Origin of the sequence: Novilysobacter erysipheiresistens, from assembly GCF_036663935.1 — a bacterium.
GTDB classification, from domain to species: domain Bacteria; phylum Pseudomonadota; class Gammaproteobacteria; order Xanthomonadales; family Xanthomonadaceae; genus Novilysobacter; species Novilysobacter erysipheiresistens.
In genome coordinates this window covers 507,147-616,478 of sequence record NZ_JAXGFP010000002.1, presented here as the reverse complement: position 1 = coordinate 616,478, position 109,332 = coordinate 507,147, and the positions used below count along the sequence as shown (strand labels likewise).

At 67.7% G+C, this 109,332-nt stretch carries 116 protein-coding genes and 2 pseudogenes (2 of these 118 running past the window's edge); 72 read left to right on the top strand and 46 right to left on the bottom strand.

Annotated features, from left to right (window positions below; translation table 11 throughout):
* From rpsC to SNE34_RS05970, 22 genes are all read left to right on the top strand, one after another.
* Nucleotides 1-333, top strand: the end of a protein-coding gene (gene rpsC, locus SNE34_RS06075) for a 30S ribosomal protein S3 (RefSeq protein ID WP_332615643.1). The gene continues 402 nt to the left of window position 1, outside the view; the window shows 333 of its 735 coding nt (coding positions 403-735); its start codon lies off the left edge, out of view; its stop codon occupies nt 331-333.
* A gap of 6 nt (nt 334-339) precedes the next feature.
* Nucleotides 340-753 (top strand): 50S ribosomal protein L16, encoded by a 414-nt coding sequence (gene rplP / locus SNE34_RS06070; RefSeq protein ID WP_332615641.1) that lies wholly within the window; start codon nt 340-342, stop codon nt 751-753.
* Nucleotides 753-938: a 50S ribosomal protein L29 gene (rpmC, locus tag SNE34_RS06065; RefSeq protein ID WP_332615640.1), complete on the top strand. Its 186-nt coding sequence runs from the start codon at nt 753-755 to the stop codon at nt 936-938. The genes rplP and rpmC overlap by 1 nt, the downstream gene beginning before the upstream one ends.
* Nucleotides 939-947: 9 nt before the next feature.
* On the top strand, nt 948-1,217 hold the full coding sequence (gene rpsQ, locus SNE34_RS06060; RefSeq protein WP_332615638.1) for a 30S ribosomal protein S17: 270 nt from the start codon (nt 948-950) through the stop codon (nt 1,215-1,217).
* A 16-nt stretch (nt 1,218-1,233) separates the two neighbouring features.
* Nucleotides 1,234-1,602, top strand: coding sequence for a 50S ribosomal protein L14 (gene rplN / locus SNE34_RS06055; protein ID WP_332615636.1), 369 nt, complete (start codon nt 1,234-1,236; stop codon nt 1,600-1,602).
* Between the two features lie 15 nt (nt 1,603-1,617).
* Nucleotides 1,618-1,932 carry a 50S ribosomal protein L24 gene (gene rplX, locus SNE34_RS06050; protein WP_332615634.1) on the top strand — a complete coding sequence of 105 codons (315 nt, stop codon included), beginning with the start codon at nt 1,618-1,620 and terminating at the stop codon, nt 1,930-1,932.
* A gap of 11 nt (nt 1,933-1,943) precedes the next feature.
* Nucleotides 1,944-2,486: a 50S ribosomal protein L5 gene (rplE, locus tag SNE34_RS06045; protein WP_332615632.1), complete on the top strand. Its 543-nt coding sequence runs from the start codon at nt 1,944-1,946 to the stop codon at nt 2,484-2,486.
* A 16-nt stretch (nt 2,487-2,502) separates the two neighbouring features.
* A complete protein-coding gene (gene rpsN / locus SNE34_RS06040) occupies nt 2,503-2,808 on the top strand; it encodes a 30S ribosomal protein S14 (RefSeq protein ID WP_332615630.1) in 306 nt (101 codons plus the stop codon).
* Nucleotides 2,809-2,955: 147 nt separating this feature from the next.
* Entirely contained in the window at nt 2,956-3,354 is a 399-nt protein-coding gene (gene rpsH / locus SNE34_RS06035; RefSeq protein ID WP_332615629.1) for a 30S ribosomal protein S8, read from the top strand.
* Between the two features lie 13 nt (nt 3,355-3,367).
* Entirely contained in the window at nt 3,368-3,895 is a 528-nt protein-coding gene (gene rplF, locus SNE34_RS06030; RefSeq protein WP_332615628.1) for a 50S ribosomal protein L6, read from the top strand.
* Nucleotides 3,896-3,924: 29 nt separating this feature from the next.
* The gene (rplR, locus tag SNE34_RS06025) at nt 3,925-4,278 is read left to right on the top strand and encodes a 50S ribosomal protein L18 (RefSeq protein ID WP_332615626.1); all 354 of its coding nucleotides are present in this window, start codon (nt 3,925-3,927) and stop codon (nt 4,276-4,278) included.
* Nucleotides 4,279-4,412: 134 nt separating this feature from the next.
* A complete protein-coding gene (rpsE, locus tag SNE34_RS06020) occupies nt 4,413-4,943 on the top strand; it encodes a 30S ribosomal protein S5 (protein WP_332615623.1) in 531 nt (176 codons plus the stop codon).
* Nucleotides 4,936-5,136, top strand: a complete 201-nt coding sequence (gene rpmD, locus SNE34_RS06015; protein ID WP_332615621.1) for a 50S ribosomal protein L30 — start codon at nt 4,936-4,938, stop codon at nt 5,134-5,136. Before rpsE ends, rpmD begins: the two co-directional genes overlap by 8 nt.
* On the top strand, nt 5,136-5,579 hold the full coding sequence (gene rplO, locus SNE34_RS06010) for a 50S ribosomal protein L15 (protein ID WP_332615720.1): 444 nt from the start codon (nt 5,136-5,138) through the stop codon (nt 5,577-5,579). Before rpmD ends, rplO begins: the two co-directional genes overlap by 1 nt.
* Nucleotides 5,580-5,607: 28 nt before the next feature.
* Nucleotides 5,608-6,945 (top strand): preprotein translocase subunit SecY, encoded by a 1,338-nt coding sequence (gene secY / locus SNE34_RS06005; RefSeq protein ID WP_425604467.1) that lies wholly within the window; start codon nt 5,608-5,610, stop codon nt 6,943-6,945.
* A gap of 382 nt (nt 6,946-7,327) precedes the next feature.
* The gene (rpsM, locus tag SNE34_RS06000; RefSeq protein ID WP_332615617.1) at nt 7,328-7,684 is read left to right on the top strand and encodes a 30S ribosomal protein S13; all 357 of its coding nucleotides are present in this window, start codon (nt 7,328-7,330) and stop codon (nt 7,682-7,684) included.
* Between the two features lie 10 nt (nt 7,685-7,694).
* Nucleotides 7,695-8,087: a 30S ribosomal protein S11 gene (gene rpsK / locus SNE34_RS05995; protein WP_036212595.1), complete on the top strand. Its 393-nt coding sequence runs from the start codon at nt 7,695-7,697 to the stop codon at nt 8,085-8,087.
* A gap of 14 nt (nt 8,088-8,101) precedes the next feature.
* Nucleotides 8,102-8,731, top strand: coding sequence for a 30S ribosomal protein S4 (rpsD, locus tag SNE34_RS05990; protein WP_332615609.1), 630 nt, complete (start codon nt 8,102-8,104; stop codon nt 8,729-8,731).
* A gap of 55 nt (nt 8,732-8,786) precedes the next feature.
* Nucleotides 8,787-9,785: a DNA-directed RNA polymerase subunit alpha gene (locus SNE34_RS05985; protein WP_332615606.1), complete on the top strand. Its 999-nt coding sequence runs from the start codon at nt 8,787-8,789 to the stop codon at nt 9,783-9,785.
* A gap of 201 nt (nt 9,786-9,986) precedes the next feature.
* Nucleotides 9,987-10,361, top strand: coding sequence for a 50S ribosomal protein L17 (gene rplQ / locus SNE34_RS05980; RefSeq protein ID WP_332615605.1), 375 nt, complete (start codon nt 9,987-9,989; stop codon nt 10,359-10,361).
* Nucleotides 10,362-10,538: 177 nt separating this feature from the next.
* Nucleotides 10,539-11,045 (top strand): disulfide bond formation protein B, encoded by a 507-nt coding sequence (locus SNE34_RS05975; protein WP_332615603.1) that lies wholly within the window; start codon nt 10,539-10,541, stop codon nt 11,043-11,045.
* A gap of 123 nt (nt 11,046-11,168) precedes the next feature.
* Nucleotides 11,169-12,566, top strand: a complete 1,398-nt coding sequence (locus SNE34_RS05970) for a class II 3-deoxy-7-phosphoheptulonate synthase (protein WP_332615601.1) — start codon at nt 11,169-11,171, stop codon at nt 12,564-12,566.
* An 88-nt stretch (nt 12,567-12,654) separates the two neighbouring features.
* On the opposite strand, the gene typA is transcribed toward SNE34_RS05970, so the two are convergent.
* On the bottom strand, nt 12,655-14,484 hold the full coding sequence (typA, locus tag SNE34_RS05965) for a translational GTPase TypA (protein ID WP_332615599.1): 1,830 nt from the start codon (nt 14,482-14,484) through the stop codon (nt 12,655-12,657).
* A gap of 151 nt (nt 14,485-14,635) precedes the next feature.
* Between typA and SNE34_RS05960 the strand changes: the two genes are divergently transcribed.
* The 5 genes from SNE34_RS05960 to prpC all read left to right on the top strand — a co-directional run bounded on the left by SNE34_RS05960 (nt 14,636) and on the right by prpC (nt 19,728).
* On the top strand, nt 14,636-15,136 hold the full coding sequence (locus SNE34_RS05960) for a peptidylprolyl isomerase (protein WP_332615597.1): 501 nt from the start codon (nt 14,636-14,638) through the stop codon (nt 15,134-15,136).
* A 182-nt stretch (nt 15,137-15,318) separates the two neighbouring features.
* Entirely contained in the window at nt 15,319-16,524 is a 1,206-nt protein-coding gene (locus SNE34_RS05955) for an aminotransferase class I/II-fold pyridoxal phosphate-dependent enzyme (RefSeq protein ID WP_332615595.1), read from the top strand.
* A gap of 47 nt (nt 16,525-16,571) precedes the next feature.
* Nucleotides 16,572-17,555, top strand: coding sequence for a malate dehydrogenase (locus SNE34_RS05950; protein WP_332615593.1), 984 nt, complete (start codon nt 16,572-16,574; stop codon nt 17,553-17,555).
* Nucleotides 17,556-17,651: 96 nt separating this feature from the next.
* Complete coding sequence (prpB, locus tag SNE34_RS05945) at nt 17,652-18,539, top strand: methylisocitrate lyase (RefSeq protein WP_332615591.1); 888 nt, start codon at nt 17,652-17,654, stop codon at nt 18,537-18,539.
* A 34-nt stretch (nt 18,540-18,573) separates the two neighbouring features.
* Nucleotides 18,574-19,728, top strand: a complete 1,155-nt coding sequence (gene prpC, locus SNE34_RS05940; RefSeq protein WP_332615589.1) for a bifunctional 2-methylcitrate synthase/citrate synthase — start codon at nt 18,574-18,576, stop codon at nt 19,726-19,728.
* Between the two features lie 89 nt (nt 19,729-19,817).
* Here the strand turns inward: prpC and SNE34_RS05935 are convergent, their stop codons facing one another.
* The 3 genes from SNE34_RS05935 to SNE34_RS05925 form a co-directional block, all read right to left on the bottom strand.
* The gene (locus SNE34_RS05935; protein WP_332615587.1) at nt 19,818-20,276 is read right to left on the bottom strand and encodes a cell wall hydrolase; all 459 of its coding nucleotides are present in this window, start codon (nt 20,274-20,276) and stop codon (nt 19,818-19,820) included.
* A gap of 384 nt (nt 20,277-20,660) precedes the next feature.
* Nucleotides 20,661-22,712, bottom strand: a complete 2,052-nt coding sequence (locus SNE34_RS05930) for an NADPH-dependent 2,4-dienoyl-CoA reductase (protein WP_332615585.1) — start codon at nt 22,710-22,712, stop codon at nt 20,661-20,663.
* Nucleotides 22,713-22,825: 113 nt separating this feature from the next.
* A complete protein-coding gene (locus SNE34_RS05925; RefSeq protein WP_332615583.1) occupies nt 22,826-23,854 on the bottom strand; it encodes a Vgb family protein in 1,029 nt (342 codons plus the stop codon).
* A 200-nt stretch (nt 23,855-24,054) separates the two neighbouring features.
* Between SNE34_RS05925 and acnD the strand changes: the two genes are divergently transcribed.
* The 7 genes and pseudogenes from acnD (at nt 24,055) to SNE34_RS05890 (ending at nt 33,020) form a co-directional block, all read left to right on the top strand.
* Nucleotides 24,055-26,664: a Fe/S-dependent 2-methylisocitrate dehydratase AcnD gene (gene acnD, locus SNE34_RS05920; RefSeq protein ID WP_332615582.1), complete on the top strand. Its 2,610-nt coding sequence runs from the start codon at nt 24,055-24,057 to the stop codon at nt 26,662-26,664.
* Between the two features lie 49 nt (nt 26,665-26,713).
* The gene (prpF, locus tag SNE34_RS05915) at nt 26,714-27,901 is read left to right on the top strand and encodes a 2-methylaconitate cis-trans isomerase PrpF (RefSeq protein WP_332615581.1); all 1,188 of its coding nucleotides are present in this window, start codon (nt 26,714-26,716) and stop codon (nt 27,899-27,901) included.
* A 65-nt stretch (nt 27,902-27,966) separates the two neighbouring features.
* Entirely contained in the window at nt 27,967-29,415 is a 1,449-nt protein-coding gene (locus SNE34_RS05910) for a bifunctional 2-methylcitrate dehydratase/aconitate hydratase (RefSeq protein ID WP_332615579.1), read from the top strand.
* A gap of 180 nt (nt 29,416-29,595) precedes the next feature.
* On the top strand, nt 29,596-30,729 hold the full coding sequence (locus SNE34_RS05905; protein ID WP_332615577.1) for an OmpA family protein: 1,134 nt from the start codon (nt 29,596-29,598) through the stop codon (nt 30,727-30,729).
* A gap of 536 nt (nt 30,730-31,265) precedes the next feature.
* Nucleotides 31,266-31,718: pseudogene (locus tag SNE34_RS05900) on the top strand (OmpA family protein); the annotation flags it as partial.
* A gap of 93 nt (nt 31,719-31,811) precedes the next feature.
* Entirely contained in the window at nt 31,812-32,543 is a 732-nt protein-coding gene (locus SNE34_RS05895; protein WP_332615575.1) for a pseudouridine synthase, read from the top strand.
* Between the two features lie 204 nt (nt 32,544-32,747).
* Complete coding sequence (locus SNE34_RS05890; RefSeq protein ID WP_425604459.1) at nt 32,748-33,020, top strand: hypothetical protein; 273 nt, start codon at nt 32,748-32,750, stop codon at nt 33,018-33,020.
* A gap of 69 nt (nt 33,021-33,089) precedes the next feature.
* Here the strand turns inward: SNE34_RS05890 and kbl are convergent, their stop codons facing one another.
* Both kbl and tdh read right to left on the bottom strand, forming a co-directional pair.
* Nucleotides 33,090-34,283 (bottom strand): glycine C-acetyltransferase, encoded by a 1,194-nt coding sequence (kbl, locus tag SNE34_RS05885; protein ID WP_332615573.1) that lies wholly within the window; start codon nt 34,281-34,283, stop codon nt 33,090-33,092.
* A gap of 99 nt (nt 34,284-34,382) precedes the next feature.
* Complete coding sequence (gene tdh / locus SNE34_RS05880) at nt 34,383-35,405, bottom strand: L-threonine 3-dehydrogenase (protein ID WP_425604466.1); 1,023 nt, start codon at nt 35,403-35,405, stop codon at nt 34,383-34,385.
* A 223-nt stretch (nt 35,406-35,628) separates the two neighbouring features.
* Between tdh and SNE34_RS05875 the strand changes: the two genes are divergently transcribed.
* The 7 genes from SNE34_RS05875 to SNE34_RS05845 all read left to right on the top strand — a co-directional run bounded on the left by SNE34_RS05875 (nt 35,629) and on the right by SNE34_RS05845 (nt 44,153).
* The gene (locus tag SNE34_RS05875; RefSeq protein ID WP_332615719.1) at nt 35,629-37,731 is read left to right on the top strand and encodes a S46 family peptidase; all 2,103 of its coding nucleotides are present in this window, start codon (nt 35,629-35,631) and stop codon (nt 37,729-37,731) included.
* Nucleotides 37,728-38,369: a histidine phosphatase family protein gene (locus SNE34_RS05870; protein ID WP_332615570.1), complete on the top strand. Its 642-nt coding sequence runs from the start codon at nt 37,728-37,730 to the stop codon at nt 38,367-38,369. Before SNE34_RS05875 ends, SNE34_RS05870 begins: the two co-directional genes overlap by 4 nt.
* Before the next feature lie 39 nt (nt 38,370-38,408).
* Nucleotides 38,409-39,689 (top strand): bifunctional tetrahydrofolate synthase/dihydrofolate synthase, encoded by a 1,281-nt coding sequence (gene folC / locus SNE34_RS05865; RefSeq protein WP_332615568.1) that lies wholly within the window; start codon nt 38,409-38,411, stop codon nt 39,687-39,689.
* Between the two features lie 245 nt (nt 39,690-39,934).
* Nucleotides 39,935-40,933, top strand: a complete 999-nt coding sequence (locus tag SNE34_RS05860; protein ID WP_332615566.1) for an SPOR domain-containing protein — start codon at nt 39,935-39,937, stop codon at nt 40,931-40,933.
* A gap of 19 nt (nt 40,934-40,952) precedes the next feature.
* Nucleotides 40,953-41,642 carry a CvpA family protein gene (locus SNE34_RS05855; RefSeq protein WP_332615564.1) on the top strand — a complete coding sequence of 230 codons (690 nt, stop codon included), beginning with the start codon at nt 40,953-40,955 and terminating at the stop codon, nt 41,640-41,642.
* 2 nt (nt 41,643-41,644) lie between these two features.
* On the top strand, nt 41,645-43,111 hold the full coding sequence (gene purF, locus SNE34_RS05850; RefSeq protein WP_332615563.1) for an amidophosphoribosyltransferase: 1,467 nt from the start codon (nt 41,645-41,647) through the stop codon (nt 43,109-43,111).
* A 235-nt stretch (nt 43,112-43,346) separates the two neighbouring features.
* Nucleotides 43,347-44,153, top strand: coding sequence for a ferritin-like domain-containing protein (locus tag SNE34_RS05845; RefSeq protein ID WP_332615561.1), 807 nt, complete (start codon nt 43,347-43,349; stop codon nt 44,151-44,153).
* A gap of 91 nt (nt 44,154-44,244) precedes the next feature.
* On the opposite strand, the gene lpxH is transcribed toward SNE34_RS05845, so the two are convergent.
* Complete coding sequence (gene lpxH / locus SNE34_RS05840; protein WP_332615559.1) at nt 44,245-44,976, bottom strand: UDP-2,3-diacylglucosamine diphosphatase; 732 nt, start codon at nt 44,974-44,976, stop codon at nt 44,245-44,247.
* Nucleotides 44,977-45,230: 254 nt separating this feature from the next.
* Between lpxH and gltX the strand changes: the two genes are divergently transcribed.
* Together gltX and SNE34_RS05830 are read left to right on the top strand one after the other, a co-directional pair.
* Nucleotides 45,231-46,652 carry a glutamate--tRNA ligase gene (gene gltX, locus SNE34_RS05835; protein ID WP_332615557.1) on the top strand — a complete coding sequence of 474 codons (1,422 nt, stop codon included), beginning with the start codon at nt 45,231-45,233 and terminating at the stop codon, nt 46,650-46,652.
* A 9-nt stretch (nt 46,653-46,661) separates the two neighbouring features.
* Nucleotides 46,662-47,147 carry a transcriptional repressor gene (locus SNE34_RS05830; protein WP_332615555.1) on the top strand — a complete coding sequence of 162 codons (486 nt, stop codon included), beginning with the start codon at nt 46,662-46,664 and terminating at the stop codon, nt 47,145-47,147.
* A gap of 122 nt (nt 47,148-47,269) precedes the next feature.
* Here SNE34_RS05830 and SNE34_RS05825 read toward each other — a convergent pair whose 3' ends face one another.
* Nucleotides 47,270-49,480: a TonB-dependent receptor domain-containing protein gene (locus tag SNE34_RS05825; RefSeq protein WP_332615553.1), complete on the bottom strand. Its 2,211-nt coding sequence runs from the start codon at nt 49,478-49,480 to the stop codon at nt 47,270-47,272.
* A 140-nt stretch (nt 49,481-49,620) separates the two neighbouring features.
* Between SNE34_RS05825 and SNE34_RS05820 the strand changes: the two genes are divergently transcribed.
* On the top strand, nt 49,621-50,031 hold the full coding sequence (locus tag SNE34_RS05820) for a MerC domain-containing protein (protein WP_332615551.1): 411 nt from the start codon (nt 49,621-49,623) through the stop codon (nt 50,029-50,031).
* A 130-nt stretch (nt 50,032-50,161) separates the two neighbouring features.
* On the top strand, nt 50,162-50,350 hold the full coding sequence (locus tag SNE34_RS05815; protein ID WP_332615549.1) for a 30S ribosomal protein THX: 189 nt from the start codon (nt 50,162-50,164) through the stop codon (nt 50,348-50,350).
* A 62-nt stretch (nt 50,351-50,412) separates the two neighbouring features.
* Here SNE34_RS05815 and hutI read toward each other — a convergent pair whose 3' ends face one another.
* Nucleotides 50,413-51,642: an imidazolonepropionase gene (gene hutI / locus SNE34_RS05810; RefSeq protein ID WP_332615547.1), complete on the bottom strand. Its 1,230-nt coding sequence runs from the start codon at nt 51,640-51,642 to the stop codon at nt 50,413-50,415.
* Between the two features lie 64 nt (nt 51,643-51,706).
* Here hutI and SNE34_RS05805 point away from each other — a divergent pair, with 64 nt between their 5' ends.
* Nucleotides 51,707-53,053: a formimidoylglutamate deiminase gene (locus SNE34_RS05805; protein WP_332615545.1), complete on the top strand. Its 1,347-nt coding sequence runs from the start codon at nt 51,707-51,709 to the stop codon at nt 53,051-53,053.
* A 258-nt stretch (nt 53,054-53,311) separates the two neighbouring features.
* Here the strand turns inward: SNE34_RS05805 and SNE34_RS05800 are convergent, their stop codons facing one another.
* The 3 genes from SNE34_RS05800 to SNE34_RS05790 all read right to left on the bottom strand — a co-directional run bounded on the left by SNE34_RS05800 (nt 53,312) and on the right by SNE34_RS05790 (nt 56,867).
* On the bottom strand, nt 53,312-53,827 hold the full coding sequence (locus tag SNE34_RS05800; protein ID WP_332615543.1) for a methylated-DNA--[protein]-cysteine S-methyltransferase: 516 nt from the start codon (nt 53,825-53,827) through the stop codon (nt 53,312-53,314).
* The gene (locus SNE34_RS05795) at nt 53,824-55,371 is read right to left on the bottom strand and encodes a DNA-3-methyladenine glycosylase 2 family protein (protein WP_332615541.1); all 1,548 of its coding nucleotides are present in this window, start codon (nt 55,369-55,371) and stop codon (nt 53,824-53,826) included. Before SNE34_RS05795 ends, SNE34_RS05800 begins: the two co-directional genes overlap by 4 nt.
* A 221-nt stretch (nt 55,372-55,592) precedes the next feature.
* Entirely contained in the window at nt 55,593-56,867 is a 1,275-nt protein-coding gene (locus SNE34_RS05790; protein WP_425604458.1) for an alkaline phosphatase family protein, read from the bottom strand.
* Nucleotides 56,868-57,012: 145 nt separating this feature from the next.
* Between SNE34_RS05790 and SNE34_RS05785 the strand changes: the two genes are divergently transcribed.
* On the top strand, nt 57,013-57,354 hold the full coding sequence (locus SNE34_RS05785; protein WP_332615537.1) for a hypothetical protein: 342 nt from the start codon (nt 57,013-57,015) through the stop codon (nt 57,352-57,354).
* Between the two features lie 22 nt (nt 57,355-57,376).
* Here SNE34_RS05785 and SNE34_RS05780 read toward each other — a convergent pair whose 3' ends face one another.
* A complete protein-coding gene (locus SNE34_RS05780; protein WP_332615535.1) occupies nt 57,377-58,216 on the bottom strand; it encodes an N-acyl homoserine lactonase family protein in 840 nt (279 codons plus the stop codon).
* Nucleotides 58,217-58,334: 118 nt separating this feature from the next.
* On the opposite strand from SNE34_RS05780, the gene hutU reads away from it, so the two are divergent.
* Both hutU and SNE34_RS05770 read left to right on the top strand, forming a co-directional pair.
* Entirely contained in the window at nt 58,335-60,092 is a 1,758-nt protein-coding gene (gene hutU / locus SNE34_RS05775) for a urocanate hydratase (protein WP_332615533.1), read from the top strand.
* A 54-nt stretch (nt 60,093-60,146) separates the two neighbouring features.
* The gene (locus tag SNE34_RS05770) at nt 60,147-61,298 is read left to right on the top strand and encodes a hypothetical protein (RefSeq protein ID WP_332615531.1); all 1,152 of its coding nucleotides are present in this window, start codon (nt 60,147-60,149) and stop codon (nt 61,296-61,298) included.
* Here SNE34_RS05770 and SNE34_RS05765 read toward each other — a convergent pair.
* Nucleotides 61,292-61,915: a DUF998 domain-containing protein gene (locus tag SNE34_RS05765; RefSeq protein ID WP_332615529.1), complete on the bottom strand. Its 624-nt coding sequence runs from the start codon at nt 61,913-61,915 to the stop codon at nt 61,292-61,294. The genes SNE34_RS05770 and SNE34_RS05765 overlap by 7 nt on opposite strands.
* Before the next feature lie 131 nt (nt 61,916-62,046).
* On the opposite strand from SNE34_RS05765, the gene SNE34_RS05760 reads away from it, so the two are divergent.
* Nucleotides 62,047-62,484 (top strand): hypothetical protein, encoded by a 438-nt coding sequence (locus tag SNE34_RS05760; protein ID WP_332615527.1) that lies wholly within the window; start codon nt 62,047-62,049, stop codon nt 62,482-62,484.
* Nucleotides 62,485-62,558: 74 nt separating this feature from the next.
* Here SNE34_RS05760 and SNE34_RS05755 read toward each other — a convergent pair whose 3' ends face one another.
* Nucleotides 62,559-62,978: an SRPBCC family protein gene (locus SNE34_RS05755; RefSeq protein WP_332615525.1), complete on the bottom strand. Its 420-nt coding sequence runs from the start codon at nt 62,976-62,978 to the stop codon at nt 62,559-62,561.
* Between the two features lie 212 nt (nt 62,979-63,190).
* On the opposite strand from SNE34_RS05755, the gene SNE34_RS05750 reads away from it, so the two are divergent.
* Complete coding sequence (locus SNE34_RS05750) at nt 63,191-64,645, top strand: MATE family efflux transporter (protein ID WP_332615524.1); 1,455 nt, start codon at nt 63,191-63,193, stop codon at nt 64,643-64,645.
* 52 nt (nt 64,646-64,697) lie between these two features.
* Here the strand turns inward: SNE34_RS05750 and SNE34_RS05745 are convergent, their stop codons facing one another.
* Nucleotides 64,698-64,913, bottom strand: a complete 216-nt coding sequence (locus tag SNE34_RS05745) for a hypervirulence associated TUDOR domain-containing protein (RefSeq protein WP_332615522.1) — start codon at nt 64,911-64,913, stop codon at nt 64,698-64,700.
* Between the two features lie 170 nt (nt 64,914-65,083).
* Nucleotides 65,084-65,449: a DUF1428 domain-containing protein gene (locus tag SNE34_RS05740; protein WP_332615520.1), complete on the bottom strand. Its 366-nt coding sequence runs from the start codon at nt 65,447-65,449 to the stop codon at nt 65,084-65,086.
* A 161-nt stretch (nt 65,450-65,610) separates the two neighbouring features.
* Between SNE34_RS05740 and SNE34_RS05735 the strand changes: the two genes are divergently transcribed.
* Complete coding sequence (locus tag SNE34_RS05735; protein ID WP_332615518.1) at nt 65,611-66,315, top strand: glutathione S-transferase N-terminal domain-containing protein; 705 nt, start codon at nt 65,611-65,613, stop codon at nt 66,313-66,315.
* 79 nt (nt 66,316-66,394) lie between these two features.
* On the opposite strand, the gene htpG is transcribed toward SNE34_RS05735, so the two are convergent.
* Entirely contained in the window at nt 66,395-68,272 is a 1,878-nt protein-coding gene (gene htpG / locus SNE34_RS05730; protein ID WP_332615516.1) for a molecular chaperone HtpG, read from the bottom strand.
* A gap of 139 nt (nt 68,273-68,411) precedes the next feature.
* On the opposite strand from htpG, the gene SNE34_RS05725 reads away from it, so the two are divergent.
* Nucleotides 68,412-69,092, top strand: a complete 681-nt coding sequence (locus tag SNE34_RS05725; RefSeq protein WP_332615514.1) for a GNAT family N-acetyltransferase — start codon at nt 68,412-68,414, stop codon at nt 69,090-69,092.
* A gap of 24 nt (nt 69,093-69,116) precedes the next feature.
* Here SNE34_RS05725 and SNE34_RS05720 read toward each other — a convergent pair whose 3' ends face one another.
* A complete protein-coding gene (locus SNE34_RS05720; RefSeq protein WP_332615513.1) occupies nt 69,117-69,536 on the bottom strand; it encodes a VOC family protein in 420 nt (139 codons plus the stop codon).
* Nucleotides 69,537-69,756: 220 nt separating this feature from the next.
* Here SNE34_RS05720 and SNE34_RS05715 point away from each other — a divergent pair, with 220 nt between their 5' ends.
* Nucleotides 69,757-70,788, top strand: coding sequence for a DUF2268 domain-containing putative Zn-dependent protease (locus SNE34_RS05715; protein ID WP_332615511.1), 1,032 nt, complete (start codon nt 69,757-69,759; stop codon nt 70,786-70,788).
* Here the strand turns inward: SNE34_RS05715 and SNE34_RS05710 are convergent.
* On the bottom strand, nt 70,724-72,733 hold the full coding sequence (locus SNE34_RS05710; RefSeq protein ID WP_332615509.1) for a protein-L-isoaspartate(D-aspartate) O-methyltransferase: 2,010 nt from the start codon (nt 72,731-72,733) through the stop codon (nt 70,724-70,726). The genes SNE34_RS05715 and SNE34_RS05710 overlap by 65 nt on opposite strands.
* Nucleotides 72,734-72,833: 100 nt before the next feature.
* The gene (locus SNE34_RS05705; RefSeq protein WP_332615507.1) at nt 72,834-73,799 is read right to left on the bottom strand and encodes a helix-turn-helix transcriptional regulator; all 966 of its coding nucleotides are present in this window, start codon (nt 73,797-73,799) and stop codon (nt 72,834-72,836) included.
* 86 nt (nt 73,800-73,885) lie between these two features.
* On the opposite strand from SNE34_RS05705, the gene SNE34_RS05700 reads away from it, so the two are divergent.
* The 3 genes from SNE34_RS05700 (at nt 73,886) to SNE34_RS05690 (ending at nt 76,506) form a co-directional block, all read left to right on the top strand.
* Nucleotides 73,886-74,641, top strand: a complete 756-nt coding sequence (locus SNE34_RS05700; RefSeq protein WP_332615505.1) for an NIPSNAP family protein — start codon at nt 73,886-73,888, stop codon at nt 74,639-74,641.
* Nucleotides 74,642-74,651: 10 nt separating this feature from the next.
* Entirely contained in the window at nt 74,652-75,305 is a 654-nt protein-coding gene (locus SNE34_RS05695; protein WP_332615503.1) for a LysE family translocator, read from the top strand.
* Between the two features lie 94 nt (nt 75,306-75,399).
* Entirely contained in the window at nt 75,400-76,506 is a 1,107-nt protein-coding gene (locus SNE34_RS05690; RefSeq protein ID WP_332615501.1) for a COG3904 family protein, read from the top strand.
* On the opposite strand, the gene SNE34_RS05685 is transcribed toward SNE34_RS05690, so the two are convergent.
* Nucleotides 76,480-76,770 (bottom strand): GIY-YIG nuclease family protein, encoded by a 291-nt coding sequence (locus SNE34_RS05685; protein ID WP_332615499.1) that lies wholly within the window; start codon nt 76,768-76,770, stop codon nt 76,480-76,482. The two genes, SNE34_RS05690 and SNE34_RS05685, sit on opposite strands and share 27 nt — an antisense overlap.
* Nucleotides 76,771-76,867: 97 nt before the next feature.
* On the opposite strand from SNE34_RS05685, the gene SNE34_RS05680 reads away from it, so the two are divergent.
* The gene (locus SNE34_RS05680; RefSeq protein WP_332615497.1) at nt 76,868-77,479 is read left to right on the top strand and encodes a DedA family protein; all 612 of its coding nucleotides are present in this window, start codon (nt 76,868-76,870) and stop codon (nt 77,477-77,479) included.
* A gap of 14 nt (nt 77,480-77,493) precedes the next feature.
* On the top strand, nt 77,494-77,889 hold the full coding sequence (locus SNE34_RS05675) for a hypothetical protein (protein WP_332615496.1): 396 nt from the start codon (nt 77,494-77,496) through the stop codon (nt 77,887-77,889).
* Nucleotides 77,890-77,931: 42 nt separating this feature from the next.
* On the opposite strand, the gene SNE34_RS05670 is transcribed toward SNE34_RS05675, so the two are convergent.
* From SNE34_RS05670 to SNE34_RS05660, 3 genes are all read right to left on the bottom strand, one after another.
* Nucleotides 77,932-79,122 carry a S8 family serine peptidase gene (locus SNE34_RS05670; RefSeq protein ID WP_332615494.1) on the bottom strand — a complete coding sequence of 397 codons (1,191 nt, stop codon included), beginning with the start codon at nt 79,120-79,122 and terminating at the stop codon, nt 77,932-77,934.
* Between the two features lie 42 nt (nt 79,123-79,164).
* A complete protein-coding gene (locus SNE34_RS05665) occupies nt 79,165-79,734 on the bottom strand; it encodes a hypothetical protein (RefSeq protein WP_332615492.1) in 570 nt (189 codons plus the stop codon).
* A gap of 332 nt (nt 79,735-80,066) precedes the next feature.
* Entirely contained in the window at nt 80,067-80,306 is a 240-nt protein-coding gene (locus SNE34_RS05660) for an RNA-binding S4 domain-containing protein (RefSeq protein ID WP_332615490.1), read from the bottom strand.
* Between the two features lie 170 nt (nt 80,307-80,476).
* Here SNE34_RS05660 and SNE34_RS05655 point away from each other — a divergent pair, with 170 nt between their 5' ends.
* A complete protein-coding gene (locus tag SNE34_RS05655) occupies nt 80,477-81,526 on the top strand; it encodes a fatty acid desaturase (RefSeq protein WP_332615489.1) in 1,050 nt (349 codons plus the stop codon).
* Nucleotides 81,527-81,551: 25 nt separating this feature from the next.
* Here SNE34_RS05655 and SNE34_RS05650 read toward each other — a convergent pair whose 3' ends face one another.
* The 3 genes from SNE34_RS05650 to SNE34_RS05640 are packed head-to-tail and all read right to left on the bottom strand — an operon-like array spanning nt 81,552 to nt 84,447.
* A complete protein-coding gene (locus SNE34_RS05650; RefSeq protein ID WP_332615487.1) occupies nt 81,552-82,505 on the bottom strand; it encodes a sensor histidine kinase in 954 nt (317 codons plus the stop codon).
* A 29-nt stretch (nt 82,506-82,534) separates the two neighbouring features.
* Nucleotides 82,535-84,019: a DUF7125 family protein gene (locus SNE34_RS05645; RefSeq protein WP_332615485.1), complete on the bottom strand. Its 1,485-nt coding sequence runs from the start codon at nt 84,017-84,019 to the stop codon at nt 82,535-82,537.
* Nucleotides 84,016-84,447: a hypothetical protein gene (locus SNE34_RS05640; protein ID WP_332615483.1), complete on the bottom strand. Its 432-nt coding sequence runs from the start codon at nt 84,445-84,447 to the stop codon at nt 84,016-84,018. The genes SNE34_RS05645 and SNE34_RS05640 overlap by 4 nt, the downstream gene beginning before the upstream one ends.
* Nucleotides 84,448-84,623: 176 nt before the next feature.
* On the opposite strand from SNE34_RS05640, the gene dbpA reads away from it, so the two are divergent.
* A complete protein-coding gene (gene dbpA, locus SNE34_RS05635; RefSeq protein ID WP_332615482.1) occupies nt 84,624-86,024 on the top strand; it encodes an ATP-dependent RNA helicase DbpA in 1,401 nt (466 codons plus the stop codon).
* Nucleotides 86,025-86,173: 149 nt separating this feature from the next.
* Here the strand turns inward: dbpA and SNE34_RS05630 are convergent, their stop codons facing one another.
* The 5 genes from SNE34_RS05630 to SNE34_RS05610 all read right to left on the bottom strand — a co-directional run bounded on the left by SNE34_RS05630 (nt 86,174) and on the right by SNE34_RS05610 (nt 91,223).
* Nucleotides 86,174-86,569 (bottom strand): DoxX family protein, encoded by a 396-nt coding sequence (locus SNE34_RS05630; RefSeq protein ID WP_332615480.1) that lies wholly within the window; start codon nt 86,567-86,569, stop codon nt 86,174-86,176.
* A 60-nt stretch (nt 86,570-86,629) separates the two neighbouring features.
* A complete protein-coding gene (locus SNE34_RS05625) occupies nt 86,630-87,466 on the bottom strand; it encodes a general secretion pathway protein GspB (RefSeq protein WP_332615478.1) in 837 nt (278 codons plus the stop codon).
* A gap of 3 nt (nt 87,467-87,469) precedes the next feature.
* On the bottom strand, nt 87,470-89,140 hold the full coding sequence (locus tag SNE34_RS05620) for an AAA family ATPase (protein ID WP_332615476.1): 1,671 nt from the start codon (nt 89,138-89,140) through the stop codon (nt 87,470-87,472).
* Between the two features lie 84 nt (nt 89,141-89,224).
* Nucleotides 89,225-90,184: a DMT family transporter gene (locus SNE34_RS05615; RefSeq protein WP_332615474.1), complete on the bottom strand. Its 960-nt coding sequence runs from the start codon at nt 90,182-90,184 to the stop codon at nt 89,225-89,227.
* Nucleotides 90,185-90,323: 139 nt separating this feature from the next.
* A complete protein-coding gene (locus tag SNE34_RS05610) occupies nt 90,324-91,223 on the bottom strand; it encodes a LysR substrate-binding domain-containing protein (RefSeq protein WP_332615472.1) in 900 nt (299 codons plus the stop codon).
* Between the two features lie 103 nt (nt 91,224-91,326).
* Here SNE34_RS05610 and SNE34_RS05605 point away from each other — a divergent pair, with 103 nt between their 5' ends.
* Both SNE34_RS05605 and SNE34_RS05600 read left to right on the top strand, forming a co-directional pair.
* Nucleotides 91,327-92,247 carry a DMT family transporter gene (locus SNE34_RS05605; RefSeq protein ID WP_332615470.1) on the top strand — a complete coding sequence of 307 codons (921 nt, stop codon included), beginning with the start codon at nt 91,327-91,329 and terminating at the stop codon, nt 92,245-92,247.
* On the top strand, nt 92,244-92,495 hold the full coding sequence (locus SNE34_RS05600) for a cyclase (protein WP_332615468.1): 252 nt from the start codon (nt 92,244-92,246) through the stop codon (nt 92,493-92,495). Before SNE34_RS05605 ends, SNE34_RS05600 begins: the two co-directional genes overlap by 4 nt.
* A 12-nt stretch (nt 92,496-92,507) precedes the next feature.
* Here the strand turns inward: SNE34_RS05600 and SNE34_RS05595 are convergent, their stop codons facing one another.
* Complete coding sequence (locus tag SNE34_RS05595) at nt 92,508-93,368, bottom strand: DUF72 domain-containing protein (RefSeq protein WP_332615718.1); 861 nt, start codon at nt 93,366-93,368, stop codon at nt 92,508-92,510.
* Between the two features lie 36 nt (nt 93,369-93,404).
* On the bottom strand, nt 93,405-93,701 hold the full coding sequence (locus SNE34_RS05590) for a hypothetical protein (protein ID WP_332615466.1): 297 nt from the start codon (nt 93,699-93,701) through the stop codon (nt 93,405-93,407).
* 139 nt (nt 93,702-93,840) lie between these two features.
* Between SNE34_RS05590 and speG the strand changes: the two genes are divergently transcribed.
* Nucleotides 93,841-94,401 carry a spermidine N1-acetyltransferase gene (gene speG, locus SNE34_RS05585; RefSeq protein ID WP_332615465.1) on the top strand — a complete coding sequence of 187 codons (561 nt, stop codon included), beginning with the start codon at nt 93,841-93,843 and terminating at the stop codon, nt 94,399-94,401.
* Here the strand turns inward: speG and SNE34_RS05580 are convergent.
* Together SNE34_RS05580 and SNE34_RS05575 are read right to left on the bottom strand one after the other, a co-directional pair.
* Nucleotides 94,398-95,297 carry a peptidylprolyl isomerase gene (locus SNE34_RS05580; protein ID WP_425604465.1) on the bottom strand — a complete coding sequence of 300 codons (900 nt, stop codon included), beginning with the start codon at nt 95,295-95,297 and terminating at the stop codon, nt 94,398-94,400. The genes speG and SNE34_RS05580 overlap by 4 nt on opposite strands.
* Nucleotides 95,298-95,415: 118 nt before the next feature.
* Nucleotides 95,416-95,583 (bottom strand): annotated as a pseudogene (locus tag SNE34_RS05575) (HupB); the annotation flags it as partial.
* Nucleotides 95,584-95,750: 167 nt separating this feature from the next.
* Here SNE34_RS05575 and SNE34_RS05570 point away from each other — a divergent pair.
* Together SNE34_RS05570 and SNE34_RS05565 are read left to right on the top strand one after the other, a co-directional pair.
* Nucleotides 95,751-96,158, top strand: a complete 408-nt coding sequence (locus SNE34_RS05570; RefSeq protein WP_332615463.1) for a PadR family transcriptional regulator — start codon at nt 95,751-95,753, stop codon at nt 96,156-96,158.
* On the top strand, nt 96,155-97,099 hold the full coding sequence (locus tag SNE34_RS05565) for a sensor domain-containing protein (protein WP_332615461.1): 945 nt from the start codon (nt 96,155-96,157) through the stop codon (nt 97,097-97,099). Before SNE34_RS05570 ends, SNE34_RS05565 begins: the two co-directional genes overlap by 4 nt.
* 195 nt (nt 97,100-97,294) lie before the next feature.
* Here SNE34_RS05565 and SNE34_RS05560 read toward each other — a convergent pair whose 3' ends face one another.
* The 3 genes from SNE34_RS05560 to SNE34_RS05550 form a co-directional block, all read right to left on the bottom strand.
* Nucleotides 97,295-97,585 (bottom strand): TFIIB-type zinc ribbon-containing protein, encoded by a 291-nt coding sequence (locus SNE34_RS05560; protein WP_332615460.1) that lies wholly within the window; start codon nt 97,583-97,585, stop codon nt 97,295-97,297.
* Nucleotides 97,586-97,644: 59 nt separating this feature from the next.
* On the bottom strand, nt 97,645-98,910 hold the full coding sequence (locus SNE34_RS05555; RefSeq protein ID WP_332615716.1) for a polyhydroxyalkanoate depolymerase: 1,266 nt from the start codon (nt 98,908-98,910) through the stop codon (nt 97,645-97,647).
* A 193-nt stretch (nt 98,911-99,103) separates the two neighbouring features.
* Nucleotides 99,104-99,712, bottom strand: a complete 609-nt coding sequence (locus tag SNE34_RS05550) for a class I SAM-dependent DNA methyltransferase (protein WP_332615458.1) — start codon at nt 99,710-99,712, stop codon at nt 99,104-99,106.
* A 129-nt stretch (nt 99,713-99,841) separates the two neighbouring features.
* Here SNE34_RS05550 and SNE34_RS05545 point away from each other — a divergent pair, with 129 nt between their 5' ends.
* Nucleotides 99,842-100,261, top strand: coding sequence for a CopD family protein (locus tag SNE34_RS05545; protein ID WP_332615455.1), 420 nt, complete (start codon nt 99,842-99,844; stop codon nt 100,259-100,261).
* A gap of 134 nt (nt 100,262-100,395) precedes the next feature.
* Here the strand turns inward: SNE34_RS05545 and SNE34_RS05540 are convergent, their stop codons facing one another.
* On the bottom strand, nt 100,396-102,090 hold the full coding sequence (locus tag SNE34_RS05540) for an alkaline phosphatase (protein WP_332615454.1): 1,695 nt from the start codon (nt 102,088-102,090) through the stop codon (nt 100,396-100,398).
* A gap of 141 nt (nt 102,091-102,231) precedes the next feature.
* On the opposite strand from SNE34_RS05540, the gene SNE34_RS05535 reads away from it, so the two are divergent.
* Complete coding sequence (locus tag SNE34_RS05535; protein ID WP_425604464.1) at nt 102,232-102,693, top strand: GNAT family N-acetyltransferase; 462 nt, start codon at nt 102,232-102,234, stop codon at nt 102,691-102,693.
* 4 nt (nt 102,694-102,697) lie between these two features.
* On the opposite strand, the gene SNE34_RS05530 is transcribed toward SNE34_RS05535, so the two are convergent.
* From SNE34_RS05530 to SNE34_RS05520, 3 genes are all read right to left on the bottom strand, one after another.
* Nucleotides 102,698-103,186, bottom strand: coding sequence for an NUDIX hydrolase (locus SNE34_RS05530; RefSeq protein ID WP_332615450.1), 489 nt, complete (start codon nt 103,184-103,186; stop codon nt 102,698-102,700).
* On the bottom strand, nt 103,186-104,073 hold the full coding sequence (bla, locus tag SNE34_RS05525; RefSeq protein WP_332615448.1) for a subclass B3 metallo-beta-lactamase: 888 nt from the start codon (nt 104,071-104,073) through the stop codon (nt 103,186-103,188). The genes SNE34_RS05530 and bla overlap by 1 nt, the downstream gene beginning before the upstream one ends.
* Nucleotides 104,074-104,206: 133 nt before the next feature.
* Entirely contained in the window at nt 104,207-104,629 is a 423-nt protein-coding gene (locus SNE34_RS05520) for a hypothetical protein (protein WP_332615446.1), read from the bottom strand.
* Nucleotides 104,630-104,802: 173 nt separating this feature from the next.
* Between SNE34_RS05520 and SNE34_RS05515 the strand changes: the two genes are divergently transcribed.
* Complete coding sequence (locus tag SNE34_RS05515) at nt 104,803-105,294, top strand: acyl-CoA thioesterase (protein WP_332615444.1); 492 nt, start codon at nt 104,803-104,805, stop codon at nt 105,292-105,294.
* Nucleotides 105,295-105,302: 8 nt separating this feature from the next.
* Here SNE34_RS05515 and SNE34_RS05510 read toward each other — a convergent pair whose 3' ends face one another.
* Together SNE34_RS05510 and SNE34_RS05505 are read right to left on the bottom strand one after the other, a co-directional pair.
* Nucleotides 105,303-105,959: a C40 family peptidase gene (locus SNE34_RS05510; RefSeq protein ID WP_425604457.1), complete on the bottom strand. Its 657-nt coding sequence runs from the start codon at nt 105,957-105,959 to the stop codon at nt 105,303-105,305.
* 116 nt (nt 105,960-106,075) lie between these two features.
* Nucleotides 106,076-106,657: a C40 family peptidase gene (locus SNE34_RS05505; RefSeq protein WP_425604463.1), complete on the bottom strand. Its 582-nt coding sequence runs from the start codon at nt 106,655-106,657 to the stop codon at nt 106,076-106,078.
* Nucleotides 106,658-106,763: 106 nt separating this feature from the next.
* Here SNE34_RS05505 and SNE34_RS05500 point away from each other — a divergent pair, with 106 nt between their 5' ends.
* The 3 genes from SNE34_RS05500 to SNE34_RS05490 form a co-directional block, all read left to right on the top strand.
* Entirely contained in the window at nt 106,764-107,243 is a 480-nt protein-coding gene (locus SNE34_RS05500) for an FKBP-type peptidyl-prolyl cis-trans isomerase (protein ID WP_332615442.1), read from the top strand.
* Nucleotides 107,244-107,317: 74 nt separating this feature from the next.
* The gene (locus tag SNE34_RS05495; RefSeq protein WP_425604456.1) at nt 107,318-108,598 is read left to right on the top strand and encodes a DUF418 domain-containing protein; all 1,281 of its coding nucleotides are present in this window, start codon (nt 107,318-107,320) and stop codon (nt 108,596-108,598) included.
* Between the two features lie 10 nt (nt 108,599-108,608).
* A protein-coding gene (locus tag SNE34_RS05490) for an NAD(P)/FAD-dependent oxidoreductase (RefSeq protein ID WP_332615438.1) crosses the window boundary here: on the top strand, nt 108,609-109,332 show its 5' portion. It continues 548 nt past the right edge of the window; only the first 724 of its 1,272 coding nucleotides appear in the window; it begins with the start codon at nt 108,609-108,611; the stop codon falls past the right edge of the window.

Below are 109,332 nucleotides of genomic sequence, written 5' to 3'. Positions count from 1 at the left end.
AAGCGCGCGGTCGGCAACGCGATGCGCCTCGGCGCCCTGGGCATCAAGGTCAACGTCGGTGGCCGCCTCAACGGTGCGGAAATCGCCCGTTCGGAGTGGTACCGCGAAGGCCGCGTGCCGCTGCACACCCTGCGCGCCGACATCGACTACGGCTTCGCCGAAGCCAAGACGACGTACGGCATCATCGGCATCAAGGTATGGGTCTACAAGGGCGAGATCTTCGATTTCTCCCAGGTCGGCCAGGAAAAGCCGGACGACAGCCCGCGCAGCGACCGCGGAGATCGTGGCGACCGCCGCGACCGCTCGCCCCGTCCGCCGCGCGAACAGAGGTAACGGATCATGTTGCAACCAAAGCGAACGAAGTACCGGAAGGTACACAAGGGCCGCAATGACGGCCTGGCCTGGAGCGGCAACGCCGTCAGCTTCGGCGAGTACGGCCTGAAGTCGACCGCGCACGGCCAGATCACCGCGCGCCAGATCGAGGCCGCGCGCCGTTCCATCAGCCGCTACGTCAAGCGTGGCGGCAAGATGTGGATCCGCGTGTTCCCGGACAAGCCGATCACCAAGAAGCCGATCGAGGTCCGCATGGGCTCCGGTAAGGGCAACGTGGAGTACTGGGTCGCGCAGATCCAGCCTGGCCGCATGATTTACGAGATCGAAGGTGTGGACGAGACGGTAGCGCGTGAAGCGTTCCGCCTGGCCGCGGCCAAGCTCTCGGTGACCACCACTTTCGTGACCCGGACGGTGCGCTGATGGAACTCAAGAAGCTGCGTGAGAAGTCGGCCGACGAGCTCAACGCCCACCTGACCGATCTGCACAAGGAGAGCTTCGCCCTCCGCATGCAGCAGGCCACCGGCCAGCTCGCCAAGACCCATGAAACCCGCCGGGTTCGCCGCGAGATCGCTCGCGTCAATACCCTGCTGGGTCAGAAGAAGTAAGGACCTGTCATGACCGACAACAATACAGAGAAGGCACTACGCACGGTCGAAGGCCGGGTCGTCAGCAACAAGATGGACAAGACCGTCACGGTGCTCGTGGAGCGCCAGGTCAAGCACGCGTTGTACGGCAAGTACATCCGTCGCTCGTCCAAGCTGCATGCACACGACGCCGACAATTCGTGCAACGAGGGCGACGTGGTCCGGGTTTCCGAGATCGCGCCGATGTCCAAGACCAAGAACTGGCGCGTGGTCGAGATCGTCTCGCGCGCGGCCGAATAACGAGGAGGGCTGAACCATGATCCAGATGCAAAGCTACCTCGGCGTGGCCGACAACTCCGGTGCAAAAGAAGTGATGTGCATCAAGGTGCTGGGCGGTTCCAAGCGCCGTTACGCCGGTATCGGCGACATCATCAAGGTCACCGTGAAGGACGCGATCCCGCGTGGCAAGGTCAAGAAGGGCGACGTCTATGACGCCGTCGTGGTCCGCACCCGCAAGGGCGTTCGTCGCCCGGACGGTTCGCTGATCCGCTTCGACGGCAACGCGGCCGTGCTCCTGAACAACAAGCAGGAACCGATCGGCACGCGCATCTTCGGGCCTGTGACCCGCGAACTGCGTTCCGAGAAGTTCATGAAGATCGTCTCGCTCGCACCTGAAGTGCTCTGAGCGGAGGAAGAAGACATGAACCGTATCAAGAAGGGTGACCAGGTAATCGTCACCGCCGGCAAGGACAAGGGCAAGAAGGGTGATGTGGTGCGCGTGGCCGGCGACAAGGTCGTCGTGTCCAACATCAACATCATCAAGCGCCACACCAAGCCGAACCCGCAGGCAAACCAGCCGGGCGGAGTGGTCGAGCGCGAGGCGCCGATCCACATTTCCAACGTGATGCTGTTCAACCCGGCCTCGGGCAAGGGTGAGCGCGTTGGTGTCAAGGTGCTGGAGGATGGACGCAAACTGCGTGTGTTCCGCTCCAGCGGTGAGGCGGTCGACGCCTAAGGAATGTTGAAATGACCACCAGGCTTGAAAAGTTCTACAAAGAAGAAGTCGTGCCGTCGCTGACCGAGAAGTTCGGTTACAAGAATCCGATGGAAGTGCCGCGCATCACCAAGATCACCCTGAACATGGGTGTGGGTGAGGCCGCCACCAACAAGAAGATCCTGGAGAACGCGGTCGCCGACATGACCAAGATCTCCGGCCAGAAGCCGATCGTGACCAAGAGCCGCGTGTCCGTGGCCTCGTTCAAGATCCGTGACGGCTGGCCGATCGGCTGCAAGGTGACCCTGCGCCGCGCCAAGATGTTCGAGTTCCTCGATCGCCTGGTCAACGTCTCGCTGCCGCGCGTCCGCGATTTCCGTGGCGTCTCGGGCAAGTCGTTCGACGGCCGTGGCAACTTCAACATGGGCGTGAAGGAACAGATCATCTTCCCGGAAATCGACTTCGACCAGGTCGACGCCGTCCGCGGCATGGACATCGCGATCACCACGACCGCGAAGACCGACGCCGAGGCGCGCGCCCTGCTGGAAGCTTTCCGCTTCCCGTTCCGCAACTGATTCGAGGACCTAGAAAATGGCAAAGACCTCCATGGTCAACCGCGACATCAAGCGGGCCAAGCTGGCCGCGAAGTATGCGGTCAAGCGCGAAGCGCTGAAGAAGATCATCTCCAGCCCGACCGCCTCCTACGAGGAGAAGGAAGAGGCCGTGGTCAAGCTGCAGAAGCTGCCGCGCGACTCGTCCCCGAGCCGCCAGCGCAACCGCTGCGCCCTGACCGGCCGTTCGCGTGGCGTTTACGCCAAGTTCGGCCTGGGCCGCAACAAGCTGCGCGAAGCGACCATGCGCGGCGACGTGCCGGGCCTGCGCAAGGCCAGCTGGTAAGCGCCGCCTCCTCGGAGGCTGGCGCCGGCCGGCAAGTCTGCTAGACTAGTCGGCTCGCCACATCCAAGCGCCACGGCTTTTGGCCGTGGCGTCACAACTGAAATTCGCAATCGCGCGGATATCGGTGCACTCATCAGGTAATTACACATGAGCATGACTGATCCCATCGCCGACATGTTCGTCCGCATTCGCAATGCGGCCGCGGTCGGCAAGCCCTCGGTGAAGATGCCGTCGTCCAAGATCAAGGTGGCCATCGCCAAGGTCCTGCAGGACGAGGGCTACATCCTCGGTTCCACCGTCACCGACATCGGTGGTGGCAAGAGCGAACTGCAGATCGAGCTGAAGTACTACGAAGGCAAGCCGGTGATCGAGCAGCTGAAGCGCTTCTCGCGCTCGGGCCTGCGCCAGTATCGCGGCAAGGACGCGCTGCCGAAGGTCCTGGGTGGCCTCGGTGTCGCCATCATTTCCACCTCCAAGGGCATCATGACCGATGCGCAGGCGCGCCAGCAGGGCGTCGGCGGTGAAGTCCTGTGCTTCGTGGCCTAAGGGAGTAACGACCATGTCCCGAGTTGCCAAGAAGCCGATCGCCCTTGCCAAGGGTGTCGAGCTGAACGTCCAGTCCGAGAACGTCACCGTCAAGGGTCCGAAGGGCACCTTGTCGATCGCCAAGCCGGCCGATATCGAGATCAAGATCGAGGACGGCCACGCCGTGCTCTCGACCCAGGATCCGGAGCGCATCCCGCTGACCGGCACCCTGCGTGCGATCGTCGCCAACATGGTGCACGGCGTGTCCGAAGGCTTCGAGCGCAAGCTCGAGCTGGTCGGCGTCGGTTACCGCGCCGCGATGCAGGGCAAGGACCTGAACCTGTCGCTGGGTTTTTCCCACCCGGTCCTGTTCAGCGTGCCCGAAGGCATCACCGTTTCCACCCCGACCCAGACCGAAGTGCTGGTGCAGGGCGCCGACAAGCAGCGCGTCGGTGAAGTGGCGGCCAAGATTCGCGGCTTCCGTCCGCCGGAGCCCTACAAGGGCAAGGGTGTGAAGTACGCCGGCGAGACCATCATTCGCAAGGAAGCCAAGAAGGCCTAACCGGGCTTTCAGCTTTCGAGGATCAGACAATGAACAAGAATATCGCCCGCCTGCGTCGCGCCAAGTCGACCCGTTCGCACATCCGCACCCTCGGCGTGCCGCGCCTGTCGGTGCTGCGCACCGGCCAGCACCTCTACGCGCAGGTCTTCACCGCCGACGGCTCGAAGGTCCTGGCGGCTGCCTCGACCACCCAGGCCGACGTCAAGGACGGTCTGAAGAACGGCAAGAACGCCGATGCCGCCGTCAAGGTCGGCAAGGCGATCGCCGAGAAGGCCAAGGCCGCCGGCATCGAGAAGGTCGCCTTCGATCGTTCCGGTTACCGCTACCACGGCCGCATCAAGGCGCTGGCCGACGCCGCCCGCGAGGGTGGCCTGCAGTTCTAAGGCCTTTGTTCCAGGCCGCCGGCGCGGTTGGCGCCGGGCGCGGTCGGGATTTGTCCCCGGTCGCGATCCACTGAAGTACTCCACAACCATAAGCGGCCAAGCCGCAACATCACTCAATCTCAGGAACGATAAAGATGGCAAACGAACGCGATTCGCGGGGGCGTGGCAACCGCGAGGAAATCGACGACGGCATGATCGAGAAGCTGATCACGGTCAACCGCGTCAGCAAGACCGTCAAGGGCGGCCGCCAGTTCACCTTCACCGCGCTGACGGTGGTCGGTGACGGCGCCGGCAAGGTCGGTTTCGGTTACGGCAAGGCCCGCGAAGTGCCGGTCGCGATCCAGAAGTCGATGGAGTACGCCCGCAAGAGCATGCAGACCGTCGATCTCAACAACGGCACCTTGTGGCACTCGGTGAAGTCCGGCCACGGCGCGGCGCGTGTCTACATGCAGCCGGCGTCCGAAGGTACCGGCGTGATCGCCGGTGGCGCGATGCGCGCCGTACTCGAGGCGGTCGGGGTGAAGGACGTGCTGGCCAAGGCCATCGGTTCGCGCAACCCGATCAACCTGGTCCGCGCGACCCTGCGTGGCCTGTCGGAAATGCACTCGCCGGCCCGCATCGCGGCCAAGCGCGGCAAGAAGGTCGAGGATCTGCAGCATGGCTAAGTCCACTGAGAACAAGAGCGGCACCGTCAAGGTGCGCCTGGTCAAGGGCCTGCGCGGCTGCCAGGGCCGCCACCGCCTGTCGGTCAAGGCGCTGGGCCTGAACAAGCTCAATGACATGCGCGAACTGAAGGACAGCCCGCAGGTTCGCGGCCTGATCAACACGGTCCACTACCTGGTCCGGGTCGAGGAGTAATCACCATGCATCTCAACACTCTCAAGCCCGCAGAGGGCGCCCGCGAAGACCGCAAGCGCGTCGGTCGCGGCATAGGTTCCGGCCTGGGCAAGACCTGTGGCCGTGGCCACAAGGGTTCGTTCGCGCGTTCGGGCAAGGGCAAGATCCGCGCCGGCTTCGAAGGCGGCCAGATGCCGATGCACATCCGCCTGCCGAAGGTCGGGTTCCGCAGCAAGCTCAAGGACGACACCGCCGAAGTGCTGCTGTACCAGCTGGACAAGCTCGAGGCCGGCGAGATCGACCTCGCCGCATTGCGCGCCGCCAAGCTGGTCCCGGCCAAGGCCAAGCGGGCCAAGCTGGTCGCCAAGGGCGAACTGACCAAGAAGTTCGTGCTCAAGGGCGTGCTTGCCACGGCCGGTGCCAAGGCCGCGATCGAAGCGGCTGGCGGCAAGGTCGAGGAGTAAGTCACGCATGGCGCGCAGCGGTAACGCTATGGCCGGCATGGGCGGCGGGCTCGGGAAGTTCACCGAGCTCCGCCAGCGCCTGCTGTTCGTGATCGGCGCACTGATCGTGTATCGCATCGGTTGCTACATCCCGGTGCCGGGGGTCAACCCCGAAGCCATGCTGCGGCTGATGGAGACGCAGGAAGGCACCATCGTCGACATGTTCAACATGTTCTCCGGTGGCGCGCTGGAGCGCTTCAGCCTGCTCGCGCTGAACGTGATGCCGTATATCTCGTCGTCCATCATCATGCAGCTGATGGTGCAGATCCTGCCCAGCCTGAAGGCCATCCAGAAGGAAGGCGAGTCGGGCCGGCGCAAGATCAACCAGTGGTCGCGCCTGGGTGCGATCCCGCTGGCGGTGTTCCAGGCCTGGGGCATTGCTACCGCGCTGCAGGCCGGTGGCGCCAGCCAGGGCATCCCGGTGGTGTACAGCCCGGGCATGGGCTTCGTGCTGACCGCGGTGATCTCGCTGACCGCCGGCACCATGTTCCTGATGTGGCTGGGTGAGCAGGTGACCGAGCGCGGCATCGGCAACGGCGTTTCGCTGATCATCTTCGCCGGCATCGTCGCCGGGCTGCCGTCGGCCGTGCTGGGCATGTTCGGCCAGGTGCGCAACGGCGAGATGGGCACGCTGACCGCGCTCGCGGTGATCGCCATCGTGCTGGCCTGCACCTACTTCGTGGTGTTCGTCGAGCGCGGGCAACGGCGGATCACGGTGAACTACGCGCGCAAGCAGGGCGGCCGCAACGCCTATATGAACCAGTCGTCGTTCCTGCCGCTGAAGCTCAACATGGCTGGCGTGATCCCGCCGATCTTCGCCTCGAGCATCGTGATGTTCCCGGCGACTGCGGCGACCTGGTTCAGCCAGGGCGATTCGTCGTCGTTCATGCTCAAGGTCAGCCAGTGGCTGAACCCGGGCGAGCCGCTGCACATGCTGCTGTATGGCGGGATGATCGCCGGATTCGCGTTCTTCTATACGGCGCTGGTGTTCAATTCGCAGGAAACCGCGGACAACCTGAAGAAGTCGGGCGCGCTGATCCCGGGCATCCGGCCGGGCAAGGCGACCGCCGATTATGTCGACGGCGTGCTGACCCGTTTGACCGCCGCCGGTGCCGCCTACCTGGTGCTGGTCTGCCTGCTGCCCGAGGTCATGCGCAGCCAGATGGGCATTTCGTTCTACTTCGGTGGTACGTCGCTGCTGATCGTGGTGGTGGTGGTGATGGACTTCATTGCGCAGATCCAGGCGCACCTGATGTCGCACCAGTACGAGAGCCTGCTGAAGAAGTCCAATCTCAAGGGATCCCGCGGCGGCCTGGTGGGTCGCTGAGCGATCGGCAATACGGTTTCACGGACACGTTGTACGGAAGCACCGTTTTACGGAATCCTGGGATCTGCTCCCGGGTTCCAGCAGGGCGACTCGGGCGGCGGTCTCGCGCACGGGTGGGTTCGGACCGATCCGCGCGCCAGAGTAGCGCGCGGTGTCGGGGAGGGCGGCTTGACACCGTCCGTCCCGGCAGTCCGGGCTCGTCGCCGGAGCATGGGCACACTCCCCATGCCGTGGCAGGGCCGCGCTTCGGCGCGACCGTGCTTCCTATTGACCCGAGACCTTGATACAATTTCCGATTCGCTCTTTGAGAGTATTCGCTCTCGAGCGTTCACCTACGCCGGGTTGTCAGGGCCCGGATGCCAAACCAGTTGGAGATCGCGTTATGGCGCGTATTGCGGGCGTCAATCTGCCTGCCCAGAAGCATGTCTGGGTCGGGCTTCAGAGTATCTACGGCATCGGCCGTACCCGTTCGAAGAAGGTCTGCGACTCGGCCGGCGTGAATTCGTCGACCAAGATCCGTGACCTGTCCGAGCCCGAGGTCGAGCGCATCCGCGCCGAGATCGGCAAGTTCGTGGTCGAGGGTGACCTCCGTCGCGAGATCGGCATGTCGATCAAGCGCCTGATGGACCTGGGTTGCTACCGCGGCCTGCGTCACCGCCGTGGCCTGCCGCTGCGCGGCCAGCGCACCAAGACCAACGCACGCACCCGCAAGGGTCCGCGTCGGGCCATCAGGAAGTAAGGGGTAGATCATGGCCAAGCCAGCTCAAGCCAAGACGAAGAAGAAGATCAAGCGCGTCGTCACCGACGGCATCGCCCACGTCCACGCTTCGTTCAACAACACCATCATCACGATCACCGACCGCCAGGGCAACGCGCTGTCGTGGGCGACTTCGGGTGGCGCGGGTTTCCGCGGCTCGCGCAAGTCGACCCCGTTCGCCGCCCAGGTGGCCGCCGAGAAGGCCGGCCGCGCTGCGCTCGACTACGGCGTCAAGTCGCTGGAAGTGCGCATCAAGGGCCCGGGTCCGGGTCGGGAGTCCGCCGTTCGTTCGTTGAACAACGTCGGCTACAAGATCATCAACATCATCGACGTGACGCCCATCCCGCACAACGGATGCCGCCCGCCGAAAAAGCGTCGCGTCTGAGGAGCTGAAGAAAAATGGCTCGTTATATTGGTCCCAAATGCAAGCTCTCCCGTCGCGAAGGCGTCGATCTCGGCCTGAAGTCGCCGGCCCGCGCGCTCGACTCGAAGTGCAAGCTCGATCAGAAGCCCGGCCAGCACGGCGCGACCCTGCGTCGCGGCAAGCTGTCCGACTACGCCAACCAGCTGCGCGAGAAGCAGAAGGTCAAGCGTATCTACGGCCTGCTGGAGCGTCAGTTCCGCAATTACTACAAGAAGGCCGCTGCCAAGCGCGGCAACACGGGTGAAATCCTGTTGCAGCTGCTGGAAACCCGGCTCGACAACGTCGTCTACCGCATGGGCTTCGCGGTGACCCGGCCGGCCGCGCGCCAGCTGGTGTCGCATCGCGGCGTCACGGTCAACGGCAAGTCGGTCAATCTGCCGTCGTACCAGGTCAAGCCCGGCGACGCGGTTGCGTTGTCCGAGCGCGCGCAGAAGCAGTTGCGCGTGCAGGAGTCGCTGACCGTCGCCCAGCAGATGGACCTGTCGCCGTCCTGGGTCGAGGTCGACAGCAAGAAGTTCGCGGGCGTGTTCAAGGCGGTTCCGGATCGTACCGATCTGCCTGCCGACATCAACGAAGCGCTGATCATCGAGCTGTTCTCGAAGTAATCCATCTGTTCTTGAGCCGTCGGCCCCGCCGTCGGCTCGCAGGAGACTCCACAACATGACGGTTACCGCCAATCAGGTACTGCGCCCCCGCGGTCCCCAGATCGAACGCCTCAACGGCAACCGCGCCAAGGTCGTGATCGAGCCGCTCGAACGCGGTTACGGCCACACCCTGGGCAACGCGTTGCGCCGCGTGCTGCTGTCGTCGATCCCCGGCTTCGCGATCACCGAAGTCGAGATCGATGGCGTGCTCCACGAGTACACCACCGTTGAAGGCCTGCAGGAAGACGTGCTCGAAGTCCTCCTCAACCTCAAGGACGTCGCCATCCGGATGAACACCGGCGAGTCGGCGACCCTGTCGCTGAGCAAGCAGGGTCCGGGCGTCGTCACCGCGGCCGACATCAAGGTCGACCACAACGTCGAGATCCTCAACACCGAGCACGTGATCGCCCACCTGACCAAGGACATGGCGATCAACATGCGGCTGAAGATCGAGCGCGGTTACGGCTACCAGCCCGCCGCCGCCCGTCGTCGCCCGGACGAGGAGACCCGCACCATCGGTCGCCTGATGCTGGACGCCAGCTTCAGCCCGGTCCGCCGTGTCGCGTATGCGGTCGAGGCCGCCCGCGTCGAGCAGCGTACCGACCTGGACAAGCTGGTCATCGACATCGAGACCAACGGCACGATCGACGCCGAGGAAGCCGTGCGCACCGCCGCCGACATCCTCAGCGACCAGCTGTCGGTGTTCGGCGACTTCACCCACCGCGACCGCGGTGCGGCGAAGCCGGCCAGCAGCGGCGTCGACCCGATCCTGCTGCGCCCGATCGACGACCTCGAGCTGACCGTGCGTTCGGCCAACTGCCTCAAGGCCGAGAGCATCTACTACGTCGGCGATCTGATCCAGAAGACCGAAGTCGAGCTGCTCAAGACCCCGAACCTCGGCAAGAAGTCGCTTACCGAGATCAAGGAAGTGCTGGCCCAGCGCGGCCTTTCGCTCGGCATGAAGCTCGAAAACTGGCCGCCGGCGGGGATCGCCTCGCACGGCATGATGGGCTGAGCCAGTCCGCAATACGGTTCCCCGCTGCGGCGGGGATCCGCGCAAGGCAACCGCTAAAGCAACACAAGCGCCGATGGGTCTGAAGCCCGCGGCGCCGTCGGTCAGGGAAGGCCGGCCAGGACCATCCGCAGTCCAAATCTCCAACGCCATGATGGCGACAACGACGTCCAACAGCTCCAGTATTCATCAGGAATCCAACTCATGCGCCACCAAAAGTCCGGCCGCAAGTTCAGCCGCACCAGTGCCCACCGCGACGCGATGTTTTCCAACATGGCGGCGTCGATCATCAAGCACGGTGCCATCCGTACCACCCTGCCCAAGGCCAAGGAGCTGCGTCGCGTTGCCGAGCCGCTGATCACCCTGGCCAAGAAGGACAGCGTCGCCAACCGTCGTCTCGCCTTCTCGCGCCTGCGCGACAAGGAAGCGGTCGGCACCTTGTTCGTCGAACTCGGCCCGCGTTACAGCGAGCGCCCGGGCGGCTACCTGCGCATCCTCAAGTGCGGCTTTCGCGCTGGCGACAATGCGCCGATGGCCTATGTCGAGCTGGTCGACCGCCCGCAGGTTGCTGCGGAGTAATCAACCAGTCCGGTCGTCGCGCGTCCTTCGGCGTGCGGCCCGACCGCGACGGTGGACAGTAGTTCTGCAAAGCCCCGGCCTGGTGTCGGGGCTTTTGCGTATGCGTCAACGCCGGCATCGACGCAAGTGTCGAACGCTGCTTTGCACGGCGGCATCAAGCTCGTAAGGTGTCGACCCATGAATGCAAATACGCTCCGTGCCTCCTTCCGCAGCCGGTTCCTGCTCGCCTTCCTGGCTTGCGTCGGCCTGATCGGCTATGCGCTGTATACGCAGTTCCACGACGGCCTGCTGCCTTGCCCGTTGTGCATCTTCCAGCGCGTCGCGTTTGCGGTGCTCGGGGTGGTGTTCCTGGTCGGTGGCCTGCATGCGCCGCCCGGTGTCGGTGGCCGACGCGCGTACGGAGTGCTGGCGCTGCTCGCGTCGCTGGCGGGTATTGCGGTGGCCGCCAACCATGTGCGCCTGCAGCACCTGCCGCCGGATCAGGTGCCCTCCTGCGGTCCTGGCCTGGACTACATGCTCGACGCGATGCCGATCAGTGGCGTGATCCGCACGGTGATGACCGGTTCGGGCGAGTGCGCCAACGTCGACTGGGCGTTCCTTGGCCTGTCGATGCCGACGTGGAGCTTGGTCTGTTTTGTGCTGCTCGCGGTCTGGGCGGCCGTTGCGGCATTCCGGCCTCGTTGAGGCGGACCCCATTGCGCGTGGCGCAGGCATGTCGCGATAAGCAACCGTTGCCGACGTAACCGTTGCAGTGCCGCCACGGTGGGCGGATGATGGTTTGCTGCTTCGCAACAATCCGACTCCGCCATGCCGACTCCCGACCGCAACCTGCACCCCGTGAACCTGCCGACCGGCTGGACCACCACGTCGTGGCGCGACTTCACCGCGATGCAACTGCCTCGCTATCCGGACCCGGCCGAGCTGGAAGGCGTGCTGGCGGAGTTGCGCGGCTTGCCGCCGCTGGTGACCTCCTGGGAGATCCTCGCGCTCAAGCAGCAGCTGGCCGAGGCGCAGGAGGGCAAGCGCTTCCTGTTGCAGGGTGGTGATTGCGCGGAGACCTTCGATGCCTGCTCGTCGGAGGTGATCTCCAACCGGCTCAAGGTGTTGTTGCAGATGAGCCTGGTGCTGGTGCATGGCCTGCGCAAGCCGGTTGTGCGGGTCGGCCGCTTCGCCGGCCAGTATGCCAAGCCGCGCTCGGCGGATACCGAAACGATCGACGGCGTCACCCTACCGACCTATCGCGGCGACATGGTGAACTCGCCTGGATTCAGCGCCGAGGCCCGCCGTCCCGATGCGCGCCGGATGATCAAGGCCCATGCGCGCTCGGCGATGACGATGAACTTCGTCCGCGCCCTGATCGATGGCGGCTTTGCCGACCTGCACCATCCCGAATACTGGAACCTCAGCTGGGTCGGCCACTCGCCGCTCGCCGACGAGTACCGGCGCATGGTCACCGCCATCGGCGACGCCGTGCGTTTCATGGAAACGCTGTCCGGGCAGGAGGTGCACAACCTCAACCGGGTCGACTTCTACACCTCGCACGAGGCATTGCTGCTGCCGTACGAGGAGTCGCTGACCCGCGAGGTCCCGCGCCACTGGGGCTGGTTCAACCTCAGCACCCACTACCCTTGGATCGGCATGCGCACCGCAGCGGTCGACGGCGCCCACGTCGAGTACTTCCGCGGCATCCGCAACCCGATCGCGTTGAAGGTCGGGCCGTCGGTGACGCCGGACCAGTTGCTGCGGGTGATCGACGTCCTCAATCCCGAGGACGAGCCGGGCCGGCTGACCTTCATCCACCGCATGGGCGCCAGCCACATCGCCGGCAAGCTGCCGCCGCTGCTGGATGCGGTGCGCCGCGATGGTCGGCGGGTGCTTTGGGTGTGCGATCCGATGCATGGCAACACCGAGGCGACGGCCAACGGTTACAAGACCCGCCGATTCGCCAACATCGGCAGCGAACTGGAGCAGGCGTTCGACCTGCACGCCGCCGCCGGCACCCGTCTCGGTGGCGTGCACCTGGAGTTGACCGGCGAGGACGTCACCGAGTGCCTCGGCGGTGCCCGAGAATTGACCGAGGTCGATCTCGAGCGCGCCTACCATTCCACCGTCGATCCGCGCCTGAACTACGAACAGGCGCTGGAGGTGGCGATGTTGATCGTGCGCAAGCAGTCGAGCATCGGTGGCGCCGCCAGCAGTAGCTGAGGCGCGATGTCGGCATGTCCGACCGAGATTCGCCGGACAAGAAAAAACCCCGCCGAAGCGGGGTTTCTTTTTGACGTTGACGACCGAATCAGACGCTGCGCGAGGCGCGCTTGCGATCGCTCTCGGTCAGGTGCTTCTTGCGCAGGCGGATTTCCTTCGGGGTGACCTCGACCAGCTCGTCGTCCTCGATGAAGTCCAGCGCCTGCTCCAGCGTGTACTTGATCGCCGGGGTGAGCTTGATCGCATCGTCCTTGCCCGAGGCACGCATGTTGGTCAGCGGCTTGGTCTTGATCGCGTTGACGGTCAGGTCGTTGTCCTTGGAGTGGATGCCGACCAGCTGGCCTTCATAGACGTTATCGCCCTCGGCGGCGAACAGCCGGCCGCGCTCCTCCAGCGGACCCAACGCGTAGGCCGGGGTCGCGCCGGGCGCATTGGCGATCATCACGCCGTTCTGGCGCTTGGCGATCGGGCCGGTTTCGCGCGGGCCGTAGTGATCGAACACGTGGAACAGCAAGCCTGAGCCTTGGGTCAGGGTCTTGAACTCGTTCTGGAAGCCGATCAGACCGCGCGCCGGGATCGTGTAGTCCAGCCGCACCCGACCTTTGCCGTCGGATTCCATGTTGGACAGCTGGCCCTTGCGGATGCCGAGCTTCTCCATCACGCCGCCCTGGTGCTGCTCTTCGATGTCGACCACCAACTGCTCGACCGGTTCCATCAACTGCCCGTCGATTTCCTTGACGATCACCTCGGGGCGGGACACCGCCAGCTCGAAGCCTTCACGGCGCATGTTCTCGATCAACACCGACAGGTGCAGCTCGCCGCGGCCGGACACCAGGAATTTGTCCGGGTCGGAACCTTCCTCGACCTTCAGCGCGACGTTGTGCAGGGTCTCGCGCTCCAGCCGCTCGCGGATCTGGCGGCTGGTGAGGAACTTGCCCCCGCTCAGGTCCTTGTTGCCGGCGAACGGCGAGTTGTTGACCTGGAAGGTCATGCTGATCGTGGGCTCGTCGACGGTCAGCGCGGGCAGCGCCTCGGGCACGTCGAGCGCGCACACGGTGTCGGAAATGCCCAGGTCGGCAACGCCGGCGATCGCGACGATGTCGCCGGCCTCGGCTTCTTCCACCTCGATGCGCTCCAGGCCCAGGAAGCCGAGCACCTGCATGATCTTGCCCTGGCGCTTCTTGCCCTCGCGGTCGACCACGCTGACCGGCATGTTCTTCTTGACCTTGCCGCGCTGGATCCGGCCGATGCCGATCAGGCCGACGAAGTTGCTGTAGTCCAGCTGGCTGATGCGCATCTGGAACGGGCCTTCCGGATCGACCTCCGGCGGCGCCACGTGCTTCATGATCGCCTCGTACAGCGGGGTCATGTCGCCGTCGCGGGCACTGTCGTCGAGGCTGGCGTAACCGTGCAGCGCCGAGGCGTAGACGATCGGGAAGTCGAGCTGCTCGTTGGTCGCGCCGAGCTTGTCGAACAAGTCGAACACTTGGTCGATCACCCAGTCCGGGCGCGCGCCCGGGCGGTCGATCTTGTTGACCACCACGATCGGCTTGAAGCCCATCGCGAACGCCTTCTGGGTGACGAAGCGGGTCTGCGGCATCGGCCCGTCCATCGCGTCGACCAGGATCAGCACCGAGTCGACCATCGACAGCACGCGCTCGACCTCGCCACCGAAGTCGGCGTGTCCCGGGGTGTCGACGATGTTGATCCGGTTGCCCTGCCAGGTGATGGCGGTGTTCTTGGCCAGGATCGTGATGCCGCGTTCCTTTTCCTGGTCGTTGCTGTCCATCACGCGCTCGGCGAGCACGGTGCGTTCGTTCAGGGTGCCGGATTGCTTGAGCAGGCAGTCGACGAGGGTGGTCTTGCCGTGGTCGACGTGGGCGACGATGGCGATATTGCGCAGGCGTTCGATGGACATGGGGAAGGGCGCCGCAGCGCTACTTTTCTGTAAGGAAGTCAACCAGTATATCGCGACTGCGGCTTGCAACGGCGATCGCCTTGCAGTGGGTTAAGCTTTGCGGCCCGGTGGCGCGCTGGCGCGCCATCCCATCCCCCACCCGGAGCATGCCATGAGCCTGATCGCCACCTTCGATACCGACCGCGGCCCGATCCGCATCCAGCTGGAGCCCGAGAAGGCGCCGCTGACGGTCGCCAATTTCGCCAACCTGGCCAAGCGTGGCTTCTACGACGGCCTCAACTTCCATCGGGTGATCAACGACTTCATGGTCCAGGGCGGTTGCCCCCAGGGCAGCGGTACCGGCGGCCCGGGCTACCGCTTCGAGGACGAGACCAAGAACGGCCTCAGCCACGAGCGCGGGGTGCTGTCGATGGCCAACGCCGGCCCGGGCACCAATGGCAGCCAGTTCTTCATCACCCACGTGGCCTGCCCGTGGCTGGACGGCAAGCACACCGTGTTCGGCAAGGTGCTCGAGGGCCAGGAGATCGTCGACAGCGTCAAGCAGGGCGACAAGATCAAGTCGGTCAAGCTCGAGGGCGACGTCGACGCCGTGCTGGCGGCCAAGGCCGATCGCGTGGCCGAGTGGAACAAGACGCTCGACGCCAACGCCTGATTTGCCTGCAGTGACGTCACCCGACGCCCGTCTCCGGTCCCCGGGGGCGGGCGTCTTGCCGTGGTGGCCGGACGCCCGGTCCGCGATCGCGAATGGTTTCACGTGCTACCATTTTGGGGCTAATTCTGGCCGGTTTTGCTCGTAGCCCGGCCTCGTCCCGAACCCCCACCGAGGTCATCAAGATGCCCCAGCTCGCCCGGCGCATCGGTCGCGCCAAGCCCAGCGCGATCATGCAGATTGCCGAGAAGGCCAAGCGCCTGAAGTCCGAAGGCCGCGACATCATCAGCTTCTCGATCGGCGTCCCGAATTTCCTGCCCGGCGAGCACGTCTACGCCGCCGCCCGCGATTCGCTGGAACATGATAGCGGCCAGTACGGCAGCAACCGCGGCAGCGACGCGATGCTCGAGGCATTTCTGGCCCATATCGGGAAGATCGGCCTGACCGGTTACACCAAGGCCAACCTCGCCACCGGCATCGGTGCCAAGCACGTGCTCTACAACCTGGCCGAGGCGCTGCTGGACGAGGGCGACACGATCGCCTTCCCGACCCCGTACTGGACCAGCTACCTCGACATCGCCGAGATCGTCGACGCCAAGGTCGACCTGCTGCCGTGCTCGCCCGAGCAGGACTACAAGCTGACCCCGGCCCAGCTCGACGCCGCGCTGGCCAAGAAGCCGCGCATCTTCCTGTTCAACAACCCGTCCAACCCGACCGGCATGGTCTACGGCAAGGACGAGATCGCCGCGCTGGCCGACGTCATCGCCAAGTACCCCTACACCTGGATCATCACCGACGACATCTACAACCGGATGGTGTTCGACGGCGTCGGTTACCACAACTTCGTGCATGCCCGTCCCGAGCTGAAGGACCGCGTGATCTTCGTCGACTCGCTGTCCAAGACCTACGGCATGCCGGGTTGGCGCGTCGGCTTCATGGCCGGTCCGGAAGTGGTCGCGCAGGCCATCGTGACGATGAACTCCAACCACATCACCAGCCTGCCCGAGGTCATCACTGCAGCTGCCGTGGCCGCGCTGTCCGGTCCGCAGGACGTGCCCGACGCCAAGTGCGAAGAGTTCCAGGCCAAGCGCGACCAGGTCATGGACGTGATGGACAGCCTGCCCGGCGTCGTCTGCCCGCGTCCGCAGGGTGCGTTCTACGTGTTCCCGGACATCAGCGTTGCCTTCGGCAAGACTCACGGGCCGACCGGCAAGACCATCAACAACGATGTCGACTTCTGCAGCGTGCTGCTGGAGGCCAAGGGCGTCGCCTGCGTGCCCGGCTCCGCGTTCGGCGAGCCGCGCGCGCTGCGCATCAGCTACACCTGCCCGACGCCGCAGTTGGCGCCCGGCATGCAGCGCTTCAAGGAATTTTTCAACGAACTGAGCTGACGGCCGAAGCGCCGCCGCTTGCAACCGTTAAATCTGGAGATCGCCCCATGAAGTCCCCCGTTCGCGTTGCCGTCACCGGTGCCGCCGGCCAGATCGGCTATTCCCTGCTGTTCCGCATCGCCTCGGGCGAAATGCTCGGCAAGGACCAGCCGGTCATCCTGCAGATGCTCGAGCTGCCGATGGAGAAGGCCCAGGCCGCGCTCAAGGGCGTGATGATGGAGCTGGAGGATTGCGCGTTCCCGCTGTTGGCCGGCATGGTCGGCACCGACGACGCCGAGGTCGCGTTCAAGGACGCCGACATCGCCCTGCTGGTCGGCGCTCGCCCGCGCGGCCCCGGGATGGAGCGCAAGGACCTGCTGCTGGAGAACGCCAAGATCTTCACCGCCCAGGGCGCCGCGCTGAACAAGGTTGCCAGCCGCGACGTCAAGGTGCTGGTGGTCGGCAACCCGGCCAACACCAATGCCTACATCGCGATGAAGTCCGCGCCGGACCTGAAGGCTGCGAACTTCACCGCGATGCTGCGCCTGGACCACAACCGCGCGCTGTCGCAGTTGGCCAACAAGGCCGGCGTGCCGGTCGGTGACATCAGGAAGCTGGTCGTGTGGGGCAACCACAGCCCGACCATGTATCCGGACTACCGCTTCGCGACCGTCAATGGCGAGTCGCTGAAAGACAAGATCAACGACGCCGACTGGAACGCCAACGAGTTCATCCCGAAGGTCGGCAAGCGCGGCGCGGCGATCATCGAGGCGCGCGGCCTGTCGTCGGCGGCCTCGGCGGCCAATGCGGCGATCGACCACATCCATGACTGGGTGCTCGGCAGCGACGGCGAGTGGGTGACCATGGGCGTGCCGTCGGACGGCAGCTACGGCATTCCCGAGGGCGTGATCTACGGCGTGCCGGTGATCTGCAAGGACGGCGAGTACACCCGCGTCGAAGGCCTGGAGGTCGACGATTTCAGCCGCGCGGCGATGGACAAGACCCTGGCCGAGCTCGAGGAAGAGCGCGAGGGCGTCGCCCACCTGCTGTAACGAATTCGAAGGCGGCTCCGGTCGCCTTCGTGCTTTGAGGCTGTCGCGCGTCGTTCCGGCCCTAATGGGCGACGCGATCGTTATCGAGAGATTGCAATGTCGTCATACGTTTCCAACGGTGCCCACTTCCGCGAGGCGGTGAAGACCGAATCCCCGCTGCAGGTGATGGGCGCGATCACAGCCTACGCCGGCCTGATGGCCAAGCGCACCGGCTACAAGGCGCTGTACCTGTCGGGCGGCGGCGTCGCCGCCAATTCGCTCGGCATGCCCGACCTGGGCATCTCGACCATGGAGGACGTGCTGACCGACGCGCGCCGCATCGTCGACGCCACCGGCATGCCGCTGCTGGTCGACATCGACACCGGCTGGGGCGGGGCGTTCAACATCGGCCGGACGATCCGGAACTTCGAGCGCGTCGGCGTCGCCGCCGTGCACATGGAGGACCAGGTCGGCCAGAAACGCTGCGGTCACCGGCCCGGCAAGGAAGTGGTGTCGAAGGAGGAGATGGTCGACCGGGTCAAGGCCGCGGTCGATGCGCGCAGCGACGCCGGCTTCGTGATCATGGCGCGCACCGACGCCGCCGCAGTCGAAGGCATCGACGCGGCGATCGAGCGCGCGGTGGCCTACGTCGAGGCCGGCGCCGACATGATCTTCCCGGAAGCGATGACGTCGCTCGCCGATTACCGCAAGTTCAAGGCCGCGGTGAAGGTGCCGATCCTGGCCAACCTGACCGAGTTCGGCTCGACCCCGTTCTTCACCACCGACGAGTTGCGTGACGCCAACGTCGACATCGCCCTGTATTGCTGCGGCGCCTACCGCGCGATGAACAAGGCCGCGTTGGGCTTCTACGAGACCGTGCGCCGCGAAGGCACCCAGAAGAACATCATCGACCGCCTGCAGACCCGCGCCGAGCTGTACGACTTCCTCGGCTACCACGAATACGAAAACAAGCTCGACGCGTTGTTTGCGACGAAGAACGATTGACGAAACAACGATTGACGAAACAAGGGGATTCCAGATGAGCGACACCACCAGCACCCTGCCCAAGCCGAAGAAATCCGTCGCATTGAGCGGTACCGCCGCCGGCAACACCGCGCTGTGCACGGTCGGCCGCAGCGGCAATGACCTGCATTACCGCGGCTACGACATCAAGGACCTGGCGACGAAATCCACCTTCGAGGAAGTCGCCCACCTGCTCGTGCACGGCGCGCTGCCGACCCGGGCGCAGCTCAACGCCTACAGGACCAAGCTGCGCCGTCTGCGCGGCCTGCCGGCGATCGTCACCGAGGCGCTGGAGCTGGTACCGGCCAACGCCCATCCGATGGACGTGCTGCGTACCGGCTGCTCGGTGCTCGGCACCGTGCTGCCCGAGCGCGAGGGCCATCCGGCCAGCGAGGCACGCGACATCGCCGACCGCCTGATCGCCAGCTTCGGTTCGATGCTGCTGTACTGGTGGCACTTCACCCGCAACGGTCGCCGCATCGATGTCGAGACCGATGACGACTCGGTCGCCGCGCACTTCCTGCACCTGTTGCACGGCGAGGCGCCGAGCGCGCTGCATGCCGATTCGCTGGACAAGTCGCTGGTGCTGTACGCCGAGCACGAATTCAACGCCTCGACCTTCGCCGCGCGCGTGATCGCCGGCACTGGCTCGGACCTGTATTCCTGCCTGACCGGCGGCATCGGCGCACTGCGCGGACCCAAGCACGGGGGCGCCAACGAAGTGGCGATGGACATCATCAGCCGCTACGCCACCGCCGACGAGGCCGAGGCCGACATCCGTGCGCGGATCGAACGCAAGGAGATCGTGATCGGCTTCGGCCACCCGGTCTACACCGTCGGCGATCCGCGCAACCCGATCATCAAGGAAATCTCGCGCAAGCTGTGCAAGGACGGCGGCAACCAGGTCCTTTTCGACGTCTCCGAGCGCATCGAGAACCTGATGATGGACAGCAAGAAGATGTTCCCGAACCTCGACTGGTACAGCGCCAGCGCGTACCACATGATGGGCATCCCGACCCCGATGTTCACCCCGCTGTTCGTGATTGCCCGCACCACCGGCTGGAGCGCGCACGTGATCGAGCAGCGCGAGGACGGCAAGATCATCCGTCCGAGCGCGAACTACACCGGCCCGGAAGACCGCGAGTACGTGGAGATCGATCGCCGCGGTTGATCGGCGCTTACCTACCAATGAAAAAGGCCGCGCAGATGCGCGGCCTTTTTCATATCTGGTTGGCGGCCTGGGCGGCTAACCGGGTGCGGTCACGACCCGCGCGGGGCGAGATTCTGCACTTTCAGGAAGGTGTGGTCGCCGATGGTCGCGACCTGATAGGCGTTGCGCCAGCTCGGCTGCGCCAGCGCCAGTGCGACGAAATGGCTGGCGTCCGGCACGATCTCCTGGCGCTCGCCTTCCGGCAACGCCCAGTTGCGCTGGGCTTCCAGCGCGACCGTGACCGACTCGGCCCACGCCTCGGTGTTGTTGAGGCGGGTGTTGGGCGAAACCAGCGACGGTGCGAACTGCTTGCGTGCGGTCACCACCTCGCAAACGCTGCTGCCCCAGATGCCGCTGTCGCGACGCCGCAGGGCGACCTCGGCGACGGCCTGCTGGCCGCGCTCGGACTGGTCGCGGGCTTCCAGGTACAGGGTGGTGCTCAGGCAGAGCGAATCTGCGGTTTGCGGCGGCAGTACCGAGGCCAACCACAGGATCCAGGCCAACTTCATACAGACTCCTTGCTGCGTTGCGCCGGCCGCACTCTGGAGTCCGCCCGAAACAGGAGGGGCGGAGACCGGGGGACGAACCGGCATGGCGTATTGGGGAGGGCGGCGGCTCTATGGCGCGCTTTGCCCCGTCACCGCGATCTCGAAGAAAACGAGGGCGGTGGTGGGTGCCACCTGCGTGGGGTGGCTGGGAAGTTGCGGCACGTTAGCGACCACTAACTAAACACCAGCTGAACAACTGAGCGAAGCAGGGCGGAACGAATCCGGATTCCGAATGTGACGCGCGACGCAAATCCCGCCTGTTCAGGCTTTCAGCGCACAGGCAAGCCCCGGTCCACAACATCGGGATCGAGTCACCAACTTGGCTTGTCGATCGCTCGACGCCGGCTACAGCGCCGCGGCAAGTCGACTGCCCTGGTCGATGGCACGCTTGGCATCCAGTTCCGCCGCGACATCGGCGCCGCCGATCACGTGAAGCTGAACTTTGCGACCCGCCAGCCCGGCCGCAAGCGGCTTGAACGGTTCCTGTCCGGCGCAGACGATTACGTGGTCGACCGGCAGCCGCTGCTCCTTGCCGTCGTGGCGGATCCGCAGGCCGTCGTCGGCGATGCCGAGGTACTCGACCCCGCCCAGCATCCGCACCTGTTTGGCTTTCAGCGTGGCACGGTGGATCCAGCCGGTGGTCTTGCCCAGGCGCGCCCCGGGTTTGCCCGGACTGCGCTGCAGCAGCCAGACCTCGCGGGTGGGCGGTTCCGGCCGCGCCGGCACCAGCCCGCCGCGGTTGTCGCCGTAGTCGAGATCGACGCCCCATTCGGCATGCCAGCGGCGTGGGTCCAGGCTCGGCGAGGTTCCTTGCTGGACCAGGAATTCGGCCACGTCGAAACCGATCCCGCCGGCGCCGATGATCGCCACCTTGGCGCCGACCACCACCGTACCGGTCAACACCTCGCGATAGCCCACGACCTTGGGGTGGTCCACGCCCGGCAAGTCGATGATCCGCGGCTTGATGCCGGTGGCGAGTACGACATGATCGAAGTCGGCCAGGTCTTCGAGCCCGGCCGACTTCCCCAGTCGCACATCGACGCCATGCCGATCGAGCTGGCCGGCGAAGTAGCGCAGGGTCTCGTGGAACTCCTCCTTGCCCGGGATCCGCTTGGCCAGGTTGAACTGGCCGCCGATCTCGCTCGCGGCCTCGAACAGGGTCACGTCGTGGCCGCGGCCTGCCGCCACGCTCGCACAGGCCAGCCCGGCCGGGCCGGCGCCCACCACCGCAATGCGTCGCGGGTTGCGGGTCGGCAGGTAGTTCAGTTCGGTTTCGGCGCAGGCGCGCGGGTTGACCAGGCAACTGGCGCGCTTGTTCTCGAACACATGGTCCAGGCAGGCCTGGTTACAGGCGATGCAGGTGTTGATCTCGTCGGTGCGCGCATCGCGGGCTTTCGCCACCCACTGCGGGTCGGCCAGCAGCGGCCGCGCCATCGACACCATGTCGGCCGAGCCATCGGCGAGGATGCGCTCGGCCACCGCCGGCATGTTGATCCGGTTGGTGGTCACCAGCGGCAGCGCGACTTCGGGTTTCAGCCGGGCGGTAATGCCGGCGAATGCGCCGCGTGGCACCGAGGTGGCGATCGTCGGCACCCGCGCCTCGTGCCAGCCGATGCCGGTGTTGATCAGGGTCGCGCCGGCGGCCTCGACCGCGCGCGACTGCTGCACCACTTCGTTCCACGCCAAGCCGCCGTCGACCAAGTCGATCATCGACAACCGATAGATCAGGATGAAGTCGGGCCCGCAGGCCTCGCGGATGCGGCGCACGATCTCGATCGCGAAGCGCATGCGCCGCGTCGCGTCACCGCCGAAGGCGTCGTCGCGCGTATTGGTGCGCGGCGCGGTGAACTGGTTGAGCAGGTAGCCCTCCGAACCCATCACCTCGACCCCGTCGTAACCGGCGTCGCGGGCGAGTCGCGCGCTGTCGACGAAGGCACGGATCTGGCGCTCGACCGCGCGCGCGGACAGCGCGCGTGGAGTGAACGGATTGATCGGCGACTTGATCCGCGACGGCGCGACCTGCAGCGGGTGGTAGCCGTAGCGGCCGGCGTGCAGGATCTGCAGGCAGATGCGGCTGCCATGCGCATGCACCGCAGCGGTGACCTGTCGGTGCTTGCGCGCCTGCCACGACCAGCCCAGGGTGCCGCCGAACGGCTTGAGCCAGCCGACGATGTTGGGCGAGAAGCCGCCGGTGACGATCAACCCGACCCCGCCGGCGGCGCGCTCGGCGAAATACGCGGCGAGTTTCGGGAAGTCGCGTGCATGATCTTCCAGCCCGGTGTGCATCGAGCCCATCAGCACCCGGTTGGGCAGGGTGCAGAACCCCAGGTCGAGCGGCGCGAACAGATTCGGGTAGATGGGGTGGGGCGTCGTTGCAGCCGGGGCGGTGACCGTCATTCGTGAATACGCTTGCGTATGGAAGCGCTAACGATGCCGCGATCCGGGTGCCGGCACAAGCCGTGGTCAGGGGCGACGTGGACGCCGGCCCCCAAAGTCGTCGGGGGAAACGATCAATCCGGCAGCCGTGCGCGTGCGAGCTGGTTGGTGTCGGTGCCGAACCACAGGCTGTCGGTCGCCGGGTCGAACACCATATGACGCACGCTTTGGCCGCCGCTGGGAATCGGCGTCGCCGGCAGGAACTTGCCGCTGGCCGGGTCGAAGCCCTGCAGCAGGTTCGGCTGCGTCGCCGTCTCCACGAACCACACCCGGCCCCGGTCGTCGGTGCCCAGCGCGTACGGCCCGGACGGATCCGACGGCGCCTTCCATTCCTCGAATTCGCCGCTGGCCGGATCGTAGGCGCCGAGGTAGCCCTGGGTGAAATCGCCGTACCAGACCCGGCCGTCCTCGGTCAGACCGATCCGGCGCGGACGTGCCTGCGCGCGCGGCAACGCGATTTCGGTGAGTTCAAGGGTGTCCGGGTCGACCGTGGCGATCTTGTTGGTCCCCAGCAGCACGGCCCAGGCGCGGCCGCTGTCGGTCGCGAGGATGCCGTAGGGCAGGGCGTCGTCGGTCGGCACCGGGATCACCCGGATCGCGCCGCTGTCCATGTCGATCCGGCCGATCGCATTGCCGCGCTGCATGGTGAACCAGATGCCGCCGCGGCCGTCGAGGGCGAAGGTGTGCGGGTCGCGGGGCTCGATCCCGGGCGTCGCCGGCACCTTGTAGGTGGTGTATTCGCCGCTGTCGGGGTCGAAGCGCAGGATCGTGCCGTTGCCGTTGCCGGCGATCCACGGGAAGCCGTCGTCGTCGACCACCACCGTATGCGGCTTGGTGCCCTCGGGCAGGTCGTGGCGCTCGAAAGCTTCGGTTTCCGGATCGAATACCGCCAGATAGTTGCCGAGCTGGCCGACGAACCAGACCCGGCCGTCGGGCGCGAGGTAGGGATCGCGCGGCCGGGTGTCGGGCCACGGCACCTGCCATTCCTGAATGTGGACGGTGGGTGCTGGCGGTTGCTGTGCGAGCGCCCGCGCGGAGAGCGCGCCGATGGCGAGCGCGAGCAGTGCGGCGACCGTAACGCGCGAAAAACCCGGTCGGTTCATATCCATTCCTCGCGTAGCGGATAGATGGGCAAGCATACGCCGGGCATGGGCGGTCGGCCTGCCAACCGCACTCGTCGTCCCGATGGTGGGCGGATGCGATAATCACCATCGTCCCCTGCGGCTTCGACGCCACCGGCCTTCGCGCACGGCCGTCGACCGCGCTCGCGCCATCGCCCCACGCAAGAGACTCCGCCAACCGCATGAACACCGACTACCGCAAGCCGCTGCCGGGCACCACGCTCGACCATTTCGACACCCGCGCCGCGATCGAGGCGATCAAACCTGGTGCGTACGACACGCTGCCGTATACCTCGCGCGTGCATGCGGAGAACCTGGTGCGTCGCGCGGAACCAGCGATGCTGGCCGCTTACCTGACCCAGCTGATCGAGCGCCGCCGCGACCTGGACTTCCCGTGGTTCCCGGCGCGCGTGGTGTGCCATGACATTCTCGGCCAGACCGCGCTGGTCGACCTGGCCGGGTTGCGCGATGCGATTGCCCAGCGCGGCGGCGACCCATCGCAGGTCAATCCGGTGGTGCCGACCCAGCTGATCGTCGACCACTCACTGGCGGTGGAGGCACCGGGCTTCGACAAGGACGCGTTCGGCAAGAACCGGGCGATCGAGGACCGTCGCAATGAGGACCGCTTCCACTTCATCAACTGGACCAAGAAGGCGTTCCGGAACGTCGACGTGATCCCGCCGGGCAACGGGATCATGCATCAGATCAACCTGGAGCGGATGTCGCCGGTGGTGCACGCGCGCGACGGGGTGGCGTTCCCGGACACGCTGGTCGGCACCGACAGCCACACGCCGCACGTCGATGCGCTGGGCGTGATCGCGGTCGGCGTCGGCGGGCTGGAGGCGGAGAGCGTGATGTTGGGCCGCGCGTCGTGGATGCGCCTGCCGGAGATCGTCGGTGTCGAGCTGAGCGGTAAACCTGCGCCCGGCATCACCGCGACCGACACCGTGCTGGCGCTGACCGAGTTCCTGCGCCAGTCGAAGGTCGTCGGCGCGTACCTGGAGTTCCGCGGTGAAGGCGCATCCGCGCTCACGCTCGGCGACCGCGCCACCATCTCCAACATGGCGCCCGAGTACGGTGCGACCGCGGCGATGTTCTTCATCGACGACAACACCATCGACTACCTGCGCCTGACCGGCCGCGACGATGCGCAGGTCAAACTGGTCGAAACCTACGCGAAGCACACCGGACTGTGGGCCGACGCGCTCGCCACCGCGCAGTACGAGCGCACGCTGGCGTTCGACCTGTCGAGCGTGGTGCGCAACATGGCCGGTCCGTCCAACCCGCACCGGCGCCTGCCGACCTCGGCGTTGGCCGAGCGCGGTATCGCCGGCAACCTCGAGGCCGCGCGCGCCGAAGAGGCGCAGGGCCTGATTCCCGACGGCGCGGTGATCATCGCCGCGATCACCAGCTGCACCAACACCAGCAACCCGCGCAACGTGATCGCCGCCGGCCTGATTGCGCGCAATGCCAATTCCCGCGGGCTGACGCGCAAGCCGTGGGTCAAGACCTCGCTGGCGCCTGGTTCCAAGGCCGTGCAGCTCTATTTGGAAGATTCGGGTCTGCTGCCGGAGCTGGAGCAGCTCGGCTTCGGCATCGTCGGCTTCGCCTGCACCACCTGCAACGGCATGAGCGGCGCGCTCGCTCCGGCGATCCAGAAGGAAGTCATCGAACGCGACCTCTATACGACCGCCGTGTTGTCGGGCAACCGCAACTTCGACGGCCGCATCCACCCGTATGCCAAACAGGCCTTCCTCGCGTCACCGCCGCTGGTGGTTGCCTACGCGATCGCCGGCACCGTGCGCTTCGACATCGAGAAGGACGTGCTCGGTACCGACGCGCAGGGCAACGCGGTGAAGCTCAAGGACATCTGGCCGACGGATGAGGAGATCGACGCGATCGTCGCCGCGAGCGTCAAGCCCGAGCAGTTCCGCCAGGTCTACGATCCGATGTTCAAGTTCAGCGTCGAGCACGGCGAGAAGGTCAGCCCGCTGTACGACTGGCGCCCGCAGAGCACCTACATCCGCAGCCCGCCTTACTGGGAAGGGGCGCTCGCCGAACGCACGTTGCGCGGCATGCGTCCGCTGGCGGTGCTCGGCGACAACATCACCACCGACCACCTGTCGCCGTCGAACGCGATCCTCGCTTCCAGTGCCGCCGGCGAATACCTGGCGAAGATGGGCCTGCCGGAGGAGGACTTCAATTCCTACGCGACCCATCGCGGCGACCACCTCACCGCGCAACGCGCCACCTTCGCCAACCCGAAGCTGGTCAACGAGATGGTGCGCGACGAGGCCGGAAACGTGAAGCAGGGCTCGCTGGCGCGCCTCGAGCCGGAAGGCACGGTCACGCGGATGTGGGAGGCGATCGAAGCCTACATGGAGCGTCGCCAGCCGCTGATCATCATCGCCGGCGCCGACTACGGCCAGGGCAGCTCGCGCGACTGGGCCGCCAAGGGCGTGCGCCTGGCCGGGGTGGAGGCGATCGCGGCCGAGGGCTTCGAGCGCATCCACCGCACCAATCTGATCGGCATGGGCGTGCTGCCGCTGGAGTTCCTGCCGGGCACCGACCGCAACACGCTGGGCATCGACGGCACCGAGATCTATGACGTCACCGGCACCCCCGCGCCGCGCGCGACGCTGGCGCTGGTGATCCACCGTCGCAACGGCGAGCGGCTGGAAGTGCCGGTGACCTGCCGCCTCGACACCGCCGAGGAGGTTTCCATTTACGAGGCCGGCGGTGTGTTGCAGCGCTTCGCCAACGACTTCTTCGAAGCGGCGCAGGTGGCTTAGGCGCAATCGCCCGCACCCTAAGCCCACATCACATCATCAGGAAACACTCATGCCGCACGCGCCGCAGCTACGCATCCCGGCCACCTACATGCGAGGCGGCACCAGCAAGGGCGTGTTCTTCCGCCTGCAGGACCTGCCTGCCGCCGCGCAGGTGCCGGGCCGGGCACGCGATGCCTTGTTGATGCGCGTGATCGGCTCGCCCGATCCCTACGCCAAGCACACCGACGGCATGGGCGGGGCGACGTCGAGCACCAGCAAGTGCGTGATCATCTCGAAGTCGACCCAGCCCGGCCACGATGTCGACTACCTCTACGGACAGGTCTCCATCGATACCGCCTTTGTCGACTGGTCCGGCAACTGCGGCAACCTCAGCACCGCGGTCGGCCCGTTCGCGATCGCCAACGGCTTCATCGATCCTGCGCGGCTGCCCGAGAACGGCACCTTCGCCGTGCGGGTGTGGCAGGCCAACATCGGCAAGACCATCGTGGTGCACGTTCCGATCGCCGACGGCCAGGTGCAGGAAACCGGCGATTTCGAACTCGATGGCGTGACCTTCCCGGCGGCCGAGATCGTGCTCGAGTTCATGGACCCGTCCGATGACGGCGACGACGGTGGCGCGATGTTCCCCACCGGCAACCTCGTCGACGAGCTGGAGGTGCCCGGCGTCGGCACGCTCAAGGCGACGATGGTCAACGCCGGCATTCCGACCGTCTTCGTCAACGCCGCGGACATCGGCTACACCGGCACCGAGTTGCAGGATGCGATCAACGGCGATGCCAAGGGGCTCGCCAGGTTCGAGGCCATCCGCGCCCACGGTGCCGTGCGAATGGGCCTGATCGACGACGTCGCCAGTGCCGCCACTCGCCAGCACACGCCCAAGGTCGCCTTCGTGTCGCCGGCGGCCGACTACGTTGCGTCCAGCGGCAAGGCCATCGTCGCGGCCGACATCGACCTCAACGTCCGCGCGCTGTCCATGGGCAAGCTGCACCACGCGATGATGGGCACCTGCGCGGTCGCCATCGGTACCGCGGCGGCGATCCCGGGCACGCTGGTGCATGCCGCGGCCGGCGGTGGATCGCGCGAGGCGGTGCGGTTCGGCCACCCCTCCGGCACCTTGCGCGTCGGCGCGCAGGCGTTGCAGGTCGATGGCCAGTGGAGCGTCACCAAGGCGGTGATGAGCCGCAGCGCGCGCGTGCTCATGGAAGGCGCGGTGCGAATCCCCGTCGACACGGTGTAGGGCGGGTCAACAGCCCGTCGTCGGGGCTGCGGCACAATGGCCGCCTGCCATCCAGAGGGTGTGTCATGAACGGGCACGACATCCGCTCCACCGTTCGCCCCGACCCCGACCCGCCGATGCTGGAGATCGCCGGCTACGTCGCGGACTACAGCATCGACTCGAAGGAAGCGTACGACACCGCCCGCTACATGCTGCTCGATTCGTTGGCCTGCGCGGCGCTGGCGATGGACCATGAGGCCTGCGTCAAGCACCTCGGCCCGCTGGTGCCCGGCGCCGACATGAAGGGCGGCGCGCGGGTGCCATTCACCCCGCACGAGCTCGACCCGGTGCAGGCCGCCTACAACATCGGCGTGCAGATGCGCTGGCTGGACTTCAACGACACCTGGCTGGCCGCCGAATGGGGCCACCCGTCCGACAACCTCGGCGCGATCCTCGCCGTCGCCGACTATCTGGGCCGCAAGGCCGAGGCCGAAGGCGGCAAGGCGCTGACCGTCCGGGACGTGCTCGGCTACGCGATCAAGGCCCACGAGATCCAGGGCTGCTACGCGCTCAAAAACTCCTTCAACCGGGTCGGCCTCGACCACGTGATCCTGGTCCGGCTGGCCTCGACCGCCGTCGCCACCCACATGCTCGGCGGCGACAAGGAGGCGATCTGGACCGCGGTCTCGCACAGCTGGATCGACAACGGCGTGCTGCGCACCTACCGCCACGCCCCCAACACCGGCCCGCGCAAGAGCTGGGCCGCCGGCGACGCCTGCCGTCGCGCCGTCACCCATGCACTGAACGCCGTGAAGGGCGTGGTCGGCTACCCGAGCGCGCTGACCGTACCGACCTGGGGCTTCTACGACATCGCCTTCGACGGCAAGCCGTTCGAGTTCGAGCGCCCGTTCGGTAGCTACGTGATGGAGAACATCCTGTTCAAGATCAGCTACCCGGCCGAGTTCCACGCCCAGACCGCGGTCGAGTGCGCGATGCGCCTTCACGCTGAGGTGAAGGACCGCCTCGACGACATCGAGCGGATCGAGCTGCAGACCCAGGAAGCTGGCGTACGCATCATCGACAAGACCGGCCCGCTGGCCAACTACGCCGACCGCGACCACTGCCTGCAATACATGGTCGCCGTGCCGCTGATCTTCGGCCGGCTGACTGCGGGGGACTACGGCGATGCCGTGGCTGCCGATCCGCGCATCGATGCACTCCGCCAGAAAATGACGGTCAGCGAGGATCCGCGGTTCACCCGCGACTACTTCGACGCCGGCAAGCGTTATATCGGCAATTCTGTTCAGGTGTTCTTCAAGGACGGCAGCACCTCCGAAAAGGTGTCGATCGATTATCCGATCGGGCATCGCAAACGTCGCAAAGAGGGGATCCCGGCGTTGCTGACCAAGTTCGAGAAGGCCGTCCGCGGCCGGTTGCCTGCAGCCAGCGCCGACCGTTTGCTGGCCCTGGCCGTCGATCCTGAAGAACTGGAGGCCTTGCCGATCACCGAGTTCCTCGGATTGCTCCGCGGCTGAACAACCCCGGTTGGCCCCGCCACGCTTGGGGAACTTCCCCGAATGTTAGATGCCCGTTAACATTGTCTTCACGTCGGCAAACCTAACCTGCGCGGGATGGCGTCATACAGGCTGCTGTCCCGAACGGTTTTAGGAACCTCGCAGACGCGGTTTCCAATTTTGATGATCAAGGAGATACAAATGAATAAGAAACTCCTCTGCGCCGCCCTGCTGGGTGGCCTGAGTCTGGTCGGTACGGCCAGCGCCCAGGAATTCGACGATCGCTGGTACGTCACCGGTACCGTCGGCGCGAACATGCAGGACGAAGACCGTGGCACCGAAAACCGCCCATTCCTTGCTGTTGGCGTGGGCAAGTACCTCAACCCGTACTGGTCGATCGACGGCGAGTTGAACTACCAGAATCCGGGCACCGATCGTAACGACGACCTGAACTGGAGCCAGTACGGCATCTCGTTCGACCTGCGTCGCCACTTCATTACCGAAGGCCGCAACTGGAACCCGTACGCCGTGATGGGCCTGGGTTACCAGCGCCACGAGGAAGAGTACGCGCCGGAAGATCTCGGCACCCCCAGCCCGACCGCGCCGCTGGAGCGTGAGGGCGGCGACGTCGCCGGCAAGATCGGCTTCGGTCTGCAGGGTGATGCTGGCCGGGTCAAGATCCGTACCGAGCTGGCCTACCGCATCGACGCCGATAACGACAGCGTCGGCGCGTTCCTGAACGACGACGTCCCGCAGGACGACGGCGCCGACTGGTTCGGCGACGTGCTGGCTTCGGTCGGCGTGGTCGTGCCGCTGGGTCCGGAGCCTGCCGCCCCGGTTGCCCCGGCTCCCGCCCCGGCCGCGCCGAGCTGCGCGGACCTGGACGACGACGGTGACGGCGTCAACAACTGCGACGACAAGTGCCCGGGTTCGCAGGCCGGCCAGACCATCGGTCCGGATGGTTGCCCGGTGCCGGTGTCGATCGACCTGAAGGGCGTGAACTTCGACTTCGACAAGTCGACCCTGCGTCCGGACGCGGTGGCGATCCTGAGCGAGGCGGTGCAGATCCTGCAGCGTTACCCCGACCTGAACGTCGAGGTTGCCGGTCACACCGACTCCAAGGGCACCGACGCCTACAACCAGGCGCTGTCGGAGCGCCGCGCGACCGCAGTGTACGACTACCTGACCAGCAACGGCATCGACGCCTCGCGCCTGGTGGGCCCGAACGGTTACGGCGAGAGCCGCCCGATCGCGCCGAACACCAACCCGGACGGTTCGGACAATCCGGAAGGCCGTGCGCAGAACCGCCGCACCGAGTTGAACGTGCAGAACTAAGCGTTCGCTCGGAAGGGACTCCAACCGGAGTCCCGCAGTACCAGGAAGCCCGGCCCAGTGCCGGGCTTCTTTTTGTGTCGGTGCGCCGCGTGACGCTCGGTTCATCTGACCTGGGCGAGGCCACCTATACTTTCGGAAGTTCTCATCGGATCCGGCCCATGGCATTCAAGAATTTCGTCGTTGCCTCGAGTGTGTTGCTGTTTGTTTCGACCGCCTGTGCGGCCACGGGTGCCCCGCAAAACGAGCCCGCTCCGACGGGAGATGCGGCCCCGGCAAACACCGCGCAGGCCGGCGAAGCGCCAGTGCAGGAGCAGCCCACCGCGGGACAGGCGACCCCAACCCCGCCGGCGTCCGGTTACGTCCCGCGGACCGAGCATGACAACACCCCGTGGCGCTTCAACATGGAACAGGACGGCAAGCAGATGTCCGCCGACCAGTTCGACGAATGGATGAAGTCGAAGGGCGTGCGGGTGGCCACCGGCAAGCCCGCCACTCCATTGGTACAGAACTGCCCGACGCCCGAAGGCGACAAGGGCGATGGCGATGGCGACGGCGTGATCAATTGCCTCGACCAGTGCCCGACGTCCGAGGCCGGCCAGACCATCGGGCCGGACGGTTGCCCGGTCCCGGTGTCGATCGACCTGAAGGGCGTGACCTTCGCCTACGACAAGGCCACCCTCGGCGCGGACGCCAAGGCCGTGCTGGGCGAGGCCGTGGAGATCCTGACGCGCCATCCGGCATTGAAGGTCGAGGTCGCCGGTCATACCGATTCGCGGGGCGATGCGAGCTACAACCAGGCCCTGTCTGAGCGTCGCGCGCAGGCCGTGTACGACTACCTGGTCGAGAAGGGTATCGACAAGGCGCGCCTGATCGGCCCGGTCGGCTTCGGCGAGACCCGCCCGTTGGTGCCGAACGAGAAGCCGGATGGTTCCGATGCACCCGAGAACCGGGCCAAGAACCGTCGCACGGAACTCAACATCCAGAACTGAGTCGGCAGCGATGTTCGGTCCGACCGCCTTGCGGTTCACGAAGCCCGGCCATGTGCCGGGCTTCGTGGTTTGCGCCCACCGACCTCTGCCGCGATGAGCGCGCCGTCGCGCCACGGCTTGGCCCGCACCTTGTCCAAGCTCGGCGTGTGCTCGCGCAGCGAGGCGGCGCGACGGGTGCTGGCCGGTCGCGTTGCGGTCAACGGCCGCATCGTCCTCGACCCCGAGCATCCGGTCGTGCGCGATCGCGACCGGCTCAGCGTGGATGGCCAGCCCGCCGGCGCCGAACGCCGCTACCTGATGTTGAACAAGCCGCGCGGACTGGTGACCACCGTCCACGACGAACGCGGTCGCGACACGATCTATCGTTGCCTGGACGGTGCGGGGTTGCCATGGCTGGCGCCGGTCGGGCGCCTGGACAAGGCCAGCGAGGGCCTGCTGCTGCTGTGCAACGACCCGGAGTGGGCCGCGGCGATCACCGATCCGGAGCGTGGGCCATGCAAGACCTACCACGTGCAGATCGATACGATTCCCGACGACGAGCTGCTGCGCACGCTGACCGACGGTGTCGACGACGCAGGCGAGTGGCTGCGCGCGCGTTCGGTGACGCTGTTACGGGCCGGGGGCAAGAACGCTTGGTTGGAAGTGGTGCTGGACGAAGGGCGCAACCGGCAGATTCGGCGCCTGATGGCGGCGCTCGGCATCGGAGTGCTGCGCCTGCTGCGGGTTGCGATTGGTCCGCTGCAACTGGGCGGGCTGGCCAAGGGGCAGTGGCGCGAACTCACCGCCGAGGAAGTCAGGGTGTTGGTCGCGACCAACCCGGTTTGAGTCGGTCGCTGCGGTTCGGCGTCGCCACGTTGTGTGCCGGCCGTCGCGTTCGTGAAATCGAGGGCATCCCATTGCCGCCGCCACGCGCGCGTGGCCGTCGCGGAGTGTGAACCCGCGCACCCAATTCCTCGCCAAGCCCCCTAAACTGCCCCGACGTCGCGGGTGACGACGACGTGATGGGGATTCACAACCAAGGGGAAGGAAATGGGGAAGATTCTGGTTTCGTTGGTGCTGGCGCTGTCGTGCGCCGGCGTGGCATCGGCTGCCGAGCCGGCTCCGGCCGCGGCGGCGAACGATGCGGCGACCTACAAGCCCAAGACCAAGCACGACAACACGCCGTACCGCTTCAACATGGAGCAGGACGGCAAGCGCATGACCGCCGACCAGTTCGATGCCTGGATGAAGTCGAAGGGCGTGCGCGTGGCCACCGGCAAGCCGGCTGCGGCCGACGAGCAGGAAGCCAAGAAGGCGAAGTGATGTTGTTCCGACGGCGCCCGCTCGGGCGCCGTCGCTTTTGTGGTGTTTTGAATCCGCGCGAGCGCCGGGTCAGGCTTTCAGTACGCCGAGCTCGTGGCCGATCCGGATGAACGCTTCGATCGCCCGGTCGAGCTGTTCGCGCGTATGCGCCGCACTGATCTGGGTGCGGATGCGGGCCTGGCCCTGCGGCACCACCGGGAAGAAGAAGCCGATCGCGTAGATCCCTTCCTCCAGCAACCGTTCCGCGAACTTCTGCGCCAGCGGCGCGTCGTACAGCATCACCGGGCTGATCGGATGGGTGCCGGGCTTGATGTCGAAGCCGGCCGCGGTCATGCGCTCGCGGAAGTAGGCGGTGTTGTCGGCCAGTTGTCGGCGCAGGTCGCCGGCGGCGGCAAGCATCTCGAATGCCTTGATCCCGGCTGCGACCACGTGCGGCGGCAGCGAGTTGGAGAACAGGTAGGGGCGCGAACGCTGGCGCAGCAGCTCGATGACCTCCCTTGATGCGGTGGTGAAGCCGCCGACCGCGCCGCCCATCGCCTTGCCGAGGGTGCCGGTGAAGATGTCGATCCGGTCCATCACGCCCTTGGCCTCGGCCGAGCCACGGCCGGTCGAGCCGATGAAGCCGGTCGCGTGGCACTCGTCGATGTGGACCAGCGCGCCGTACTTCTTCGCCAGCGCGGTGATCTCGTCCAGCGGGGCGATGAAGCCGTCCATCGAGAACACGCCGTCGGACGTGATCAGCTTGGTCTTGCAGCCGGCGGCGTCGGCGGCCTGCAACTGCTTCTCCAGGTCGGCCATGTCGCAGTTGGCGTAGCGGAAGCGCTTGGCCTTGCACAGGCGCACGCCGTCGATGATCGAGGCGTGGTTGAGCGCGTCGGAGATGATCGCGTCGTCCTCGCCCAGCAATGGCTCGAACAGGCCGCCATTGGCGTCGAAACAGGCGGCGTAAAGGATGGTGTCCTCGGTGCCGAAGAACGACGCAATGGTCTGCTCGAGCTGCTTGTGCAGGTCCTGGGTGCCGCAGATGAAACGCACCGACGCCATGCCGAAGCCGTGGGTATCAAGCGCGTCCTTGGCCGCGGCGATGATGTCGGGATGGTCGGCCAGGCCGAGGTAGTTGTTGGCGCAGAAGTTCAGCACCGAGCGGCCGTCCGCGAGGGTGATCTCGGCCGACTGCGGGCTGGTGATGATACGCTCGGACTTGAACAGGCCGGCGTCGCGGATGGATTCGAGTTCCTGGGTATAACGGTCGGTCAATGACATGATGTTCCCGCTTTTGTAGGAGCGGCTTCAGCCGCGATCAGATCTCCGGACTCCCATCGCGGCTGAAGCCGCTCCTACAAAAGTCCGGAGAGAAGGCGATCAATTCCAGCTGAGCACGATCTTGCCGGCCTTGCCCGCTTCCATCAGGTCGAAGCCCTGCTGGAATTCGTCGACCGGCAACTGGTGGGTCAGCACCTTGCCGAGCGGGAAGCCACCCAGCACCAGTTGGGTCATCTTGTACCAGGTCTCGTACATGCGCCGGCCGTAGATGCCGTGCAGGGTCAGGCCCTTGAAGATGATCTTGTCCCAGTCCGCGCCGGCGCCCTTGGGCATGATCCCGAGCATCGCGATCTTGCCGCCGTGGTACATGCAGTCGAGCATATCGTTGAACGCGCGCGGGTTGCCGCTCATCTCCAGCCCCACGTCGAAGCCTTCCATCTGCAGGTCGGCCATCACGTCCTTGACCGACGTGTTGGCGACGTTGACCACCCGGGTCGCGCCCATGTCGGCGGCCAGCTTGAGGCGGTAGTCGTTGACGTCGGTGACGACGACATTCCGCGCGCCGATGTGCTTGCAGATGCCGGCGGCGATGATGCCGATCGGACCGGCGCCGGTGATCAGCACGTCCTCGCCGACCACGTCGAACTCCAGCGCGCAGTGTGCGGCGTTGCCGTAGGGGTCGAAGAACGCGGCCAGCTCGCTCGGGATCTGGTCCGGGATCGGCCACAGGTTGGTCGCCGGCATGACGATGTACTCGGCGAACGCGCCGTTGCGGTTGACGCCGATGCCGACCGTGTTCGGACACAGGTGCTGGCGCCCGCCGCGGCAGTTGCGGCAGTGGCCGCAGACGATGTGGCCCTCGGCCGAGACGCGTTGGCCGACGGTGTAGCCGGTCACGCCGGGACCGACCTCGACGATGCGACCGACGAACTCGTGGCCGATCACCAGCCCGGGCTTGATCGTGCGCTGGCTCCATTCGTCCCACAGGTAGATGTGCAGGTCGGTGCCGCAGATCGCGGTCTTCTCGAGCTTGATCAGCACCTCGTTGGCGCCCGCCGTCGGCACCGGCACCTCTTCCATCCAGATGCCCTTGGTGGCTTCGCGCTTGACCAGCGCCTTCATCGTCGTTTGGGTCATTGGGAGTGCCTTTGGGAGCGGGGTCGGTGGCGCAGCGCGGGATGCGCGGATGACCGCAAATTATACGCTGCGGGTGTTGCCGGGACGGCTACACTCGGCAGCCTGGACTATCGGGAGTGTGCATATGCGTCGTTCGTTGCTGGCTGTCGCCGTTGCGATGGCTGTTGTCGGTGGGGTGGGGGTCGGCAATGCGGTGGCCGGCGAGGGCATGTGGGTGCCGCAGCAGTTGCCGCAGATCGCCGGGCCGCTGCAGCAGGCCGGGCTGGAACTGCCGCCGGAGCAGCTGGCCGACCTGACCGGCGACCCGATGGGCGCGGTGGTATCGCTCGGCGGCTGCACCGCCAGCTTCGTTTCGCCGCAGGGGCTGGTGGTGACCAACCACCACTGCGCGTATGGCGCGATCCAGCTCAATTCCACGCCCGAGAACAACTTGATCGAGACCGGTTTTAATGCCGCGACCATGGCCGACGAGGTCTCGGCCGGGCCGAATGCGCGCATCTATGCGCTCGACTCGATCGACGACGTCACCGCGCAGGTCCGTGCCGCGATCGAGGCCGCACCCGACGCGCTCGGTCGCTCGCAGGCGCTGGAGGCGATCGAGAAGCAACTGGTCGCCGACTGCGAGGCAGATGAAGGCTACCGCTGCCGCTTCTACAGCTTCGCCGGGGGCAACACCTACCGGCTGTTCAAGAACCTCGAGATCAAGGATGTGCGGCTGGTCCACGCGCCGCCCAACAGCGTCGGCAGCTACGGCGGCGACGTCGACAACTGGATGTGGCCGCGCCACACCGGCGACTACTCGTTCTACCGCGCCTATGTCGGTCCCGACGGCAAGCCCGCCGCGTTCGCCGAAGACAACGTGCCGTACCAGCCCGAGCACTGGTTGAAGGTCGCCGATGAGCCGCTGGAGACCGGCGACTTCGTGATGGTCGCCGGCTATCCGGGCCGCACCGCGCGTTACGCCTTGGCGGCCGAGTTCGACGAGACCGCGCGGTGGACGTACCCGACGCTCAAGGCGCACTACGAGAACCTGGTCGAGCTGGTCGAGACCGCCGGCGCCAAGGACGAGGCGATCGAGGTCAAGTACGCCAGTACCGTGCGCGGCTGGCACAACGCGATGAAGAACTACGGCGGCCAACTCGAGGGCTTCGAGCGGATCGACGCCAGCAAGACCAAGCACGCCGGGGAAGCCGCGGTGCTGGACTGGCTGCGCGCGCAGGGCGCCGACGGCGAGGCCGCGCTGGCCGCGCACGCCAAGCTGCTGGAACTGCACGCCGCCGAAAGCGCCACCCGCGAGCGCGACCTGGTGCTCGGCCAGCTGCGCCGCACCGGCGTGCTCGGCGCCGCGACCAGCCTGTACCGTCTCGCGATCGAAAAGCAAAAGCCCGACGCCGAGCGCGAACCCGGCTACCAGCAGCGCGACCTGCCCGGCTTCGAAGGCTCGATGCGGCAGATGGACAAGCGCTACGCCGCCGCGATGGACCGCCAGTTGCAGGAGTACTGGCTGCGCGAGTACCTGAAACTTCCGGCCGACCAGCGCGTCGCCGCGATCGACAGCTGGCTGGGTGGAAGTGACGAGGCCGCGATCCGGGCCGCACTCGACACGCTGGCGAAGACCGCCCTTGGTGACCTCGACACCCGGCTCGCGCTGCTACAGGCCGACCGCGCCGCGTTCGAGGCGAGCGAGGACCCGGCGCTGCAGTTCGCCGTCGCGGTGATGCCGACCCTGTTGGCGCTCGAGGAGCAGGCCGAGACCCGCGCCGGCGACGACCTGCTGGCGCGCCCGGTCTACCTGCAGGCCGTGGCCGACCACAAGGCCAGCCTCGGCGAGTTTGTCTACCCCGACGCGAACTCCTCGCTGCGGATCACCTTCGGCAACGTGCAGGGCTACACCCGCCCGGACGGCGTGCGCCTGCCGCCGTTCACCACGATCGAGCAGGTCGCCGCCAAGCACACCGGCGAGGAGCCGTTCGATGCGCCGCAGGCTCAACTCAAGGCGATCGCCGCGAAGAACTACGGCGGCCTCGCCAGCGAGCAGCTCGGCACGGTGCCGGTCAACTTCATGGCCGACCTCGACATCACCGGCGGCAACTCCGGCTCGCCGGTGATGAATGCGCAAGGCGAGCTGATCGGCCTGGTGTTCGACATGAACTGGGAGAGCGTGGCGTCGAACTGGGTGTTCAACCCGGAGCTAACCCGGGTGATCGCGGTCGACGCCCGCTACATGCGCTGGGTGATGCAGGAGGTGTTCCCGGCACCGCAGGTACTGCAGGAGCTCGGCGTGGCCGAACAGGCATCGTCGACCCCATGAAGCTGATCCTCGCCCGCCACGGCGAAACCCCGTGGAACGCCGAAGGCCGCTACCAGGGCCAGTCCGACATTCCGTTGTCGCCGGTCGGCGAGGGCCAGGCCCGCGCGCTGGGCGAGCGCCTGCGCGAGGTGCCGATCACCCGCGCGGTCGCCTCGCCGCTGGGACGGGCCCGGCAGACCGCGGAGTTCGCCCTCGGCGAGCGCCGCGCGATGCTGTCGACCGACCCCGGCCTGATGGAAATCGCCCACGGCACCTGGGAGGGCCTGCTTGCCAGCGAGATCGACGCGCGCGACCCCGACCGCCTGCAAGCCTGGCGGGTGACCCCGCACGAGGTGCTGATGCCGCAGGGCGAGTCGCTGCAGCACGTGTTCGACCGCGCCTGGCCGGCGCTGCAACGCGCCGTCGACGGCCTCGGCGCCGACGACACCCTGCTGGTGGTCGCCCACGACGCGGTCAACCGGGTGCTGCTGTGCCACGTGCTCGGCATCCCGTTTGGCCGCCTGTGGACGTTCCGCCAAGCGCCGACCACGCTGAACCTGCTGGAAGGTCCGTCGGTCGACCGGCTGGAGGTGGTCCGCCTGAACGACTGCAGCCACCACACCGCGTTGTTCGGCGAGGCCGTGCATCGGGCGCTGTAAGCGCAGATCATTGGCGCTCCCGCGCACCGGTTTTCCCGCATGACCCTGACCGAATGGCTCGCGTACATCGAGCGGCAGCATCCCAAGTCGATCGACATGGGCCTGGAGCGCGTGCGTGATGTCGCCGGCCGGCTCGGCCTGACCCGCCCGGCGCGCCACGTCATCACCGTCGGTGGCACCAACGGCAAGGGCTCGACGGTCGCCTTCATCGAGGCGATCGCCGATGCGGCGGGCTGGCGGGTCGGTGCCTACACCTCGCCGCACCTGCTGGTCTACAACGAGCGGGTGCGCGTCGATGGCCATGATGCGGACGACGCCCGACTGGTCGCCGCGTTCGAGGCGATCGAGGCCGCGCGCGGCGACACCTCGCTGACCTATTTCGAGTACGGCACGCTGGCGGCGCTGTGGCTGTTCGAGCACGCCGACCTCGACCTGGCGATCCTCGAAGTCGGCCTCGGCGGCCGGCTCGACGCGACCAATATCGTCGACTCCGACGTCGCGGTGATCACCACGGTCGACCTCGACCATCAGGATTACCTCGGCGGCGACCGCGAGACGATCGGCTTCGAGAAGGCCGGCATCGCCCGCGGCTGGAAGCCGCTGGTGCTTGGCGACGACGATCCGCCGTCGAGCGTGCTGCGCCATGCCTACGCGATCGGCGCTTCGGCGCTGCGGATCGGCTGTGATTTCTTCATCGGCGCCGCCCCGGGCGAGGCGCAGCAGGACAGCCCGGCCGCCGGCCAGTGGCGTTGGCGCGAGGTCGGTTACCAGCTCGACCTGCCGCTGCCGAAACTCGCCGCCCCCGCGCAGTTGCGCAATGCTGCCGTCGCGATCGCCGCGTTGCGCGCGCTCGACCAACCTCTGGACGACACGGCGATCGTACGCGGCGTCGCCGCGGCCGACGTTGCCGGTCGCCTGCAACGCTTCGAGCGCGACGGCATCGAGGTCGTGGTCGACGTCGGCCACAACCCGCAGGCCGCGCGCGAACTGGCGGCGTGGCTGCAGGCCAGCTCCGCGCCCGGTCGCACCCATGCGGTCTACGCCGCCTTGAGCGACAAGGACGTCGCCGGCGTGGTCGCCGCGCTGGCGCCGGCGGTCGACCAGTGGCACCTGGCCGGTCTGGCCGAACAGGCGCCACGCGGCGCTGATGTCGACGCGTTCGCCGAGCGCCTCGCCGGCACGCCCGCGGCTGCAGGCACGCGTCACGCGGACGTGGCGAGCGCGCTCGACGAGGTCCTGCGCCAGGCGGGACAGGGCGATCGCGTCCTCGTGTTCGGCTCCTTTCATACCGCGGCCGCTGCATTGGTGCGGCTGTGCTGATCGACCGCCGTGCGGTCCCGGGGGCTTTCTGTAGGAGCGGCTTTAGCCGCGATCTGGAACCGTCCGCCCGCGCCGACTTCCGATCGCGGCTAAAGCCGCTCCTACACAAGCACGTACTGCGGTGGTTGCACCCCGTCGATTCCGGGAACTGGACGCCGGTGCCTGAACGAGCCGGGGCCAAGGTCCGGTCCCGGGCCGGCGCACGGGTATAATTCCCGGGCATCCTTTCCGGCCAGCGAGATCCGATGGAACCCGCCCTGAAACAGCGCCTGATCGGCGCCGCCGTCCTTGTCGCGATCGCGGTGATCTTCCTGCCGATGCTGATCAAGGGTCCGGCCCCGGAAAGTGGCGTCTCCGACGTGCCGCTGGAATTGCCCGACGCGCCCAAGGGCGAATTCGAAACCCGTGAACTGCCGCTGGTGACACCGCGCGCGACGCCGGGCGGCAGCGTCACCGGGATGACCGGCGCCGATCCGGTCGAGGGCGGCGAACTGGCGACCGTCGACACCCGCGACGTCAAGAACGGCGGCATGATGCCTGCGCCGACCGCCGGCGGCGACTACGCGGTCAGTTTCGGCAGCTACGCCAGCGCCGACGATGCCGAGCGTGTGGTCGTGGCGCTGCGCGGTTCGCAGCTGCCGGGCTACCAGGAAACCGCGGTCAACGACGGCCGCACCCTGTACCGGGTCCGGATCGGGCCGTATGCCTCGCGCGCGACTGCCGAGACGGCGCGGCTGCGGGCCGCGCACGTGCGTGCCGATGTCGGTTCGCGGGTGGTCGTGCTCGACGCGGCCGCCGCCGCGGACGATGCCGACGCCGCGACCGCCTCGGCCTCTACGCCGACGGCCGCGACCGAACCGTCGGTGTCGGAACCGACCCCGCTGGCCGAGGACAAGCCGATCGCGCCGAAGCGAGCTGACGCGAAGCCTGTAGCCAACCCCGCGGCGACCAAACCTGCCGAAACCGAACCGGCCACGACCGTCGCCGCGCCGAAACCCGCTGCCGCCGATGTCGGATTCGCTGTGCAACTTGGCGCCTTCAGCGGCGCCGCCGATGCCACCGCGATGCGCGACCGGGCGCGCGAACTCGGCTTCAGCGCCTTCGTCGAGCAGGTCCGCACCGACAAGGGCGCCCTGCACCGGGTGCAGGTCGGCCCGGTGGCCGATCGCGCCGCGGCCGAACAGCTGCGGGCGCAGGTGGCTGCCCGGATGGGCATCACCGGCTTCGTCCATTCGCACCCTTGAGCCGTAGCGCGCCCTTGCAATGAGTGCCGTCGACTGGGTGTTGCTGGTGATCGTGGTCGTGTCGGCGCTGTTCGGCTTGATGCGCGGCTTCGTTGGCGTGCTGGCGTCGCTGGCGGCGTGGGTATTGGCGGGCTGGGCGGCGTTCCGCTTCGGCGCGGAAGTCGCGCTGATGTTGGCGAGCGACGGTGAGCCCGGTCCGGGACAGTTGCTGGCCGGCTACGCGCTGAGTTTCCTGGTGGTGCTGCTGGCGGTGGGCCTGGTGGGCTGGGTGGTCCGCAAGCTGGTGCAGACGGTCGGCCTGTCGGGACTGGACCGGCTGCTGGGCCTGTTGCTGGGTACCGCCCGCGGCGCGTTCGTCGCCTGCGCGCTGGTGCTGCTGCTGGGCCTGACGGAGCTGCCGCGTGAACCGGAGTGGCAGGCCTCGCCGGTGGTGCCGGTGTTCGTTCCCGGCGCGCAATGGATGCGCGCCTGGCTGCCCGACTGGGTGGCCGAACAGGTCGATTTCCGCGGCGAGTCCGACGCGCCGGCGCTGGTCTCGCGCGAGTCGATCACCTCGGGTGGGCTGGCATTGCCGGACCCGGTGGAACTGCCGCTGGACGCCGCGACCGAGGCCGTGCTCCAGGGCATGCAACCGGCTCCCGAGCCGGCCGCGCAATCGCAACCGCAAACCCCGCAACACCTTCAGCAACAACCCCAATCAGGATCCTGACCATGTGCGGCATCATCGGAATCGTCGGCCACAACGAAGTTGCCGCCCAGCTCTACGACGCGCTGACGGTGCTGCAGCACCGCGGCCAGGACGCGGCTGGCATCGCCACCGCCGACGGCCGCCGGCTGCTGGTGCACAAGGGCAATGGCCTGGTCAGCGAGGTGTTCGACGAACCGGCGATGCGCCAGCTGCGCGGCCGCATCGGCATCGGCCATTGCCGCTATCCCACGGCTGGAAGTGAAGGCAACGACGAGGCCCAGCCGTTCTACGTCAACTCGCCGTACGGCATCGCGCTGGCGCACAACGGCAACCTGATCAACACCGACGCACTGCGCGGCGAGGTGTTCGAGCAGGACCGCCGCAACGTCAATACCGAGTCGGATTCTGAAGTGCTGCTCAACGTGTTCGCGCACGAACTCGACACCCGCGTGCTGACCCCGGATACCGCGTTCAAGGCGGTCGAGGGGGTGTACCGCCGCTGCGTCGGGGGCTACGCGGTGGTCGCGACCGTGCTCGGCCTCGGCGTGGTCGCGTTCCGCGATCCCAATGGCATCCGCCCGCTGGTGCTGGGCAAGCGCAGCACCGCTGCCGGCGACGAGTACGCGGTGGCGTCGGAGTCGGTCGCGTTCGACCTGATCGGTTTCGAGCGCGTGCGCGATGTCGGCCCCGGCGAGGCGGTGGTGATCACCGCCGACGGCGAACTGCACACCCGCCAGTGCGTGCCGGCCGGCAAGCACACCCCGTGCATGTTCGAGTACGTGTACTTCGCCCGTCCCGATTCGATGATCGACGACATCTCGGTGCACAAGGCGCGCATGCGCATGGGCCAGGCCCTCGGCGAGAAGATCCTGCGGTTGCGCCCGGACCACGACATCGACACCGTGATCCCGATCCCCGATTCCTCGCGCGATGCCGCGCTTGAAGTGGCCAACGTGCTCAACGTCAAGTACCGCGAGGGCTTCATCAAGAACCGCTACGTCGGCCGCACCTTCATCATGCCGGGGCAGGGCCAGCGCGCGAAGTCGGTGCGCCGCAAGCTCAACCCGATCCCGCTGGAATTCCGCAATCGGGTGGTGCTGCTGGTCGACGACTCGATCGTGCGCGGCACGACCTCGAAGCAGATCGTGCAGATGGCGCGCGAGGCCGGCGCGCGCAAGGTCTACCTGGCTTCGGCCGCGCCGCCGGTGCGGCACCCGAACATCTACGGCATCGACATGCCGATCGCGGACGAACTGATCGCCTACAACCGCACCGAGGAAGAGGTGCAGGACCTGCTCGGCTGCGACTGGCTGATCTACCAGGACCTTGAGGACCTGGAGCACGCGGTGTCGGGGCCGAAGCACCGGCTGGAGCATTTCGACTCGTCGTGCTTCAACGGTGACTACGTGACCGGTACCGAGGAGGATTACTTCGAGCGGATCAAGCGCCTGCGTTCCGACGAAGCCAAGAACACGCGGCGCGCGGGGTAGGTGCCTGGCCGGGCCCCGGGACACTTCCGTGCCGTCGTTCGACTGGACTTCCTTCGGTCATAGAAGCGGCTTCAGCCGCGATCTGGAATCGGACGGTCGAGCTTCCCCCGACCGCGACCCGCCCCGATGGAGGAGCGACGTAAGTCGCGACCCGCCGAACCCCTGAGGCGATGTACAGGTCGCGACTCACGTCGCTCCTCACGGAACGAATCGCTTTACCGGCTGTCCTGAAACCATGTCCTCCCTGTTCGCCATCGCCCGCGGCTGCCTCGACGCCGCCACGCCCGATGCTAAGGTCGCCGCGACCTTCGCCGCAGGCGAGGCGTTCGCGCGCGGCGGATTGACGATCCCGCTCGACGCGCCAGCGCCCGAACCGATCCGCATGCCGGGCCGCCCCGCGCGACCTCGGCTGGTGGCGCCGCGTGACCTGCCCAAGCGCGGACTTGGCAGCGGCGAGGGGCGCGCCGCGTTCATCCACGCGATCGCGCATATCGAGTTCAACGCGATCGACCTGGCGTGGGACGCCGTCTATCGCTTCCGCGATTTGCCACAACAGTTCTATGCCGACTGGGTGGGGGTTGCGGTCGACGAGGCGCGCCATTTCTGCCTGTTGCGTGGACGCCTGCAGCAACTCGGCCACGACTACGGCGACTTCGACGCTCACAATGGCCTGTGGGAGATGGCCGAGAAGACCGCGCACGAGGGCTTGGCGCGGATGGCGCTGGTGCCTCGGGTGCTGGAGGCGCGCGGGCTCGACGTGACCCCCGGGATGATTGTGAAGTTGCGCGCCCTCGGTGATGACGCCACCGTCGAGATCCTCGAAGTGATCCTGCGTGAGGAAGTCGCCCACGTTGCCGCCGGTTCGTACTGGTTCCGTTGGTATTGCGAGCGGGCAGGGGTCGAGCCGGGACCGAAGTTCCGCGAGCTGCTGGACGAGTACGCGCGCTCGGTGCTGTATGGCCCGTTCAACCTGCCGGCGCGCGTGGAAGCCGGATTCGATGATGACGAACTGGCGATGCTCGAGGCGCTCGTCGCCCGCTGAGGGCAGACCTTCGGGTCGCTCCTACATCCGGGCCGTCTTCTGAAACGGGGGCGCGCGGATCCACGATTTCCGATCGCGGCTGAAGCCGCTCCTACAGGGACTCCAGTCGTGCGCCATCGGCGTTGATACGCAACACCGAGCCTTGTTCGTACCAGTCGCCGAGCACGGTCCGGGTGCACGCGCGTCCATCGACCTCAACCTCATGCACGGCTGGCCGATGGGTATGCCCGTGGATCATCGTGTCGATGCCGAACTGGGCGAACGTCGCCGCGACCGACGCCGGCGCGACGTCGGTGATCGATTCCATCGCCCCCTGGCCCTGCAATCCCTGCTGGTGCGCCTTGCTCGCCGCGCGCGCCTGTTGCGCGAACGCCAGTCGAGCCGCCAGCGGCTGGGTCAGGAACTGCGCCTGCCAGACGGGGTTGCGGGTGTGCGCACGGAACTGCTGGTAGGCGACATCGTCGGTGCACAGGGTGTCGCCGTGCAGCAGCAGGGTGGGGCGGCCGTACAGCATGACCACGCTTGGGTCGGCCAGCACGGTCATGCCGGCGGGGCGCGCGTAGTCCTCGCCGAGCAGGAAGTCGCGGTTGCCGCGGATGAAGAACGCAGGCGTACCGGCATCGACCACCGCGCGCAGTTCGCGGGCGACGAAGGCGCCGGTGTCGGACGGATCGTCGTCGCCCACCCAAGCCTCGAACAGGTCGCCGAGGATGTACAGCGCGTCCGCGCCGGCGGCCTCTTCGCGCAGGAAGCGGCCGAACAATTCGGTGATCGCGGGACGCTCGGCGTCGAGATGGAGGTCGGAGATGAAGAGCGTGGTCATTGCGGCATTGTAGGACGCAACCTCGGAAGCGCTCCCGTGCCCATCGTCCCGTTATCGAGGTCTGGAGCCTGGCTTTCCCCGATTGGACTCCGGGCTCTTGTAGGAGCGGCTTCAGCCCCGATCTGGAATCGTTAGCCCGCGCCGACTACCGATCGCGGCTAAAGCCGCTCCTACAAAAGCAGTGCAATCGCCCGCCTGCACGTGCCGCGACGGCAACCGCTAAAATTGCCGGACTTCCGCCCAGAGCCATCCGCATGACCTGCCGCACCCGCTTCGCCCCCAGTCCCACCGGCTACCTGCACATCGGCGGCGCGCGCACCGCGCTGTACTGCTGGTTGGAGGCGCGCCGCCGCGGCGGCCAGTTCATCCTGCGGATCGAGGACACCGATCGCGAGCGCAGCACCCAGGCCGCGATCGACGCGATCCTGCAGGCGATGGAATGGCTCGGCCTTGATTATGACGAGGGCCCGATCTACCAGACCCAACGCCTCGATCGCTACCGCGAGGTCGCCGAGCAGCTGGTCGCCTCAGGCCACGCCTACTACGCCTACGAGACCCGCGCCGAGCTCGACGCGATGCGCGAGGCGGCGATGGCCGCGAACGAGAAGCCGCGCTACAACGGCGCCTACCGCGACCGCGATGCCGGCTACCGTGACGACTCCAACCGCGTGATCCGCCTGAAGAACCCGCTCGACGGCGTCGTCGCCTGGGACGACAAGGTCAAGGGGCGCATCGAGATCGCCAACAGCGAGCTCGACGACCTGGTGATCTTCCGTCCCGACGGCTACGCGACGTACAATTTCGCGGTGGTCGTCGACGATCTCGACATGGGCATCACCGATGTCGTCCGCGGCGACGACCACGTCAACAACACCCCGCGCCAGATCAACATCTACAAGGCGCTGATTCAGAGCGGCGTGCCCGCGGAAGTACCGCACTTCGCCCACCTGCCGATGATCCTCGACCCCGAGGGTGCGAAGCTGTCCAAGCGCACCGGCGCGGCCGACGTCATGCAGTACCGCGACGCCGGCTACCTGCCGCACGCGCTGCTGAACTACCTGGTGCGGCTGGGCTGGTCGCACGGCGACCAGGAGATCTTCTCGATCGAGGAGATGAAGTCGCTGTTCGACCTCAAGGACGTCAACGCCAAGGCCTCGCGGCTGGACCCCGCCAAGCTCGGCTGGCTCAACCAGCAGTACCTCAAGGCCGACGATCCGGCCGAGGTTGGCAAGCACCTCGAGTGGCACCTGCGCGCCGCCGGCTACGACCTCGCCAATGGCCCGGCGCCGGCCGACATCGTCGTCGCCCTGCGTGACCGCGTGCAGACCCTGAAGGAAATGGCCGAGCGCGCCGCGGCCTGGTTCGGTCCGCTGCTCGAGTACGACGAAGCCGCGGTCGCCAAGCACCTCAAGCCGGCCGCACGCGCGCCGCTGGCCGACGCGCGCGACCGCCTCGCCGCGCTCGCCGAGTGGACGCCCGACGCCATCAACGCCGCCCTGCAGGAGACCGCCGCGGCGCTGGAGCTGGGCATGGGCAAGGTCGCCCAGCCGATGCGCGTCGCCATCACCGGCACCCAGGTCAGCCCCGACATCTCGCACACCGTGTACCTGGCCGGGCAGGCCGAGGCGATCAAGCGGATCGACGCTGCGCTTGCAAAAGTACCGGACGAGGCCTAGATCAGGGACATGGCCCACGCTCCCGCCTGCACCGACCCCAAGCACCACGTCCACGACGGCGACGCCTTCGTGCGCGAGGTCGAGCGGGTGTGCAAGACGCGCGGCCTGCGGCTGACCCCGATCCGCGCCAACGCGCTGCGCCTGATCGCCGCGGCCGAGCGGCCGGTCAAGGCCTACGAGCTGCTCGACCTGATGAAGGCGACCCACGACGCCGCCGCGCCGCCGACGGTGTATCGCGCGCTCGAGTTCCTGCTCGAGCACGGCTTCATCCACAAGCTCGCGTCGATCAACGCGTTCGTCGGCTGCCACCATCCCGGTGGCGAGCTGCACGCGGTGCCGTTCCTGATCTGCGACAACTGCCACTCGGCGGTCGAGCTGGAAGATGCGCAGATCGTCGAGTCGCTTGACGCCCGCGCCCGCGCGCTGGGTTTCGTCCCGCAGGCGCAGACGCTGGAAGTGCACGGGCTGTGCGCCGACTGCGCGAAGACCCAGTGAGGCTGTCCTTCGGCGGCATCGGCCTTCTGTAGGAGCGGCTTTAGCCGCGATCTGAAGTCGGCGCGAGCGAACGACTCCAGATCGCGGCTGAAGCCGCTCCTACAAAAAGACGGTCGCGCGCGTCAGAAAAACGCGCGCACGCCGAACTCGACCCCCCGTCCCGGCAACGGTGCCAGGTCCTTCAGGAACGAGGTGTGCGGCCGCGCTTCCTCGTCGAGCAGGTTGTTGCCGTCGACGAACAGCTCCCAGCTGTTGCCGCCCGACGTGTCCATGTGCCACGCCAGATGCGCGTCGACCAGGGTGTAGCCGGGGGTCGCGCTTTCGTGTTCGCCGACGTCGTCCTGCTCGGCATAGCGCACCGCGCCGAGCGAGGCCCGCCATTGCCCGGTCGTCCAGCTCAACTCGCTGCCGAGGCGGGCCGGGGCGATGCGTGGCAGGTCGCCATCGTTGGCGAGGCTGGCGTTGTAATCGTGGCTGTGGTCGCCGTGCGGCACCGATACCGCGACGTCGCGACGACCATTGCCGTCGAGTTCGGCGCGCACCACGTCGCCGAACACCCGCAGCGACCACGCGCCGCTGGCGTTGTCGATGAAGGTCCAGTCGAGCTCGGCCTCGGCGCCGTTGAAGCGGGCGTCGTGCTGGGTCCACGCGCGCACCGGCACGCCTTCGCCGTCGATGCCGGTGTCGGCCAGGTAGACGAAGTCGTCGAAGCGGACCTGGTACAGCGACGCGCCGATCTGCAGCGGGCCGTTGTGCCAGTGCAGGCCGATCTCGGCGCGATTGGCGGTTTCGACATCGAGTTCCGGGTTGCCCAGCTCGATGCTGCCGGTGGCGACGTGCAGGCCGTTGGAGAACAACTCCTCGGCGGTCGGCGCGCGCTGCGCCCGATCCAGTCCGAACGACACATGCAGCGCGTCGCTGACGTCCCAGCGCAGCGCGGCCGAGAGGCTGGTGGTGTCGAACTCGCGGTCGGGGCCGATGGCCACCGCGTCGTCGACGTCGATCCGGTTGCGGTCGTGGCGCGCGCCGAGTTCCAGCCGGGTCGGGCCGAGGTCGCGCTCACCAATCCAGAACACGCCGGTGTCGCTCGATTCCGATCCCGGCACGAACGCCTCCGCCCCCACCGCGAGGAAGTCGCGCCGCGAGCCTTGCAGGCCGAGTGCACCGGTCCAGCCCCATAGTGGCTGGTGGACCAGTTCGACCCGCGCCTCGGTGCTGGCGTTGTCGAACACGGTGCCGATTTCTTCGCCCTCGAACTCGGTGTGGGTGTATTCGGTCCGGGCCAGCTTGACCCGCAGCGATTCGAATGCGCCGCCGAGATCGTCGAGGCCGCCGCGGATCTCGCCGCGGCGCTGGTCCATCACGATGCGCACGCCGCCCTCGCCATGCGCCTCGTGGCCTTCGTCTTCATGGAGGTGCTCGTCGAGGCCAGGCTCCTCATGTTCCCCATGCTCCGCTTCCGCGTGGGCATGCCCGGGTACGCCGTAGCGGCTGTTGAACAGACTGACGCCGGCGCCGAGGAAGCCGCGCTCGCCAATCCAGGACACGCCCAGCGCCGCGGCATCGGTACGCACCGCGCTGTTGGGCAGCACGCCGGCGACACCGAGCTCTTCTTCGTGATGGTCTTCCTCGTGCCCCGGTTCTTCATGGCTTTCATGTTCCTCGTGCGCATGCTCGCTTTCGGCGAACCCGGGGATGTCGTAGTCGCCGGTCTCGCGGTGCAGGGCGTCGAGATGGAACACGACGTTGCCCGAGGCCGAGGTGCCGTCCAGCCGGACCATCCCTGTCCGCTGGTCGTTGACCGTGCCCGCGCGCAACTCGGCGCGGCCCTGCAGCGGCCGCGCGGTCACGTGCTCGGGGATGCGTCCGTCGATGACGTTGACCGCGCCGCCGATCGCGCCGCTGCCGTACAGCAGGGTGGCGGGACCCTTCAGCACCTCGATCTGATCGGCCAGGAACGGTTCGATGCTGACCGCGTGGTCGACGCTGACCGTCGACACGTCGCCCGATGCCAGGCCGTTGCTAAGCACCTGCACGCGGGCGCCATCGAAGCCGCGGATGATCGGCCGCCCGACCCCGGGGCCGAAGTACGACGACTGCACCCCCGGCAACTTGTTGACGGTCTCGCCGAGCGAGTTGGCCTTGGCTGCGTCCAGGCGCTCGCCGGCCAGCACCTCGACCGGGCGGATCAGATCTTCGGCTGAACCGCCGAGCGGGTTCGCGTGCACTTCGACCGCGGCCAGGTCGGTAGGCTCGTGATCGTGGTCGATGGTGCGGGAAACGGCCGTGGTCTCGGACTGCGGCGCGGCGTTCGCCGTCAGTGGCAATACCATCGCCAAGGCGAGTGCGAGGGGAAGGCGGCGGGGGAGCGGGCGCTGGGGAAGGGGCATGGAGTAGAGTGGCGTTGCAAGGGAGACGTAATGTTATATTATATCAATCGTCTGCCACCCTCCCGAAAGTCACGGTTACCCGCATGTCTCCTCTGCAGCGCCACCGCCTGATCGACCGCCTCGGTGCCTATGGCTCGATCCTGTGCGCGATCCACTGCGCGCTGCTGCCGTTGGTGGTGGCCCTGCTGCCGGCGCTCGGGCTCGCCACGCTGGCCAGCGACGGTTTCGAGCGCGCGTTCGTGGTGTTCGCCAGCCTGCTCGGACTCGGCAGCCTGCTGTGGGGTTATTACCGCCACCGCGTAGTCCGCGCGCTGTGGCTGCTGGTGCCCGGGTTGCTGGTGCTTTGGGCGGGGATCCTGTATCCGCCGCTGCACCATGCGCTGGTGCCGCATGCGATCGCGATGACCCTCGGCGGCACCCTGGTCGGGCTGGGCCATGTCGCCAACCTGCGGCTCAACCACGGCCACGTTCACGATGCCAACTGCGCGCACTGAACCCGCGGGCGCGCTGTGGTAAATTAGCCAGCTTCCCGCGCCACGCCGCGGCTGTGAGGCGACACCCATTCAGCCCGCGCTTCCCGTGCGGGTTTTTCAACTGTTCAAGTACCGATCCGGGAGCAAGACCATGGGCAAGGGCGACCGCAAGACCGCCAAGGGCAAGCGCTACAACTCCAGCTACGGCAACGCCCGCAAGGCCGTGACCAAGGCTGCCGGCACCGCCGCCGCGCCGGTGGTGAAGAAAACCGCCGCCAGCAAGACCGTCGCCAAGGCGCCGGCCAAGAAGGTCGCCAAGAAGGCTGCCGTCAAGGAGTGAGCATCGGCGCATTGCCGGTGTGACCGAAAAGCCCCGCGATGCGGGGCTTTTTCGTGGGGGCTTCAGCCGACCCGTCGTCCGTTCGCGTACCGGCTGGCGGCCAGTGTGCCGCCAAGCCAGTAGCCCAACTCGGCCGGATGCCCGACCTGCCACTGCACGAAGTCCGCGCGCATGCCGACCCTGAGCACGCCGCGGTCCTGCAGCCCCAGCGCGCGCGCGGCGTGGACGGTCGCGCCGCGCAATGCCTGTTCCGGGGTCAGGCGGAAATGGGTGCAGGCCAGTTGCATCGCCTGGCGCAGCGACAGCAGCGGCGCGGTGCCGGGGTTGCAGTCGGTCGCGACCGCCATCGGCACGCCGTGTTCGCGCAGCGCGTCCAGCGGCGGCAACTTGGTCTCTCGCAGTACGTGGAACGCGCCCGGCAGCAGCACCGCGACCGCGCCGGATCCGGCCATCGCGCGGATGCCGGCGTCGCTGCTGTATTCGATGTGGTCGGCCGACAAGCCGTTGAATTCCGCGACCAGCCCGGCGCCGCCGAGGTCGCTGAGCTGGTCGGCATGCAGCTTGACCGGCAGGCCCAGCGCGCGCGCGGCCTCGAACACCCGGCGGGTCTGGGCCGGGTCGAAACCGATGCCCTCGCAGAACGCGTCGACCGCGTCGACCAGGCCTTCGGCGTGCAACAGCGGCAGCCAGTCGACCACCGCGTCGATGTAGGCGTCCGGCCGGTCCCTGAACTCCGGTGGCAGCGCATGCGCGGCGAGGTAGGTGGTGCGCACGGTGATGCCGAGGATCTCGCCGACCTGGCGCGCGACCCGCAGCATCTTGCGCTCGTTGTCGAAGTCGAGGCCGTAGCCGGACTTGATCTCCAGCGTGATCGCGCCGTCGGCCAGCAGCGCCTTCGCGCGTGGTAGCGACTGGCGCAGCAGTTCGGCCTCGTCGGCCTCGCGCACCGCGCGTACGGTCGACAGGATGCCGCCGCCGGCGCGTGCGATGTCCTCGTAGCTGGCGCCCTGCAGGCGTTGCTCGAACTCACGCGCGCGGTCGCCGGCGAACACCACGTGGGTGTGGCAGTCGACCAGGCCCGGGGTGATCCAGCCGTCGGCCTCGATCACTTCGCGCGCCAGCGTCGCCGGGTCGTCGGGCAGGCCGGCGCGCGGGCCGACGTAGCTCAGCCGGCCGTCGTGCCAGCCGAGTGCGCCGTCGATGATCTCGCCATAGCCGTCGGTACCGTCGAGGGTCGCCAGCGAGGCGCCGAGGACCAGGCCATCCCATTGCTCAGTCTTGGTGGTATTCATCCGCGCCATTGTAGGCGCCGCCCGCAAGGTCGCCAGATCGCGGCCGAGTTGCCACAATCTCCGCATGAGGACGATACCCAACGCCAGGATCTGGCACCCCGACGGCTGGAAGGACGGCACCCGGCTGGATGTCGACGCGCACGGCCGGATCGCCCGCAACAGCTACGGCGGCACCACCCAGCAGCGCGTGGTGCCGGGCATCGCCAACCTGCATTCGCACGCGTTCCAGCGCGCGATGGCGGGCATGGCCGAGCGCCAGACCCATCCGAGCGATTCGTTCTGGACCTGGCGCGAGACGATGTACCGGTTCGCCGAGCGCTTCACCCCCGAGACCCTGCACGCGGTCGCCGCGCAGCTGTACACCGAGATGCTCGCCGCCGGCTACACCACGGTCTGCGAGTTCCACTACCTGCACCACGCGCCCGACGGCCGGCCGTATGCCAACCCGGCGACGATGTCGCAGGCGTTGATCCAAGCCGCGCACGACACCGGCATCCGCCTGACCCTGCTGCCGGTGCTTTACATGAGCGGCGGTTTCGACGGTCGGCCGCTCGGCGAGCGGCAGAAGCGCTTCGGCCATGACGTCGACGGCTACCTGCGCCTGCTCGACACCCTGCGCCGCGAACACGGCAACGACATGGTGCGGATCGGCTGCGCCCTGCACAGCCTGCGCGCGGTGCCGGAGGCGGCGATGCGCGAGGTGCTGGCGGCGCTGCCCGGCGACAGTCGCATCCATATCCACATCGCCGAGCAGAGCGGCGAGGTCGACGAGTGCATCGCCGTTCGTGGCGCGCGGCCGGTGCAGTGGCTGCTCGACAATGCCGAGGTCGACGCGCGCTGGACGCTGGTGCATGCGACCCACCTGGACGACGCCGAGGTACGCGGCATCGCCGATTCAGGCGCCACCGTTGCGATCTGCCCGACCACCGAGGCGAACCTTGGCGACGGGCTGTTCCGCCTGCGCGACTACCTCGACGCCGGCGGGCGCTGGGGCATCGGTTCGGACTCGCATATCTCGGTATCGCCGGTGGAGGAGCTGCGCTGGCTCGAATACGGCCAGCGGCTGGTGACGCGCCGGCGCAACATCGCGGTCACCGAGTCCTCGCCGAGCGTCGGCGACACCTTGGTCGCCGGCGTGCAGGCCAGCGCGACCGACTCCAGTGGCCACGCGATCGGCCATCTCGGCAAGGGCGAATTCGCCGACGCGCTGGTGCTGGATGTCGCCGACCCGCAGTTCGCCGGCGTCCGCGACGAGGACGCGCTCGACCGCTGGATCTTCGCCGGCAACCGGAACCTCGTGCGCGAGACCTGGGTCGGCGGCCGCTGCGTGGTCGAGCACGGCCTGCATTTCCACGCCGACGCGATCGCCGCCCATTACCGCGCCGAAGTCGAACGGATGATGGCGGAGTAGGGCGATCCCCGCGCGAGCCTTTGTAGGAGCGGCTTCAGCCGCGAACCGGAACCGGTTTCCCGCCACTCCTCCACAATCACGAAAGCCGCTTCGTGTAGGAGCGACGTGAGTCGCGACCTGTACATCGTCCCAAGCGTTCGGTGGGTCGCGACTCACGTCGCTCCTACAACGGAAGGATTTCGTCGCGACCGTTGAGTTCGTCGGCAACCGATTCCGGATCGCGGCGGAAGCCGCTACAGGTGTCCACCGTTCGCGCTCTCACGCAGCAAACAGGTCATCGCGCGGCAGCGCACCCTCCAACTGCAGCAGGAAGCGCTTGGTCGGCAACCCACCACCAAACCCGGTCAAACTGCCGTCGGCGCCGATCACCCGATGGCACGGCAGCACGATCGGCAGCGGGTTGCGGCCGTTCGCCGCGCCCACCGCGCGTGTCGCGCTCGGCTTGCCGCCCCGCGTCGCCAGTTGCGCATAACTGATCGTGTCGCCATACGGGATCGACGCCAGCATCTGCCAGACGTCGCGTTGAAACGCGGTGCCGCGCGGCGCCAGGGGCAGGTCGAACGCGGCCCGGTCGCCAGCGAAATATTCCTCCAGTTGTTGCTGTGTCTGTCGGAGCAATGGATGCGTGCACTCGGCCCAGTCGATCTCCTGCCAGCCGGCATCGCGTTTGACCGCGTGCCGCGAAGGCTGGAACTCGATCGCGCGCAAGCCGTCGCCATCGGCGGCCAGCAGCAGCGGTCCGACCGGACTGTCAATGGTGGTGAAGATGGTCATGCCTTGTTTCTCCGTGCAGGAGCGATTGCCTTCGCGCGCGCTGCCGACTCGGTCGCCTCGCACCACAGGTGGATCACCGTGTACGCCCGCCACGGCCGCCAGCGCTCGGCACGGGCGAGCAGGGCGCGCGCGCTGAGCGCGGTGTCGCCGTCGCTGGCCACCCGGCGCAGGATCAGGTCCTCGGCCGGGAACGCGTCGGGGTGGCCGAGCGCGCGCATCGCGATGTAGTGCGCGGTCCACGGGCCGATACCGGGCAGCGCTACCCAGCGGGCGGCGAAATCGTCGAGACTGCGTTCCGGCCTGAAGTCGACCCGGCCATCGAGCAGCGCGCGGGCGACGTTGCGGATGGTGTCGGCGCGTGCACGGGTGATCCCGATCGTCGACAGGTTGGCATCGGCCAGCGCCAACGGGGTGGGGAAAATGTGCTCCAGCCCGGGTCCGAACGGTGTCTCCAGCGCGCGACCGTACTTGTGCGCCAGCCGCGTCGCCAACGTGCGTGCGGCGGCGACGCTGACCTGTTGGCCGAGGATCGCGCGTACCGCGATTTCGAAGCCGTCCCATCCGCTCGGCAGGCGCAGGCCGGGGCGTTGCTGCAGCAACGGTCGCAACTTCGGGTCATCCGCCAGCACCGTCGCGATCGCCTGCGGGTCGGCATCGAGGTCGAACATCCGCCGCAGCCGGGCAACGATCGGCAACAGCCGCGACGGCGCCACGCCATGCAACTGCAATTGCAGCGCATGCTCATCTCCGCCACGGTCGGAATCCGGCCAAGCGCTGACCCGCAACCAGCCCGCAGCCGCGTCCGGCGCATCATCGGGTGGTGCGATCACGCGCGCGTAGCTGTGCTCGTCGACCCGCTCCACTGCCGGCAGCGCGCGCGTGCGCAGGAATCCGAGCATCGATTCGAAGTCGTACGGCGGCCGATAGCCCAGCCGCAAGGTCAGCACTTCGTCGCCGCCGGTACGCGGGCGCCGGCGCAACTCGCGCGGCGCCATCCGGTACGCCTCGAGGAATGCCGCGTTGAACCGCCGCAGGCTGCCGAAGCCGGCCGCCAGCGCGACCTCGGTGATTGGCAGCATCGTCTCGCTCAGCAGCTGCTTGGCGAACAGCAACCGACGGGTGCCGTGCACGCCCAGCGGTGCCGCGCCGAGGCGGTCGACGAACAGCCGCCGCAACTGCCGTTCGCCGATCCCGACCCGCATCGCCAGGTCCGCCAATGGCGCCTCGGCCAGTGCGCCTTCGTCGATCAGTTTCAGCGCACGCGCGACCGTCGCATCGCCCCGGCGCCAGCTGTCGTCGCCGGGCGACAGTTCCGGCCGGCAGCGCAGGCACGGCCGGAACCCGGCCGCCTCGGCCGCGGCGGCGTTGGCGTAATAGGTGACGTTCTCGCGTTTCGGGGTCGGTGCCGGGCACATCGGGCGGCAGTAGATGCCGGTGCTGGTGACGGCAGTGAAGAACAGGCCGTCGAAGCGCGCATCGCGACTCAGTCGGGCTTGTTCGCAGACCTGCGGGTCGAGTGGGGTGGTGGCGACGGACGAGGGCATGGATGCAGGCTAGCACCGGGTTCGGTCGGAAACTGGCCGGATTCGGACATCAATGCCGGAGCGCGACAACAGCTTCTTTCAGGCGTCTCGAGATCGCTCGTCTGCCTATTTGTAGAAGCGACGTGAGTCGCGACCCGCCGAACGTTGGAGACGAGGTACAAGTCGCGACTTACGTCGCTCCTACATAGGGGTAAATCGCATCATCGGCGGCAACGCCGGGATCATTTCGTCGGCTTCAACGCGGCCATCGCGTCCGCATCGCCATCGTTCGGCGCCGGCTGCAGCCCGACCAGCGCCATCAGCAACGGATACACATCCACGTTGTCGAACGCCGGCAACCGCGTGCCCTTGCGAAACGCCGGCCCGCGCGCCAGGAAGATCGCCTGCATCGATGGCAATGCCGGGTCGAACCCGTGCGAGCCGCGGGTCGTGGTCGATGGCCGGTTCGCGATCCGTTCGCGGGGACGGGCGTCCCAGCCTTCGTCCATCTGGCAGACGATCGGCGGCACTCGCAAGTGAGCGCCGTAATGCCAGCGATCCGGCAGCGCGTCCTTGCGCCAGCATTCGTAACGTTCATGCCGGCCCAGCAACTGCGCCTGCGCCGCTGCCTCGCGCCCGGGCAGCAGCGCGAACCCGACCGATTGCCCCGCCGTCACCAGCCGCGCATTCCGCGGCGCGACCATGTCCTCCACCGCGACCACCTGCCCCGGTTCCACCGTGGCCATGCCATGGTCGGATACCACGACCAGGTTGACCGCGTCGTCCAGCCCGCGCGCCGCCAACCCGTCGAGCAGTCGCCCGATGGTCGCATCCAGTTCACGGATCGCCGCGTGCGCCTCGGTCGAGTCGGGACCGTGGTCGTGGCTTTCATGATCGAGCTGGTCGAAATACAGCGTCGCGAATCGCGGCCGGGTCGCCGTCGGCTCGGATAGCCAGCCGAGTACGATGTCGACCCGCGTCGCGGCCGGCAGCGACGAATCGAACGGTCGCCAGCGCGTGGGCCGGACGCCGTCGATCGCCGCCTCGCTGCCCGGCCAGAACATCGTCGCGGTTGGCAGTCCGGCGTTTTCGGCAGCCACCCACACCGGCTCGCCACCCCACCAGCGCCCGTCGCCGACGGCCTCGGGCCGGCCGAGGCTGAAGGCCCCCAGCGCGACGTCATGCATCGTGTTGTGGACGATGCCGTGGCGGTCCGGGCGCAGGCCGGTGACGAGGGTGTAGTGATTCGGGAACGTCAACGTCGGGTAGGACGGGTTCATCCACGCGGCGCGGACGCCGGTGGCGGCGATGCGGGCCAGGTTCGGGGTGATGCCGAGATCGAGGTAGTCGGCGCGGAAGCCGTCGATCGAGACCAGCAGGACGCTGGCGCGCTCGGGCTCGGCGGCGGCACGCGCCGGCTGGGTCGTCGGATGGCCAGCGGGAACGGCTGCACAGGCAGCAAGCACGAGGACGAGGAGGACGAGGAGGCTGAGGACTGCGGATCGGAAGGTGGGCATCCATGCATCGTAGCGGTCGCGTGTGACCGGTCGCGCATTGCTGACGCGCCTATAAACAGGGTCGACGGCCTGCACATCGCCCGCGTTGCGGCGGCGTATCGTGGGTATACGGTTCAACCGCCCCGACCATGCCCGGAGGTATCCCATGAAGACCCCGCTATTGACGCTGATGCTGCTGGCCGTCCCGGGGCTCGCCTTTGCCCAGTCGGCGCCCGAGCCGGCCCCGCAGGCGGCCCAGGACCACAGCGTCGCCACCCAGGAAGACCGCGCCGAACGCGACGCACGGGTCGACTGCATTCGCTACACCGGCACCCGGATCGTCAGGAAAGCGCCCGAGCGCGATGCCAGCGTCGACAAGGTCGACGAGCTCGATCGCGACGATTGCGTAGCGGTCGGCGGGCGCGTCTACAGCCAGGAAGACCTGCGTCGCACTGGCCGTACCAACGTCGCCGATGCGCTGCGGATGCTGGACCCGGCCATCCATTGAGCCGGGTCCGGCGGCCTGCCGGTCAGTCGAGGTAGGCCGGGATTTTCGGCAAGTCCGCGAAGTCCTCCGGCGAATGCTGGATGACCAGGCGACCGTCGTGGGTCTTGAGCAACTGGCGGACCCGGTCGAACGACGCCAGCGTATCGGCGCGATCGACGTTGAACGCCGGCACCCGGGCGTTCTCGTAGTTGCTGCGCGAGTGATACAGGTCGCCCGACAGGATGACCGTACCGGCATTCTCCAGCTCGACCAGCAACACCCGGTGTCCCGGCGTGTGGCCCGGGGTGCGGAGGATGCGCACGCGACCGTCGCCAAACACGTCGTGGTCGCCTTCCATCACCTTGCGCGTGGCCGCGAACTCGTCGAAATGTTCGGCCGACACCGGGCCGGGCGTTTTCGGCTGTGATGCCCACGCCAGCTCCGACGGATCGATCAGCCAGGTCGCCGACGGGAACTGCTCCAGGTTGCCGGTGTGGTCGTAGTGCATGTGCGACAGAGACACGAATTCGATGTCGGCCGGCTGCAGCCCGAGCTGCTGCAACTGCGCCTGCAACGTCACCGGAACCGTGAATCGGATGCCGCCTTCCTCGTGCGCGTGGCCGGGCTTGGCGGCGATGACGTCGCCCAGTCCTGTGTCCCACAACAGGGTGCCCGCGGGATGCTCGATCACGTAGCAGGGCTCGACCAGCGTGCCAGGCTGGCCAGCGTAGCTGTCGTCGTCGGCGAACATGCCCATGTCGGAGAACTCGACGACACCGCAGTCGAGTGCATACAGGCGCACGCCGGCGGTGGTGTCGGCGGCAACGGCGGGACCGACGGCCAATGCGACGGCCAGCAGCAACGCATGACGGAGCGAGTGCATCGGTAACTCCTTGCAGCGAATGGGGAGGCGCCAGTATCCCGCGCCTGCATCGCGCACGGCGCGAACATTGAATGCAGCAGGTGGGATAATGGCTGGATTCGATCGCCACGGAGCCGCCATGTCCACCCGCAACGACCCGTCCCGCGTCATCCGCGCCCCGCGCGGCGCCGAACTCAACTGCAAGTCCTGGCTGACCGAAGCGCCGTACCGGATGCTGCAGAACAACCTTGACGCCGAGGTCGCCGAGAACTCGACCGAGCTGGTGGTCTACGGCGGCATCGGCCGCGCCGCGCGCGACTGGGAAAGCTACGACGCGATTCTCGAGTCGCTGCGCAACCTCGACGACAACGAGACCCTGCTGGTCCAGTCCGGCAAGCCGGTCGGCATCTTCCCGACCCACCCCGACGCGCCGCGCGTGCTGATCGCCAACTCCAACCTGGTGCCTCACTGGGCGACCTGGGAGCACTTCAACGAGCTCGATAAGAAGGGCTTGATGATGTACGGTNCCAACTCCAACCTGGTGCCTCACTGGGCGACCTGGGAGCACTTCAACGAGCTCGATAAGAAGGGCTTGATGATGTACGGTCAGATGACCGCCGGCAGCTGGATCTACATCGGCAGCCAGGGCATCGTCCAGGGCACCTACGAGACGTTCATCGAGATGGGCCGCCAGCACTACGGCGGCGACCTCACCGGCAAGTGGATCCTGACCGCCGGACTCGGTGGCATGGGCGGCGCGCAACCGCTGGCCGCGAGCCTCGCCGGCGCCTGCAGCCTCAACATCGAGTGCCAGCAGAGCCGCATCGACATGCGCCTGAAGACCCGCTACGTCGACGAGCAGGCGAGCGACCTCGACGACGCGCTGGCGCGGATCGAGAAATACACCGAAGCCGGCCAGGCCAAGTCGATCGCGCTGCTCGGCAACGCCGCCGAGATCCTGCCGCGGATGGTCGAGCGCGGCATCCGTCCCGACGCGGTCACCGACCAGACCAGCGCCCACGACCCGGTGCACGGCTACCTGCCGATCGGCTGGAGCGTCGAGCAGTGGGTGTCCGGGCAGAAGCAACACCCGGAGAAGGTCCGCGACGCCGCCAAGCAGTCGATGCGCGTGCACGTCGAGGCGATGCTGAAGTTCGAGGACATGGGCATCCCGGTGTTCGACTACGGCAACAACATCCGCCAGATGGCGTTCGACGAGGGCTGCAAGGACGCGTTCGACTTCCCCGGCTTCGTGCCAGCCTACGTGCGGCCGCTGTTCTGCAAGGGCATCGGTCCGTTCCGCTGGGTCGCGCTGTCCGGCGACCCGGAAGACATCTACAAGACCGACGCCAAGGTCAAGGAACTGATCCCCGACGATGCCCACCTGCACAACTGGCTCGACATGGCGCGTGATCGCATCGAGTTCCAGGGCCTGCCGGCGCGTATCTGCTGGGTCGGCCTCGGCCTGCGCCACAAGCTCGGGCTCGCCTTCAACGAGATGGTCCGCAACGGCGAGCTGAAGGCGCCGGTGGTGATCGGCCGCGACCACCTGGACAGCGGCAGCGTCGCCAGCCCCAACCGCGAGACCGAGTCGATGCAGGACGGCAGCGACGCCGTCAGCGACTGGCCGCTGCTCAACGCCATGCTCAACGTCGCCAGCGGCGCGACCTGGGTGTCACTGCACCACGGCGGCGGCGTCGGCATGGGCTACAGCCAGCACAGCGGCATCGTGATCGTCTGCGACGGCAGCGAGGAAGCCGACAAGCGCATCGCCCGCGTGCTGTGGAACGACCCGGGCACCGGTGTCATGCGACACGCGGATGCGGGGTACGAGATCGCGAAGCAGTGCGCGAAGGAACAGGGGCTGAAGCTGCCGATGGTCGGCCGGCAGGGTTAAGCTGCACCGAGGGCTGCATGACGCGGCCATCCATGGAACTCAAGGAGGAGAACGATGGAAGCAAGAAGCGGCGCGCATTGGGTGACGTGGGCGAATGTCCACGCGAGGAACAGTCGGCGGATCGAGGATCTGGATGCCTCGTTCCGTCGTGACGTCAAAACTTTCATCGACGTGCTTGAGGACGCAGGCGCACGGGTCGAGGTTTCTGCGAACCGGCGTGATCCGAAGCACGCGTACCTGTTCCACTGGTCGTGGAAGATCGCCAACGGCAAGTGCCGACCGGCCGATGCGGATCCGATGGTCGGGATCGGTATCCGCTGGGACCATGGAGACGACGCCGCCAGCAAGGCGGGAGCGCTGGAGATGACCCGCGGGTTAGGGTTGGCGATGCCGCCGCGGAGCATTCACGCGCCGGGGCTGACGAGCAATCACATCGCCGGTCGTGCGGTCGACATGACTGTCCGCTGGGACGGCACCATCGAACTGCCCGAAAAGATGGCGCCGAGGTGGCGGTCGCGTGGACGCCTAACGTCAATGCCAACTTCGCGTTGCACGAGGTCGGCGCTTCCTACGGAGTGCGGAAACTACGTTCCCATGCCCCGCACTGGTCGTTCAACGGGAGGTAATGCGATGCGTGTGACCTTGCACCCAGTTGTTTTCATTGTTGCCGCAACCGCCTGCGTCTTGTTGATGGCATGCGCATCGACTGCCGCGCCATCATCCTCGTCGAGCACCTCGGAGGTCTCACCGTCCATCGGCTGGCTACATGGCGGCTGCATCGCCCTGTCGGCGGCCGAGGTGGCGGTCGGCACAGGTGTCGTACTGGTATCACTGGATGGGCCGCGACAGACGCTGACGTCAGTCCGAATCTCGGAACACGCAGACGATGTGGAGGGCTGTCCGGCGTTGCTGGAGGATCGGAGTGCAGCCAACCGGGCGAATGCGCTGTCGTTCTACCGGGTCGAGCCAGTGCCCACGACGGAACTGGCTATCGGCGTGTTGTCCGGCCGTTCGGGCATCGTCGACGTCGACGCAGTGCTGGACACCAATGACGACGGCCGACGCGACACGTTTACTCAGTGCAGCACCGCAGAAGGCGTGCGGTTCAGCGTCTGGGCGGACAAGGCCGGTCATGGCGAGCCGTTGTGGAGCGGCTACTACTACCTCGGGTACAACGTGCAGCCCAATTGCCCCGAGGTCTATTGATCATGGTTGGGCGCGACCTTGCGCCACGCTACCCACCCAAGCCACGCCACGATCATCACCACCAGCACCTTCTGCGAAAATCCGCGCGGCAGGTCGCGGGCCAGTGCCAATACCCATACGCCGGCGAAGCAGGCGATCGCCCAGCCCAATAGCGTCGGAGTGATGCGTTGCCAGCGCGGCGCGAACCGCAGGCGCCAGGCCTGCAGCACCATCGCCATGGTGGTGCACAGGAACGCCGCCTGCGCCGATGTACCGTGGACCAGATGGACCAGGCGCAATTCCTCGTCGGGGAAACGCATCGGTGCGAACGCAGTGACGACCAACGACGGTGCGGCGATCGCGAACAGCAGCAGCGGCGCGGCGCTGCGTGCCGATGGCGGTGGTTCGCGGTAAAGCGCGATGGCGAGCGCGAGGATGCCAACCGCCAACGCCGTGTATCCGGTGCGCAGCAACCCGCCCCATGGACCGACCAGGTAGACGCTCAACTGCGCATCGACCCCGTCGAGTTCCGGACGCAAGCCATGCACGGCGACGGCAGCGAGGAAAAACGCGGTGAGCGCGGCCAGTGCGAGGCGGGAGAGGGAGGCGTGCGGATTCGGAGCGGTTGGCGTGTCCATGCGGGGCCGATGTTGTCGGGGCCGCGCAGCCGTAGCAAGTCCCAAAGGGTGCGGAGGACAGCCCGGCCGCACCACCAGCGCTAAGATCGGTTCCGCATCAATCCGATGCTCGAACACGGTAGGGGGAATGCATGAACGCATCTGTCGTGAAGCGTCCGGGCTGGTTCTGGGGCGTGGCCGTGCTGGCGCTGTTGTGGAACCTGTTCGGCCTGGCGATGTTCACCCTGCAATACACGATGACGCCGGAGCAACTCGCGCAATTGCCCGAGGCCCAACGCCGCCTGCAGGAAGGCTTCCCCGCCTGGCTGTGGGCGCTCTACGGCGTGGCTGTCGTCGCCGGCACGCTGGGATCGATCCTGCTGTTGATGGGTCGTCGGCTGGCGTTGCCGGTGTTCTGGGTGTCGCTGGTCGCGGTGGTGGTGCAGTTCGGCTACTGCCTGTTCCCGGGCAGGATGATCGAGGTACTGGGCCCGGCGCAGGCGTTGCCGATGCCGATCGTGGTCATCGCGGTCGCGGCGTTGCTGGTGTGGTTCGCGCGGCGCGCGGTCGCGCGCGGCTGGCTGGCCTAGCCCGGACCGCGTGATTCCCCGCCATCCCGGGGTGCGTGCCGGGGTGGCGGGCGGCGATGGGGCGTCGCGTAGTGCTACCGCGTCGCGCCAGCGGTCTCGGCATAGCGGCCGAAGCTGTCAAGGATCGCCTGCCAGCCTTCGCGCTGCATCTCGGCGGGGTTCTCGGACTCGGCATCGAAAGCCACCCGCACGCGCGTGCCGTCGGGCTCCTCGTCGAAGCGCACGGTTACTTCGCGGCCGTCGCCCATGCGGTATTCGATCAGCTGCTGCGGCACCACCCTGGTGTAGGTGCCCTCGAAATCGAAGCCCATGCTGCCGTCCTTCGCTTCCATCCGGGTGTTGAAGCGGCCGCCTTCGCGCAGGTCGACCTCGCATCGAGGTGAGTGCCAGTCCGGCGATGCGTTGTTCCAGCGGGTGATGTCATCGGGGTTGCTGTAGGTCGTCCACGCGGTCTGCAGGTCGGTGCGGGCGAGGGTATCGACGGTGATCTTCATCTTTGTGTCCTTGTCGGTGGTCGCGATGGCGCACAACCGGCGCCTTCATGGGGACGACGAACGGAATCGTACGGTTTCGACATCGCACATCGTGATCGCATCGACCGTCCGGAGGTGTCGATTTCACCGTCCTCCGCCCGTCGCCTCTCTGAACCGGCATGACGATCGAATCCCGCCGTACCATGCTCCCGTCAACGCACGCAGGACCGCCGATGAGCCAAGACACCCGACCCACGTCGCCCGACGAATCCGGCGCCGCCGCGCTCCCCGAACACGTGCCGACCGGTCCGCTGTGGGCCGAGCTGCGCGACGCGATCCGCGGCACCGGTGCCGACTACACGAAGATCCCGCTGCGCCGCGCGGTGTTCCTGCTCGCCGTGCCGATGGTGCTGGAGCTGGTGCTCGAATCGACCTTCGCGGTGGTCGACATCTTCTTTGTCGCCAAGCTCGGTGCGTCGGCGGTGGCGACGGTCGGGTTGACCGAGAGCTACCTGTTCCTGCTATACGCGATTGCGATGGGGTTGGCGATGGCAACCACCGCGGTGGTCGCGCGGCGCGTCGGCGAGCACAAGCGCGAGGCGGCCGCAGTCAGTGCGGTGCAGGCGATCTGGATCGCGGTACTGGCCTCGGTGCCGTTCGCGGTCATCGGTATCGTCTGGGCGCGCGAGCTGCTACAGCTGATGGGCGCCGATGCGTGGACGCTCGAGCACGGCTACCGCTACATGCAGTGGGCGCTCGGCAGCAACGCGGTGATCATGCTGCTGTTCGTGATCAACGCGGTCTTCCGCGGCGCCGGCGATGCGTCCAGCGCGATGCGGGTGCTGTGGGTCGCCAACGGCCTCAACATCGTGCTTGATCCGCTACTGATCTTCGGCCTCGGCCCGGTGCCGGCGATGGGCATCGAGGGGGCGGCGATCGCGACCACCATCGGCCGCGGCGTCGGCGTGCTGATGCAGCTGTGGATCCTGTTCCGCGGCGGCCAGCACATCCGCGTCGCCGCATCGCAACTGGGATGGGACGGCGCGACGCTGCTCAACATCGTGCGCACCTCGCTCGGCGGGGTCGGGCAGATGATCATCGGCATGACCTCGTGGATCTTCCTGATGCGCATCCTCGCCAGCATCGGCAGCGAGGCGGTGGCCGGTGCGACGATCGCGATCCGGCTGATGATGTTCACCACGATGCCGGCCTGGGGCATGTCGAACGCGGCGGCGACGCTGGTGGGGCAGAACCTCGGTGCCGCCCAGCCAGATCGCGCGGAGGCGGCGGTGTGGCGGATCGGCTGGTACAACATGGCCTACCTGGTCGCGGTGTCGGTGGTGTTCTTCCTGTTCCCGCGCGAGCTGGTGGGGTTTTTCACCGGCGATGCCGGCGTGATCGACGTCGGCGCCGAGTGGCTGCGGATCCTGTCGTACTCGTTCTTCGTCTACGGCTGGTGGATGGTCGCGGTACAGGCGTTCAACGGCGCCGGCGACACGGTCACGCCGACCAAGATCAACCTGGTGTTCTTCTGGCTGATCCAGATTCCGTTGTGCTGGTGGCTGGCGCTGCAGTTGGACTGGCAGCAGACGGGAGTGTTCTGGGGCGTGTTCGTGTCGGAGACGGCGGTGGGGTTGTTCACCCTGTGGCTGTTTACGCGGGGTGGGTGGAAGACGACCAAGGTGTAGCTACGGAGCCGCCCCCGACAGCGAGGTCCAGCGGTCGACCCCGGCCCCCATGCTAGTCCGGGATTCTGCTCAACGCCGAACCCTTGTGCATGGCGACGTGGTCGGTCTTGTCGCTCTTGATTTCATACTGCGGGTCATCCGGTGTGCAGTGGCGGGTGTGTCCCTTGTACTCGGTGTCGCGGGTGTGGATCTTGGTGATGTGGCCGCTGACATGGCCTGCTTCCGAGTTCCACCGGACGTGGTCGCCGACCTTGAACGTGGTGCCCATGGTTTCCTCCTGCAGCCTGACTACGGCCAGATACTGGTCGCCACGTCGTTAGTACCGCGCATCCGTCCAGATCACGACCGACACCTGACGGTAGTCGGCTGGCACTGTGGATGCCGTCGGGCGCTACGTCGCGGATCGTGCCGGCACGGATGCCGGCACGTACGCCGGGGTCAGGCTTTCGAGCCCAGCTCCACGATCGGCGCGAACCCGCCGTAGATCATCCGCTTGCCGTCGAACGGCATCGGGTTCTTTTCCGGGTCCATGCGCGGGTCTTCCATCATCTTCTTCATGCCGGCGTCGCGGGTGGGCTTGTCGGGCCATTCGATCCACGAGAACACGATCGTCTCGTCGTCCTTGCCCTGTACGGCGCGGCGGAAGTCGGTCTGCTTGCCGTCCGGGACGTCGTCGCCCCAGCACTCGAGCACGCGGGTGGCGCCGTACTCGATGAACACCGAGTCGCCCTCGTTGGCGTGGTCGATGAACTTCTGCTTGTTGGCGGTGGGGACGGCGAGGACGAAACCATCGATGTAGGACATGACGTGTCTCCTTGGTTTTGGGGGATGTATTGGAGCGACGAGCGGGGGTGGACGGAATCGACATCCATCGCGATGCGGGCGACAGTCCGTTCCATCCGTTGCCGATGCCATGGAGGGCCCGTCGTCTTAAGCTGGGACCCCCATCATTGCGGAGTACGTCCGTGTCAGACCTGTCCAGGTTTCCGATCACCCGCCGCTGGCCGGCACAGCATCCCGAGCGCATCCAGCTGTATTCGCTGAATACGCCCAATGGCGTGAAAGCCTCGATCATGCTCGAGGAGACCGGTTTGGCGTACGAGCCGCATCTGGTCGACATCATGCAGAACGAGAGTCACACGCCGGAGTTCCTGTCGCTCAATCCCAACGGCAAGATCCCGGCGATCATCGATCCGGACGGGCCGGGCGGGCAGCCGCTGGGGTTGTTCGAGTCCGGCGCGATCCTGCTGTACCTGGCCGACAAGACCGGGCAGTTCATACCCGCCGATCCGGCCGGGCGCTGGGAGGCGATCCAGTGGGTGTTCTTCCAGATGGCGTCGATCGGGCCGATGTTCGGCCAGCTCGGCTTCTTCAACAAATTCGGTGGCAAGGACATCGCCGATCCGCGTCCGAAGCAGCGCTACGTCGACGAATCCAGGCGCCTGCTTGGCGTGCTCGATGCGCGGCTCGACGGTCGCACCTGGCTGATGGGCGACGACTACACCATCGCCGACATCGCGACGCTCGGCTGGGTGGATAACCTGATCACGTTCTACGAAGCTCGCGAGTTGGTCGGCTTTGATGATTTTGCCCACGTCGAGGCGTGGTTGCGATGCGGGCTGGCGCGTCCCGGCGTGCAGCGAGGGCTGGCGATTCCGTCGCGCGATTGAGGTGTCGGAAATGAAGAACCCGCCGGAAGTCGGCGGGTTCTTCAGGGTGTGGATTCCCGCTTTCGGGGGATGGCGGCGACTAGCCCAACAGCACCCGGTTCATCCGCTGCACGAAGGCGGCCGGGTCCGGCAGCGGCGCGCCGGCGGCGATCTCGGCCTGCTCCAGCAATAGCGTTGCGAGGTCGGTCGCCCTGGCGTCGTCGGTTTCCGCCTCGACCCGCTTGAGCAGGTCGTGCTGCGGGTTGATCTCCAGGGTGGGCTTGCTCTCGGGCATAGCCTGCCCGGCCTCGCGCATCAGGCGGGCGAAGTGCGGCGCCATGTCGAAGTCGGACAGGGCGAGGCATGACGGCGAATCGGTCAGGCGCGCGGAGACGCGGACCTCGTTGACGCGATCGCCGAGCAGTTCCTTGAGCTTCGCCACCAGCGGTTCGGCCGCCTTTGCGGCTTCCTCGTGCTGCTGCTTCGCCGCTTCGTCGAGCGGCAGCTCGCCCTTGGCGACGCTCTGCAGCTTCTTGCCGTCGTACTCTTGCAGGTAGCCGAGCATCCACTCGTCGATGCGGTCGAACATCAGTAGCGCTTCGATGCCCTTGGCCTTGAACGCCTCCAGTTGCGGGCTGCCGGCGGCGGCCGCGTAGCTCTCGGCGGTGATGTACCAGATGGTGTCCTGGCCTTCCTGCATGCGGCCGATGTAGTCATCGAGCGAGACCGTCTGCTTGCCGGCGTCGCCCTTGGTCGAGGCGAAACGCAGCAGCTTGGCGATACGCTCGCGGTTGGCGGTGTCCTCGCCGATGCCTTCCTTCAGCGTGTTTCCGAAGGCCTTGATGAAGGTGGCGAACTTCTCCGGCTCGTTGTTTGCCAGCGACTCGATCAGGTCGAGCACGCGCTTGGTGCAACTGGCCTTGATCCGCTCCAGCTGGCGGTTGTGCTGCAGCAGTTCGCGCGACACGTTCAGCGGCAGGTCGTCGGCGTCGACCACGCCGCGCACGAAGCGCAGGTAGTTCGGCAGCAGCTCCTCGGCCGCGTCCATCACGAACACGCGCTTGATGTAGAGCTTCAGTCCCTTGCGCTCGTCGCGGCCACCCATCATCAGGTCGAACGGTGGCTGCGATGGCAGGTACAGCAGGGTGGTGAAGCTCTGGTTGCCTTCGACGCGGTTGTGCGACCACGCCAGCGCATCGTTGAAGTCGTGGCCGAGCGACTTGTAGAAGCTCTGGTAGTCCTCGTCGGAAATCTCCGACTTGGGTTGGGTCCACAGCGCCGAGGCGGCGTTGATGGTTTCCCAGTCGCCGGTTGCGGTGTCGTCCTCGGTGCCCGCATCTTTCGGCATCCGGATCGGGAAGGCGACGTGGTCGGAGTAGCGGTGGACCAGCGAGCGCAACTTCCAGTCCGACAGGAACTCGTCCTCGTCGGCCTTCAGGTGCAGCACCACGGTGGTGCCGCGCTCGGCCAGCTCGACGGCTTCCAGCGTGTACTCGCCCTGGCCGTCGCTCTCCCACTTGACGCCTTCGCTGGCCGACGCGCCGGCGCGGCGGGTCAGCACGGTGACCTTGTCGGCGACCACGAACGCCGAGTAGAAGCCGACGCCGAACTGGCCGATCAGTCGCGCATCGGCCTTCTGCTCGTTGGCCATCGCGGCCAGGAATCGGCGGGTACCGGAGCTGGCGATGGTGCCGATATTGGCGACCACCTCGTCGCGGCTCATGCCGATGCCGTTGTCGGCGATGGTGATCGTGCGCGCGTCCTTGTCGAAACTGACGTCGATGTGCAGCTCGCCGCCGCCGGCCATCAGCTCCGGGTTGGCGATCGCCTCGAAGCGCAGCTTGTCGCAGGCATCGGAGGCATTCGAGATCAGCTCGCGCAGGAAGATCTCCTTGTGCGAGTACAGCGAGTGCGTGACCAGGTGCAGGACCTGGGCGACTTCGGCTTCGAACTGGCGGGTTTCGGCGGTTGCGTTCATGCGTGGGTACCGGTGATGCGAGGGTGGATACAAGGCTTGGACAATGGGTCCGGATGGCGGGAAATCAAGCCGGCGGCCACCCCGCGCGGCCCGTGCCGGGACACTCGACTTGGCCGCGGCAGCCTGCTTTCATCCACTCATGGCCGCCGAGCTCGACAATCCCTTCTGGTCCTCGCTGCAGACCCGCCACCGCGCGTTCGCGCTGCATGAGGGAGACGTGGCGCGTTATCCGCCGGAGTTAGCGCCGTTCCTCGGGGTGGCGGGTGCGGACGTGGAGGTCGGTGAATCGCTGGCATCACTGGTGGCGGTCGGCGAGAGCGTGCTGTTGCTCGGCATCGCCCCCGGGCGCGTGCCGGACGGCTTCCAGCTGGAAGCGTTCGCCGATCTCGCACAGATGATCTGCACCGAGCCGCTGGAGGTCATCGACGGCCCGGAGGTAATCGAGTTGTCGGAGACCCACCGCGAGGACGTGCTGGCGCTGACCGCGCTGGTTTACCCGCACTATTTCCGCCCACGCACGATGGCGCTGGGCCGCTATTTCGGCATCTACCAGGACGGTCGACTGGCGGCGATGATCGGCGAGCGCCTCGGAACCGACACCACCCGCGAGGTCAGCGCGATCTGTACCCATCCCGACTTCAACGGCCGCGGTTACGCGCGCCGGCTGACCGCGATGCTGAGCAACGACCTGCTGGCGCGTGGCAGCCTGCCGTTCCTGCACGTCAGCCACGAGAACCGCCGCGCGCTGCAGCTGTACCAACAGCTCGGCTATCTCCACCGTCGCGACATCGGGTTCTGGTCGCTGCGGCGGATGCGTTGACCCGCATCCACCGCATCCGCGCGATCAGGCAGACATGTCCTTGCTGCCCGCATTGACCATCCACGGCGTGCCGAAACGGTCGATGCACATGCCGAAGCCCTCGGCCCAGAAGGTCTCGCTGTACGCCATCTGCTCGGTGCCGCCTTCGGCCAGCGCCTTGAAGATGCGCTCGCCCTCATCGCGGTCGTCGACGCTGATCGACACCGAGGTGCCGGCCGGCTTCTGGTAGTACTCGGCGGGGCAATCGGAACCCATCAGCATCTGCTCGCCGATCGACATCGAGACGTGCATGACCTGGTCGCGGTCGGCGCCGGGCATCTGCGCGTCCGGGGGTGCTTCGCCGAAGCGCGTCAGCATCAGGATCTTGCCGCCGAGCACGCGCTCGTAAAGCTTGAACGCGGCTTCGCAGTCGCCTTTGAAGTTGAGGTAGGGGGTGAGCTGCATGGTGTTCTCCGGGTGGGTGGCCAGGTGGGCCGGTGGGTTTGCGTTGTTACTGCCCAGGCGACGAACGAGCGAAGGCGGAATCGACAGCGGCGCGAAAACAAATCGAGTGTATCCATCAGGGCATCCCGCCCGCGGACCGGACAGTCCCGGCGCCGGGTGGCGTCGCCGCCGGTCGGCTTTGGGTATCGTGACCGGTCCAGCGACGATCCCCGGATAGCCGATGAGCAACACAACGACCATGCATCAGGCGAACAAGCGTCGGCGAAGTGTCGAGCTTGCCGTGCTGTTGGCAGCGACGTTTCCTTTGTCGGCGATCGCGCAAGCCGATGAGCCCGCCGATGCCTTGGCCGAGGTCCGCACCGACGACGTCGCGCGCTTCTTCCAGGTATTCGACGCCGCCGGTGGCCGGCCCGATGCCGACGCGTTGCAACGCGGCTACCTGGACGCGGGCAGCGACGCGCTGCGCGAGTTCAGTGAACTGCGCGTCGGATCGATGGAGCGCCTGGCCAAGGCCATCGTCGACAAGCCCGCCTTGTTCGAAAAAGCCCGAACCTGTGCCTCCAAGCTGCCGGAAATCCGCAGCCGGGTGGTCGAGGCACTGGACAAGTTGGACATGGTGCTGCCGTCGGCGCGCTTCCCGCCGGTCACCGTGCTGGTCGGTCGCGGAACCACCGGCGGCGTGACCACGCCGGCGGGTGTGGTGATCGGGCTGGAGACGCTGTGCAACGCCGACTGGATGCAGGCCGATGTTGGCGACCGCTTCGTGCACCTGATCGCGCATGAATACGTGCACGTGCAGCAACACGGCGCCGCGGTCGAGGTCGTCGAGCCCACCCTGCTGTACCAGGTGCTGCTGGAGGGCGGGGCGGAATACGTCGGCGAACTGATCTCCGGGCAAGTCGCCAACGCCCACCTGCAGGACTGGGCGGGTGGCCGCGAGTGCGCGCTTGGACGCGGGTTCATGGTCGAAAAGGACGGCACCGAATTGTCGCGCTGGCTCTACAACGGACCGGGCGATGACGAGCGCCGGGGTGACCTGGGTTACTGGATCGGCCATCGGATCGCCCGCGCCTACGTCGACGCCGCCGATGACCGGCAGCAGGCCATCGTCGAGCTGCTGGACGTGCGCCCGGAGACCGCCAGCGCATTGTTCGAAGCAAGCGGCTGGCAGCCGGCGTGCGACCCCGTCACAGCCCGAACGGCCACGTCTCCGGCACCCCGCCGGTTGGATGCTGCGAACCCAGCGGAGTGATCGCCTCGGTCTCGTCGAACCAGGCGTAGGCGTCGAACTGCTGCGGCAACGACACCTCGGCGTAATGGCTCTGCAGCTCGGTGTCCGGGCGGTAGATCACGCCGATGAAGCGTTCCAGCCGCGCGGCCAGCAAGCGGCGGCGCAGGGCCTCGTGCCGGTCCTTGCGCAGGTCGAGCAGGAAGCGCGGGGTGCCGCTGTCGTGGCACAGCCGCTCGACGCTGTCGCGATGCGAAGGCCGCACGCGCATGACCTGCATGTCGCCGTCCCAGTCGCTGGCGGCGGCGACGGTGCCGGTGTGGGTGCCGAAACCGACCAGCGCGGCGGCGTCGCCGAACCGTTCCCGGCACAGCTGGCCGATGTTGAGCTCGTCGCGGGCATTGCCCATCTCGGTGTGGCGGGCGTCGCCGATGTGCGAGTTGTGGGCCCAGACGATCGCCTTCGACCCCGGGCCGTGGGCATCGAGCACGTGTTCCAGGGTCTCGAACATGTGAGTGTCGCGCAGATTCCAGCTCTCGGCACCGCCGTAATACATGATCCGGTAGTAGCGCTCGGCGGCGGTCACCAGCCGCGCGTTCTGGCTGGCGTCGAGGAACTGCTCGCCGTCGTGGGCGGCGTATTCGAGGCGGCGCGACAGCAGGTCCTGCAACTGGCGGACGACCTCGGCCTCGCAGTCGGCGTAGCCGCGGGTCAGCACGGCGCGGCCGTAGGTTGCCGGCGCCTTCTGCCACGGCGTCAGGCAGCCGTAGCGCTCGCGTGCGACCGCGGCGGCCTCGGGGTCGACCTTGTCGAGGTATTCCAGCACCGCGGCGATCGACGCGCGCAGGTTGTACATGTCGAGGCCGTAGAAGCCGGTCTGCCCGGACGGCTCGCGGTCGCGGTTGTGCACGTGCAGCCACATCACCAGCTCGGCGACGTCGGTGTTGCGCCACATCCAGGTCGGGAAGCGCTGGAACATCGGTTCGGCGTCGTCGCGCGGCGGCAGGTGCCGGACATAACGGTTGATCGTGGCCGCGTCCGGCCAGTCGGCTTCCACCGCGATGATGGTGAAGCCGTGGCGATCGACCAGCCGGCGGGTGATCGCGGCGCGTGCGCGGTAGAACTCCGAGGTGCCGTGGCTGCATTCGCCGAGCAGCACGACGCGGCAGTCGGCGAAACGCTCGAACGCGACGGCGAAGTCTTCGTCGTCCGGGTCGGGCAGGGTTTCGGCGGCGCCGGCGATCATCTCCGGCAGCGATTGCCCGCGGCTCTCGCCGGGCACGTGGTTGCTCGCCGCGCGGCTGCCGTCCTCGGCCCAGCCCTGCTCGCCGATCAGCGGCACGAACGTCACCCCGCCGAGGTCGTCCTGCTCGAAGCTGTCCTCGTCGGTGCGGGTGATCCGGCGCAGGCGCTGGCCGAAGATGCCGCCGCCGACCGGAATCACCAGTCGGCCACCGATCGCCAGTTGCCCGCGCAGCGCCGGCGGCGGTTCCGGCGCGCCGGCGGCGACCACGATCGCGTCGAACGGCGCCGCCTCGGCCCAGCCGCGGGTGCCGTCACCGACGCGCAGTTCGATGTTGTCGTAGCCGAGTTGCTCGAAGCGCCGCCGCGCCTGCTCGGCCAGCGAGGCATGGCGTTCGATGGTGTGTACGCGTGCGGCGATCCGGCTCATCACCGCCGCCGCATAGCCCGAGCCGGCGCCGACCTCGAGCACGCGGTCATCGCGCTCGATCTCGGCCGCCTCGACCATCAGCGCGACGATGTAGGGCTGCGAGATGGTCTGCGCTTCGCCGATCGGCAACGGGCTGTCTTCGTAGGCGAATTCCTCCATCCCGGGCTCGACGAAGACTTCCCGCGGCACCGTGCGCATCGCCTCCAGCACCGCCGCGTCGCGGATGCCGCGGCCGGCGATGTGGTTGGCGACCATGCGGTCGCGCGCACGGGAATGGTCGGGGGTGGGGATCGGCATGGCGCGCGCTCCCGGACCGGGTCCGTTGTGCGGGCGTCCAACGATGGGCCTGCCCATGTAAAAGCGATGTCTCCAGCGGGTTATCTGCCCAGGCTGGCGGCTACGCGCCGGCGGCGCAATCGAGCAGCCGGCGGGCGCGGGCCGCCAGCGCGTCGCGCAGCGCATCCGGTTGCTCGATGCTGAAGTCGAACGGCAGCCGCGCAAGTTCGCCGGCGAACCAGTCCAGGTGATCGGTCTGGGCGTGTAGCAGCACGCCGCGGTCGGTCTGCTCGAACGTGCCGATGCCGTCGAAGAAGCACCGTCGCGCATCCTGCAGGTCGGCGTGCAGGCGCACCCGGACCGCATGCGCGCGCGGCATGGTGGCGACCGAGAAGCTGAGGTGGGCGAGGGCGTCGAAATCCTTTGGCCGGGCGAAGCTGATCGGCAGCGGCTGCACCGAAACGATCCGGTCGAGCCGGAACGAGCGCAGCCCGCCGCGCAGGTGGCAGAAGCCGGCCGCGTACCAGCGCCCGCCGCGAAAGCCGAGACCGTAGGTGTCGAAGCCGCGGCTGCTCTGCTCGCCCTGCGCCGAGCGGTACTCCAGTTGCACGCGCTGCTGCGCCTGGGCGGCGGCGCTGAGCGTGGCCAGGGCGCCGTTGTCGCCGCTCGGCGCGGCGCGCGACAGGTCCAGGGTCACGGTCTCGTCGATTGCGCGCAGCCGCTTGTTCAACTTCGCCGGCATCACCCGTTCTAGCTTGGCCTGGGCGCTGCTCACCGCGGGCTGCGCTTCCGACAGGCCGAGGCTGCGCGCTGCCAGCAGGCCGACCGACAGCGCCAGCGCCTCGTCGTCGGTGAACATCATCGGCGGCAGCTTGAAGCCGGCGACCAGCGCGTAACCACCGTAGCGCCCGCGCTCGGCGGTGATCGGGATGCCGAACTCCTCGAGGATCGCGATGTAGCGCCGCAGCGTGCGCGCGTCGACGTCGAGCCGGCGCGCCATCTCCGGGCCGCTGATGCGGCCGTGGGCCTGCAGCAGTTCGAGCACGGCCAGCACGCGGGTGGTGGGGTGGTAATGCGTCCGGAGCATGGATCCGATGCTAGCAATCAATCAGGGCCGAAATCGTCCTGATTTGCCGCGAGTCTGGCGCCCCTTCCACGGCGACCATCGCTCCCATGAACCAGTCCTACATCCTGTTCGAGGCGTACTCGCCGGTGGTCGAGCTGCGCCAGTACACCCTGCATCCCGGCCAGCGTGACGTGCTCATCGAGCTGTTCGAGCGCGAGTTCATCGAGTCGCAGGAGGCGACCGGCATCCGCGTGATCGGCCAGTTCCGCGACCTCGACCATCCCGACCGCTTCGTCTGGCTGCGCGGCTTCGCCGACCTGCCGGCGCGGGCGCGCGCGCTGCAGGCGTTCTACGGCGGGCCGGTATGGCAGGCCCATCGCGACGCGGCCAACCCGACCATGATCGATTCCGACAACGTACTGCAGCTGTGCCCCGCTTACAGCGTCTCCGGATTCCAGATCCAGCGTGCGCCGCGCGCCGCGGTCGGGGCGACCGGCAGTGGCCCGGGACTGGTGGTGGCGACGCTGTATCACTTCGGCGCGGCGGTGGACAAGGATTTCCTGGCGTTCTTCGCCGACGAAATGGTGCCGGTGCTGGGCAAGTGCGGCGCCGCGGTCAGCGCAGCGCTGGTCAACGACCCAAGCCCGAACAACTTCCCCGCGCTGCCGGTGCGCGAAGGCGAGCACGTATTCGCCTGGTTCGCGCGGTTCGCCCACCTGCAGGCCTTCGATCGCCATCGCGCCGCGCTGGCCGCACTGCCGGACTGGTGCGAGCGCCTGGAGCCGGCGCTGCGGCGGCGGCTGGCGCGACCGCCGGAGATTCTGCGGCTGTCGCCGACCGCGCGCTCGCGGCTGCACGGCTGAGGCGCCGCCGATGGACATTCCCATCGCCCTGAACCAGACCACGCACCTGTGGCTGTTCTTCGTAATGGTGTTCGGCGTGGTGCTGCTGCCGGGTCTGGACATGGCCTACGTCCTGGCCAGCTCGATGGTCGGCGGGCGCCGGTCCGGGTTGACCGCGACCGCCGGGATCGTCGCCGGCGGGATCTGCCACGTGGCCATGGGCGCGCTCGGAATCATGGCGGTGCTGGCGTTGTGGCCGGCGGCGTTCAACCTGATGCTGTTGGCCGGTGCGGTCTACATCGGCTGGATCGGCGTCTCGTTGCTGCGGAGCGCTACCGCGTTCGGCCACGTCGACGCTGTCGCGGTGCGGTCGCCGTCGGCGACGTTCCGCCAAGGCGCGGTGACGAGCCTGCTCAACCCGAAGGCCTACCTGTTCATGTTGGCGATCTTCCCGCAATTCCTGAAACCGGAATACGGGCCGGTCTGGCTGCAGGCGCTGGTGCTGTGGCTGATCATCGCGGTGACCCAGGCGGGTGTGTACGGCGGCATGGCCCTGGGTGCCGACCGGGTACGCGACTGGATGCTTGGCCGTCCGGGCGCGAACGTACTGCTCGGCCGCACGATCGGCGCGCTGCTGGTCGCCACCGCCATCGCCACCGGCTACGGCGGCTGGCGCTCGTTCTGAGCCGATCGTGGGGACGTCCGAAACGTTCATCCGGCGTTGAACTGGGACCGGTTTCGCCGACTAGACTGGCGGTTCGATCCCATACTGTCCACGCATGTCCGCACCCAGATTTTTTGCCGCCAGCTGCCTGGTCCTGCTGCTTTCGGCCTGCAACCCGCAGGCGCCGGAGGGTGCCACGGTGCCGCTGTCGGAAACGCGGGGCGACACCGACCCGCGCGGCGGGGCGATATCGGACGCGACCGTGGAGGCGCCCGCGCCCGAACAGGTCGAGCTCCCGCCCGCCGAACGCAGCGACGAGCCGCGCGAGGTCAACTGGCAGCCGATGGAGCTGACGTCCGGCGAGGCCTGGATCAGCTGCGAGCACGACTACGTGGTCCACGGCGACGGCGAGCCGCTCCAGTCGCTGGGTTATTCGGCGATGCGCAAGGCGCTCAAGCCCTGTCGCGAAAACGGCCTGCTGCGGCTGCGCTACCACGGCAAGATCTCCGCCGAGTTCACCGCGATGATCGAGCGCACGGCCGAGCTGGCCGACACCCTGGGGATCGACAAGCGCATCCTCGACCTCGATTCCACCGGCGGCCAGATCGAGCAGGCGATCATCGCCGGCGACATCATCGGCGAGTCGGGCTGGACCGCCTGGGTCCGCGAGGGCTCGGTCTGCCACAGCTCCTGCGTGTTGGTGCTGGCGGCCGGCGACATGCGCATGATCGCCGGCAAGGTCGGCATCCACCGGATGATCCGGATCGGCTCGCAGGCGACCTCGCGGGCGGAGCTGCAGCAGGAGTTGCAGGACGTCCATGCGCAAGTGCGCCAGTACCTGCAGCGCAACGGCGTGGCGTTCGCGATCGCCGACCTGATGATGACCGTGCCCAACCGCCGCCTGCGACTGCTGACCGACGCCGAGATGGACTTCTACGGACTCGACGGCCGCAACGCGGTGGAGGACGACCTGCAGCGCATCACCCTGACCCGCGAGTGCGGCGAGGCGTTCGTGCAGCGCAAGGACGCGTTCTTCCGTGCCTACGACCGCGAGTGCCGCGCGCCGAGCGAGCAGGTCGACGCGATGGCCGACTGCGGCCAGGCCCTGCGCGAACGCTTCGGTTTCCCCGACCCGGAATGCCCGGTCGAAAGCCCTCTGTCGGAGTACGACCTCGGCACCCGCCTGCCGCTGGCGTCAGCCGCGCGCGACCGCGACGCCTGAGCCGGCCGGCCCGCCGTCCGGGTCCTCGCACAACGCCCGCTTGCGCGTCGGGGTCAGTTGCTTGATCGCGTATTCGGCGCGGCTGGCGGCCCCGCGATCGGGATATTCGAAGCTGGCCAGCAGGCGCACCGGCGGCCGCGAGCGGGTGTAGCGCGCGCCCTTGCCGGCGGCATGCTCGGCGTAGCGGCGGGCCACATCGGTGGCGATGCCGGTGTAGAGGCTGCCGTCGCGGCATTCGATCAGGTAGACGTACCAGCAAGGCATCGCTGCAGTGTAGCGGTGGGCCGGTACCGGCAGCTGCCCACGGGGCCTTTACGCCGCCGCCCGCACAGTGGCGGCAATCCCCACCCGGACCCGGCCCATGGGCGACTGGATCACCGGCACGATCATCGCGATGGGCTACACCGGCGTGCTGCTGCTGACGCTGCTGGAAACCGTGTTCTGGCCCCTGCCGTCGGAACTGATCCTGCCACTGGCCGGCTACCTCGCCTCCCACCACGAGATGACCCTGGTCGGGGTCATCATTGCCGGCACCGCCGGCTCGGTGCTGGGGGCGCTGCTGCTGTATGCGATCGGGCGCAAGCTTGGGGAGGAACGGCTGAAGTCGTTCGCCGACCATTACGGCCGTTGGCTGACCTTCTCGCGCGACGACATCGACCGCGCGTCGGCCTGGTTCGACCGCCACGGCGGCGCGGCGGTATTGCTGTGCCGGATGATCCCCGGCATCCGCGCGCTGATCTCGATCCCGGCCGGGATCAACCGCATGAGCCTGCCGAAGTTCCTCGCCTACACCACCCTGGGCAGCGCGGCCTGGACCACGCTGCTGGTCTGCATCGGCTACGTGCTCGGCAGCAATTTCGAGCAGGTCGGTACTTACATCGATCCGCTGACCAAGGCAGTATTCGCGGCCATCGTGGTGGTCTACCTGTGGCGGGTGATGCGCCACAAGGGCGTATCCGGCCGCGACCCCTGAGCCGGAGCCTGGCAATGTCCTACGAGATACTGGTCAACGACGAGCATGACCTGATCGAAGTGCGCTACCGCGGCGCGGTGCCGGTGTCCGAGCGCGAGCGCGCGCTGACCCGGGTCAGCTCGCTGGTGCGGCAGACCGGGCTGCGCGCGGTGCTGATCAACTTCAGTGCCGCCCAGGCCGAGTCGGAGGGCTTCGAGAGCAGCAACCGGTTTGCCGCCCAACTCTCCCGCGATCCGAACCTGCGCACCTGCCAGGTCGCCTATCTGGCGATCGACGCGTTGCAGGTCAACGCCGTGGTCGAGGCGCTGGCGGCGGCGCGCCAGTTCCCGTTGCGACGATTCCACGACCGCGCCGCGGCGATCCGATGGCTCGACGGCAGCGACCCGGGTCCGGGTGTCGGCGGATATTGAGGGAAAGGTGGCCGGAGCCACCTTTCCCGTTGACGCCGGGCGTCAGTTGCAGGGGTTGGCGGCGAGGTAGTCCACCGCCGCACGCGCCTGCACCAGGCCGTATCCGTACCGGTAATCCCAACCCGCGGTGCCGAGGTCGCGGGCGCTCGCGTCGAGGGCTTCGAGCAGCTCGTGGTTGCTGCACGACGGTACGTTGCTCCACACCAGCGCGGCGACGCCGGCCACGTGCGGGGTCGCCATCGAGGTACCGCTGGCGATTCCGTACAGGAAGCCTTCGCTGCGCGGCACGGTCGACACCGTGTCCACGCCCGGGCCGGCCAGTTGCACCGCGGCATTGCGCTGCGAGAACCCGGCGTGGACCAGGTCGTTGTCGACCGCGGCGACCGACACCACCGAGTCGTACGACGCCGGATAGCTGAAGGTCGCGTTGCCGTCGTTGCCGGCGGCGGCGATCAACAGCACGCCTTGGCGGTCCAGCTTGTGGGTGACCTGGCGTTCGACCCGGCTTTCGACCACGCTGCCCAGGCTCATGCTGATGATGTCGCTGCCGGCGGCCGCGCAGTCGAGCATCGCGCCGGCCAGGTCGGAGGCGTAGACAAAGCCGCCGCCCTCGTCGAACACGCGCACGATGTGCAGGTCGAGGGTGCCGTCGCCGACCACGCCGACCACGCCATCATCGTCGTCGATCGCGGCGATGGTGCCGGCCACGTGGGTGCCGTGGTAGTGCAAGGGAGCGTCGGCGCTGCCGTTCCACGCACCTGCGCCCTCGTCCTCGCCATCCACCCCGACGGTCTGCAGGTCGGGGTGGCCGAGGTCGTAGCCGGTATCGACGATGCAGACCTTCTTGCCGCCCATGTAGCTGACATCGCCGGCCTGGACGGCCTGGATGCCCCACGGGATGGTTTCGCCGCCATCGGTCACGTCCTCGTAGGAGTCGGCGAGCACCTTGCGCGGGGCGTCGAGTTCGTAGGACTTGATCCCGGCCAGGCTGGCGAGTGACGGGTCGGCGACGTCGGCATCGACCCGCACCGAGATTGCGTTGAAGTCGTCGAATACCCGCACCACTTCCACTCCGGGCGCGGCTTCGAGTTGAGCGGCGATCGCGGCGGCATCGGCACCGCCGGTGAGGTTGACGACGAGCCGTTGCGGATTGGCCGCCACCGCGTTGCCGGCGACGACGCTACCCACGGCCACGGCCAGCGCGCTGGCCAGAACATTCTTGCGGAAAGTCATGATCTTGATCTCCAGTGATTGGCAAAGTTGGCTGCGGCGGGCTCAGCCCGACGTCTTGCAGCCATGCACCTGGGCGTTGCCGACCAGTGCGCCCAGGTTTGCGTAGCCCTCGTAGGGTCCGCTCTGGAGACTGATGATGCCGATCGCGTGCAGGCTGCCACCCGCGCCGGGCCCGGCCGACTGCGCGCACACCAGGCCTTCGCCGGTACCGGGGGCGGCCGGGTTGGTGGAGTCGTAGTCGAACAGGATCGCCATCTGGCCGGGGTCGCACTCGCCCAGTTGCGAGGTGCCGCAGCCCGGGTCACCGAACGGGTTGTCGGGGTCGGTGCTTTCCTGATCGGTGCACATGCCGGCGCTGGTCACGTTGCCGTGCAGCTTCACGCCGCCGTTGGCCTGCCATTCGATCGCGGTGCGGTCGCCGAACTGGAGCTGGCCCTTGACGTTGTCGACGTCGCAGCCATTGGCGGTGAATGCGAGCTGGGCGCGGCCATCGCCGCCCAGCGAGTGCATGGTGCCGCCGCCGGTCATATGCGCCGGTGCCATTTCGCAGGCGGACAACAGAACCGCGGCGCCGACGAGCGCCGCTCCCTTGAACACGTTCCGGTTGATCACTTGTCTTCTCCTCACAAGGTGAAGGCGTGCCATGACGCCTTCGATCCCGGCGGACTGCCGGCGCAGCGAGCGGGGGCCCACTGCGGGGCCTAACTAAGGACCTAAGTGGGAGCGGGTCAAAACGTGACGTTTAGCGGGGATTTATGAATACGACAAGCATCGCAAGCAATTGAAATATATGTAAAATATTTCTCTTCGGTTGCTGCGGCGCGCCAATTCACGCGTACCTAACCTCTGACGATTTCGATCTGGCGCGAGGCCGCGCCGGCACCATTCCGCGTGGCGATGGCGGCTGTGCGCACAGTGAAGCGTTCAGCCACGCCCGGGCACGTTCAGCCGGTGGCAACGACCTCGATCACCGCGTCGCCGATGCCGTCGAAGCCATTGATCGCGACCCGCTGGCCACCGCGGATCTTGCAGGTCTTGCGCAGCTCGACCACCCCGTCGACCGTCACCGCGCCACTGGCCACCAGCACCTTGCCCGCGCCACCGCTGCCGCATAGCCCGACCAGCTTGAGCAACTGGTTGAGTTCGACGTGCTCGCGGTCGAGCTCGAAAACGAGTGTTTGCATCGGCATACGGGGGCGGACGGAGGCTCAGGGTCGCAGCGCAACCGGCGTCGCGCAATAGCCCGTCGGCGGCGTTCACAGCCGCCTGGCTGAACGGAAAAATCCCGGCGAAGGTCATGGACGCGACATCGGCCGGCCGCGACAATGAACCGATCCTTCCGGAGCCATCTCCCTTGAATCCCGCCGCAACCCCGCTCGATCACGCCGCCGACCCTGCCGCGCCGCATGCCGCCGTCACCAACCTGCGCAAGCTGTGCGCGCAGTTCGCCAAGCCGCACCTGGGCCGCGCGAGCTGGCAGTTGATCAACACCCTGGTGCCGTTCGCCGCGCTGTGGGCGTTGATGGCGTGGAGCGTGGTGGCCGACTGGGGCTACGGCTGGACTCTGCTGCTGGCGCTGCCGACCGCCGGCCTGTACGTGCGCACCTTCATCATCCAGCACGATTGCGGCCACGGCTCGTACTTCGCCGACGCACGGCTCAACGACACCGTCGGCCGCTGCCTCGGGCTGGTCACGCTGTTTCCCTACGGCTACTGGAAGAAGACCCACGCGGTCCACCACGGCACCTCGGGCAACCTCGACCGCCGCGAGATGGGCGACATCGAGACCCTGACCGTGGCCGAGTACCAGTCGCTGTCGTGGTTCCGTCGCTTCTGCTACCGCTTCTACCGCAGCACCCCGGTGCTGCTCGGGATCGGGCCGGCCTACCAGTTCGTGATCAAGCACCGCTTCCCGTTCGACCTTCCGTTCTCGTGGAAGCGCGAGTGGGCCAGCGTGCTGCTCAACAACCTGATGCTGCTGCTGGTCGGCGGCGCGATGGGGTTCGCGATCGGCTGGCACACCGTGTTGCTGGTGCACCTGCCGGTGGTGCTGATTGCCGGCGCGGCGGGCGTGTGGCTGTTCTACGTCCAGCACACCTTCGAGCAGACCTACTGGACCCGCAAGGGCGAGTGGGACTCGCACCAGGCCGCGATCGCCGGCAGCTCGTTCTACGATCTGCCGCGGGTGATGCATTGGTTCACCGGCAACATCGGCTACCACCACATCCACCACCTCGCCAGCCGGATCCCGAACTACCGGCTGCGCGAGTGCTTCGAGTCCAACCCGCTGCTGCAGGCGGCGCCGCGGCTGACCATCTGGAGCAGCCTCAAGAGCGCGCGGCTGAAACTGTGGTGCGAGGAAACCCAGCGGATGGTCGGCTTCCCCAAGCGCGCGCGGGCCTGAGTCGCTCGGCGACGGGGATGTCCGCCTAAGGGGAAGCCTTGTCGAGAGGCAGCGTTACGACGAACTGGCTGCCCAGTCCGCTGCCGGCACTGGTGACGGAAACCGTGCCGCCGTGCGCCTCGACCAGTTCCCGCACCACCGTGAGCCCGATGCCCAGTCCGACGCCGTTGAAGTCGATGGCATGCGGGGCCTGCACGAACGGCTCGAAAACGCGGGGCAAGGCCTCGGCGGTGATTCCGATGCCGTTGTCGGACACGGTTATCGCGACCGTGTCGTTGGCCATTATCATCACCGAAAGCTCTATCCCGCCGCCGACCGGGGTGTACTTGGATGCATTGTCGAGCAGGTTGCTGAGGATTTGCGTCAGACGGATCGGGTCGCCGTACACTTCGAGCGCGCTCGCAGGCTTGTGAACCTCCAACTGTTGCCCACGCGTTTTCCTTGCCGGCCGGCTGCCATCGACTGCTTCATCGATGATGTCGATCAGGTCAACCCGGCGGCGTTCAAGTCGGAGCTTGCCGGTGCTGGCGCGCGACACGTCGAGCAGGTCTTCGACCAGGCGTGAGATGTGCGCTACCTGGCGCTCGATCACGGCCTGCAACCGTGGCAGCAGTTCCTCGGCGGGCAGCATGCCGAGCAGGGCCGCCGCATTGCTGATCGGCGCCAGCGGGTTGCGCAGCTCATGCGCCATCACGGCCAGGAATTCGGCTTGCTGCCGTTGCGCGTCCTCGGCGGTGGCCTGCGATTCCCGGGCGCCCAGTGCGGCGCGTATCAAGTGTTCGTTTGCCTCTTGCTGCTGCGCGTGCCGCAGTTCGTGCCCGGCTTCGCGTGCCGGATCCGGATGACCGGTCGCCGCCGACACGGCTCGGTGCAATCGGGTCAATTCCGCACGTGCGAGTTCGATTTGCGCCTGCAACCGGGCGAGTTCGCGCTCCGCCTTGGCGGGCGTGCCTGTCTTTCGGTCACGCGCTGTGTTCACGGTGATGCCCCCTTGGGATTTCACTATCGTCAGCTGCTGGTATCCGGGTCGGACGGCTTGGACGCGCTCTCGTTCCTGGTCGGCCTGCCCCCGAGCAACCCCTCCTGGTCGGGCAGCGTCTCGCCGACCTGGATGCCGTCGTCATCGATGGTGAACAGCCGCAATTCGTTGGAATGCAGGCACGCCCGCAGCTTGACCACCGCCATCACGCGCAGCAACCTGCTCTCGACCTCGATATAACGCTGCACGATGATCGAGTCGGTCAGCGAAGCGGTGCCAAAGGGACTGAAGCGCAGGTCGGTGTAACGATCCTCCAGCTCGCAGGTCATCAGCACGGTAACGCCGGTGTCCACCAGGGCGGTGACCAGGCGCAACAGCGATTCGCGGAAGTCCTCCCGGAAGGTCGGGGCGACCACGAGTTGAAGGCCCGTGAGCGAGTCGATGACCACGCGCTTGGCCTTGAGCCGGCGGATCTCGTCGGTGACGTGCTGCACGATTTCGTCGATCGAGGTATCCGGCGCGCGGGTGGTGACCAGCCCCACCTGGCCGCTTTCGATCAGGTCGGCCAGCACATGGCTGCGCGAGCGATTTGGCCGCTGCTCGAAGGCGACCATGACACCGGTTTCGCCGTCGCGTGCGCCCGCTGCCAGGAAGCTGGCCGCCAGGATGCTCTTGCCCGATCCGGACGGACCGGCCACGAGCATCGAGAATCCTTCCGGCAGACCGCCGCCGAGCATCTCGTCCAGGACCCGCACGCCCATTTTCACCCGTGGACCGAGGGGACCGGAGGTCACTTGGGGCTCCGGGTCAACGGTATAGGCGGGGGCGAATACCCGGATGCCGGCGTTGGTGATCCGGAAGCTGTGCAACCCCGGCAGTGTCGATTGCCCACGCATCTTCAGGATTTCGATCTTGCGGACCATCGAGTTGCGCTGCACGCTCTGGCGCAGGGCGATCATCCCGTCGGCCACAGTGAACACAGGGTTGGCGTCGGCTTCGCTGGAATACTCGCCGATCAGGAACGTGGTGGCCTGCCAACTCGTCATCAACATGCCGAGTTGCTGCACGAACTGTTGCAGATTGTGTTGCGCGGCTCCCGACGCGCCTCCTGCCTGCGCCATCGAACGGAATGAGTCGACGAACACGAACGACGGGCCGTGCGCCTCGACCTCGGCGACAATGCGGGACAGCAAGTTGTCGAGGTCGCCGAGTAAAGCGTCATCCGACAGGTTGACGAAACGGATCGAGCGATTGATTGCCTCGTGATCGAAGAAATCGAACTGCTGCTGGTAGCGCAGCATCTTCAGCGGCGGCTCGCCCAGCACGGTCAGGAACAGCGCGGGCCGCTCCGGCGTCGCCATCGCGAACATCATCTGGTGGGCGAGCGTGGTCTTGCCACAGCCGGGTGCCCCGGCGATCAGGTTGAACGAGAACTCCGGCAATCCCCCACCCAGGACCTCGTCCAGGCCCGGCACGCCGGTGGCCAGGCGGTTGATTGTCACTTTCGTCGTCATGGGGCGGTGTCCTGTGCGGTCGGGCTGTCTGAAGCAGCGTTGGCCCATATGGAGCGAAGCAATGTCTCGGTTAGCGAGGGGCCAACCAGGCTGGTCAGCAGGTCGTAGAACGTGTGCAGCAGGGCGCCGCCAGCGACTGCCGACTCGGTGCGGTCCTGCTGCGCGAGCACGGATTCCAGGGTCGACAGGTCCATGAACGTAGGCACGCTGTCGTGCGCATCCGCCAACCAGGAGTGGTGGGAGATCGTGAGATAGAGGCTGCGCTTGTAAAGCATGGCGAAGCCCCGCAGCCCGATGATGGGCGTCAGGGCACCGGCGATTTCCTGCCAGATCGAGACAATCGCGTCGGCGATCTGTGCGGCGTTCGCACCATTCTCGGCCAGGCGGATCAGCGCAAGGGTTGTCCGGGGACTCTCTGGATTTTCCACAAGGGAGGCGCTGAACCGTTCGATGCGAGCTGCTCAGGGTACGCCGTAGCCTCCGGTAGTGCGTGATGGTCGGCCTGGGGCGCCACATCCGGCGCGATCCCGGCGGCAATGCCGGGGACGACACGGGCGAGTCGTCCCGAACTGGGCCGCCGACCGCGAAGCTGCGATCATGGTGCATGACTCCAGACAATCCCCCGGCGCCCCTCGCGTTCGTTGCGCTCCCGCTTTCCCCGGCGCTGTTGCAGGGCGTTGACGCACTGGGCTACCGCACGATGACGCCTATCCAGCAGCAGGCGCTGCCGGCGATCCTCGACGGTCGCGACCTGATCGGCCAGGCCCCGACCGGCAGCGGCAAGACCGCCGCGTTCGGGCTCGGCCTGCTGCACCGGATCGACCCGGGCAAGATCCAGACCCAGGCGCTGGTGCTGTGCCCGACCCGCGAGCTCGCTGACCAGGTCGGCAAGCAGCTGCGCAAACTCGCGGTCGGTATCCCCAACCTCAAGGTGTCGGTGCTGTGCGGCGGCATGCCGCTGGCGCCGCAGCTGGCATCGCTGGCGACCCACGACCCGCAGGTCGTGGTCGGCACCCCCGGGCGCATCCAGGAGTTGCTGCGCAAGAAGGCACTGCACCTGCGCGGGGTACGCACGCTGGTGCTGGACGAGGCCGATCGCATGCTCGACATGGGCTTCGAGGAGCAGATCCGGGAAGTGGTCGGCAAGACCCCGAAGGAACGGCAGACCCTGCTGTTCTCGGCGACCTATCCGGAGGCGATCCGGGCGATCGGCAACGCCATGCTGCGCGAGCCGCTGGAGGTCACGGTCGAGAGCCATGCCGAACAGGTACCGGTCGAGCAGCACTTCTTCGAGATCGACCCGGCGCGCAAGACGCAGTTACTGGCGGCATTGCTGCTGGAGTACCGGCCCGAGTCCTGCGTGGTGTTCTGCAACATGCGCCGCGATGTCGACGAGGTCGCCGGCTCGCTGGAGCATTACGGCTTCACCACGCTGGCATTGCATGGCGACATGGAGCAGCGCGACCGCGACGAGGTGCTGGTGCGTTTCGCCAACCGCAGTTGCAGCGTGCTGGTGGCCAGCGACGTCGCCGCGCGCGGGCTCGATGTCGAGGACTTGGCCGCGGTGGTCAATTACGAACTGCCGACCGATCCCGACGTGTACGTGCACCGCATCGGTCGCACCGGTCGCGCCGGCAAGGGTGGCATCGCGCTGAGCCTGTGCAGTGCACGCGAGGTGGCGCGCGCGCAGGCGATCGAGGCGATCCAGGGCAAGCCGCTGCAATGGCGCCGCGCGGCGCCGCTGGCGGGGCGCGCCGCGAACGTGCCCCCCGCGGCGATGGCGACCCTGCGCATCGACGCCGGCAAGACCGACAAGCTGCGGCCCGGCGACATCGTCGGCGCGTTGACCGGCGAGGCCGGGTTGCCGGTGGCGGCAATCGGCAAGATCGACGTGTTCGCGACCCGCTCGTACGTCGCGATCGCGCGCGACAAGGCCGGCGCCGCGCTGTCGCGGTTGCGCGAAGGCAAGATCAAGGGCCGACGGTTCCGGATCAACCGGCTGTAAGCGCGGTTGTTGGTGCTCTTGTAGGAGCGGCTTTAGCCGCGATCTGAAATCGTTTCGCTCGTGCCGATTCCCGATCGCGGCTAAAGCCGCTCCTACGAAAAAGCCGGTGGCCGCCATCGATCCGCGGCGGCCAACCGATCTGCAGGGAGCTACCGCCCGTTGACGCTGAACCGCCCCGGCCCGAGCAATGCGATCGCCACCGCGGTGCCGAGGAACATGCCCTGCAGTTCCAGCGCCCAGCCGCCCTGGCCGTTGAAGCTGCCGAGCTCGCCCATGTGCACCAGCACGATCGCGACCACCATGTTGAGCGCGATCAGCACCGCGCCGATGCGCGCGTGGAAGCCGGCGATCACCATCAGCGGCGCCACCACTTCGCCGATCAATACCGCGTAGCCGAGGAAGCCGGGCAGGCCCTGCGCCTCTACCATGCCGGTGATGCCCGACAGGCCGCCGTTGAGCTTGGCGATGCCGTGCAACAGGATCAGCACGCCGAGGGTGACGCGCAGGAGCAATTTCGCCAGGTCGTGCTGGGTGTTCGCGTTCATCGTGGTTCCCCGTAGTGGTGAGAGCGGCGCCGATGCATCGTCTGTGACGACGCGGCCGGATCAGTGGATCGGAATATGCACGCGGCGGCCGCGCCATGCCAGTACCACGCCGTCGCGGGTGATCGCGTCGACGACCGCGTCGCCGAGCCGGTCGCCCTCGTTGACGCGGGCGCCGTCGATGATCGCGAAGCGCCGCGCCGAGGTCGGCGCCCACATGTGCATGCTGACCTGCAGCGGCGGCAACGCGCGGCGCTCGGCGGCGGCGAGGTCGGACAGGTGCAGCAGCGCGGAATCGTCGGGGGCGGTCGTGGTGGCGTCCGCAGGCGGTGCGGTGGCGGGTGTCGTGGCCGGGGTGGTGGGCCGCGGCGGGGGCAGTGGGTTTGAGTCCGCTGCGACGGGAACCGGTTCGCGGCCAGGAGCAGGATCGCGGCTGGGTGCCTTGGTTGTGGCCGGTTCGGGTGGTTGTCGCGGCACCATGACCGGGGCGGTGGACGCGGGTGTGGCTGCGGTTGTCGACGGCGCCGGTTTGGCGGCCGCGGCGATGTCGGCGGATGGCGCGGCGCCCATCGGTTCCGTCGCCGGGAGGGCGACATCGACCGGCCGCGTGGAATCGGCACGTGGGGTATCAGCGACGACGCGATCCGTTTCGGCTGGCGTAGCCCGTTCCGTCGATACCCGCGCGGGCTCGTCTGCCGGTGGCGCCGGTGCCCACTCGTTGCGCAGCAGCCAGGTCGCCGCGACGACCGCGATGACCGCCGTCGCCGCCAGCCATGGCCAATGCGCGCGCCGTGGCCGTGCCGGCCGCGACGCCGGCGGCAGCTCGGCATGCAGGCCCGGTACCTGGCCACGGCGGCGCTCGGCTTCGGACTTGCGCAGGGCTTCGAGGATCAACGACATCGGCTACTCCAGCACCCGTAGCAGGTGCGGGCCGGCTTCGTTCGGCGCCATCGCCATCAGGGTCTCGGGGCCGATCACGCCGTCGCTGGCGAGGCCGTGCGCGCGCTGGTAATCGCGCAGCGCGCCGGCCATCGCGGCATCGAAGCGCACCAGGCCATCGGCCGGCGGCAGGTAACGCGGGCGCAGTTGCCGGCCGACCCATTCGACCACCGGGCCACTCGCCCCGGGACCCAGCGGTCCCGACAGCCCCGCACTGAGCGCGGGCGGAACCCGCCACAAGGCGGCGTACTCTCCATTCCACAGGCGCTCGAACGCGATGCGGTCGGTGTCGACCACGTCGTTGCCGAGGCGCAGGCGCACGTTGACCGCGTCGATGCCGAGCAGCAGCGCCCACGTGGCCTGGTCATTGCTGCGCAGGTGGACCAGAGCTGGGTGGCCCTGGCGCGCGAGCTTGTCGAGGTCGGCCAGGCCGCGCGCGCAATGCACGTCCGCGGCCACCGGCGCGAGGCAGTTCGCGGCCCGCGCGGCGTCGGCGTCTTCGGCGGGGAGTTGCCACAGTTCGAGCATCTGACGCCACGCCGGCAACACCGAGGGATCGCTGTCCTGCAGCCGTTGCGCCAACGTCTGCGCGTCGAGAAATGGCACGGTGGTGACCGCGGCGGGCGGCGAGGCGATGCTGGCCGCCGCTGGTGGCGGTGACGCGGTCGTGGTGGTCGCTGCCGCGGCGACCGGGCCGGGTTGAGAGCGCAGCCACAGGGCCGCCGCCAGCGCGAGCAACCCCACCGCGGCGACCGCGACCGCGCCGAGCGCAAATGCATGCGGGCCGCGCAGCCAGCGTCGCGGCGCCGGCGCGAGCGCCTCGCGGGCGGCGCGGTCGACCCAACGCTCGCCGAGGCTGGTCTCGTCGTGCGCGTAACCGGCCAGCAGGGTGCGTTCGGCGATGACATTGATCAGCCGCGGCACGCCGCCGGAATGGCGGTGGATGCGCTTGATCGCACCGGCGGTGAACGGGAACCGCTGGCCGCCGGCGACCCGCCAGCGATGGCGCAGGTATTCGCCGGTCTCGTCGGCATCCAGCGGAGTCAGGTGGAAGCGCGCGGTGATGCGCTGGGCGAGCTGCCGCAGGTCGTCGCGCGCCAGCATCGCGCGCAGTTCCGGCTGGCCCAGCAGGATGATCTGCAGCAGCTTCTGGCTCGGGGTTTCCAGGTTGGTCAGCAGCCGCACCTGTTCGAGCGCGTCGATCGACAGGTTCTGTGCCTCGTCGATGATCAGCACCACCCGCAGGCCTTGGGCGTAGGCGTCGAGCAAATAGGCATTGAGCAGGTCGACCCGCGACTTGAGGCTGGCGCGGCGGGGGCTGCCGGCTTCGTCGGCGAGGTCGAGCCGCAGTTCCTCGCAGATCGTCTCGATCAGCTCGACCGGCGACAGCTGCGGGTTGAGCACCAGCGCCGCCCGGGTCTTGTCCGGCAACTGCTCCAGCAACATCCGGCACAACGTCGTCTTGCCGGTGCCGACCTCGCCGGTGAGCTGAACGAAGCCGCCGCTGCCGCCCTGGTCGATGCCGAACAGCAGGTGCGCCAAGGCATCCCGGTGGCGCTCGCTGAGGAACACGAAGCGCGGGTCGGGGGTGATCGAAAACGGCGGCTCGTTCAACCCGTAATGGGCGAGGTACATGCCTGGACCCGGTGCGGCAAGGCGAAGCCGCCAGCCTGCCACGAAACCCCGGTCGGGGCGAGCGAGGGCAGGCGCGCGGGCGCGCTACTCGACGACGCCCTTGGCCTCGCTGGTGCCGAGCATTTCCGGGTGCTGCAGGCGCCGCCGGCTGACCAACGGATGGATGAACACCGCGGCCAGGATTATCACCACGCCGAGGTAGAACATCGGCGTCACGTCGTGCTGCTCGCCGAGCAGGACGATCGCCAGCACGATCGCGTAGACCGGCTCCAGGTTGACCGCCAGTTGCACCCCGAACGCGCTCATGTGGCGCAGCGCGACCAGCGACAGCGCGAACGGCAGCAGCGTGCAGGCCAGCGCCAGCGCCAGCAGCAGGACCAGGTCGCGCATGTCCGGCAGCACCAGCAGGTCGCCGGCGAACGCTTCGGCCAGCGCCGGGATCGGCAACAACGGCATCAGCGGCGCCAGCGCGGTCAGGGCGAGGGTGCCGGCGCCGAGTTCCAGCGCGGTCACCGTCAGCGGGTCGCCATGCTCGACGAACCGCTTGTTGAGCGAGCCGAAGATCGCCACGAACAGCGCCGACAGCGCGCCGACCGCGATGCCGATGCGCATGTCGCCGGGAACCCCGCCGACCACCAGCGCGACCCCGGGCAGCACCGCGATGCCGAGCATGAAATCGCGGCGGGAGAACTTCGCGTTTGCCAGCCACGGCTCGACCATCGCGGTGAACACCGTCGCCAGCGCCATGCAGGTTGCCCCGACCGATGCGTTGGCCAGCTTGATCGCGCCGTAGAAGGTCAACCAGTGCAGTGCCACCAGCACGCCGATGCCGGCATAGGTCCACAGCAACCGCGCCGGCATCGCCCGCAGCCCGCGCCAGACCTTCGGCAGCAGCGCCAGCGCGACCACCACCAGCAGCATCCGTGCCCATACCAGCGGCAGGGCGGGCAGGGTGATGAGCTTGCCGAGGATGGCGGTGAAGCCCCACAGCACGACGCAGAAGTGGATCTGCAGGAAGGCCTTGCTGGTCGGGGTCATCGGCATAGGCCAAGTGTGCAGAAGGAAGGGAGGGAAAGACGAGTGCCGGGATGGTCTTCGGTGGATTGGCCTCGTTGTAGGAGCGACGTGAGTCGCGACCTGTACGTCGCCTCCACCGTTCGGCGGGTCGCGACTTACGTCGCTCCTACAAGGGGGCAGGGTTGGTCCCCGCCTCGCGCAACAACCAGTCCACCACCATCTGCGCCGCCGGCCGCAGCCGCCGGTGCGCGGGATACACCACGTGGTAGTTCCAGCGCGCCGGCACCACCGGGCCGGGCAGTCGCACCAGCCGGCCGGACGCCAGGTACGCGGTGACGATCTTCTCGCGCGCCAGTGCGGCGCCGAAGCCGAACGCCGCCGCCTCCAGCGCGTCGGTCGAGTCGCTGAAGACGTGGCGCTCGTCGAGCGCGGCGGGGTGCACGTCGGCGGCGCGGAACCAGTCGGCCCAGCCTTGCCGGCCAAGGTCGGACACCAGCGGCAGCGTCGCGACGTCGGCGGCGCTGCGGACGCGGTCGAGCCCCGGCAACGTCGGTGCCGCCACCGGGAACAGCGCGTCGTCCATCAGGTGGTGTGCAGTCAGCCCGGGCCAGTGGCCGGAGCCGTGGCGGATCGCGAAGTCGGGGCCGCCGTCGTCGAAGCGGGTCAGCGCGGTCTTGGTGTCGACGGTCAGGCGGATCTGCGGATGCGCCGCGACCAGCCCCGGCAGTCGCGGGATCAGCCAGACGTGGGCCAGCGAATGCAGGGTGTCGACACGCACCCGGTCGCGATCGTCGCGGCCGGCGCGCAGCACCGCCAGCACGCCGTCGAGGTCGGTCAGCGCGTCGCTGGCTGCGTCGGCCAGTTGCCGGCCTTCCGCGGTCAGCGACACCCCGCGCGCGTGGCGCTGGAACAGGGCGACACCGAGCCGCGACTCGAGCTTGCGCACGTGGTGGCTGACCGCGCTGGCGGTCAGGTGCAACTCTTCGCCGGCGTGGGCGAAATTCTGGTGCCGCGCCGCCGATTCGAATGCCGCCAACGCCGGCAGCCAGTCGCCTCGCAATGCCATGGATAGCCTCAAACCAGATTTGTGCCTGACCTGCAAAGTATGCACTTGCGGAGTTATCGGGGCGGCGGAGAATGTCGGTTCGCCCCGAATCGAGCTCGCCCCCATGCGAACCGCCGAAGCCTGCGCCAACGATGCACGCATCATCGAGGCCCCCGTGGCCGCCGCGCCCGAGCGCGCCTGGCTGACCCCGCTCGAACTGGTCGTGCTGGCGGCGATCTGGGGCGTGTCCTTCATGTTCCAGCGCGTCGCCGCGCCCGAGTTCGGCACCGCGGCGCTGTCCGAATTGCGGCTCGCGTTCGGCGCGATGGTGTTGCTGCCGTTCCTGTGGCGCCAGCGCGCGGCGTTCCCGGCGAAGGTCTGGCCGAAGGTGGTGCTGGTCGGCGCGATCAACTCGGCAGTGCCGTTCGCGCTGTTCGCCTGGGCCGCGCAGCACGCGCCGGCCGGGATCAGCGCGATCACCAACGCGATGGCGGTGCTGTTCACCGCGCTGGTCGGTTTCATGTTCTTTGGCGAGAAGATCGGCATGCGCCGCGCCGGTGCCTTGCTGGTCGGCTTCGCCGGAGTGGTGGTGCTGGCCAGCGGCAAGACCGCCGGCGCCAGTATCGGCTTGGCGGTGGCGGCCGGCTGCGCGGCGGCGTTCATGTACGGCGTCGGCGTGCACATGCTGCGCCGGCATTTCTCCGGCATGCCGCAGGCGGCGCTGGCGGCGGCGACGCTGGGTTCGTCGGCACTGCTGACCCTGCCGTTCGCGGTCGCCGACTGGCCGACCCAGCCGGTCTCGTTCAACGCCTGGCTGTCGGCCGGCCTGCTCGGCGTGCTCTGCACCGGCCTGGCCTATGCGGTGTATTACCGGCTGGTGCAGCGCATCGGCGCGAGCCGCGCGGTCACGGTGACCTACCTGGTGCCGCTGTTCGCGGTCGGCTGGGCGTGGTGGTTGCTGGACGAGCCGCTGACGGTGTCGATGGGCATCGCCGGAGCGCTGATCCTGGGCAGCGTGGCGATCAGCCAGAAGGCCGGCAAGTGAGCGCGGGGCTCGAGAGGCGGGTGGTGTTCGATTTCGAGATCGACTTCAGCAACGGCGGCGGGTTGCAAGGGCAGGGATTCCGGCTCGACCTGGATTCGGGCGATAGCGACATCGACGAGGCGGCATTGGCCGAATGTATCGTGCGCGACCTGCGATTGTTGATGGTCGGCGAGGTCAGGATCTTGCGGAAGCGGGTGATCGAGGAACCGCACAAGCGTCGGGTCACGGCCGCGCCGGAACTGTCATAGAGGCAATGCGGTTCAGCGCTTGCGCAGGCGTTCCAGCAACGTCATCGCGGCGGCTGGGTTGCGCTCTTTCGCCGCGCTGATGAAATAGACGAAGACGTCGCGCGGTCCGCCCGCTGCGGTCGGCGGGTCGATCCGCGGCACGTCGTCGGGTTCGCCGCCGTCGGCCCAGACCCGCGCGCGTTGTGCCCACAGCGCCAGTTCCTCGTCGGTATAGCCGGTAGCGACATCGGCGCGTGAGCGCATCAGCCGCAGGTAGACGAAGTCGGCGGTGATGTCGGCAAACGACGGGTAGTCGCGCGAGTCGGTGAACACCGTCGCCAAGCCGCGCTCGCGGACCAGCGCGAGGTAGCTGGGGTCGACGAAATCCGGCACCCGCACGTCGAGCACATGGCGCAGGGTGCGACCGTCGATCGAGCGCGGCAGCAGGTCGAGGAAGGCGATGAAGTCGTCGCGATCCAGATCGCTGCCCTTGTCGAACTGCCAGACGATCGGGCCGAGCCGGTCGCCGAGTTCCGCGATGCCCTCCAGGAAGTTCTCGACCTGGCCGCCGGTGCCGGCCAGCACCCGCGACTGCACGATTCGCCGCGGCGCCTTGAGCGAGAACAGGAACCCCGGCGGCGTCTCGGCGGCCCAGCGCGCGTAGGTGGCCGGCTTCTGGCTGCCGTAGTAGGTGCCGTTGATCTCGATCGCGCTGAGCCGGCGGCTGGCGTATTCCAGTTCACGCCGCTGGATCAGTCCTTCGGGATAGAAGTTGCCGCCGCGCCACGGCACGTAGGTCCAGCCACCGATGCCGACGCGGATCCCGTCGATGGCATCGACGCCGGTCGCGGCGTTGCCGGACGCGTCGCCGGAGAACAGGTCATCGCTGCCCATGCGATTGCTCCGGCGGGTGGTGGTGATCGGCATCCGTCATTCGGCCTCGTCGCTCTCGAACTCGACCACCACCTCCAGGTCGAACGCGAGCGCCTCGACCACCTCGCGTACCCGGGCCGCGGTGGCGTCGTTCGGGGCCTCGACCTCGAGTACGTGGATGCCCGGACCCTGGTCGTCGGGCAGTCCGGCGGAGCTGGAGTCGGGATCGTCCATGTGCGACATCATGTCGGAGATCTCCTCGACGTGCTCGATCCCGCGCACGCCGGTCAGCAGGTTGCCGATCGCGCGGGCGTCGTCTTCGCCGCCGGTGATGCGGATGCGTAGCTGGGGCATGGCGACACTCTCGTATGGGGTGCTGCAGAGGCTAGGCAGGGCCCGGCTAAGGCGGCGTGACGGGCGCGTCGGCAGAAGCGCGACGGACCGGGCGCGATCGTCACGCGCATTGCATCCGCAGCCCGTTTACGCTTTGCCGATGGACCCGCCACTGCCCCGCGTCACCCTGCGCCCGCTCGAACGCAGCGACCTGCACTTCGTCCACGTCCTCAACAACAATCGCAGCGTGATGGGCTACTGGTTCGAGGAACCCTACGAGTCGTTCGTCGAGCTGGAAGAGTTGTACCGCAAGCACATCCACGACCAGTCCGAGCGGCGCTTCATCGTCGAGCACGCGTCCCCCGAGACCCAGGCGCACGAGCGGGTCGGACTGGTCGAGCTGGTCGAGATCGACCACCTGCACCGGCGCGCCGAGTTCCTGATCATGATCTCGCCGGACTTCCAGCAGCGCGGCTATGCCAAGGCGGCGACCCGCAGCGCGATCAACTACGCGTTCCGGGTGCTCAACCTGTACAAGCTCTACCTGCTGGTCGACGTCGACAATGCCGCTGCGATCAAGGTCTACGAGGGCGCCGGGTTCCAGCGCGAGGGCGTGCTGGTCGACGAGTTCTTCAGCGACGGCCGCTACCGCAGCGTGATCCGCATGTGCATCTTCCAGCACGAGGCGCTGGGTCGCGATGAGGAGCGGCGCGACGCCTAGTCGGCGGTCGCCTCGCGCACCGGCAGCGGCACGTTGCACAGGTCGATGTGGCCGGCCGGCACCTTGTACCAGTCATCGCGGCGGTTGCGGCGCGCCTCGGTGACCGCCGCGAACGTCGCGCTGTCGGTGCGCAGCAACTCCAGCGCGCTGCGCTCGGCGGCCGGCAACTCGCTGGCGAGCGTGATCGACTTGATCGCGGTGCGCCTGGCCGGGTCCTCGTAGATTCCCATCGGTTCGGGCCCGCGCGGGATTACCGACAACAGCTCCATGCCGTCGACCACGCGGCCGACCAAGGTGATGTTGCGGTCGAGCTGGCGCGGCGACTGCCCGGTGACGACGTACAGCTCGGCACCGGTGCTGGAGTCGGCGGCCATGCCGCGGCCGGCGCCGAGCGCGCCGTAGCAGTGGGCCAGCCACGCGGTCTTTGTCGCGGGATCGCGTGCGGCCGGGAAGCCGTCGACGAAACCGACCTGCGGCGCCCAGCCGTCGGCATCGGGCAGCACGGTGAAGTCCAGGCCCTCGCCGGCGCGTTCGAACTCGGCCGGGAGGTGCGCCTTGGCGCTGCCGATCGACTTGGCGTTTTCCGCGTCCGCGTTCGGGTCGCCGAACTGGACCACGAAGTTGTCCTGCGAGCGGTAGATGCTGAGGCCGTTCCAGAAGCCTTCCTGCGCCAGGGTCCGGATGTTGTCGACGTGCTGCGGCGCGAACTGCGGCGCGAGCTCGAACACCACCCGGCCGCCGTCGAGCTCCATGTACAGGGTGTTGGCCGGATCGAGCGTGCGCCAGTCCGACGCCGGCGAGGCATCGAGGATCTCCTGCATTGACGGCGCCGGCGCCTTGGCGTCGGTGGCCTGGGTTGCATCCGGCTGCTGCGCCGAGGCGGTGAAAGCGAGGATGGCGAGCAGGGCGGTCGACAGCAGGCGCGGATTCGTCACGGGTGGCTCCGGTCGGTTCGATGAAGCCCGATTCTGGCCGAAGCGCCGCGTTGGCACCAATTGGGTTTCAGTCCCTGTCGCGGCCGGAGCCCGACTTCTTGCCGCCGCCGTCCTGCTTGTTGACGGTCGCCCAGGCGATGCGTTCGGCGTCCTTCTTCGACTTGCCTTCCTTCTCCTCGCTTTTTTCGATGTGCTCGGCCTGGCGCTTCTGCTTGTCGGTGTAGCTGTCTTTGTCTCCACGGGTCATGACGTTTTCTCCGTGCCGCGGGCGGGAGCGGCACGGCCATCCCAGCAAATCCGGGGTTCAACAGCCGCCAAAAGCATGTGATTACGGCGTTCGATGACTAATGGCACGCTAGCTATAGCGAAGTGAGTAGTAGTGTTGGCTACAAGCTGAAAACACGGCCGACCGCCATGACCGAACTCGAACCCCTGCTGCGCAAATTCCAGAAGGAGTTGTCGGCCGGCACCGTATCGCTGGCGCTGCTGGCCGTGATGGCCGCCGCGGCCGAGCCGATGTACGGCTACCAGATCGCCAAGCGGCTGGAGCACATCGGCGAAGGGGTTCTGGCCGGCAAGCAGAGCGCGTTGTACCCGGTGTTGCGCAACCTCGGTGCGGCCGGATTGCTGGACAGCTTCGTCGAGCCATCGGACGCCGGCCCGCCACGCCGCTACTACCGCATCACCGCGTTCGGCCGCGAGGTCCTGCATGCCTGGACCGCGGCCTGGCGCGCCACCCGCGACTCGGTCGATGCGGTACTCGTGCCGGTCATCGCCCCGCCCAAATCGATCGCCCCAACCAACCCAGGGCCGCCCTTATGAACACCGCGAACTTCGTACCGCCGACCACGATTGCCGAATACCTGGAGCGCCTGCGCCGCGCGCTGGCCGGCGCCGACCCGGCGCTGGTGCAGGACGCGTTGTACGACGCCGAGGAATACCTGCGCTCGGAACTGGCCGAGAGTCCGGGCAAGAGCGAGGCGGAGGTGATCGCCTCGGTCGCCGGCAGCTACGGTGCGCCCGACGAAGTCGCCGGGATCTATCGCGAAACGGAAGTCACCGTCCAGACCGCCTTGCGCGCCCCTGCGCCGCGCCGGTCGAAATCGCTGGTCGGCCGCTTCTTCGGCGTCGTCGCCGATCCGCGCACCTACGGCGCGCTGTTCTACATGCTGCTGGCGCTGGCGACCGGCATCTTCTATTTCACCTGGGTGGTGGCCGGGGTGAGCATGTCGTTGGGCCTGGCGGTGCTGATCATCGGCATCCCGTTCGTGATCCTGTATTTCGGCTCGATCCGGGTGCTGTCGCTGGTCGAGGGCCGGATCATCGAGGTCATGCTTGGCGAGCGCATGCCGCGACGGCCGCTGTACAGCACCCGCGGGCAGCCGCTGCTGCAGCGAATCATCGGCCTGTTCACCGATCCGCGCATCTGGGGCACCCAGCTGTACTTCCTGCTGATGCTGCCGCTGGGCGTGGTCTATTTCACGGTGACCGTGATCCTGTTGGTGATGTCGCTGACGTTCATCGCCGCGCCGCTGGCGGTGTGGTTCGGCGGGCTCGAGACCTCGGCGCAGTTCGACGGCTGGCAACTGCTTGGCTGGGACGGCGTGCAGGCGAGTACGTCGCTGCAGGCGTGGCAGCTGCCGCTGGCGCTGGTGTCCGGAGTGCTGCTGCTGTTCGCGACCCTGCACCTGGTGCGCGGCATCGGCCACCTGCACGGGCAACTGGCCAAGCACCTGCTGGTGAAGTCGGCGCAGTATTCGTGAGCCAAGAGCCGCCCGATGTAGGAGCGACGTAAGTGGCGACCTGTACATCACCTCGTACGTTCGGCGGGTCGCGACTTACGTCGCTCCTACAACGACAACGACAACGACAGCGACAACGACCACGGGCGGATCGCCACCCTCGGCACATATCCAACAGGAAGGCCCGGTGGGAACGATCCCCCGGGCCTTCGAACATCAGAAGTCGAACAGCTCGCCGAGCAGGTTCTTTTTCTTCTTGTGCCGGTAGTAGTCCGAATCCCGCTTGTCGTAGCGGGGTTGCTCGTAACGCGGCTGCTCTAGCGGCGGTGGGCGCGTGGCTTGCGGCGGCGGGGGCGGTGGCGCCATCTCGACGCTGGCGCGCTCGATCAGCTTGTCCAGCTCGCCGCGGTCCAGCCAGACGCCGCGGCATTGCGGGCAGTAGTCGATTTCGATGCCCTGGCGGTCGGACATCGCCAGTTTGACGTCGTTGCAGACGGGACAGTCCATCGGAGCTCCTCGATCACGCGGAATGGCGTCCAACCGACATCTGGCCGACGGCGTCGAAATCAACCCCGGGAGTCAGGCCCGGTGCCCGCGTGGCCGGCGATGAAGTCGCGCACCTGCGGATACACCTGCTGGCGCCAGCGCCGGCCGCTGAAGATGCCGTAATGGCCGGCGCCCTCCACGGTAAGGTGCTGGCGGTCGTCGTCGGCAATCCCGGTGCACAGCTTGTGCGCGGCGCGGGTCTGGCCCTGGCCGGAAATGTCGTCGAGCTCGCCTTCGATGGTCAGCATCGCGGTGCCGGTGATCTTCGACGGGTCGACCCGCTCGCCGTTGATCTCCCACAGCCCGCGCGGCAGCAGGTGCTCCTTGAACACCACGCGCACGGTGTCGAGGTAGTACTCGGCCGGCATGTCGAGCACGGCGTTGTACTCGTCGTAGAAGCGCCGGTGCGATGCGGCGTCCTCGAGGTCGCCCTTGAGCAGGTGCTCGTAGAAATCCCAGTGCGACTGCGCGTGGCGCTCCGGGTTCATCGCCATGAAACCGCCGTGCTGCAGGAAGCCGGGGTACACCGGCCGGCCAGCGCCGGGGTAGGTCGCCGGCACGTTGTGGATCAGGTTGGTCTCGAACCACCACAGCGGCTTGTCGACGGCGAGGTCGTTGACTTGGGTCGGGCTCTCGCGGGTATCGATCGGGCCGCCCATCATCACCATCGAACGCGGCGTGTTTTCGCCGCGCGCGGCCATCAGCGACACCGCTGCCAGCACCGGCACGGTCGGCTGGCAGACGCTGATGACGTGCAGGTTTTCGGCGCCGATGCTGCGGATGAATTCCTCGATGTAGCCGACGTAGTCGTCGAGGCCGAAGTTGCCTTCGGAGGTCGGCACCATGCGCGCGTCGATCCAGTCGGTGACGTAGACCTTGTGGTCGCGCAGCAGGGTCTTGACGGTGTCGCGCAGCAGGGTGGAGTGATGGCCCGACAGCGGCGCGACCACCAGCACCGGCGGATCGTCGCGCAGGTTGGCGATGTGGCCGGCGTCGTCGGCGAAGCGCTTGAAGCGCAGCAGGCGGCAGAACGGCTTGCGCAGCACCTCGCGCTCGACCACCGGGTATTCGGTGCCGTCGATGTCGATGCGGTGGATGCCGAACTCGGGTTTCTCGTAGTCCTTTCCGATCCGGTACAGCAGCTCGTAGCCGGCGGCCAGGCGGTTGGCGCCGGGCATCGTCGACAGCCAGCTGCCATGGTCGCCGAACATCTTGGCGCCGGCGTCGGCCCAGTAGGTCACCGGCGCCATCCACGCGCGGCCGAACTCGTGCATCTGGTAGAGCAACATGCGGTTCCGTTCCCCTGAGTACGGATATGTTGCGTTGCAGCGTAGCGGATTGTGGTGGCGGAAACGTGAATCGGGGTCGGCGTTCCGGGGGCGAGCCCTGACGCGTAGGAGCGACGTAAGTCGCGACCCGCCGAACGTTGGAGGTGATGTACAGGTCGCGACTCACGTCGCTCCTACGATCGCGGCTGATTCAGCCCGGAAGCTCCAATGCTGCAGCGTCGCCCCGCAGTGGCGGTCCCAGCCACAGGTGCGAACCGAGGGGCGCCAGGCCGATCCGGGCGAAACGCTCGCGGTAGAACTTCGCCGGCCGCGCCATGAAGCCCTCGGTGTCGCCGTCGATGCCGTCGGCTCGGGTGAAGGTCTCCAGGAACGCGACGCCGCCGCAAAGCTCGGCCAGCGCAGGCAGGCCGCGGTCGAATTCGCGGGTCGGCAGGTAATGCAGCACGTCGCTGCAGACAAGCAGGTCGACCGGCGCACACGGCCGCAGGTGCTCGAAGTCGCCGAAGCGCGCGTAATGCAGGTTGCGTCGCGGACCGAACCGGGCGACCGCATATTCGCTGCTGTCGAAACCGAGGTACTGCAGCTTCGGCCGCAGCTTCAGCAGCGGCGCGCGCCAAGCGCCTTCGCCGCAGCCGATGTCGAGCACGCTGCGGATCGGTCGTTCCAGGTGGTACTCGGCGGTCGCCACCGCGAGCGCGACCTTGCGCGCCAGCCGCGCGCCGCCGCCGATAGCGGTGTCCTTCAGCGCCGGGTCGCGGTACCAGCGGTCGAAATAGGTTTGGTCATAGTGCTTGGTCATGTCGTCGGGGAACGCCGGTCTGGACGGTAGGGAGCAGCACCCTCGCGGGATCTGGGCGGGCGCTGCGCGCGATGGGGGATCGACGCATGTCATCCTGTCGCGATCATCGCCACCCTACCGGAGCCGTCGATGGCGTACATCTGGATCAAGACCTTCCATCTCGTGTTCGTGATCGCGTGGATGGCGGCGGTATTCTATCTGCCGCGGCTGCTGGTCAATATCGCCGAGGCCGGCGCGGAGCCGGCGGTGCGCGCACGGCTGGTGTTGATGGGGCGGCGGCTGTACCGCTTCGGCCATGTGATGTTCGGCCTGGCGGTGGCGCTCGGGCTGGTGCTGTGGCTGCATTTCGGGATCAGCGGTGGCTGGCTGCACGCCAAGCTGCTGCTGGTGGCGTTGCTGCTGGCGTATTTCATCGTCAGCGGACGCTGGTTGAAGGGCGTCGATGCGGGGCGCGCGCTGCCGTCGTCGCGGACGCTGCGCTGGTTCAACGAGGTGCCGGTGCTGGTGCTGGTGGCGATCGTGTGGCTGGTGTTGGCGAAGCCGTTCTGAGAAGGTCGCGATTAATGTAGGAGCGACGTCAGTCGCGACCTGTACATGGTCTCGACCATTCGGTGGATCGCGATCACGCCGCTCCTGCAGATGATGTACAGGTCGCGACTGACGTCGCTCCTACACGGGGCGGTTCAACGCGGCTTGAGCTGGTCCGGCGCCGGCAACTCCACCGGCACGCCGTCGGCATTGCAGCCGCCTGCCTCACATACCGCCTCGCGCAGATGCGGGATAGCCTGCAGCAGGAAGTGGAAGATCGCGTTCTGCTCGACACTGCCGCGCACCGCGGCACTGCCGGGACCGCGCGCCCAGATGCCGACGTCGTCGCCGCCGTGGGATTCCGAACTGGTCGGGACCAAGGCCTCCTGCATGTAATCCGGAGCGGTGGTGTCGACCTCGGTGAGATCGGGGCGGCCGGTCGCAGGCTGCACCTCCCGCGGGTCGTGCGGGAAAGTCTTGGGGCCGGCCGGCTGGCTGGCGCTGGCACCGGTGTAGCCGGGGCCGTTGCTGTAGCTCAGGGTGGTGTAGGGCAGGCCGTTGGCGTCGCGGGTGAGTTCGACCTCGCCGTCGTCGTTGGCCTCGCGGACCTTGCCAAGGATCGGGTTGCCGCGCGTCGGGTAGCCGACGAAGCTAAGGGTGTGCGAGTGGTCGGCGGTCACCAGGATCAGGGTGTCGTCGGCCGAGGTCATGTCGACCGCGGCCTGCACCGCGTCGCTGAGGGCGATGGTGTCGCTCAGCGCGCGGTAGGCGTTGCCGTCGTGGTGGGCGTGGTCGATGCGGCCGCCCTCGACCAGCAGAACGTAGCCCTCGGCGTCGTCGGCCAGGCGGGTGATCGCGGCGCGGGTCATCTCGGCCAGGCTGGGCTCGCCGGCGGCGTCGTTCGGGCGGTCGTGCTCGTACTGCATGTGGCTGGGCTCGAACAGCGCCAGCAGCGGCGTGTCGGTCGGCGCGGCGGCGAACTGCGCGGCGTTCCACGCATAGGTGCCACTCGGATGGCGCTGCTTCCACTGTGCGATCAGGTCGCGACCGTCCTTGCGACGGCCGCTGGTGTCGGGGTACTCGGGATCCTGCTGGCTGGCCGGCATGAAGTTGGTGCGACCGCCGCCCATCAGCACGTCCGGGCCGGCGCCGAATGGCGACTCGACCATCTGCCGAGCGATGTCGATGCAGCCCGCGGCCTCCGCCTCGGCGGGCACGGTGGCCTCCCAATTGCGGCTGGCCGAGTGGCTGAAGGTGGCGGCCGGGGTCGCGTGGGTGACGCGGGCGGTGGTTACCACGCCGGTCGCCATGCCGCTGTCGGCGGCCAGTTCCCACAGGGTCGCGAGCGGCGCGGCGAGGGCGCCGGTGCAGTCGCCGTAGTCGGCGGACTGGCCGATGCTGATCACCCCGGCGCGGGTCTTGGCGCCGGTGGCCATGGCGCTCATGGTGCCGGCCGAATCGGGCGTCTGCGAATCGGTGTTGTAGGTCTTGCTCAGTGCAGTCGCCGGGAACCGTTCCCAGCTCAGGCGGTTGCTCTCGCCGGGGCCGCCGTTGCGCTGGCCGGCAAGGATGCGCGCCGCGGCCACGGTGGTCAGGCTCATGCCATCGCCGACGAACAGGATCACGTTCTTCGCCCGGCCGTTCATCGCCCCGCGTGTCGCGGCCTGGGCGGCGCCGTCGCGGAACCACCAGGCGGCGGTTTCGCCGTCGGGGTGGCGGATCTCGGGCACCTCGACCTGCAGCGCCGGGCCCGCGGTCGCCGGCGCCACGGAAGGCGTCATGGTGGTGGCGCAGGCGGCCGCCAGCAGGGTGGGGACGAGGACCAGGCAGGTGCGGTGCAGTCGGGGCATCAGTTAAGCCTTCGGGCAAATGGTTCGGGCGATTATGCCGCGTGAGTGTTGCGGCCGTGGGACGCTGTCGTGCAGGCATTGCGTTCCGGCGTCGACGTCGACGGGCTAAGGTGCGCGTCGGAATCGGTGGAGAGCAAGACGATGGGCGAGGACCACAGCGGCCGCGAAGATGACGCGGAGACGGGCGACGTGTTGCTGGAGGGCTTTCCGGATGCCGTCGATTACGCGCGCTTGCGATCTGCAGCGGGGTTGTCACGCAAGTCGCCGGAGGCCGCGGCACGCGGCGTCGACGGAGCGCTGCATGGCGTCCGCATACTGCGCGACGGCGAATTGATCGGCATGGGGCGGATCATCGGCGACGGCGGCTGCTTCTATTTCGTGGTCGACATCGCTGTCACGCCGGCACACCAGGGGCGCGGCCTCGGCAAGCGGATCATGGCGGCGCTGGATGCGTGGCTGCGCGCCAACGCGCCGGAGACGGCGCACGTGGCGCTGTTCGCCGATGGCGAGGCCAGGCACCTGTATGCGAAGTACGGATTCGTCGAGAACACGAAGTCCGTCGGGATGGATTACCGGGTCGGGCCGAAGCCGTCGCAGTCCTGATACGTCAGGCCCGCGAGTACCGCCACGACACCATCCGACCGTCGCGGTAGGGCATCACGCCGTGGAACGCGCGCGGGTCGTCGTCGAACACCAGCGGCAGGAAGTTGCGGTCGCCCTCCCACATCGGCAACTCGTGCAGGCGTTCCAGCGGTACCCATTTGAGTTCGCCCTCGGGGTTGCTGGTGAATGGCGTGCCGCTGAAACCGGTGATCAGGAAGATGAAACCCAGCCAGTCCTCGCCGTGCTTGCCGAAACCCGGCCAGCTGATGGTGCCGCGCAGCACGAGTTGCTCGCAGTCGATGCCGGCTTCCTCAAAGATCTCGCGGCGCATGCCGGCGACCACGTCCTCGTCGGCCTCGAGCTTGCCGCCGAGGCCGTTGTACTTGCCCAGGTGCTGGTCGTCGGCGCGGGCGTTGCGATGCACCAGCAGCACCTCGCGGCCGTCGGGCGACAGCACGTAGCCGAGGGTGGCGACGATCGGGGTGTAGGGCATCAGTTGGCGGCCTGGTGTTGTTTGGCCAGCTCCTGATTGAACGCGCGTTCGGCGGTGTCGGCATACTCGACGCAGCTCATCGGCTTGGGATGCGGCGCGTCGGGCGTTGCCGGGCTCCAGCCGACGCCGCCCGGGTGCGGCGCGATCAGCAGGTCGCAGGGCAGGTTGCGCACCGCCTCGAAGCCACTTCGGTAAGCATCGACGATATGCGGGAAGCGCGGATTGTCGAGCAACTGGTAATCGGGCGCGCTGAGGCTGTCGACGTAGGCGATGCGCAGCGGCTCGCCGTCACCCTGATCGGACAGTCGCGTATCGGTCCAGGTCCAGCTCATCGAGCCGGGGGTATGCGCCGGGGTGAAGTGGACGGTGAAGGCGATGCCGCCCAGCTCGATCGTCTCGCCGTCCTGCAGCAGGCGGTCGGCGTGGGCCGGCGGGAACAGGATGTCGTCTCCGTAGTGGATGTCGTTGCTGCCGCCGCGGGCCAGCAGCGCGGCCGATTCGGCGTTGCTGACGAGGGTCGCGCCCGTCGCGCGCCGGATCGCCGCCAGCGGGCCGGCGTGGTCGCCGTGGGCATGGCTGTGCAGGATCAGCTTGAGGTCGCGAGGGGCGACACCGAGTTCGACCATATGCCGCAGCAGCATGTCAGCGGCTTGCGGCATGCCACCGTCGATCAGTACGGCGCCGTCGGCAGTCTTGACCAGCAACGCGCTCAGGCCTTCGGTGCCGATGTACCAGGTGCGGTCGGCGATCGGGAATGGCGCGACCGGTTGGCGCCAACTGTCGGGGGTCTGGTAAACCTCGAGTTGCGGCAGCACCGGTTCGGCGGCGACGGCGAGGACGGGCAGCAGCAGGGTGAAGGTCGGGGCGAGCAGGCGGAGAGGCGGCATCGGAGGGAAATGGCGATGGGCGCAACAGTGTCGACGATCAGGCCGGCGCGGGCTACGGCGTGGTGCACGGAAATGCTCCGGCGAACGGCGACATTGTCGGGAAGCCGATTCCCGTTCGCGGCTGAAGCCGCTACTACAAGGACGGGGTGGTGGGCGGGTGGCGGCGGGCAAGGCGCGCGCCGAGCCATGCCGCTGGCAGCGGCAGCACGCCGGCGGCGGTCATCCACAGCGGGTGCGGGATCATCATCGCGTTGGCGATGACGCCGGCCAGCACCACCGCGCCGACCAGCAATGCGGCGATGCGTGGGTGGCGTCGCGAGATCCGTGCGGCGGTCCAGCCGCCGAGCAGTGCGCCGAGTACCCAGCCGCCGAGCACGCACGCCATCGCCATCACCGGAGCGGCCTGGATGAAGGCCGCCAGTTGCTGCGGGTCGGTGACGTCCAGCCCGGGTGGCGGCGGATACGCGGCGGCGCCGGCGAGCTGGCTCAACACGATGACCAGCCAGGCCACCACCACACCCACCACCACCGCAAGGATCGTGCGTCCCATCGTCATGCTCCCCGTTTCGATTCGCGCAGAATCGCGCAGCCGCGGCGGGCCCGCAAGCCGCGGCGACGGCGTGCGCATAATGAGCCGGCCTCCGAGGAGATATCCATGACCGTGCGTTTCCATCATCGACCCGTTTCGCCCCGCTTGCGCCCGACTCCGACCACCCCCCGGGTGGCTCCATGAGCGGGCAGCAGCGCGAGTTGACGATGCGCTTCCTCGCCGAGCCGACCGACGTCAACTACGGCGGCAAGGTCCACGGCGGCGTGGTGATGAAGTGGATCGACCAGGCCGGTTACGCCGCCGCGGTCGGCTGGAGCGGCACCTACAGCGTCACGGTCGCGGTCGGCGGCATCCGCTTCGTCGCCCCGATCCGCACCAGCGACCTGGTCACGGTGCGGACCAAGCTGGTCCATACCGGTACCAGCAGCATGCATTTCGCGGTCGAGGTCAGCGCGCGCGATCCGATGGGCGGCGAGCCGCGGTTGTGCACTCACTGCGTGATCGTGTTCGTCGCGCTCGATCAGGTCGAGGGCAAGCCGACCCCGGTGCCGGACTGGACGCCGGTCAACGACGACGACCGCGAACTGGCCGAGTACGCGATGCAGGTGATGGAATTGAGCAAGGGGATCGAGCAGACGGTCGAGCGCTACCGGCTGGCCGGGGAGCTGTAAGCGCGGACTCAGATCCCGGCGACGCGGCGGGCCTGCATGTACTTGCCGCTCCAGTAGCCGCTGTCGAGATCCGACACCATCACGTCCTTGCCGGTGCTCGGGGCGTGCACGAAGCGGCCCTCGCCGACATAGATGCCGACATGGTCGACCCGGCCGCGACGGCCGAAGAACACCAGGTCGCCGGCGGCCAGCTCGGACTTGTCGGCGATCAGCTCGCCGGTCTCGGCCTGGTCGCGCGACACCCGCGGCAGGTCGATGCCGAGCGCGTTGCGGAACACGTAGCTGACCAGCCCGCTGCAATCGAAGCCTTTTTCCGGCGAGGTGCCGCCCCAGCGGTATGGCGTGCCGAGCAGGGTCAGGGCCTTCTGCAATACGGTCTTGATCTTGCTGTCGGGCGGGGTGTAGTCCGCGGCTACGGCCGCGGTCTTGCCGGACACCAGCAGGCTGTTGATGTCGGTGGCGACCATCAACGCGCGGTCGGGGAGGGTCATCGCGTCGGGCATGACGCTGGCGGCTTGGGCGGAAGCTCCCGTCGGGGCCGCCTGTTGCGCCAGTGCCGGCGCCGCCGGCAAGGCCAGCAGGCAGGCGAGGAGGAGGAACAGGTTCGGCCGCGCGCGGCGGGAGGCGGTGGCTCGGCGGCCAAGGCTCGGGATCTGGGGCGTCACGCGCTTATCACGAAGTCATCACGCGTCGATCATGCCGGGCGCGGCGTCCGGATAGGTTCAAAATGCGTTAAATTTTCGTTAAAGATACGCGGCGTCGATCCCAGTTCCGGCGAGCGTCAGTCCAGTATCCGCTTGGCGCCACTGTAGTGGTCCCGCCAGTAATAGCCGTCGAGGTGGTCGAGCCGGACCGTGCCGCCGCTGCTGGGCGCATGCACGAAACGGCCATTACCGACATAGATGCCGACATGGGTGACCCGCCCGCCGGTGCTGAAGAACACCAGGTCGGCGGCGGCCAGTTGTCGCGGCTCGATCCTCGGCCCCTGGTATTCGGCCAGCGCACGCGAGGTGCGCGGCAGGGCGAGGTTCAACATGTCGTCGTAGACGTAGTTGACCAGGCCGCTGCAGTCGAAACCGGTCTGCGGGGTGTTGCCGCCGTAGAGATAGGGCGTGCCGACCAGGCTGATCGCGCGCATCAGCACCGCGTTGGCCGCGGCCGGGTCTTCCGGCGCGACCACCGGCCAGTCGCCGGTCGGCGGGGCTTGCGTGCCGCGAACCACCTCGCGATTGCCGCCGCAGCCGGCGAGCACGGCCGCGCCAATGAGCGCCAACAGCAGCGCCGGAAGGAGCGCGCTGCCGCCGCGCGCTGGCGCGGGGGCGGGGATGCCGGGATAATGATGGGCTTTCGTCACGGCCGACAGCTTGGAGGCTTGCGGTCGCGACGGCAACCCTCGCGCCGCCTTGCCGGCGGCCCGGCCCGCGCCGCGACGAGGCTTCGATGTCCTTCCGGCCCTACCGAGTGTCCCCATGAAAATCGAAAAAGATCGCGTCGTCCGCTTCCATTATTCCGTTGCCGAGCAGGGCAAGGAATCGCTCGAGAGTTCGGATGGCCACGAGCCGCTGGCGATCCTGATCGGCCACGGCAACGTCATCCCGGGCCTGGAGAAGGCGATGGAAGGGCACGAGGCCGGCGACAAGTTCAGCGCCGACGTGGTCGCCGCCGAAGCCTACGGCGAAATCCAGCCGAACATGACCCAGCGCGTGCCGAAGAAGCACTTCAAGGGCGTGCGGCTGGTGCCGGGCATGCAGACCGTGCTGTCGACCAACTTCGGCCCGCGCGCGGTGACCGTGCAGAAGGTCGGCATGAGCGTGGTCGATGTCGACCTCAACCACCCGATGGCCGGCAAGGACCTGCGCTTCGAGATCGAGGTGGTCGAGGTCCGCGAGGCCAGTGAGGAGGAGGTCCAGCACGGACACGTGCACGGCGAGGGCGGCCACCAGCACTGAGCCGGAACCGCATCACGTAGTGTTCCCGACGGCCCGCGATTGCGGGCCGTCGACGTTTTCGCGGCAACGCTGGCATGATCGGCGCCACCGGCCGGTTGGCCTGGCCTGGGGAGGCCGAGATGGGCAATACCGCGACACTGGCGCCGCTGACGTCGTCGGAGCGCCTCGACAGCCTCGACGTGCTGCGAGGCGTGGCCTTGCTCGGCATCGCCCTGATGAACGTAGAGTACTTCACCGCGCCATTGATGGACATGTCCGAGGGCATCGCGACGGGCGGGAGCGGGCTGGACCGGCTGGCCGATGCGTTCGTCTACGTGTTCGTGCGCGGCAAGTTCTGGACGCTGTTCTCGCTGCTGTTCGGGATGGGCTTCGCGGTCATGCTCGGTCGTGCCCGCGACGCCGGTCGCGACTTCGTGCCGCTATACCTGCGGCGCACGTTCGGCCTGCTGCTGTTCGGTCTGGTCCACGCATGGCTGATCTGGTCCGGCGACATCCTGGTCTCCTACGCGCTGACCGCGCTGGTACTGCTGCTGTTTTTCCGCGACACCCCGGTCGATCGGACCTGGAAGTGGGGCGCGGGCATCTGGGCCGTGCTGGTCGGCGTGATGCTTCTGGTCGGCGCGATGATGGCGATGGGCGATGGCGTCACCGATCCCAACGCCGCCGAGAGTGCGGCGACCATTGCCGCCCTGCGCGAGGCCGAGATCGCGGCGTATTCCGGCGGCAGCTACGCCGAAGCGACCGCGATGCGCCTGCGCTATTTCGTCCACGCGCTGGGCTTCAATGCGTTCCTGGTGCCGCTGGTGCTGGGCATGTTCCTGGTCGGCGGGTGGCTGGTGCGCAGCGGGGCGATGGCGCGACCGTTGGATCATCGCCAACTGTTCACGCGACTGGCCTGGATTGGTGGCCTCGGCGGCCTGGCGCTGACCGCGGCCAGCGTCGCGGTCAATGCCAACCCGGGTACCGCCGGGGAACTCCCGCCGGACGCGATGCTGGCGATGGCCCTGCACATGGCCGGCTCGCCGCTGATGGCGCTGGCCTACATCGCGATCGTGGTGCTGGCGCTGCAGCACGGCGCAGGCTGGTTGCGCGCATTGGCGCCGGCCGGGCGGATGGCGCTGACCAATTACCTGACGCAATCGGTGATCGGCACATTGGTGTTCTATGGCTACGGCCTGGGCTTGTGGGGGCAGGTGCCGCGCGCCGGGCAGGTGCTTGTCGTCGTCGTCGTGTTCGTCCTGCAACTGTTGGCCAGTCGCTGGTGGCTGGCGCGGTTCCGTTACGGGCCGCTGGAATGGTCGTGGCGCGCCTTCACCTATTGGCAGGTGCCGCCATTGCGGCGCGTCGCCCCGTAAACTGACGGCCATGGATCAACGCGAAGATGTGGTCATCGTTGGCGCCGGGGTGATCGGCCTGGCCTCGGCGCTGGCCCTGCTGCAAGCCGGACGCGGCGTGCACGTGATCGATGCCGGCCGCGTCGGCGGCGGCAGCTCGCACGGCAACTGCGGCACCATCACCCCCAGCCATGCGCCGCCACTGGCCGCGCCCGGCATGGTCGCCACCGCGCTGCGGATGATGCTGACCCCGGACGCACCGCTGTACATCCGGCCGCGGCTGGACCCGGCCCTGTGGAGTTGGCTGTGGCGGTTCGCCGGACGCTGCAACATCCGCGACTGGGAGACCAGCGCGCGGGCCAAGTCGGCCCTGTTGAACGACTCGCGCGCACGGCTGCAGGAGTGGGTCGGGCAGTACGGCCTCGATTGCGAATTCCACCTGTCTGGCGAGGACTACGTATTCCGGGACCCGCGCCGGTTTGCTCACGGCCAGCGCGAAATCGACTTGTTGCGCGAACTCGGCATCGCGGTCGAGGTGATGGACGGCGCTGCCTACGAGGCACAGGAACCGGCGATGAAGCCTGGCGTCGCCGGCGCAATCCGTTTCTCCGGCGACGCCGCGCTGCGACCGGACCGCTACGTTGCCGAACTGGCGCGGGCGGTGCGCGAGCGCGGCGGCGTGATCGTCGAGCACGATCCCCTGCAATCATTGGAAAGCCGCGCCGACGGCGTCGATGTCGGGACCGCGAAAACCC

Bases quoted from the DNA above. Each gene is read 5' to 3' on its own strand.
- gltX (WP_332615557.1), top strand. From the start codon at position 45,231: ATGACCTGCCGCACCCGCTTCGCCCCCAGTCCCACCGGCTACCTGCAC.
- rpmC (WP_332615640.1), top strand. From the start codon at position 753: ATGGAACTCAAGAAGCTGCGTGAGAAGTCGGCCGACGAGCTCAACGCC.
- SNE34_RS05725 (WP_332615514.1), top strand. From the start codon at position 68,412: ATGGCCGCCGAGCTCGACAATCCCTTCTGGTCCTCGCTGCAGACCCGC.
- SNE34_RS05700 (WP_332615505.1), top strand. From the start codon at position 73,886: ATGAACCAGTCCTACATCCTGTTCGAGGCGTACTCGCCGGTGGTCGAG.
- SNE34_RS05750 (WP_332615524.1), top strand. From the start codon at position 63,191: ATGAGCCAAGACACCCGACCCACGTCGCCCGACGAATCCGGCGCCGCC.
- SNE34_RS05975 (WP_332615603.1), top strand. From the start codon at position 10,539: ATGAATGCAAATACGCTCCGTGCCTCCTTCCGCAGCCGGTTCCTGCTC.
- SNE34_RS05785 (WP_332615537.1), top strand. From the start codon at position 57,013: ATGAAGACCCCGCTATTGACGCTGATGCTGCTGGCCGTCCCGGGGCTC.
- SNE34_RS05695 (WP_332615503.1), top strand. From the start codon at position 74,652: ATGGACATTCCCATCGCCCTGAACCAGACCACGCACCTGTGGCTGTTC.
- tdh (WP_425604466.1), bottom strand. From the start codon at position 35,405: ATGAAGGCGCTGGTCAAGCGCGAAGCCACCAAGGGCATCTGGATGGAA.
- lpxH (WP_332615559.1), bottom strand. From the start codon at position 44,976: ATGACCACGCTCTTCATCTCCGACCTCCATCTCGACGCCGAGCGTCCC.
- SNE34_RS05565 (WP_332615461.1), top strand. From the start codon at position 96,155: ATGAACACCGCGAACTTCGTACCGCCGACCACGATTGCCGAATACCTG.
- SNE34_RS05870 (WP_332615570.1), top strand. From the start codon at position 37,728: ATGAAGCTGATCCTCGCCCGCCACGGCGAAACCCCGTGGAACGCCGAA.
- SNE34_RS05685 (WP_332615499.1), bottom strand. From the start codon at position 76,770: ATGCCTTGCTGGTACGTCTACCTGATCGAATGCCGCGACGGCAGCCTC.
- SNE34_RS05825 (WP_332615553.1), bottom strand. From the start codon at position 49,480: ATGGTATTGCCACTGACGGCGAACGCCGCGCCGCAGTCCGAGACCACG.
- rplE (WP_332615632.1), top strand. From the start codon at position 1,944: ATGACCACCAGGCTTGAAAAGTTCTACAAAGAAGAAGTCGTGCCGTCG.
- SNE34_RS05540 (WP_332615454.1), bottom strand. From the start codon at position 102,090: ATGCCCCGACTGCACCGCACCTGCCTGGTCCTCGTCCCCACCCTGCTG.
- SNE34_RS05815 (WP_332615549.1), top strand. From the start codon at position 50,162: ATGGGCAAGGGCGACCGCAAGACCGCCAAGGGCAAGCGCTACAACTCC.
- SNE34_RS05720 (WP_332615513.1), bottom strand. From the start codon at position 69,536: ATGCAGCTCACCCCCTACCTCAACTTCAAAGGCGACTGCGAAGCCGCG.
- SNE34_RS05590 (WP_332615466.1), bottom strand. From the start codon at position 93,701: ATGCCCCAGCTACGCATCCGCATCACCGGCGGCGAAGACGACGCCCGC.
- SNE34_RS05560 (WP_332615460.1), bottom strand. From the start codon at position 97,585: ATGGACTGTCCCGTCTGCAACGACGTCAAACTGGCGATGTCCGACCGC.
- SNE34_RS05550 (WP_332615458.1), bottom strand. From the start codon at position 99,712: ATGACCAAGCACTATGACCAAACCTATTTCGACCGCTGGTACCGCGAC.
- rplQ (WP_332615605.1), top strand. From the start codon at position 9,987: ATGCGCCACCAAAAGTCCGGCCGCAAGTTCAGCCGCACCAGTGCCCAC.
- rpsK (WP_036212595.1), top strand. From the start codon at position 7,695: ATGGCCAAGCCAGCTCAAGCCAAGACGAAGAAGAAGATCAAGCGCGTC.
- rpsN (WP_332615630.1), top strand. From the start codon at position 2,503: ATGGCAAAGACCTCCATGGTCAACCGCGACATCAAGCGGGCCAAGCTG.
- rpsM (WP_332615617.1), top strand. From the start codon at position 7,328: ATGGCGCGTATTGCGGGCGTCAATCTGCCTGCCCAGAAGCATGTCTGG.
- SNE34_RS05535 (WP_425604464.1), top strand. From the start codon at position 102,232: ATGGGCGAGGACCACAGCGGCCGCGAAGATGACGCGGAGACGGGCGAC.
- prpB (WP_332615591.1), top strand. From the start codon at position 17,652: ATGTCGTCATACGTTTCCAACGGTGCCCACTTCCGCGAGGCGGTGAAG.
- SNE34_RS05820 (WP_332615551.1), top strand. From the start codon at position 49,621: ATGTCTCCTCTGCAGCGCCACCGCCTGATCGACCGCCTCGGTGCCTAT.
- SNE34_RS05935 (WP_332615587.1), bottom strand. From the start codon at position 20,276: ATGAAGTTGGCCTGGATCCTGTGGTTGGCCTCGGTACTGCCGCCGCAA.
- SNE34_RS05625 (WP_332615478.1), bottom strand. From the start codon at position 87,466: ATGTCGTTGATCCTCGAAGCCCTGCGCAAGTCCGAAGCCGAGCGCCGC.
- rplX (WP_332615634.1), top strand. From the start codon at position 1,618: ATGAACCGTATCAAGAAGGGTGACCAGGTAATCGTCACCGCCGGCAAG.
- prpF (WP_332615581.1), top strand. From the start codon at position 26,714: ATGCCGCACGCGCCGCAGCTACGCATCCCGGCCACCTACATGCGAGGC.
- dbpA (WP_332615482.1), top strand. From the start codon at position 84,624: ATGACTCCAGACAATCCCCCGGCGCCCCTCGCGTTCGTTGCGCTCCCG.
- SNE34_RS05675 (WP_332615496.1), top strand. From the start codon at position 77,494: ATGTCCTACGAGATACTGGTCAACGACGAGCATGACCTGATCGAAGTG.
- hutI (WP_332615547.1), bottom strand. From the start codon at position 51,642: ATGAATACCACCAAGACTGAGCAATGGGATGGCCTGGTCCTCGGCGCC.
- SNE34_RS05780 (WP_332615535.1), bottom strand. From the start codon at position 58,216: ATGCACTCGCTCCGTCATGCGTTGCTGCTGGCCGTCGCATTGGCCGTC.
- SNE34_RS05905 (WP_332615577.1), top strand. From the start codon at position 29,596: ATGAATAAGAAACTCCTCTGCGCCGCCCTGCTGGGTGGCCTGAGTCTG.
- SNE34_RS05930 (WP_332615585.1), bottom strand. From the start codon at position 22,712: ATGACGGTCACCGCCCCGGCTGCAACGACGCCCCACCCCATCTACCCG.
- htpG (WP_332615516.1), bottom strand. From the start codon at position 68,272: ATGAACGCAACCGCCGAAACCCGCCAGTTCGAAGCCGAAGTCGCCCAG.
- SNE34_RS05660 (WP_332615490.1), bottom strand. From the start codon at position 80,306: ATGCAAACACTCGTTTTCGAGCTCGACCGCGAGCACGTCGAACTCAAC.
- SNE34_RS05690 (WP_332615501.1), top strand. From the start codon at position 75,400: ATGTCCGCACCCAGATTTTTTGCCGCCAGCTGCCTGGTCCTGCTGCTT.
- SNE34_RS05855 (WP_332615564.1), top strand. From the start codon at position 40,953: ATGAGTGCCGTCGACTGGGTGTTGCTGGTGATCGTGGTCGTGTCGGCG.
- SNE34_RS05970 (WP_332615601.1), top strand. From the start codon at position 11,169: ATGCCGACTCCCGACCGCAACCTGCACCCCGTGAACCTGCCGACCGGC.
- rpsH (WP_332615629.1), top strand. From the start codon at position 2,956: ATGAGCATGACTGATCCCATCGCCGACATGTTCGTCCGCATTCGCAAT.
- SNE34_RS05570 (WP_332615463.1), top strand. From the start codon at position 95,751: ATGACCGAACTCGAACCCCTGCTGCGCAAATTCCAGAAGGAGTTGTCG.
- acnD (WP_332615582.1), top strand. From the start codon at position 24,055: ATGAACACCGACTACCGCAAGCCGCTGCCGGGCACCACGCTCGACCAT.
- SNE34_RS05495 (WP_425604456.1), top strand. From the start codon at position 107,318: ATGATCGGCGCCACCGGCCGGTTGGCCTGGCCTGGGGAGGCCGAGATG.
- SNE34_RS05610 (WP_332615472.1), bottom strand. From the start codon at position 91,223: ATGGCATTGCGAGGCGACTGGCTGCCGGCGTTGGCGGCATTCGAATCG.
- purF (WP_332615563.1), top strand. From the start codon at position 41,645: ATGTGCGGCATCATCGGAATCGTCGGCCACAACGAAGTTGCCGCCCAG.
- SNE34_RS05630 (WP_332615480.1), bottom strand. From the start codon at position 86,569: ATGAACGCGAACACCCAGCACGACCTGGCGAAATTGCTCCTGCGCGTC.
- rpsQ (WP_332615638.1), top strand. From the start codon at position 948: ATGACCGACAACAATACAGAGAAGGCACTACGCACGGTCGAAGGCCGG.
- typA (WP_332615599.1), bottom strand. From the start codon at position 14,484: ATGTCCATCGAACGCCTGCGCAATATCGCCATCGTCGCCCACGTCGAC.
- SNE34_RS05705 (WP_332615507.1), bottom strand. From the start codon at position 73,799: ATGCTCCGGACGCATTACCACCCCACCACCCGCGTGCTGGCCGTGCTC.
- speG (WP_332615465.1), top strand. From the start codon at position 93,841: ATGGACCCGCCACTGCCCCGCGTCACCCTGCGCCCGCTCGAACGCAGC.
- SNE34_RS05670 (WP_332615494.1), bottom strand. From the start codon at position 79,122: ATGACTTTCCGCAAGAATGTTCTGGCCAGCGCGCTGGCCGTGGCCGTG.
- rpsE (WP_332615623.1), top strand. From the start codon at position 4,413: ATGGCAAACGAACGCGATTCGCGGGGGCGTGGCAACCGCGAGGAAATC.
- SNE34_RS05895 (WP_332615575.1), top strand. From the start codon at position 31,812: ATGAGCGCGCCGTCGCGCCACGGCTTGGCCCGCACCTTGTCCAAGCTC.
- SNE34_RS05790 (WP_425604458.1), bottom strand. From the start codon at position 56,867: ATGCCCACCTTCCGATCCGCAGTCCTCAGCCTCCTCGTCCTCCTCGTC.
- SNE34_RS05530 (WP_332615450.1), bottom strand. From the start codon at position 103,186: ATGCCCTACACCCCGATCGTCGCCACCCTCGGCTACGTGCTGTCGCCC.
- SNE34_RS05745 (WP_332615522.1), bottom strand. From the start codon at position 64,913: ATGGGCACCACGTTCAAGGTCGGCGACCACGTCCGGTGGAACTCGGAA.
- SNE34_RS05715 (WP_332615511.1), top strand. From the start codon at position 69,757: ATGAGCAACACAACGACCATGCATCAGGCGAACAAGCGTCGGCGAAGT.
- SNE34_RS05545 (WP_332615455.1), top strand. From the start codon at position 99,842: ATGGCGTACATCTGGATCAAGACCTTCCATCTCGTGTTCGTGATCGCG.
- rpsD (WP_332615609.1), top strand. From the start codon at position 8,102: ATGGCTCGTTATATTGGTCCCAAATGCAAGCTCTCCCGTCGCGAAGGC.
- SNE34_RS05605 (WP_332615470.1), top strand. From the start codon at position 91,327: ATGCGAACCGCCGAAGCCTGCGCCAACGATGCACGCATCATCGAGGCC.
- SNE34_RS05910 (WP_332615579.1), top strand. From the start codon at position 27,967: ATGAACGGGCACGACATCCGCTCCACCGTTCGCCCCGACCCCGACCCG.
- rplR (WP_332615626.1), top strand. From the start codon at position 3,925: ATGAACAAGAATATCGCCCGCCTGCGTCGCGCCAAGTCGACCCGTTCG.
- SNE34_RS05615 (WP_332615474.1), bottom strand. From the start codon at position 90,184: ATGCCGATGACCCCGACCAGCAAGGCCTTCCTGCAGATCCACTTCTGC.
- SNE34_RS05500 (WP_332615442.1), top strand. From the start codon at position 106,764: ATGAAAATCGAAAAAGATCGCGTCGTCCGCTTCCATTATTCCGTTGCC.
- rpmD (WP_332615621.1), top strand. From the start codon at position 4,936: ATGGCTAAGTCCACTGAGAACAAGAGCGGCACCGTCAAGGTGCGCCTG.
- rplP (WP_332615641.1), top strand. From the start codon at position 340: ATGTTGCAACCAAAGCGAACGAAGTACCGGAAGGTACACAAGGGCCGC.
- SNE34_RS05950 (WP_332615593.1), top strand. From the start codon at position 16,572: ATGAAGTCCCCCGTTCGCGTTGCCGTCACCGGTGCCGCCGGCCAGATC.
- SNE34_RS05955 (WP_332615595.1), top strand. From the start codon at position 15,319: ATGCCCCAGCTCGCCCGGCGCATCGGTCGCGCCAAGCCCAGCGCGATC.
- SNE34_RS05845 (WP_332615561.1), top strand. From the start codon at position 43,347: ATGTCCTCCCTGTTCGCCATCGCCCGCGGCTGCCTCGACGCCGCCACG.
- SNE34_RS05620 (WP_332615476.1), bottom strand. From the start codon at position 89,140: ATGTACCTCGCCCATTACGGGTTGAACGAGCCGCCGTTTTCGATCACC.
- SNE34_RS05760 (WP_332615527.1), top strand. From the start codon at position 62,047: ATGAACGCATCTGTCGTGAAGCGTCCGGGCTGGTTCTGGGGCGTGGCC.
- SNE34_RS05890 (WP_425604459.1), top strand. From the start codon at position 32,748: ATGGGGAAGATTCTGGTTTCGTTGGTGCTGGCGCTGTCGTGCGCCGGC.
- SNE34_RS05680 (WP_332615497.1), top strand. From the start codon at position 76,868: ATGGGCGACTGGATCACCGGCACGATCATCGCGATGGGCTACACCGGC.
- SNE34_RS05830 (WP_332615555.1), top strand. From the start codon at position 46,662: ATGGCCCACGCTCCCGCCTGCACCGACCCCAAGCACCACGTCCACGAC.
- folC (WP_332615568.1), top strand. From the start codon at position 38,409: ATGACCCTGACCGAATGGCTCGCGTACATCGAGCGGCAGCATCCCAAG.
- prpC (WP_332615589.1), top strand. From the start codon at position 18,574: ATGAGCGACACCACCAGCACCCTGCCCAAGCCGAAGAAATCCGTCGCA.
- SNE34_RS05765 (WP_332615529.1), bottom strand. From the start codon at position 61,915: ATGGACACGCCAACCGCTCCGAATCCGCACGCCTCCCTCTCCCGCCTC.
- SNE34_RS05805 (WP_332615545.1), top strand. From the start codon at position 51,707: ATGAGGACGATACCCAACGCCAGGATCTGGCACCCCGACGGCTGGAAG.
- SNE34_RS05800 (WP_332615543.1), bottom strand. From the start codon at position 53,827: ATGACCATCTTCACCACCATTGACAGTCCGGTCGGACCGCTGCTGCTG.
- SNE34_RS05515 (WP_332615444.1), top strand. From the start codon at position 104,803: ATGAGCGGGCAGCAGCGCGAGTTGACGATGCGCTTCCTCGCCGAGCCG.
- SNE34_RS05595 (WP_332615718.1), bottom strand. From the start codon at position 93,368: ATGGGCAGCGATGACCTGTTCTCCGGCGACGCGTCCGGCAACGCCGCG.
- SNE34_RS05755 (WP_332615525.1), bottom strand. From the start codon at position 62,978: ATGAAGATCACCGTCGATACCCTCGCCCGCACCGACCTGCAGACCGCG.
- SNE34_RS05860 (WP_332615566.1), top strand. From the start codon at position 39,935: ATGGAACCCGCCCTGAAACAGCGCCTGATCGGCGCCGCCGTCCTTGTC.
- SNE34_RS05960 (WP_332615597.1), top strand. From the start codon at position 14,636: ATGAGCCTGATCGCCACCTTCGATACCGACCGCGGCCCGATCCGCATC.
- SNE34_RS05520 (WP_332615446.1), bottom strand. From the start codon at position 104,629: ATGACGATGGGACGCACGATCCTTGCGGTGGTGGTGGGTGTGGTGGTG.
- SNE34_RS05740 (WP_332615520.1), bottom strand. From the start codon at position 65,449: ATGTCCTACATCGATGGTTTCGTCCTCGCCGTCCCCACCGCCAACAAG.
- rplN (WP_332615636.1), top strand. From the start codon at position 1,234: ATGATCCAGATGCAAAGCTACCTCGGCGTGGCCGACAACTCCGGTGCA.
- SNE34_RS05925 (WP_332615583.1), bottom strand. From the start codon at position 23,854: ATGAACCGACCGGGTTTTTCGCGCGTTACGGTCGCCGCACTGCTCGCG.
- kbl (WP_332615573.1), bottom strand. From the start codon at position 34,283: ATGTCATTGACCGACCGTTATACCCAGGAACTCGAATCCATCCGCGAC.
- SNE34_RS05985 (WP_332615606.1), top strand. From the start codon at position 8,787: ATGACGGTTACCGCCAATCAGGTACTGCGCCCCCGCGGTCCCCAGATC.
- SNE34_RS05645 (WP_332615485.1), bottom strand. From the start codon at position 84,019: ATGACGACGAAAGTGACAATCAACCGCCTGGCCACCGGCGTGCCGGGC.
- SNE34_RS05875 (WP_332615719.1), top strand. From the start codon at position 35,629: ATGTGGGTGCCGCAGCAGTTGCCGCAGATCGCCGGGCCGCTGCAGCAG.
- bla (WP_332615448.1), bottom strand. From the start codon at position 104,073: ATGCCGCCTCTCCGCCTGCTCGCCCCGACCTTCACCCTGCTGCTGCCC.
- SNE34_RS05795 (WP_332615541.1), bottom strand. From the start codon at position 55,371: ATGCCCTCGTCCGTCGCCACCACCCCACTCGACCCGCAGGTCTGCGAA.
- SNE34_RS05770 (WP_332615531.1), top strand. From the start codon at position 60,147: ATGGAAGCAAGAAGCGGCGCGCATTGGGTGACGTGGGCGAATGTCCAC.
- SNE34_RS05710 (WP_332615509.1), bottom strand. From the start codon at position 72,733: ATGCCGATCCCCACCCCCGACCATTCCCGTGCGCGCGACCGCATGGTC.
- secY (WP_425604467.1), top strand. From the start codon at position 5,608: ATGGCCGGCATGGGCGGCGGGCTCGGGAAGTTCACCGAGCTCCGCCAG.
- rplF (WP_332615628.1), top strand. From the start codon at position 3,368: ATGTCCCGAGTTGCCAAGAAGCCGATCGCCCTTGCCAAGGGTGTCGAG.